104 protein-coding genes, 2 tRNA genes and 4 rRNA genes (2 of these 110 only partly in view) are annotated in these 113,136 nt (G+C 60.1%); 59 read left to right on the top strand and 51 right to left on the bottom strand.

The genetic code is table 11. The features are described 5' to 3' along the window. A protein-coding gene (locus AC193Q_RS20950) for a non-ribosomal peptide synthetase (protein ID WP_121182980.1) crosses the window boundary here: on the top strand, positions 1 to 1,557 show its end. Its footprint begins 1,836 nt before the window's first position; only the last 1,557 of its 3,393 coding nucleotides appear in the window; its start codon lies beyond the left edge, outside the window; the stop codon is at positions 1,555 to 1,557. Between the two features lie 22 nt (positions 1,558 to 1,579). Beyond that, on the top strand, positions 1,580 to 2,047 hold the full coding sequence (locus tag AC193Q_RS20945; protein WP_047290707.1) for an SRPBCC family protein: 468 nt from the start codon (positions 1,580 to 1,582) through the stop codon (positions 2,045 to 2,047). A 146-nt stretch (positions 2,048 to 2,193) separates the two neighbouring features. Here the strand turns inward: AC193Q_RS20945 and AC193Q_RS20940 are convergent, their stop codons facing one another. After that, positions 2,194 to 4,074 (bottom strand): methyl-accepting chemotaxis protein, encoded by a 1,881-nt coding sequence (locus tag AC193Q_RS20940; protein WP_047290706.1) that lies wholly within the window; start codon positions 4,072 to 4,074, stop codon positions 2,194 to 2,196. 312 nt (positions 4,075 to 4,386) lie between these two features. Here AC193Q_RS20940 and AC193Q_RS20935 point away from each other — a divergent pair, with 312 nt between their 5' ends. The 3 genes from AC193Q_RS20935 (at position 4,387) to AC193Q_RS20925 (ending at position 8,477) form a co-directional block, all read left to right on the top strand. Beyond that, positions 4,387 to 4,887 (top strand): sigma-70 family RNA polymerase sigma factor, encoded by a 501-nt coding sequence (locus AC193Q_RS20935; protein ID WP_121182978.1) that lies wholly within the window; start codon positions 4,387 to 4,389, stop codon positions 4,885 to 4,887. Continuing rightward, positions 4,887 to 5,888 (top strand): FecR family protein, encoded by a 1,002-nt coding sequence (locus tag AC193Q_RS20930; protein WP_121182976.1) that lies wholly within the window; start codon positions 4,887 to 4,889, stop codon positions 5,886 to 5,888. The genes AC193Q_RS20935 and AC193Q_RS20930 overlap by 1 nt, the downstream gene beginning before the upstream one ends. Before the next feature lie 87 nt (positions 5,889 to 5,975). After that, positions 5,976 to 8,477, top strand: a complete 2,502-nt coding sequence (locus AC193Q_RS20925) for a TonB-dependent siderophore receptor (RefSeq protein WP_121182974.1) — start codon at positions 5,976 to 5,978, stop codon at positions 8,475 to 8,477. Between the two features lie 243 nt (positions 8,478 to 8,720). On the opposite strand, the gene rrf (AC193Q_RS20920) is transcribed toward AC193Q_RS20925, so the two are convergent. The 8 genes from rrf (AC193Q_RS20920) to AC193Q_RS20885 form a co-directional block, all read right to left on the bottom strand. Next, positions 8,721 to 8,836, bottom strand: a 5S ribosomal RNA gene (rrf, locus tag AC193Q_RS20920). Between the two features lie 105 nt (positions 8,837 to 8,941). After that, positions 8,942 to 9,057 (bottom strand): 5S ribosomal RNA (gene rrf / locus AC193Q_RS20915). A gap of 153 nt (positions 9,058 to 9,210) precedes the next feature. Next, positions 9,211 to 12,102: ribosomal RNA gene (locus AC193Q_RS20910) — 23S ribosomal RNA — on the bottom strand. A gap of 236 nt (positions 12,103 to 12,338) precedes the next feature. Beyond that, positions 12,339 to 12,414 (bottom strand) — tRNA-Ala (locus tag AC193Q_RS20905). Positions 12,415 to 12,423: 9 nt separating this feature from the next. Next, positions 12,424 to 12,500: transfer RNA gene (locus tag AC193Q_RS20900), tRNA-Ile, on the bottom strand. Positions 12,501 to 12,624: 124 nt separating this feature from the next. Continuing rightward, positions 12,625 to 14,161 (bottom strand): 16S ribosomal RNA (locus tag AC193Q_RS20895). The 16S, 23S and 5S rRNA genes sit together here with 2 tRNA genes alongside, the layout of an rRNA operon. A 642-nt stretch (positions 14,162 to 14,803) precedes the next feature. Continuing rightward, complete coding sequence (locus tag AC193Q_RS20890; protein WP_095667885.1) at positions 14,804 to 16,024, bottom strand: CaiB/BaiF CoA transferase family protein; 1,221 nt, start codon at positions 16,022 to 16,024, stop codon at positions 14,804 to 14,806. Positions 16,025 to 16,037: 13 nt separating this feature from the next. Then, positions 16,038 to 17,219 (bottom strand): acyl-CoA dehydrogenase, encoded by a 1,182-nt coding sequence (locus AC193Q_RS20885; RefSeq protein WP_003220420.1) that lies wholly within the window; start codon positions 17,217 to 17,219, stop codon positions 16,038 to 16,040. Positions 17,220 to 17,376: 157 nt separating this feature from the next. Between AC193Q_RS20885 and AC193Q_RS20880 the strand changes: the two genes are divergently transcribed. From AC193Q_RS20880 to AC193Q_RS20830, 11 genes are all read left to right on the top strand, one after another. Beyond that, positions 17,377 to 18,276, top strand: a complete 900-nt coding sequence (locus tag AC193Q_RS20880; protein ID WP_121182972.1) for a LysR family transcriptional regulator — start codon at positions 17,377 to 17,379, stop codon at positions 18,274 to 18,276. Between the two features lie 434 nt (positions 18,277 to 18,710). Continuing rightward, positions 18,711 to 19,832 (top strand): Re/Si-specific NAD(P)(+) transhydrogenase subunit alpha, encoded by a 1,122-nt coding sequence (locus AC193Q_RS20875; RefSeq protein ID WP_121182970.1) that lies wholly within the window; start codon positions 18,711 to 18,713, stop codon positions 19,830 to 19,832. A gap of 15 nt (positions 19,833 to 19,847) precedes the next feature. Beyond that, a complete protein-coding gene (locus tag AC193Q_RS20870) occupies positions 19,848 to 20,168 on the top strand; it encodes an NAD(P) transhydrogenase subunit alpha part 2 (protein ID WP_003220416.1) in 321 nt (106 codons plus the stop codon). Further along, positions 20,168 to 21,601, top strand: coding sequence for an NAD(P)(+) transhydrogenase (Re/Si-specific) subunit beta (locus AC193Q_RS20865; protein ID WP_483878735.1), 1,434 nt, complete (start codon positions 20,168 to 20,170; stop codon positions 21,599 to 21,601). The genes AC193Q_RS20870 and AC193Q_RS20865 overlap by 1 nt, the downstream gene beginning before the upstream one ends. Before the next feature lie 214 nt (positions 21,602 to 21,815). Continuing rightward, the gene (scpC, locus tag AC193Q_RS20860) at positions 21,816 to 23,309 is read left to right on the top strand and encodes a succinyl-CoA:acetate CoA-transferase ScpC (RefSeq protein WP_047297495.1); all 1,494 of its coding nucleotides are present in this window, start codon (positions 21,816 to 21,818) and stop codon (positions 23,307 to 23,309) included. Positions 23,310 to 23,629: 320 nt separating this feature from the next. Beyond that, a complete protein-coding gene (locus AC193Q_RS20855; RefSeq protein ID WP_003220409.1) occupies positions 23,630 to 23,845 on the top strand; it encodes a DUF1127 domain-containing protein in 216 nt (71 codons plus the stop codon). A gap of 254 nt (positions 23,846 to 24,099) precedes the next feature. Then, a complete protein-coding gene (locus tag AC193Q_RS20850) occupies positions 24,100 to 24,309 on the top strand; it encodes a YjiS-like domain-containing protein (protein WP_121182968.1) in 210 nt (69 codons plus the stop codon). 133 nt (positions 24,310 to 24,442) lie between these two features. Next, positions 24,443 to 24,760 carry a DUF2388 domain-containing protein gene (locus AC193Q_RS20845; RefSeq protein WP_007962831.1) on the top strand — a complete coding sequence of 106 codons (318 nt, stop codon included), beginning with the start codon at positions 24,443 to 24,445 and terminating at the stop codon, positions 24,758 to 24,760. Positions 24,761 to 24,867: 107 nt separating this feature from the next. Next, positions 24,868 to 25,176 carry a DUF2388 domain-containing protein gene (locus AC193Q_RS20840; RefSeq protein ID WP_121182966.1) on the top strand — a complete coding sequence of 103 codons (309 nt, stop codon included), beginning with the start codon at positions 24,868 to 24,870 and terminating at the stop codon, positions 25,174 to 25,176. 42 nt (positions 25,177 to 25,218) lie between these two features. Next, a complete protein-coding gene (locus AC193Q_RS20835) occupies positions 25,219 to 25,539 on the top strand; it encodes a DUF2388 domain-containing protein (protein WP_007911662.1) in 321 nt (106 codons plus the stop codon). Continuing rightward, a complete protein-coding gene (locus AC193Q_RS20830) occupies positions 25,536 to 27,497 on the top strand; it encodes a DUF7844 domain-containing protein (RefSeq protein ID WP_095667888.1) in 1,962 nt (653 codons plus the stop codon). Before AC193Q_RS20835 ends, AC193Q_RS20830 begins: the two co-directional genes overlap by 4 nt. 85 nt (positions 27,498 to 27,582) lie before the next feature. On the opposite strand, the gene AC193Q_RS20825 is transcribed toward AC193Q_RS20830, so the two are convergent. From AC193Q_RS20825 to trpB, 3 genes are all read right to left on the bottom strand, one after another. Then, complete coding sequence (locus AC193Q_RS20825) at positions 27,583 to 28,023, bottom strand: anti-virulence regulator CigR family protein (RefSeq protein ID WP_047297491.1); 441 nt, start codon at positions 28,021 to 28,023, stop codon at positions 27,583 to 27,585. A gap of 123 nt (positions 28,024 to 28,146) precedes the next feature. Then, on the bottom strand, positions 28,147 to 28,959 hold the full coding sequence (gene trpA, locus AC193Q_RS20820; RefSeq protein ID WP_483878734.1) for a tryptophan synthase subunit alpha: 813 nt from the start codon (positions 28,957 to 28,959) through the stop codon (positions 28,147 to 28,149). Further along, complete coding sequence (gene trpB, locus AC193Q_RS20815; protein ID WP_041074734.1) at positions 28,959 to 30,191, bottom strand: tryptophan synthase subunit beta; 1,233 nt, start codon at positions 30,189 to 30,191, stop codon at positions 28,959 to 28,961. The genes trpA and trpB overlap by 1 nt, the downstream gene beginning before the upstream one ends. A 113-nt stretch (positions 30,192 to 30,304) precedes the next feature. On the opposite strand from trpB, the gene AC193Q_RS20810 reads away from it, so the two are divergent. Beyond that, positions 30,305 to 31,222 (top strand): LysR family transcriptional regulator, encoded by a 918-nt coding sequence (locus tag AC193Q_RS20810; RefSeq protein ID WP_121182960.1) that lies wholly within the window; start codon positions 30,305 to 30,307, stop codon positions 31,220 to 31,222. On the opposite strand, the gene AC193Q_RS20805 is transcribed toward AC193Q_RS20810, so the two are convergent. Beyond that, entirely contained in the window at positions 31,195 to 31,521 is a 327-nt protein-coding gene (locus AC193Q_RS20805; RefSeq protein WP_003220391.1) for an ElaB/YgaM/YqjD family protein, read from the bottom strand. The two genes, AC193Q_RS20810 and AC193Q_RS20805, sit on opposite strands and share 28 nt — an antisense overlap. Before the next feature lie 157 nt (positions 31,522 to 31,678). Here AC193Q_RS20805 and AC193Q_RS20800 point away from each other — a divergent pair, with 157 nt between their 5' ends. Then, positions 31,679 to 31,894, top strand: a complete 216-nt coding sequence (locus tag AC193Q_RS20800) for a dodecin (protein WP_027610201.1) — start codon at positions 31,679 to 31,681, stop codon at positions 31,892 to 31,894. Positions 31,895 to 32,018: 124 nt separating this feature from the next. After that, positions 32,019 to 32,243 carry a DUF1161 domain-containing protein gene (locus tag AC193Q_RS20795; RefSeq protein ID WP_047297488.1) on the top strand — a complete coding sequence of 75 codons (225 nt, stop codon included), beginning with the start codon at positions 32,019 to 32,021 and terminating at the stop codon, positions 32,241 to 32,243. A 166-nt stretch (positions 32,244 to 32,409) separates the two neighbouring features. On the opposite strand, the gene AC193Q_RS20790 is transcribed toward AC193Q_RS20795, so the two are convergent. After that, a complete protein-coding gene (locus tag AC193Q_RS20790; protein WP_121182958.1) occupies positions 32,410 to 33,411 on the bottom strand; it encodes an LLM class flavin-dependent oxidoreductase in 1,002 nt (333 codons plus the stop codon). 240 nt (positions 33,412 to 33,651) lie between these two features. On the opposite strand from AC193Q_RS20790, the gene AC193Q_RS20785 reads away from it, so the two are divergent. Then, positions 33,652 to 34,083, top strand: coding sequence for an OsmC family protein (locus AC193Q_RS20785; protein ID WP_047297486.1), 432 nt, complete (start codon positions 33,652 to 33,654; stop codon positions 34,081 to 34,083). A gap of 242 nt (positions 34,084 to 34,325) precedes the next feature. Next, positions 34,326 to 34,565, top strand: a complete 240-nt coding sequence (locus AC193Q_RS20780; protein ID WP_047297485.1) for a DUF1161 domain-containing protein — start codon at positions 34,326 to 34,328, stop codon at positions 34,563 to 34,565. A gap of 6 nt (positions 34,566 to 34,571) precedes the next feature. Here the strand turns inward: AC193Q_RS20780 and AC193Q_RS20775 are convergent, their stop codons facing one another. Both AC193Q_RS20775 and AC193Q_RS20770 read right to left on the bottom strand, forming a co-directional pair. After that, positions 34,572 to 34,991 (bottom strand): PA0061/PA0062 family lipoprotein, encoded by a 420-nt coding sequence (locus tag AC193Q_RS20775; protein WP_047297484.1) that lies wholly within the window; start codon positions 34,989 to 34,991, stop codon positions 34,572 to 34,574. A 40-nt stretch (positions 34,992 to 35,031) separates the two neighbouring features. After that, a complete protein-coding gene (locus AC193Q_RS20770) occupies positions 35,032 to 35,454 on the bottom strand; it encodes a PA0061/PA0062 family lipoprotein (RefSeq protein ID WP_121182957.1) in 423 nt (140 codons plus the stop codon). A 59-nt stretch (positions 35,455 to 35,513) separates the two neighbouring features. Between AC193Q_RS20770 and AC193Q_RS20765 the strand changes: the two genes are divergently transcribed. After that, a complete protein-coding gene (locus tag AC193Q_RS20765) occupies positions 35,514 to 36,590 on the top strand; it encodes an aminopeptidase (RefSeq protein WP_121182955.1) in 1,077 nt (358 codons plus the stop codon). Positions 36,591 to 36,703: 113 nt separating this feature from the next. On the opposite strand, the gene AC193Q_RS20760 is transcribed toward AC193Q_RS20765, so the two are convergent. Together AC193Q_RS20760 and AC193Q_RS20755 are read right to left on the bottom strand one after the other, a co-directional pair. Continuing rightward, entirely contained in the window at positions 36,704 to 37,354 is a 651-nt protein-coding gene (locus AC193Q_RS20760) for an HAD family hydrolase (RefSeq protein ID WP_121182953.1), read from the bottom strand. Positions 37,355 to 37,382: 28 nt separating this feature from the next. Then, a complete protein-coding gene (locus AC193Q_RS20755; protein WP_121182951.1) occupies positions 37,383 to 37,928 on the bottom strand; it encodes a gamma carbonic anhydrase family protein in 546 nt (181 codons plus the stop codon). An 89-nt stretch (positions 37,929 to 38,017) separates the two neighbouring features. On the opposite strand from AC193Q_RS20755, the gene prlC reads away from it, so the two are divergent. Together prlC and AC193Q_RS20745 are read left to right on the top strand one after the other, a co-directional pair. Further along, on the top strand, positions 38,018 to 40,069 hold the full coding sequence (gene prlC / locus AC193Q_RS20750) for an oligopeptidase A (protein WP_041074776.1): 2,052 nt from the start codon (positions 38,018 to 38,020) through the stop codon (positions 40,067 to 40,069). Next, on the top strand, positions 40,066 to 40,350 hold the full coding sequence (locus AC193Q_RS20745) for a YheV family putative zinc ribbon protein (RefSeq protein ID WP_007962808.1): 285 nt from the start codon (positions 40,066 to 40,068) through the stop codon (positions 40,348 to 40,350). The genes prlC and AC193Q_RS20745 overlap by 4 nt, the downstream gene beginning before the upstream one ends. A gap of 45 nt (positions 40,351 to 40,395) precedes the next feature. On the opposite strand, the gene AC193Q_RS20740 is transcribed toward AC193Q_RS20745, so the two are convergent. Then, a complete protein-coding gene (locus AC193Q_RS20740) occupies positions 40,396 to 41,040 on the bottom strand; it encodes a dual specificity protein phosphatase family protein (RefSeq protein WP_483878733.1) in 645 nt (214 codons plus the stop codon). A 306-nt stretch (positions 41,041 to 41,346) separates the two neighbouring features. Between AC193Q_RS20740 and AC193Q_RS20735 the strand changes: the two genes are divergently transcribed. The 3 genes from AC193Q_RS20735 to AC193Q_RS20725 are packed head-to-tail and all read left to right on the top strand — an operon-like array spanning position 41,347 to position 45,194. Further along, complete coding sequence (locus tag AC193Q_RS20735) at positions 41,347 to 42,093, top strand: gluconate 2-dehydrogenase subunit 3 family protein (RefSeq protein WP_121182949.1); 747 nt, start codon at positions 41,347 to 41,349, stop codon at positions 42,091 to 42,093. Between the two features lie 2 nt (positions 42,094 to 42,095). Further along, a complete protein-coding gene (locus AC193Q_RS20730) occupies positions 42,096 to 43,880 on the top strand; it encodes a GMC family oxidoreductase (RefSeq protein WP_121182947.1) in 1,785 nt (594 codons plus the stop codon). A gap of 12 nt (positions 43,881 to 43,892) precedes the next feature. Beyond that, positions 43,893 to 45,194, top strand: coding sequence for a c-type cytochrome (locus AC193Q_RS20725; protein ID WP_483878732.1), 1,302 nt, complete (start codon positions 43,893 to 43,895; stop codon positions 45,192 to 45,194). A gap of 73 nt (positions 45,195 to 45,267) precedes the next feature. On the opposite strand, the gene AC193Q_RS20720 is transcribed toward AC193Q_RS20725, so the two are convergent. After that, complete coding sequence (locus tag AC193Q_RS20720; protein ID WP_095667896.1) at positions 45,268 to 45,570, bottom strand: hypothetical protein; 303 nt, start codon at positions 45,568 to 45,570, stop codon at positions 45,268 to 45,270. Positions 45,571 to 45,796: 226 nt separating this feature from the next. On the opposite strand from AC193Q_RS20720, the gene AC193Q_RS20715 reads away from it, so the two are divergent. The 3 genes from AC193Q_RS20715 to AC193Q_RS20705 all read left to right on the top strand — a co-directional run bounded on the left by AC193Q_RS20715 (position 45,797) and on the right by AC193Q_RS20705 (position 49,442). Beyond that, on the top strand, positions 45,797 to 46,855 hold the full coding sequence (locus AC193Q_RS20715; RefSeq protein WP_047297475.1) for a PA0069 family radical SAM protein: 1,059 nt from the start codon (positions 45,797 to 45,799) through the stop codon (positions 46,853 to 46,855). 238 nt (positions 46,856 to 47,093) lie between these two features. Beyond that, on the top strand, positions 47,094 to 47,825 hold the full coding sequence (locus AC193Q_RS20710) for a carbonic anhydrase (RefSeq protein ID WP_047297474.1): 732 nt from the start codon (positions 47,094 to 47,096) through the stop codon (positions 47,823 to 47,825). A 90-nt stretch (positions 47,826 to 47,915) separates the two neighbouring features. Beyond that, positions 47,916 to 49,442: a SulP family inorganic anion transporter gene (locus tag AC193Q_RS20705; protein WP_131671843.1), complete on the top strand. Its 1,527-nt coding sequence runs from the start codon at positions 47,916 to 47,918 to the stop codon at positions 49,440 to 49,442. A gap of 124 nt (positions 49,443 to 49,566) precedes the next feature. Here AC193Q_RS20705 and AC193Q_RS20700 read toward each other — a convergent pair whose 3' ends face one another. After that, complete coding sequence (locus AC193Q_RS20700) at positions 49,567 to 50,217, bottom strand: hypothetical protein (protein WP_095667899.1); 651 nt, start codon at positions 50,215 to 50,217, stop codon at positions 49,567 to 49,569. Positions 50,218 to 50,587: 370 nt separating this feature from the next. Here AC193Q_RS20700 and coxB point away from each other — a divergent pair, with 370 nt between their 5' ends. From coxB to AC193Q_RS20680, 4 genes are all read left to right on the top strand, one after another. Beyond that, positions 50,588 to 51,715, top strand: a complete 1,128-nt coding sequence (coxB, locus tag AC193Q_RS20695) for a cytochrome c oxidase subunit II (protein WP_047297471.1) — start codon at positions 50,588 to 50,590, stop codon at positions 51,713 to 51,715. Between the two features lie 82 nt (positions 51,716 to 51,797). After that, positions 51,798 to 53,384 carry a cytochrome c oxidase subunit I gene (gene ctaD, locus AC193Q_RS20690; RefSeq protein WP_041074772.1) on the top strand — a complete coding sequence of 529 codons (1,587 nt, stop codon included), beginning with the start codon at positions 51,798 to 51,800 and terminating at the stop codon, positions 53,382 to 53,384. Between the two features lie 168 nt (positions 53,385 to 53,552). Then, positions 53,553 to 54,104, top strand: a complete 552-nt coding sequence (locus AC193Q_RS20685) for a cytochrome c oxidase assembly protein (RefSeq protein WP_483878731.1) — start codon at positions 53,553 to 53,555, stop codon at positions 54,102 to 54,104. A 25-nt stretch (positions 54,105 to 54,129) separates the two neighbouring features. Next, the gene (locus AC193Q_RS20680; protein WP_047297469.1) at positions 54,130 to 55,017 is read left to right on the top strand and encodes a cytochrome c oxidase subunit 3; all 888 of its coding nucleotides are present in this window, start codon (positions 54,130 to 54,132) and stop codon (positions 55,015 to 55,017) included. A 7-nt stretch (positions 55,018 to 55,024) separates the two neighbouring features. Here AC193Q_RS20680 and AC193Q_RS20675 read toward each other — a convergent pair whose 3' ends face one another. Then, on the bottom strand, positions 55,025 to 55,228 hold the full coding sequence (locus AC193Q_RS20675; protein ID WP_041073718.1) for a twin transmembrane helix small protein: 204 nt from the start codon (positions 55,226 to 55,228) through the stop codon (positions 55,025 to 55,027). 71 nt (positions 55,229 to 55,299) lie between these two features. On the opposite strand from AC193Q_RS20675, the gene AC193Q_RS20670 reads away from it, so the two are divergent. The 5 genes from AC193Q_RS20670 to AC193Q_RS20650 are packed head-to-tail and all read left to right on the top strand — an operon-like array spanning position 55,300 to position 59,208. Next, positions 55,300 to 56,040 carry an SURF1 family protein gene (locus tag AC193Q_RS20670; RefSeq protein ID WP_121182929.1) on the top strand — a complete coding sequence of 247 codons (741 nt, stop codon included), beginning with the start codon at positions 55,300 to 55,302 and terminating at the stop codon, positions 56,038 to 56,040. Then, the gene (locus AC193Q_RS20665; RefSeq protein ID WP_095669263.1) at positions 56,006 to 56,599 is read left to right on the top strand and encodes a hypothetical protein; all 594 of its coding nucleotides are present in this window, start codon (positions 56,006 to 56,008) and stop codon (positions 56,597 to 56,599) included. The genes AC193Q_RS20670 and AC193Q_RS20665 overlap by 35 nt, the downstream gene beginning before the upstream one ends. 10 nt (positions 56,600 to 56,609) lie before the next feature. Continuing rightward, positions 56,610 to 57,689: a COX15/CtaA family protein gene (locus AC193Q_RS20660; protein WP_047297466.1), complete on the top strand. Its 1,080-nt coding sequence runs from the start codon at positions 56,610 to 56,612 to the stop codon at positions 57,687 to 57,689. Continuing rightward, positions 57,677 to 58,576 (top strand): heme o synthase, encoded by a 900-nt coding sequence (gene cyoE, locus AC193Q_RS20655; protein ID WP_047297465.1) that lies wholly within the window; start codon positions 57,677 to 57,679, stop codon positions 58,574 to 58,576. The genes AC193Q_RS20660 and cyoE overlap by 13 nt, the downstream gene beginning before the upstream one ends. After that, entirely contained in the window at positions 58,573 to 59,208 is a 636-nt protein-coding gene (locus AC193Q_RS20650) for an SCO family protein (protein ID WP_007962772.1), read from the top strand. Before cyoE ends, AC193Q_RS20650 begins: the two co-directional genes overlap by 4 nt. A gap of 190 nt (positions 59,209 to 59,398) precedes the next feature. Here AC193Q_RS20650 and AC193Q_RS20645 read toward each other — a convergent pair whose 3' ends face one another. The 3 genes from AC193Q_RS20645 to AC193Q_RS20635 all read right to left on the bottom strand — a co-directional run bounded on the left by AC193Q_RS20645 (position 59,399) and on the right by AC193Q_RS20635 (position 61,929). Further along, complete coding sequence (locus AC193Q_RS20645) at positions 59,399 to 60,169, bottom strand: MetQ/NlpA family ABC transporter substrate-binding protein (RefSeq protein ID WP_121182927.1); 771 nt, start codon at positions 60,167 to 60,169, stop codon at positions 59,399 to 59,401. Between the two features lie 78 nt (positions 60,170 to 60,247). After that, on the bottom strand, positions 60,248 to 60,922 hold the full coding sequence (locus AC193Q_RS20640) for a methionine ABC transporter permease (RefSeq protein ID WP_041073706.1): 675 nt from the start codon (positions 60,920 to 60,922) through the stop codon (positions 60,248 to 60,250). Beyond that, positions 60,922 to 61,929, bottom strand: a complete 1,008-nt coding sequence (locus AC193Q_RS20635; protein ID WP_095667904.1) for a methionine ABC transporter ATP-binding protein — start codon at positions 61,927 to 61,929, stop codon at positions 60,922 to 60,924. The genes AC193Q_RS20640 and AC193Q_RS20635 overlap by 1 nt, the downstream gene beginning before the upstream one ends. 260 nt (positions 61,930 to 62,189) lie before the next feature. Here AC193Q_RS20635 and katE point away from each other — a divergent pair, with 260 nt between their 5' ends. Further along, positions 62,190 to 64,331 (top strand): catalase HPII, encoded by a 2,142-nt coding sequence (gene katE / locus AC193Q_RS20630; RefSeq protein ID WP_047297463.1) that lies wholly within the window; start codon positions 62,190 to 62,192, stop codon positions 64,329 to 64,331. A 76-nt stretch (positions 64,332 to 64,407) separates the two neighbouring features. On the opposite strand, the gene AC193Q_RS20625 is transcribed toward katE, so the two are convergent. From AC193Q_RS20625 to AC193Q_RS20610, 4 genes are read right to left on the bottom strand one after another with little or no spacing between them, the layout of a single operon-like run. Then, the gene (locus AC193Q_RS20625; RefSeq protein ID WP_121182925.1) at positions 64,408 to 65,121 is read right to left on the bottom strand and encodes a PA5502 family lipoprotein; all 714 of its coding nucleotides are present in this window, start codon (positions 65,119 to 65,121) and stop codon (positions 64,408 to 64,410) included. Positions 65,122 to 65,158: 37 nt separating this feature from the next. Beyond that, entirely contained in the window at positions 65,159 to 65,947 is a 789-nt protein-coding gene (gene znuB / locus AC193Q_RS20620) for a zinc ABC transporter permease subunit ZnuB (RefSeq protein WP_041073699.1), read from the bottom strand. Beyond that, positions 65,940 to 66,725: a zinc ABC transporter ATP-binding protein ZnuC gene (znuC, locus tag AC193Q_RS20615; RefSeq protein ID WP_041073697.1), complete on the bottom strand. Its 786-nt coding sequence runs from the start codon at positions 66,723 to 66,725 to the stop codon at positions 65,940 to 65,942. Before znuC ends, znuB begins: the two co-directional genes overlap by 8 nt. Then, positions 66,725 to 67,207: a Fur family transcriptional regulator gene (locus AC193Q_RS20610; protein WP_041073695.1), complete on the bottom strand. Its 483-nt coding sequence runs from the start codon at positions 67,205 to 67,207 to the stop codon at positions 66,725 to 66,727. The genes znuC and AC193Q_RS20610 overlap by 1 nt, the downstream gene beginning before the upstream one ends. 66 nt (positions 67,208 to 67,273) lie before the next feature. On the opposite strand from AC193Q_RS20610, the gene AC193Q_RS20605 reads away from it, so the two are divergent. After that, positions 67,274 to 68,194 carry a zinc ABC transporter substrate-binding protein ZnuA gene (locus AC193Q_RS20605; RefSeq protein ID WP_121187684.1) on the top strand — a complete coding sequence of 307 codons (921 nt, stop codon included), beginning with the start codon at positions 67,274 to 67,276 and terminating at the stop codon, positions 68,192 to 68,194. A gap of 84 nt (positions 68,195 to 68,278) precedes the next feature. Here AC193Q_RS20605 and AC193Q_RS20600 read toward each other — a convergent pair whose 3' ends face one another. Beyond that, positions 68,279 to 69,232: a homoserine kinase gene (locus AC193Q_RS20600; protein WP_121182924.1), complete on the bottom strand. Its 954-nt coding sequence runs from the start codon at positions 69,230 to 69,232 to the stop codon at positions 68,279 to 68,281. 62 nt (positions 69,233 to 69,294) lie between these two features. Then, positions 69,295 to 69,591, bottom strand: a complete 297-nt coding sequence (locus AC193Q_RS20595) for a DUF2782 domain-containing protein (RefSeq protein WP_041073689.1) — start codon at positions 69,589 to 69,591, stop codon at positions 69,295 to 69,297. Positions 69,592 to 69,665: 74 nt separating this feature from the next. Here AC193Q_RS20595 and polA point away from each other — a divergent pair, with 74 nt between their 5' ends. Next, a complete protein-coding gene (polA, locus tag AC193Q_RS20590; protein ID WP_121182922.1) occupies positions 69,666 to 72,470 on the top strand; it encodes a DNA polymerase I in 2,805 nt (934 codons plus the stop codon). A 412-nt stretch (positions 72,471 to 72,882) separates the two neighbouring features. Here the strand turns inward: polA and yihA are convergent, their stop codons facing one another. Continuing rightward, complete coding sequence (yihA, locus tag AC193Q_RS20585) at positions 72,883 to 73,527, bottom strand: ribosome biogenesis GTP-binding protein YihA/YsxC (protein WP_047297458.1); 645 nt, start codon at positions 73,525 to 73,527, stop codon at positions 72,883 to 72,885. A gap of 191 nt (positions 73,528 to 73,718) precedes the next feature. Between yihA and AC193Q_RS20580 the strand changes: the two genes are divergently transcribed. From AC193Q_RS20580 to AC193Q_RS20550, 7 genes are all read left to right on the top strand, one after another. Next, the gene (locus AC193Q_RS20580) at positions 73,719 to 74,024 is read left to right on the top strand and encodes a c-type cytochrome (RefSeq protein WP_047297457.1); all 306 of its coding nucleotides are present in this window, start codon (positions 73,719 to 73,721) and stop codon (positions 74,022 to 74,024) included. Positions 74,025 to 74,056: 32 nt separating this feature from the next. Continuing rightward, positions 74,057 to 74,668 (top strand): c-type cytochrome, encoded by a 612-nt coding sequence (locus tag AC193Q_RS20575; protein ID WP_047297456.1) that lies wholly within the window; start codon positions 74,057 to 74,059, stop codon positions 74,666 to 74,668. A gap of 200 nt (positions 74,669 to 74,868) precedes the next feature. Continuing rightward, positions 74,869 to 75,510 (top strand): thiol:disulfide interchange protein DsbA/DsbL, encoded by a 642-nt coding sequence (locus AC193Q_RS20570; protein ID WP_007962741.1) that lies wholly within the window; start codon positions 74,869 to 74,871, stop codon positions 75,508 to 75,510. 14 nt (positions 75,511 to 75,524) lie between these two features. Continuing rightward, on the top strand, positions 75,525 to 76,403 hold the full coding sequence (locus AC193Q_RS20565) for an endonuclease/exonuclease/phosphatase family protein (RefSeq protein WP_047297455.1): 879 nt from the start codon (positions 75,525 to 75,527) through the stop codon (positions 76,401 to 76,403). Then, on the top strand, positions 76,400 to 78,466 hold the full coding sequence (locus tag AC193Q_RS20560; RefSeq protein WP_121182920.1) for a diguanylate cyclase: 2,067 nt from the start codon (positions 76,400 to 76,402) through the stop codon (positions 78,464 to 78,466). Before AC193Q_RS20565 ends, AC193Q_RS20560 begins: the two co-directional genes overlap by 4 nt. Before the next feature lie 101 nt (positions 78,467 to 78,567). Then, complete coding sequence (locus AC193Q_RS20555) at positions 78,568 to 79,347, top strand: N-acetylmuramoyl-L-alanine amidase (RefSeq protein WP_483878730.1); 780 nt, start codon at positions 78,568 to 78,570, stop codon at positions 79,345 to 79,347. Positions 79,348 to 79,423: 76 nt separating this feature from the next. Further along, complete coding sequence (locus AC193Q_RS20550) at positions 79,424 to 81,037, top strand: EAL domain-containing protein (protein ID WP_179295003.1); 1,614 nt, start codon at positions 79,424 to 79,426, stop codon at positions 81,035 to 81,037. On the opposite strand, the gene AC193Q_RS20545 is transcribed toward AC193Q_RS20550, so the two are convergent. After that, positions 81,034 to 82,824, bottom strand: a complete 1,791-nt coding sequence (locus tag AC193Q_RS20545; RefSeq protein ID WP_041073672.1) for a KinB sensor domain-containing domain — start codon at positions 82,822 to 82,824, stop codon at positions 81,034 to 81,036. The two genes, AC193Q_RS20550 and AC193Q_RS20545, sit on opposite strands and share 4 nt — an antisense overlap. A 10-nt stretch (positions 82,825 to 82,834) precedes the next feature. Further along, positions 82,835 to 84,181, bottom strand: a complete 1,347-nt coding sequence (algB, locus tag AC193Q_RS20540) for a sigma-54-dependent response regulator transcription factor AlgB (protein ID WP_047297450.1) — start codon at positions 84,179 to 84,181, stop codon at positions 82,835 to 82,837. A 426-nt stretch (positions 84,182 to 84,607) separates the two neighbouring features. Between algB and AC193Q_RS20535 the strand changes: the two genes are divergently transcribed. The 5 genes from AC193Q_RS20535 (at position 84,608) to AC193Q_RS20515 (ending at position 89,044) form a co-directional block, all read left to right on the top strand. Continuing rightward, positions 84,608 to 84,892: a hypothetical protein gene (locus AC193Q_RS20535; protein WP_047297449.1), complete on the top strand. Its 285-nt coding sequence runs from the start codon at positions 84,608 to 84,610 to the stop codon at positions 84,890 to 84,892. 72 nt (positions 84,893 to 84,964) lie between these two features. Next, positions 84,965 to 85,129, top strand: a complete 165-nt coding sequence (locus AC193Q_RS20530) for a DUF1328 domain-containing protein (RefSeq protein ID WP_003177151.1) — start codon at positions 84,965 to 84,967, stop codon at positions 85,127 to 85,129. Positions 85,130 to 85,131: 2 nt separating this feature from the next. After that, positions 85,132 to 85,596, top strand: a complete 465-nt coding sequence (locus tag AC193Q_RS20525; protein WP_047297448.1) for an inhibitor of vertebrate lysozyme family protein — start codon at positions 85,132 to 85,134, stop codon at positions 85,594 to 85,596. A 700-nt stretch (positions 85,597 to 86,296) separates the two neighbouring features. After that, on the top strand, positions 86,297 to 87,628 hold the full coding sequence (gltP, locus tag AC193Q_RS20520) for a glutamate/aspartate:proton symporter GltP (RefSeq protein WP_047297447.1): 1,332 nt from the start codon (positions 86,297 to 86,299) through the stop codon (positions 87,626 to 87,628). A 186-nt stretch (positions 87,629 to 87,814) separates the two neighbouring features. Then, positions 87,815 to 89,044 (top strand): nucleoside recognition domain-containing protein, encoded by a 1,230-nt coding sequence (locus AC193Q_RS20515; protein WP_041073662.1) that lies wholly within the window; start codon positions 87,815 to 87,817, stop codon positions 89,042 to 89,044. Positions 89,045 to 89,184: 140 nt separating this feature from the next. Here AC193Q_RS20515 and AC193Q_RS20510 read toward each other — a convergent pair whose 3' ends face one another. The 10 genes from AC193Q_RS20510 to AC193Q_RS20465 form a co-directional block, all read right to left on the bottom strand. Continuing rightward, positions 89,185 to 89,808, bottom strand: a complete 624-nt coding sequence (locus AC193Q_RS20510) for an ABC-type transport auxiliary lipoprotein family protein (protein ID WP_121182914.1) — start codon at positions 89,806 to 89,808, stop codon at positions 89,185 to 89,187. Then, positions 89,805 to 90,743: an MlaD family protein gene (locus AC193Q_RS20505; protein ID WP_145593892.1), complete on the bottom strand. Its 939-nt coding sequence runs from the start codon at positions 90,741 to 90,743 to the stop codon at positions 89,805 to 89,807. The genes AC193Q_RS20510 and AC193Q_RS20505 overlap by 4 nt, the downstream gene beginning before the upstream one ends. A 1-nt stretch (position 90,744) precedes the next feature. Next, positions 90,745 to 91,548 (bottom strand): ABC transporter ATP-binding protein, encoded by an 804-nt coding sequence (locus AC193Q_RS20500; protein WP_483878729.1) that lies wholly within the window; start codon positions 91,546 to 91,548, stop codon positions 90,745 to 90,747. Then, entirely contained in the window at positions 91,545 to 92,693 is a 1,149-nt protein-coding gene (locus tag AC193Q_RS20495) for an ABC transporter permease (RefSeq protein WP_483878728.1), read from the bottom strand. The genes AC193Q_RS20500 and AC193Q_RS20495 overlap by 4 nt, the downstream gene beginning before the upstream one ends. 54 nt (positions 92,694 to 92,747) lie before the next feature. Next, complete coding sequence (locus AC193Q_RS20490) at positions 92,748 to 93,776, bottom strand: DUF5924 family protein (RefSeq protein ID WP_483878727.1); 1,029 nt, start codon at positions 93,774 to 93,776, stop codon at positions 92,748 to 92,750. Positions 93,777 to 94,012: 236 nt separating this feature from the next. Beyond that, entirely contained in the window at positions 94,013 to 95,407 is a 1,395-nt protein-coding gene (locus AC193Q_RS20485) for a M16 family metallopeptidase (RefSeq protein WP_121182906.1), read from the bottom strand. A 177-nt stretch (positions 95,408 to 95,584) separates the two neighbouring features. Next, complete coding sequence (locus AC193Q_RS20480) at positions 95,585 to 97,243, bottom strand: Na/Pi cotransporter family protein (protein WP_047297440.1); 1,659 nt, start codon at positions 97,241 to 97,243, stop codon at positions 95,585 to 95,587. Between the two features lie 374 nt (positions 97,244 to 97,617). Next, positions 97,618 to 98,385 carry a TerC family protein gene (locus AC193Q_RS20475; RefSeq protein ID WP_047297439.1) on the bottom strand — a complete coding sequence of 256 codons (768 nt, stop codon included), beginning with the start codon at positions 98,383 to 98,385 and terminating at the stop codon, positions 97,618 to 97,620. Positions 98,386 to 98,455: 70 nt separating this feature from the next. Continuing rightward, positions 98,456 to 99,763: a CitMHS family transporter gene (locus AC193Q_RS20470; protein ID WP_041073646.1), complete on the bottom strand. Its 1,308-nt coding sequence runs from the start codon at positions 99,761 to 99,763 to the stop codon at positions 98,456 to 98,458. A gap of 227 nt (positions 99,764 to 99,990) precedes the next feature. Next, positions 99,991 to 100,335 carry a DOPA 4,5-dioxygenase family protein gene (locus tag AC193Q_RS20465; RefSeq protein ID WP_047297438.1) on the bottom strand — a complete coding sequence of 115 codons (345 nt, stop codon included), beginning with the start codon at positions 100,333 to 100,335 and terminating at the stop codon, positions 99,991 to 99,993. Positions 100,336 to 100,418: 83 nt separating this feature from the next. Here AC193Q_RS20465 and AC193Q_RS20460 point away from each other — a divergent pair, with 83 nt between their 5' ends. Beyond that, entirely contained in the window at positions 100,419 to 101,084 is a 666-nt protein-coding gene (locus AC193Q_RS20460; protein ID WP_041073642.1) for an NAD(P)-dependent oxidoreductase, read from the top strand. A gap of 46 nt (positions 101,085 to 101,130) precedes the next feature. On the opposite strand, the gene AC193Q_RS20455 is transcribed toward AC193Q_RS20460, so the two are convergent. Next, entirely contained in the window at positions 101,131 to 102,081 is a 951-nt protein-coding gene (locus AC193Q_RS20455) for a choline sulfate utilization transcriptional regulator (protein WP_095667921.1), read from the bottom strand. 114 nt (positions 102,082 to 102,195) lie between these two features. Between AC193Q_RS20455 and betC the strand changes: the two genes are divergently transcribed. The 3 genes from betC (at position 102,196) to AC193Q_RS20440 (ending at position 106,419) form a co-directional block, all read left to right on the top strand. Further along, positions 102,196 to 103,710, top strand: coding sequence for a choline-sulfatase (gene betC / locus AC193Q_RS20450; protein ID WP_121182902.1), 1,515 nt, complete (start codon positions 102,196 to 102,198; stop codon positions 103,708 to 103,710). Positions 103,711 to 103,725: 15 nt separating this feature from the next. Continuing rightward, a complete protein-coding gene (gene choX, locus AC193Q_RS20445) occupies positions 103,726 to 104,646 on the top strand; it encodes a choline ABC transporter substrate-binding protein (RefSeq protein WP_121182900.1) in 921 nt (306 codons plus the stop codon). A gap of 204 nt (positions 104,647 to 104,850) precedes the next feature. Next, on the top strand, positions 104,851 to 106,419 hold the full coding sequence (locus AC193Q_RS20440; RefSeq protein ID WP_121182898.1) for a SulP family inorganic anion transporter: 1,569 nt from the start codon (positions 104,851 to 104,853) through the stop codon (positions 106,417 to 106,419). Between the two features lie 125 nt (positions 106,420 to 106,544). Here AC193Q_RS20440 and aroE read toward each other — a convergent pair whose 3' ends face one another. Continuing rightward, positions 106,545 to 107,366 (bottom strand): shikimate dehydrogenase, encoded by an 822-nt coding sequence (aroE, locus tag AC193Q_RS20435; RefSeq protein ID WP_047297433.1) that lies wholly within the window; start codon positions 107,364 to 107,366, stop codon positions 106,545 to 106,547. Positions 107,367 to 107,375: 9 nt separating this feature from the next. Next, the gene (hemF, locus tag AC193Q_RS20430; RefSeq protein WP_041073630.1) at positions 107,376 to 108,290 is read right to left on the bottom strand and encodes an oxygen-dependent coproporphyrinogen oxidase; all 915 of its coding nucleotides are present in this window, start codon (positions 108,288 to 108,290) and stop codon (positions 107,376 to 107,378) included. Positions 108,291 to 108,453: 163 nt separating this feature from the next. Here hemF and AC193Q_RS20425 point away from each other — a divergent pair, with 163 nt between their 5' ends. Further along, positions 108,454 to 109,431 carry an NADPH:quinone reductase gene (locus AC193Q_RS20425; RefSeq protein ID WP_121182896.1) on the top strand — a complete coding sequence of 326 codons (978 nt, stop codon included), beginning with the start codon at positions 108,454 to 108,456 and terminating at the stop codon, positions 109,429 to 109,431. A gap of 65 nt (positions 109,432 to 109,496) precedes the next feature. Here AC193Q_RS20425 and AC193Q_RS20420 read toward each other — a convergent pair whose 3' ends face one another. From AC193Q_RS20420 to AC193Q_RS20405, 4 genes are all read right to left on the bottom strand, one after another. Continuing rightward, a complete protein-coding gene (locus AC193Q_RS20420) occupies positions 109,497 to 110,171 on the bottom strand; it encodes a hypothetical protein (RefSeq protein WP_121182894.1) in 675 nt (224 codons plus the stop codon). A 240-nt stretch (positions 110,172 to 110,411) separates the two neighbouring features. Then, positions 110,412 to 110,969, bottom strand: a complete 558-nt coding sequence (gene tsaC, locus AC193Q_RS20415) for an L-threonylcarbamoyladenylate synthase type 1 TsaC (protein WP_007962683.1) — start codon at positions 110,967 to 110,969, stop codon at positions 110,412 to 110,414. 55 nt (positions 110,970 to 111,024) lie between these two features. Continuing rightward, positions 111,025 to 112,125 (bottom strand): DNA-processing protein DprA, encoded by a 1,101-nt coding sequence (gene dprA / locus AC193Q_RS20410; protein WP_121182892.1) that lies wholly within the window; start codon positions 112,123 to 112,125, stop codon positions 111,025 to 111,027. A 79-nt stretch (positions 112,126 to 112,204) separates the two neighbouring features. Then, positions 112,205 to 113,136, bottom strand: the 3' portion of a protein-coding gene (locus AC193Q_RS20405) for a LysM peptidoglycan-binding domain-containing protein (protein WP_121182890.1). The gene runs 94 nt beyond the window's last position; the window shows 932 of its 1,026 coding nt (coding positions 95-1,026); the start codon falls outside the window, past its right edge; the stop codon is at positions 112,205 to 112,207.

The following is a 113,136-nucleotide window of genomic DNA, read 5'->3' as shown; positions in this document are numbered from 1 at the left end:
CTATTGAAGGCGCATGCCCAGCAGTTTTTGCCGGACTACATGCAACCGGTGGCGTGGACTGAACTGCCGCACATGCCATTCGCCAGCAACGGCAAGGTCGACCGCAAGGCGTTGCTGGAACTGCCGGTGAGCGTGCAGGACAGCGGCCCGAAATGCCTGCCGGCAAATGCCGACGAAGCGCTGCTGCTGGAGATCTGGGCGGAACTGCTGGAGCTGCCGAGCAGCGATATTTCCACCGACGAAAGTTTCTTCAACCTCGGTGGGCATTCGATCCTGCTGTCGCGCATGTTGCTGCGCTTGCGTGAGGAATTCGGCCGTAGCATTTCGATCAACCGCTTCATCGAATTGCCGACCATCATCAAGCTCGCAACGCTGGTGCGCGGGACCGATGACAGCGCGGTGCTCAGCGCCCAGGCCATGGCCGACGCCGAACGCCCGCTGAACATCGAGCCGTTGCCGATCAGCCGCCTGGGCGATGTGCACAAAGTGATCGTCACCGGCGCCAACAGCTTTGTCGGCGTACACATTGTCGAAGCGCTGCTCGGCTGGGGCGCCAGCGAGGTGGCGTGTCTGGTGCGTGACGGTGGCGGACAAACGGCGGCGCAGCGGTTTGCCCAGGCGTTGCGCGAGAACCGCCTGGAGCATCTGGACCTGAGCCGGGTGCGGATCTACTCGGCAGACATCACCCGTCCGCAACTGGGCTTGGCCGACGCCGATTATCAGCGCCTGGATCGCGAGTTCGGCGCACTGGTGCACAACGCCGCCAACGTCAACCATGTGCTCGATTACGAGTCGCTGGCCGCGGATAACGTCGAGCCGATTTTCGAGCTGCTGCGCCTGTGTGAAGGGCGCAGCAAAAAGGTCTTCAACTTTGTCTCGACGCTGTCCGCTTCCAGCACCATCGATAGCGAAAGCCGCGTACTCGAACTGCCCGCCGCACCGACCCCGCCGATCTACATCCGCAATGGCTACAACCTGTCGAAGTGGGTCGGCGAGCGCATCCTTGAGCGGGCGCGCGAGCGTGGGGTGTGGGTCAACCTGTATCGCCCCGGCAACATCAGTTTCAACAGCCTGAGCGGCGTCTGCCAACCGCACAAGAACCGTTTGATGCTGATGCTCAAGGGCTCGATCCAGCTCGGTCAGGTGCCGGCCTTCGCACTGAATTTCGACCTGATGCCGGTGGATTTTCTCGCCCGTTTCATCGCCTTCCACGCCAGCCGTTATTCGAGCGAGCGAGCGGTGTTCAACCTGCACAACCCCGAGCCGCTGAGTTGGGATGCCTACGTCGCGTCGTTCCGCGAAACCGGCAGTGAATTTTCGCTGGTCAGTGTCGCCGACTGGCAACAGCAACTGGGCCGGGTCGACGCCGACAACGCGCTGTTCGGTGTGCTTGGTTTCTACCTCAACGGCTTCGAGGAAGACATCGGCGACATCTCCCTGATCGGCCACGCCAACGCCCACGCCGGGGTGCAACAGATGGGCGCGCAATACCCGGAAAAATCCCCGGCGCTGCTGCGTCGCGGCTGCGATTACCTGAAACAGATCAACTTCATCTAGTTCATCAAAAAGGAGCAACACCATGAGCAATCTGCAACCCGACACCTTGATCAAAAACCCGCACGGCTGCCACGTTGTGTCGTCGGTGGAAGTGCCGGCGGACGCGGCGCAGGTTTGGGCGGTGGTCGGCAATTTCGCCGCTTTCGACCGGTTTATTCCGGCGTTGTCGCACATCGAAATGACCGGTGAAGGCGTGTCCTCGCTGCGCAAGAAGGTCTTCAAGGACGGCAACGTGGTGGTCGAGCAACTCAACTCCCGCGATGAGCAGGCGCGCGCCATGACCTGGACCACGATCTACAACACGCTGGGTGTGGCCAATCTGTGGGCGGCGATGAATGTGGAATCTTTGGGGGCGGGCAAGTCGCGGGCGACCTGGACGATTATTGCCGAGCCGGCCAGCGGAGGTGCCGAGGCGCTGCCGGGGTTCAAGGATTTCGTGCAGGGGTTTGCCGATGATGCGATGGGGAATGTGCTGAAGCTGTTTGTCTAAGGCTTCGGATTGGCAGTGATTGCACCGCCACTATCGCTGGCAAGCCAGCTCCCACAGGCTCCAGGTCGGTCACAGATGTTGTGTTCGCCAGAAATCCTGTGGGAGCGGGCTTGCCCGCGATGAACGATAACGCGGTCTGCTAGACGTCAGATCTTGAAGCTGTCGACCAACTGCTTCAACCGATTCGCCTGCTGCGACAACGCATCACAATCCTTCAACGTTTCATTGAGGTTGGCGACGCTCTGCTGGTTCAGCAGGTTGATCTGGTTGACGTCGACGTTGAGGGTTTCCACCACCGCCGTCTGCTCCTCGGTCGCGGCAGCCACCGACTGGTTCATGCCATCGATTTCACCGATGCGCTGGGTCACGCTGACCAGGCGCAGGCCCGCCTGATTGGCCACTTCAACGCTCTCTTCGCTGGACGCCTGACTGGCGTTCATGGTGGTCACCGCTTCACGGGAACCGACCTGCAACGAAGTGATCATCTTGTGGATCTCCTCCGCCGACTCCTGGGTGCGATGCGCGAGGTTACGCACTTCGTCCGCCACCACGGCAAAACCGCGTCCGGCTTCACCGGCACGGGCCGCTTCGATGGCCGCGTTGAGCGCCAGCAGGTTGGTCTGCTGCGAGATGCCTTTGATCACATCGAGGATGTGGCCGATGTTGTCGGTGCTGGCATTGAGGGTTTCGATCTGAGTGCACGACAGGCTGATCTTCTGCGACAGCTCGGTCATCGCCTGAATGGTCTGCTCGACCACCTGACGACCGTCATCAGCCTGTTCGCTCGCGCCGCTGGCGTGTTGCGAAGCGTCGGCGGCGTTGCGGGCGATTTCTTGAGTCGCGGCGCCCAACTGGTTGATCGCGGCGGCCACGCTATTGGTACGGGCGCTTTGTTCGTCGGAACCAATGATCGAGGCGTTGGACGATGCCATCACCCGTTGCGACAGGTCGTGTACATGACGGGTGGCCGACGACACTTCGGAGATCGACGCGTGAATGCGCTCGACGAACTGGTTGAACGAACTGCCCAGTTCAGCGAACTCATCCTTGCCTTGCACGACCAGACGACGAGTCAGGTCGCCTTCGCCCTGGGCGATGTCCTGCATCGCACGACCCATGGTGGTCAGCGGACGCATCAGAACGTTGATCAGCAGGCTCAGCAGCAGCGCAATCGCAGCGACCGCGACGAACATCGCGATCAACGCCGAAGTGCGGAACTGGCTGAGCGCGGCGTAGGCCTTGTCACGATCGATCGACAGGCCGATGTACCAGTCGGCATTCGGCAAGCCGCTGACCGGGGTGAACGACAGGATGCGCTCCTGGCCGTTGAGTACCACGTTCTGGTTGCCCTTCTCGATGCGCACGCCGGCGTTCGGGTAGATGTCCTTGAGGTTCTTCATTACCTGGTCTTTGTCCGGGCTGACGATCACCTGGCCGTCACCGCTGACGAGGAATGCGTGACCGAGGCCACCGAAGTCCACCGAATTGATGATCTTCACCAGGGTTTCCAGGCTCAGGTCACCGCCGACCACACCCAGCAGTTCGCCATTGTTTTTCACCGGCATGGCGATGGTCACCACCAGACCACCGACCGCCGCCATGTACGGCGGCGTCAGCATGGTTTTGTCGGCAGCGACGGCTTGCTTGTACCAAGGGCGCTGACGCGGGTCGTAACCGTCGGGCATCTTCGCGTCAGGGCGCTGGGTGAACACACCGTTGGCTTGACCGACGTAGGTGAACTGGAAGTTCGAGGTGAAGGCCGGTTGATCGACCAGCCCCGGGAAATCGGCGTTCTTGCCCTGATGGGCAACGTTTTGCGCGAGGTTTTCCAGCACCAGAATTCGCCCGCTCATCCAGTTCTGCACGCTGCTGGCGGTCAGATCGCCGGCCTGCTGCACGGACGACTGAAGATTCTGGCCGATGGTGTTGCGCTGCAGATAGTCGTTGTAGAGGGTGAACAAAGCGAAAGCCAGGACCACGACGCCCGAGGCGGCCAACAGGATTTTATGGCTGAACTTGAGATTCATTTCATGGGACTTCTTATGCAAAAGTGGGGATGCGTTCCGGGATGCAACATTCCATGTACAGCGCAGGCGGCGTTCTGACGGCCGCTCTACTTTGGTGCACGCATGTCTCACCAGTCTGTCGGCACGCTTCGGAGAAAACTTAGCGCTTTGCAGGAAATGCACGGTATTTCAGCCAGATTCCCGCCGAACGGCGTGCCAGAGCGTTCGCCGGTCATTTCTTGGTGACTGTTTTTGCAGCGCCGGTTGCAAATTCTGTAGCCCTTGATGACAATGCGACTAATTATCATTTGTGACGTTCGGGCTGTTGCGTTCATGTCCTCACCTGAGTTTGCAGTGCAGGCGCTTTACCGGAGTCATCACGGCTGGCTCAACGCCTGGCTGCGAGCGCGACTGGGCAATGCCGCGGATGCGGCGGATCTGGCCCAGGACACCTTCGTCCGTCTGCTGCAGCGCAGCGAACGCCTGGAACTGAAAGCACCTCGCGCATTTTTACGCACCATCGCCCGTGGTCTGGTGATCGACCTCTGGCGTCGTGAAGAAATCGAACGCGCCTATCTCGAAACCATCGCCCACTTGCCCGAAGCCGAAGCCCCAAGCGCCGAAACCCGCGCGCTGGTAATCGAATTGCTTGAAGACATTGCGCGCATGCTCGAAGGCTTGCGGCCGAAAGTGCGTCAGGCGTTTCTGCTGGCGCAGTGCGAAGGTTTGACCCATAAGCAGATTGCCGCGCGAATGGGCTTGTCTCTGCGCTCAGTCGAACGTTACGTCGCCGCTGCGCTGTATCACTGCTACGTGTTGCGGTACGCAAGTTGATGGCTGTGGATAACAACTCAGCCGGGCGTCGCGCCGAGCCGCCGCAACAAGTGGTCAAGCAAGCCATTCACTGGTTGCTGCGGCTGCGCAACAACCATGGCAATGCGCGCCTGAGTCATCAGTGCGACGCGTGGCGCGCCGAACATCATGAACATGAATTGGCCTGGCAGCGCGTGCAGTCGCTGCAGGCCGAACTGAGCCACAACCTGCGCGCAGCGCCCGGCGCCCAGGTCGCGTTCAATACGCTGGAAAACAGTGCGCAAGGACTGGGCCGGCGACAAGCCTTGAAGCTGCTGTCCGGCGCGGTGCTGATGGGCTCCGCGGCATGGCTGGCCAAGGACACCTCCGTGTGGCAGCAGTGGCGCGCTGATTACGCTACGGCGACCGGCGAGCGTCGCGGGTTCCAGCTGCCCGACGGCACGCGGATCGAGCTGAACACTGCCAGCGCAGTGGATCTGGACTACACCGCGCAGCAGCGGCTGATCAAACTCAATCGCGGCGAAATCATCGTCACATGCGGTGGTAACGATGAAGGCGCGGCGTTCAATCGGGCGCTACGCGTACAAAGTCGTCACGGCGTTTATGAGCCGACCCACGCCCGCTTCATCCTGCGTCAGGACAGTGATTGCACGCGGCTGAGCGTCACCCACGGCCGTGTGACCATTCATAGCGCTGGCACCTTGGTTGAGGCACTCGCCGGGCAGACCTACCTGATCGATCACCACCAGGTACGCCCGGCGCCGCCACCAGATATGGACGCGGGCGCGTGGGTCGACGGTCTGATCGTCACTCGCAATATGCGCCTGGGCGATTTTCTCAACGAGGTCGGACGTTATCGTCCAGGTTTCGTGACGTGCGCGCCGGCGGTGGCAGATTTGCGCCTGTCCGGCGTGTTCCGCCTGGAGGACACCGACAAGCTGTTGGGCATTTTGCCGCAGACGTTGCCGGTGCAGTTGCGCTATCGCACCCGGTGGTGGGTAATGATTGAGGCAGTGGCCTGAAATTATTTTGGCGGTTTTTTGCGGCAAATCCGGCTTGGTCAGTAAGCACCTCCATTCCGCTTTAGCGACTTGCCACGGAAACCGACAATGACTGTCCGCATCACCTGTAAGAAACCTCTGCATTTCACTGCCGAATCAGCCCTGTTACGCCACGCCGTTCGCGCCGCCCTGCTCTCCACTGCTCTGGGCACCGGAGTGTTGCCTGCCCTGAGCCTCGCCGCCAATGCCAGTGAAGCGAGCAGCCATCGCTACAACATTGGCGCCGGCCCGATGGACGAAGCGCTGAACCGGTTTGCGCGCGAGGCGGGTATCACCTTGTCGATGACACCCCAGCAAACGCGGGGGCAGCAGTCGCCGGGCGTGCAGGGCGAATATTCAACCGATCAAGCGTTGAGCCGTTTGCTGAGTGGCTCGGGTCTGGAAGCGGTCAGCCAGGATGGCAGCAGCTACATTCTGCACTCAGTCAGCGACAGCGATGCACTGGCGCTGCCGGCCACTGATATCAAAGGCTTCGCTCTCGGAAATGCACTGGGCAGCATGGAGGGCTACAACGCCACCCACAGCCAGATCGCCACCAAGACCAGTACCGCGCTGCTGGAAACGTCACAAAGCGTATCGGTGGTGACTCGCGAGCAAATGGACGATCAAGGCTCGCAGACCGTCTCCCAGACGATGCGTTATACCCCCGGCGTGCTGACCAATCCTTACGGCGCGACGCATCGATACGACTATGTGGCGATGCGCGGTTTCAACGACGGTTCGGTGGACAACATCTATCTCGACGGCCTCAAGTCGATGGGTGACAGCGGCACCTACAGCACCATGCAGGTCGATCCGTATTTCCTTGAACGCGTGGATATTCTCAAAGGCCCATCGTCCGTGTTGTACGGTCGCAGTTCGCCCGGTGGCCTGGTGGCGCTGACCAGCAAAAAACCGTTGTACGAGGCCTATCATCAAGTTCAGGCCACGGTCGGCACCCAAGGCCAGCGCGGTGTCGGTTTTGACTTCAGCGGTCCGGTCGATGACGACAAGCGCATCGCCTATCGTCTGACCGGTTTGACGGATCAATCCGACACGCAATTCGACCACAACAAGGAAAAACGCTTCGCTCTCGCCCCAACCCTGAGCATCGATTTCACTGAAGACACTTCGCTGACACTGCAGGCGTATCTACAACACGATCCGGATGGCGGCTACCACGGCGGCGTGCCGGCAGACGGGACGATTCATCAGCGCAACGGCAACCGCATCTCGCCGCACTTCTTCGAGGGCGAGCCGGGAGTTGATGGGTACTCGCGGAATCAGCAGTCGTTTGGCTATCAGTTCGAACATCGCTTCAACGATGTCTTCACGGCGCGGCAGAATTTCCGTTACCTCGACTCCAAAGTGAACATGGATCAGGTCTACGCCTATGGCTGGACGACGCCAACCAGCAACGAACTGAATCGCTATTACACCGGCGGCGATGAGCGTCTGCATGCGTTCATCGTCGACAACATGCTGCAGGCCGAATTCTTCACCGGTGCCACCAAGCACACCGTGTTGATGGGCGCAGATTATCAACGGCGCAAAACCGTGGTCGACTGGACCAGCGGCGGCCTGGCGCCGATCAATGCCTTCGATCCGGTCTACGGTAATTCGGCGATCGACGTGTACGGCGAGACCCGTTATCTGCGCCGCCTGGAACAAACCGGCGTATACCTGCAAGACCTGATCGAGATGGACCAGTGGCGCTTCTCACTCGGGCTGCGTCAGGACTGGGTCGAGACGTCGGATGAGAACCGTATCGCCGAAGCGGGACGGCCAGTGGGCACCGAAATCAACGACCGCCGCACCAAACTGACCGGCCGCGCTGGCGCGTTGTATCTGTTCGAAAACGGCTTGGCGCCGTACATCAGCTATTCCGAGTCGTTTAACCCGAACTCGTATGCTGACAGCGCCGGCAATCCACTGCCGCCAACCGACGGAACGCAATGGGAAGTCGGCCTGAAGTACCAGCCGCCAGGCACCGACAATCTGTTCACCGCCTCGCTGTTCCATATCGATCAGGAGAACCTGGCGACCAAGCTGCCCCAGGAAAATTTCTACCGTGCTGTCGGCGCCGTGCGTTCGCAAGGTCTGGAACTGGAAGCGCACATGCAGGTGACCGACAACCTGAAAGTGCTCGGTAGCTATACCTTCACCGATATCGAGTATTCGAAGTCGATGGTCAGTACCCTGAGTACGCCGACCGACGTAATCGAAAACAAAGGCAACTCGCCGACTCAGGCACCGCGGCACATGGCATCGTTGTGGGCCGACTACAAGTTCGATAGCGCGGCACTCGATGGCCTGCGTTTAGGCGGTGGTGTGCGTTATGTCGGTTATAGCTGGGCGGATGCGGAAAACACACTGAAGGTGCCGTCTTACACGTTGTTCGACGCATCGATCGGTTATGACCTGGGCAAGGTCGGCTTGAAGGGCGTCGACGTTCGATTGAACGCGAACAACCTGACCAACGAGTCTTACGTGGCCTCCTGCGCCAGTCTGAGCTTTTGCTACATGGGCGAAGAGCGCAACGTCGCGGCCACGGTCAGCTACCAGTTCTGAACCTTAGCCTTATGCATAAAAAAGCCAGCCCCTGATCATTCAGGGGCTGGCTTTTTCGATTTTAAGGGCGCCGTTCAAACGGCCTCAGCTGAGGCGCTGTGATTACCCCCGTGACAAACCGTTCCGGAAGAAGTAATCGGTTGCGTGGAAGATCAATACGGCTCGCAAAGCGGCCTGATTTTTTAATTCCCTGAAACGACAAAACCCCTGTCTGCGTTAGCAGACAGGGGTTCTGGAATTTAATCTTGACGATGACCTACTCTCACATGGGGAAACCCCACACTACCATCGGCGATGCATCGTTTCACTTCTGAGTTCGGGATGGGATCAGGTGGTTCCAACGCTCTATGGTCGTCAAGAAATTCTGTATCTGGCCCGTCAACACGGTAACGTTCCAGCAAAATCGGTGACTTCTACTAAAACAAAACCCCAACTGCTTTCGCAATTGGGGTTTCGGAATTTAATCTTGACGATGACCTACTCTCACATGGGGAAACCCCACACTACCATCGGCGATGCATCGTTTCACTTCTGAGTTCGGGATGGGATCAGGTGGTTCCAACGCTCTATGGTCGTCAAGAAATTCGGGTACTGACTCGTGACCGGCTGGCCTCGCTTCAGCAAATCGGGTATGTGATACAGGTGTTTGTGAGCTGCGCGAACTTTCGGTTCATTGCGTCTTCACACACCGCAATCTGGTCTCTTTCGAGCATTCAGATTGCTTGGGTGTTATATGGTCAAGCCTCACGGGCAATTAGTATTGGTTAGCTCAACGCCTCACAGCGCTTACACACCCAACCTATCAACGTCGTAGTCTTCGACGGCCCTTCAGGGAACTCAAGGTTCCAGTGAGATCTCATCTTGAGGCAAGTTTCCCGCTTAGATGCTTTCAGCGGTTATCTTTCCCGAACATAGCTACCCGGCAATGCCACTGGCGTGACAACCGGAACACCAGAGGTTCGTCCACTCCGGTCCTCTCGTACTAGGAGCAGCCCCTCTCAAATCTCAAACGTCCACGGCAGATAGGGACCGAACTGTCTCACGACGTTCTAAACCCAGCTCGCGTACCACTTTAAATGGCGAACAGCCATACCCTTGGGACCGGCTTCAGCCCCAGGATGTGATGAGCCGACATCGAGGTGCCAAACACCGCCGTCGATATGAACTCTTGGGCGGTATCAGCCTGTTATCCCCGGAGTACCTTTTATCCGTTGAGCGATGGCCCTTCCATACAGAACCACCGGATCACTAAGACCTACTTTCGTACCTGCTCGACGTGTCTGTCTCGCAGTCAAGCGCGCTTTTGCCTTTATACTCTACGACCGATTTCCGACCGGTCTGAGCGCACCTTCGTACTCCTCCGTTACTCTTTAGGAGGAGACCGCCCCAGTCAAACTACCCACCATACACTGTCCTCGATCCGGATAACGGACCTGAGTTAGAACCTCAAAGTTGCCAGGGTGGTATTTCAAGGATGGCTCCACGCGAACTGGCGTCCACGCTTCAAAGCCTCCCACCTATCCTACACAAGCAAATTCAAAGTCCAGTGCAAAGCTATAGTAAAGGTTCACGGGGTCTTTCCGTCTAGCCGCGGATACACTGCATCTTCACAGCGATTTCAATTTCACTGAGTCTCGGGTGGAGACAGCGCCGCCATCGTTACGCCATTCGTGCAGGTCGGAACTTACCCGACAAGGAATTTCGCTACCTTAGGACCGTTATAGTTACGGCCGCCGTTTACCGGGGCTTCGATCAAGAGCTTCGCGTTAGCTAACCCCATCAATTAACCTTCCGGCACCGGGCAGGCGTCACACCCTATACGTCCACTTTCGTGTTTGCAGAGTGCTGTGTTTTTAATAAACAGTCGCAGCGGCCTGGTATCTTCGACCGGCATGAGCTTACGGAGCAAGTCCTTCACCCTCACCGGCGCACCTTCTCCCGAAGTTACGGTGCCATTTTGCCTAGTTCCTTCACCCGAGTTCTCTCAAGCGCCTTGGTATTCTCTACCCAACCACCTGTGTCGGTTTGGGGTACGGTTCCTGGTTATCTGAAGCTTAGAAGCTTTTCTTGGAAGCATGGCATCAACCACTTCGTCACCTGAAAGGTAACTCGTCATCAGCTCTCGGCCTTAAGATCCCGGATTTACCTAAGATCTCAGCCTACCACCTTAAACTTGGACAACCAACGCCAAGCTGGCCTAGCCTTCTCCGTCCCTCCATCGCAATAACCAGAAGTACAGGAATATTAACCTGTTTTCCATCGACTACGCTTTTCAGCCTCGCCTTAGGGACCGACTAACCCTGCGTCGATTAACGTTGCGCAGGAAACCTTGGTCTTTCGGCGTGGGTGTTTTTCACACCCATTGTCGTTACTCATGTCAGCATTCGCACTTCTGATACCTCCAGCAAGCTTCTCAACTCACCTTCACAGGCTTACAGAACGCTCCTCTACCGCATCACTTGCGTGATACCCGTAGCTTCGGTGTATGGTTTGAGCCCCGTTACATCTTCCGCGCAGGCCGACTCGACTAGTGAGCTATTACGCTTTCTTTAAAGGGTGGCTGCTTCTAAGCCAACCTCCTAGCTGTCTAAGCCTTCCCACATCGTTTCCCACTTAACCATAACTTTGGGACCTTAGCTGACGGTCTGGGTTGTTTCCCTTTTCACGACGGACGTTAGCACCCGCCGTGTGTCTCCCATGCTCGGCACTTGTAGGTATTCGGAGTTTGCATCGGTTTGGTAAGTCGGGATGACCCCCTAGCCGAAACAGTGCTCTACCCCCTACAGTGATACATGAGGCGCTACCTAAATAGCTTTCGAGGAGAACCAGCTATCTCCGAGCTTGATTAGCCTTTCACTCCGATCCACAGGTCATCCGCTAACTTTTCAACGGTAGTCGGTTCGGTCCTCCAGTCAGTGTTACCTAACCTTCAACCTGCCCATGGATAGATCGCCCGGTTTCGGGTCTATTCCCAGCGACTAGACGCCCTATTAAGACTCGCTTTCGCTACGCCTCCCCTATTCGGTTAAGCTCGCCACTGAAAATAAGTCGCTGACCCATTATACAAAAGGTACGCAGTCACAGAACAAAGTCTGCTCCCACTGCTTGTACGCATACGGTTTCAGGATCTATTTCACTCCCCTCTCCGGGGTTCTTTTCGCCTTTCCCTCACGGTACTAGTTCACTATCGGTCAGTCAGTAGTATTTAGCCTTGGAGGATGGTCCCCCCATATTCAGACAAAGTTTCTCGTGCTCCGTCCTACTCGATTTCATGACTAAGAGACTTTCGCGTACAGGGCTATCACCCACTATGGCCGCACTTTCCAGAGCGTTCCGCTAATCTCAAAGCCACTTAAGGGCTAGTCCCCGTTCGCTCGCCACTACTAAGGGAATCTCGGTTGATTTCTTTTCCTCAGGGTACTTAGATGTTTCAGTTCCCCTGGTTCGCCTCTTGCACCTATGTATTCAGTACAAGATAACCATCTTGTGATGGCTGGGTTCCCCCATTCAGACATCTCCGGATCAAAGTCTGTTTGCCGACTCCCCGAAGCTTTTCGCAGGCTACCACGTCTTTCATCGCCTCTGACTGCCAAGGCATCCACCGTATGCGCTTCTTCACTTGACCATATAACCCCAAGCAATCTGGTTATACTGTGAAGACGACATTCGCCGAAAATTCGCAAAACTCTTAAGAGTCACTCACAAATTTTACCTTAGCCTGATCGTTACCAGTGAAAGTAACGTTCAGTCTATCTTTCTATCACATACCCAAATTTTTAAAGAACGATCTAATCAAAGACTAGAAATCAATATTCACGCCGGAATATTCATTTCTAAGCTCTAACAAGCAGAAGCAGTTAATGGTGGAGCCAAGCGGGATCGAACCGCTGACCTCCTGCGTGCAAGGCAGGCGCTCTCCCAGCTGAGCTATGGCCCCATACAAAATTGGTGGGTCTGGGCAGATTCGAACTGCCGACCTCACCCTTATCAGGGGTGCGCTCTAACCAACTGAGCTACAGACCCAATTTCGAGCGCGTAACTGATTAGCTCAGAGCTATCAGCTTGGAGCTTAAAGCTGCTTCTATCGTCTTCTTCAATGAATCAAGCAATTCGTGTGGGAACTTATGGAGCAGCTGATGTCGTCGATTAAGGAGGTGATCCAGCCGCAGGTTCCCCTACGGCTACCTTGTTACGACTTCACCCCAGTCATGAATCACACCGTGGTAACCGTCCTCCCGAAGGTTAGACTAGCTACTTCTGGTGCAACCCACTCCCATGGTGTGACGGGCGGTGTGTACAAGGCCCGGGAACGTATTCACCGCGACATTCTGATTCGCGATTACTAGCGATTCCGACTTCACGCAGTCGAGTTGCAGACTGCGATCCGGACTACGATCGGTTTTGTGGGATTAGCTCCACCTCGCGGCTTGGCAACCCTCTGTACCGACCATTGTAGCACGTGTGTAGCCCAGGCCGTAAGGGCCATGATGACTTGACGTCATCCCCACCTTCCTCCGGTTTGTCACCGGCAGTCTCCTTAGAGTGCCCACCATAACGTGCTGGTAACTAAGGACAAGGGTTGCGCTCGTTACGGGACTTAACCCAACATCTCACGACACGAGCTGACGACAGCCATGCAGCACCTGTCTCAATGTTCCCGAAGGCACCAATCCATCTCTGGAAAGTTCATTGGATGTCAAGGCCTGGTAAGGTTCTTCGCGTTGCTTCGAATTAAACCACATGCTCCACCGCTTGTGCGGGCCCCCGTCAATTCATTTGAGTTTTAACCTTGCGGCCGTACTCCCCAGGCGGTCAACTTAATGCGTTAGCTGCGCCACTAAGAGCTCAAGGCTCCCAACGGCTAGTTGACATCGTTTACGGCGTGGACTACCAGGGTATCTAATCCTGTTTGCTCCCCACGCTTTCGCACCTCAGTGTCAGTATCAGTCCAGGTGGTCGCCTTCGCCACTGGTGTTCCTTCCTATATCTACGCATTTCACCGCTACACAGGAAATTCCACCACCCTCTACCATACTCTAGCTTGCCAGTTTTGGATGCAGTTCCCAGGTTGAGCCCGGGGATTTCACATCCAACTTAACAAACCACCTACGCGCGCTTTACGCCCAGTAATTCCGATTAACGCTTGCACCCTCTGTATTACCGCGGCTGCTGGCACAGAGTTAGCCGGTGCTTATTCTGTCGGTAACGTCAAAATTGCAGAGTATTAATCTACAACCCTTCCTCCCAACTTAAAGTGCTTTACAATCCGAAGACCTTCTTCACACACGCGGCATGGCTGGATCAGGCTTTCGCCCATTGTCCAATATTCCCCACTGCTGCCTCCCGTAGGAGTCTGGACCGTGTCTCAGTTCCAGTGTGACTGATCATCCTCTCAGACCAGTTACGGATCGTCGCCTTGGTGAGCCATTACCTCACCAACTAGCTAATCCGACCTAGGCTCATCTGATAGCGCAAGGCCCGAAGGTCCCCTGCTTTCTCCCGTAGGACGTATGCGGTATTAGCGTTCCTTTCGAAACGTTGTCCCCCACTACCAGGCAGATTCCTAGGCATTACTCACCCGTCCGCCGCTGAATCCAGGAGCAAGCTCCTCTCATCCGCTCGACTTGCATGTGTTAGGCCTGCCGCCAGCGTTCAATCTGAGCCATGATCAAACTCTTCAGTTCAAACATCTTTGGGTTTTTAAGAAACCCTAAACTTGGCTCAGCAATCGTTGGTTACATCTTTGATTTCTCGCGGAGTAACTTGTGATGCTGATAATCTTGTTGACTATCAGTCTGACTCCACAAGCACCCACACGAATTGCTTGATTCAGTTGTTAAAGAGCGGTTGGCTAAGATCTTTCGTCTCAACCGAGGCGCGCATTCTACAGCAGCCTCATTTGCTGTCAAGTGATTATTTTCAGAAGTTTTCGAAGAATTCTTCAACAACTTCAACCACTTGCGCTTCCGATCTCTCGTTAGCGGGAGGCGAATTCTACAGCGTTACTCGCTGCTGTCAACACCTCTTTTTCACCGCTTTCGACCGAGAAGATCGAACCGTCAAAAGAGCCAAACATCACCGCTCTTTCAACTCCCTCCAGGCTTCGATGAACTGAAGCGATCCGCCGCCGAAAACTGCATAACTCATTGAATCTCAAGGAGTTTTCCGTTTCGGCTGCGCCGGAAGTGGGGCGAATTATAGACCTCCAGAATCTGCCGTCAACCGTTAATTTCAGTTTTCTTTCAACAACTTACAGACCGGTTAAAAAACACACAGCTGCGCCTATATAAGCTGGAAAAACCACTCCCTCTATATAGAGGAGTATTTCAAAGGACCCCATCAGCCTTGAGCACCTCCACGGCGCCAGCGCCCATACCCAACACCCGCTGCAGAACCTCCAGCGTATGCTCGCCCAATAAAGGAGGCGCGCGACGGTATTCGACAGGCGTTTGCGACAGCCGGATCGGACTCGCCACCTGCGGGACCATTCCTGCCAGTGCATGCGGCAGCTCTATCGCCAACCCACGCGCTTTCACCTGCGGATCGTCAAACACCTGGGACAGATCATTGATCGGCCCACACGGCACGCCCGCCTGCTCCAACTGCGCCACCCATTCGGCGGTGGTCTTGAATACCGTTGCCTGACGAATCAGCGGAATCAACACCGCGCGGTTAGCCACCCGCAGCTTGTTAGTCGCGAAACGCGGATCGTCCGCCCACTGCGGCTGTCCAGCCACCTCGGCAAACTTGCGGAACTGGCCGTCATTGCCAACGGTAAGAATGAAATCACCATCAGCCGTCGGGAAGTCCTGATAAGGCACGATGTTCGGATGCGCATTGCCCAGACGCTTGGGCGCATTGCCCGTAGTCAGGTAATTCATCGCCTGATTGGCCAGGCAGGCGACCTGCACATCCAGCAAAGCCATATCGATGTGTTGCCCGCCGCCATCGTGATCACGATGAGCCAGCGCTGCCAGAATCGCCACGGTCGAATACAGACCTGTAAGGATGTCCGTCAGCGCCACCCCCACCTTCACCGGCCCGGCGCCTTCATCACCTTCAGGGCGACCGGTCAGGCTCATCAGCCCGCCCAGCCCCTGGATCATGAAGTCGTAACCGGCGCGCTTGGCATACGGCCCGGTTTGACCGAAGCCGGTGATCGAGCAATAGATCAGGTCCGGATTGATCGCCTTCAGCGACTCGTAGTCCAGACCGTAGGCGGCCAGCCCACCGACCTTGAAGTTCTCGATCAGGATGTCCGACTTCGCCGCCAGCTCACGCACGAGCTGTTGACCTTCAGGCCGAGTGAAGTCGATCGTCACCGATTGCTTGTTGCGGTTGGCCGACAAGTAGTAAGCCGCCTCGCTGGTGTTCTCCCCATAAGCGTCCTTGAGGAAGGGCGGCCCCCAGGCGCGCGTGTCATCGCCATTGCCCGGACGCTCGACCTTGATCACCTCGGCGCCAAGGTCGGCAAGTATCTGCCCGGCCCACGGCCCGGCCAGCACGCGCGATAAATCCAGTACCCGCAGATGCGACAGCGCGCCCATGGTCGCTCTCCTGTTAATAGAATGCCTGCAGACCGGTTTGCGCGCGCCCCAGGATCAACGCGTGAACGTCGTGAGTACCTTCATAGGTATTCACCACTTCCAGGTTGACCAGGTGACGGGCCACACCGAACTCGTCGGAAATACCGTTGCCCCCCAACATGTCACGGGCCATCCGGGCAATATCCAGCGACTTGCCGCAGGAGTTACGCTTCATGATCGAGGTGATTTCGACCGCCGCAGTGCCTTCATCTTTCATGCGCCCCAGACGCAGGCAACCTTGCAGTGCCAAGGTGATTTCGGTCTGCATGTCGGCCAGCTTCTTCTGGATCAGCTGAGTCGCGGCCAATGGGCGACCGAACTGCTGACGATCTAGGGTGTACTGGCGAGCGGTGTGCCAGCAGAATTCGGCAGCGCCCAACGCGCCCCAAGAGATGCCGTAGCGCGCCGAGTTGAGGCAAGTGAACGGACCTTTCAGACCACGCACGTCGGGGAAGATGTTCTCTTCCGGTACGAAAACGTTGTCCATGACAATTTCGCCGGTGATCGATGCGCGCAGGCCAACCTTGCCGTGAATCGCCGGTGCGCTCAGGCCCTTCCAGCCTTTCTCCAGGACAAAGCCACGGATGTCGCCGGCATCGTCTTTGGCCCAGACTACAAATACGTCGGCGATCGGGCTGTTGGTGATCCACATCTTGGCGCCGGTCAGGCTGTAACCGCCGTCGACTTTGCGCGCACGTGTGATCATCGCACCCGGATCGGAACCGTGGTTGGGTTCGGTCAGACCGAAGCAGCCGATCCATTCGCCGGACGCCAGTTTCGGCAGGTATTTCTGTTTCTGCGCTTCGGTGCCGAATTCGTTGATCGGCACCATCACCAGCGAGGACTGTACGCTCATCATCGAACGGTAGCCGGAGTCGACGCGCTCCACTTCACGGGCAATCAGACCGTAGCTGACGTAGTTCAGACCGCTGCCACCGTATTGCTCAGGGATGGTCGCGCCGAGCAGACCGACTTCGCCCATTTCGCGAAAGATCGCAGGATCGGTTTTCTCATGGCGGAAAGCTTCAAGCACGCGTGGCGCCAGACTCTGCTGAGCGAACTGGGCGGCGGTATCACGGATCATGCGCTCCTCTTCGGTGAGCTGTTGATCCAGCAGCAAGGGATCGATCCAGTTGAAGCTAGCTTTACCGCCCATGAGTGTGTCCTCGCAAATCGGTGAATTAACGTGGCATTGATCCTAGGCCCGCTTCGCCAACGCGGCAAACGAGGATTTCGCATCCTGTTGTGCTAATTTCTCACTCCGAAACGTCGCTGAATGCCTTTTATGCGGCGCATTAGTGAGGTTGACGTACATGCGCAGGAAGATACCCAGCACCACAGCCCTGATTAGCTTCGAAGCCGCCGCTCGCCACGAAAGCTTTACCAAGGCCGCCGAAGAACTTTCACTCACCCAGGGCGCCATTTGCCGACAGATTGCCAGCCTTGAGGAGTTCCTCAGTGTGGAACTGTTCCGACGCTCGCGACGCGGTGTGAAGCTGACAGAAGCGGGGCTGTCCTACAGCCGTCGGGTGGCCACGCAACTCGATGCCGTCGAGCGCGACACGCTCTCGGTCATGGGTCAACAGGGCACCAACGTGATCGAACTGGCGGTAGTGCCCACTTTCGGCACGCAATGGCTGCTGCCACGGCTCAAGGATTTCCAGCTCAAGCACCCGGAAGTGACAGTTAACCTGACCAACCGCACCCGCCCGTTCCTGTTTGCCGATACTGATTTCGACGCGGCGATCTACTTCGGCGACGCCGATTGGTCAGGTACCGAATCCCATAGACTGATGGGCGAAAATCCGATGCCGGTGTGCAGCCCTGCCCTACTCGGCAATAGAACGCATCTGACGGCTGACGAGATCGCCGAACTGCCGTTGCTGCAACAAACCACTCGCCCTTACGCCTGGCGCCAATGGTTTAACTCACAGCACCTGAACATCCCCCGCGACATGACAGGCCCACGCTACGAGCTATTCTCCATGCTGGCCCAGGCGGCCATGCACGACATGGGTATCGCACTGATTCCGCCGTTCCTGATTCAACGCGAACTGGCCGAGAAACGCTTGGTGATCGCCAACCCGGATGCACTCTCCAGCATCAAGGCGTATTACCTGATGATTCCGGAGCGCAAGGTCGAATCGGCGTCACTCAAGGCATTTCGCGATTGGCTGGTCAATCAGGCAAACAGCTACAGCCTAGAAGGATAAAGGCTTACAACAATTACTAACCCGGTAGTCAGGAAATCCAAAGCCCTACAGATATAAGTATTTGTCGCAAAATCGCAGACTGTATCCGAAAGTCGTACAGACGTCCCACAAGCGCCTGCTGACGTGGCTTTGAGCCTCTATTGACGACTCATTACGTCCTATTCACGTCGCCGATGAGAATTTTTTTCAGATTCGGCCAGAATCCTTGTAAGGCACGGCCTACAAGGGATTCAACTGGCCATCTGCGACATTCGGTCACGGGATGACTTGTAGTTAATTTTCCGTCACCCGTCATAATCCCTTGAAGGGCATAAAGTTCGCCTGCAAAATGCCGCGCCCCGCCCTGATTTGGCGGGATCGTGCTGATCGGCCGCCCCAGTCGCACCATCCGCAGTGCCTGGGTTTACTCAATAAGATCACGCAGGAGATTTGACGTGCACATTGGTGTTCCTCTCGAAACCCAGACCGGTGAAACACGGGTTGCTGCAACCCCGGAAACCATTAAAAAGCTGATCAGCCAAGGTCATAAGGTCACTGTGCAAACCGGCGCCGGCGTCAAAGCCAGCGTTGTCGACAGTGCCTATGAAGCGGCGGGCGCAACCATTGGCAGTGCCAGCGATGCGTTCGGTGCCGAGCTGATTCTCAAAGTAGTCGCCCCCAGCGACGCCGAACTGGCGCTGATCAAGCGCGGTACGGTGCTGGTGGGCATGCTCAACCCCTTCAATAACGACACCATTGCCAAAATGGCCGAGTGCGGGATCACTGCGTTCGCCCTTGAGGCGGCGCCGCGTACGTCTCGGGCGCAGAGTCTCGATGTGTTGTCGTCGCAGGCGAACATTGCCGGCTACAAGGCTGTGTTGCTGGCCGCGCACTACTATCCGCGCTTCATGCCGATGCTGATGACCGCTGCGGGTACCGTGAAAGCGGCGCGTGTGCTGATTCTTGGTGCCGGCGTGGCCGGGCTGCAGGCGATTGCCACGGCGAAACGTCTGGGCGCGGTGATTGAAGCGTCTGATGTGCGTCCGGCGGTGAAGGAACAGATCGAATCCCTCGGCGCCAAGTTCGTTGACGTCCCTTACGAAACTGACGAAGAGCGCGAATGCGCGGTCGGTGTCGGCGGTTACGCGCGACCAATGCCGGCGAGCTGGATGCAGCGTCAGGCCCAGGCTGTGCACGAGCGCGCCAAGCAGGCCGATATCGTCATCACCACCGCCCTGATCCCGGGCCGCAAGGCACCGACGCTGTTAAGCGCAGACACCGTGGCACAGATGAAGCCGGGCTCGGTGGTCATCGACCTCGCGGCAGCCCAGGGCGGCAACTGCCCGCTGACCGTCGCCGATCAGGTTGTGGTCGAGAACGGCGTGACCATCATCGGCCCGACCAACCTCGCCGGTGAAGTCGCCGCCGATGCTTCGGCGCTGTACGCCCGCAACCTGCTGGACTTCCTCAAGCTGGTGTTCACCAAAGAAGGCCAGTTCGACGTCAACCTCGAAGACGACATCGTCGCCGCGTGCCTGATGTGCCGCGACGGCCAAGTCATCCGCAAAAACGCCTAAGCAGGGATTCAGACGATGGAAGAGCTTATCTCCCCCGGTATCTACAACCTGATCATCTTCGTGCTGGCGATTTATGTCGGTTACCACGTGGTCTGGAACGTAACACCTGCGCTGCACACGCCACTGATGGCGGTGACCAACGCCATTTCGGCGATCGTAATCGTCGGCGCCATGCTCGCTGCTGCGCTGACCGTCACACCGCTGGGCAAGACCATGGGCACCCTCGCCGTGGCACTGGCTGCGGTCAATGTGTTCGGTGGCTTTCTGGTCACCCGCCGCATGCTTGAGATGTTCAAGAAGAAAGCCCCGAAAGCAAAAGAAGAGGCGCCGAAGTAATGAGCATGAATCTCGTCACGACGCTCTACCTGATCGCGTCGATCTGCTTTATCCAGGCCCTCAAAGGCCTGTCGCACCCGACCACCTCGCGGCGCGGCAATCTGTTCGGCATGCTCGGCATGGCGCTGGCCATTCTCACCACCATCGGCCTCATCTATAAGCTGGGTGCCGAGCTTGCAACTGCCGGTATCGGCTATGTGATCGTCGGCCTGCTGATCGGCGGCACTGCCGGTTCGATCATGGCCAAGCGCGTCGAAATGACCAAGATGCCGGAGCTGGTCGCCTTCATGCACAGCATGATCGGTCTGGCGGCGGTGTTCATCGCCATTGCTGCGGTGGTTGAGCCGCAATCGCTGGGCATCGTCAAGCAACTGGGTGATTCGATCCCGGCAGGTAATCGTCTCGAACTGTTCCTCGGTGCGGCGATCGGTGCGATCACCTTCTCCGGTTCGGTGATCGCCTTCGGCAAGCTGTCGGGCAAGTACAAGTTCCGCCTGTTTCAGGGTGCACCAGTACAGTTTACCGGTCAGCACAAACTGAACGCGGTACTCGGTCTGGCGACGCTGGTGCTGGGTGTGACCTTCATGCTCACCGGCAACCTTGCCGCGTTCGCGCCGATGCTGGCCTTGGCGTTCGTGATGGGCGTGCTGATCATCATCCCGATCGGCGGCGCCGACATGCCGGTGGTGGTGTCGATGCTCAACAGCTATTCGGGCTGGGCGGCAGCGGGTATCGGCTTCTCGCTGAACAACTCGATGCTGATCATTGCCGGCTCGCTGGTGGGTTCGAGCGGTGCGATCCTCTCGTACATCATGTGCAAGGCGATGAACCGTTCCTTCTTTAATGTACTGCTCGGTGGTTTCGGCAATACGGCCGACGCAGGACCTGCCGGTGCGAAAGAAGCCCGTCCGGTGAAATCCGGTTCGGCGGATGACGCGACCTTCCTGCTGACCAACGCCGACACCGTGATCATCGTCCCGGGCTACGGCCTGGCGGTGGCCCGCGCGCAGCATGCGTTGAAAGAACTGACCGAGAAGCTGACCCACCGTGGCGTGACCGTGAAGTACGCGATCCACCCGGTGGCCGGTCGCATGCCCGGGCACATGAACGTCCTGCTCGCCGAGGCCGAAGTACCTTACGACCAGGTGTTCGAGATGGAAGACATCAACTCCGAGTTCGGCCAAGCCGACGTGGTGCTGGTGCTCGGCGCCAACGACGTGGTCAACCCCGCCGCCAAGAACGATCCGAAATCGCCGATTGCCGGCATGCCGATCCTCGAAGCGTTCAAGGCCAAGACCATCATCGTCAACAAGCGCTCGATGGCCAGCGGCTATGCCGGTCTGGACAACGAACTGTTCTATCTGGACAAAACCATGATGGTCTTCGGCGACGCGAAGAAAGTCATCGAAGACATGGTCAAAGCGGTCGAGTAATCCTCCGCAGTAGCACCGGACGCCCCGACTTGTCGGGGCGTTTTCGTTTGCGCAAAGCGTCGGACAATTTGCCGCGTTGTTGCAGATCCGGTAACGGTGTTTTACTTCAAACCCGCTAAATAGACGCCTCGTTTGCGACCTTGGTAGCGGGACAGACGCCCGCGAAATTCACTAGACTGCGCATCCTGCTACTCGCTTCCCGAGATAATAATCCATGTACCGTGACCGTATTCGCCTGCCTTCGTTGTTGGATAAAGTGATGAGCGCCGCCGACGCAGCCGCTCTGATTGAAGACGGCATGACCGTCGGCATGAGCGGCTTCACCCGCGCCGGCGAAGCCAAAGCCGTCCCTCACGCACTGGCCGAGCGAGCCAAGGTCACGCCGCTGAAGATCAGCCTGATGACCGGCGCCAGCCTGGGCAACGACCTCGACAAACAGCTGACCGAGGCCGGCGTGCTGTCGCGGCGCATGCCATTTCAGGTCGACAGCACCTTGCGCAAGGCAATCAACGCGGGCGAAGTGATGTTCATCGACCAGCACCTGTCGGAAACCGTCGAGCAACTGCGCAACCAGCAACTGAAGCTGCCAGACATCGCGGTAATCGAAGCCGTGGCCATCACCGAGCAGGGCCACATCGTGCCGACCACTTCGGTGGGCAACTCGGCAAGCTTCGCGATTTTTGCCAAACAGGTAATCGTCGAGATCAATCTGGCGCACAACGCCAACCTCGAAGGCCTGCATGACATCTATATCCCGACCTACCGCCCAACGCGCACGCCGATCCCATTGGTTAAAGTCGACGATCGCATCGGCAGCACCGCAATCCCGATCCCGCCGGAAAAGATTGTCGCCATCGTCATCACCCAGCAGGCAGATTCGCCGTCCACGGTGTCGACCCCGGATGTCGACACCAACGCCATTGCCGAACACCTGATCACCTTCTTCAAACAGGAAGTCGATGCCGGGCGCATGACCAACAAGCTTGGCCCGCTGCAGGCCGGGATCGGCAACATTGCCAACGCGGTAATGTGTGGCCTGATCGATTCGCCGTTCGAAGACCTGACCATGTATTCCGAAGTACTGCAGGACTCGACCTTCGACCTGATCGACGCCGGCAAGCTGAGTTTCGCTTCGGGCAGCTCGATCACTCTGTCAGAGCGGCGCAACAGTGATGTGTTCGGCAATCTGGAGAAGTACAAGGACAAACTGGTGCTGCGCCCGCAGGAGATCTCCAACCATCCGGAAGTGGTGCGTCGTCTGGGCATCATCGGCATCAACACTGCGCTGGAGTTCGACATCTACGGCAACGTCAACTCCACCCACGTCTGCGGCACGCGGATGATGAACGGTATTGGTGGCTCGGGCGACTTCGCGCGCAACGCGCACCTCGCGGTGTTTGTGACCAAGTCGATCGCCAAGGGCGGGGCGATTTCCAGCGTGGTGCCGATGGTCAGCCACGTTGACCACACCGAGCATGACGTCGACATCCTGGTGACCGAAATCGGTCTGGCCGACCTGCGCGGCCTGGCCCCGCGGGAACGTGCCCGGGTGATTATCGATAACTGCGTACACCCCGATTACCGCAAGGCGCTGAATGACTACTTCACCGCCGCCTGCGCCATCGGCGGTCATACCCCGCACATCCTGCGCGAAGCCTTGAGCTGGCACATGAACCTGGAAGAAACCGGTCGCATGCTCGCGGTGTAATTCGTACAGTCAAACCGCTGATGCAAACACAGTTTGTGTCAGCGGTTTTTTTATCCTTCCTACTCGACAAAAACTGTACTGCTGTACTGGTTGTTTCCTACGGCTTTTGCCTACTCTCTCCCTCAATTTGAGCAAAAATGCACCACAAAAGTGCGGACAGGTACAGTTTGCTCAATTTTGACCCATACACCACCTATAAACAGTTAACTGGTCACTCACAATACAGTTGAACTGTATCTAGAGAGACTAGGCAAACGAGAGGATCATGGGCACCAGTTAAACCACTACCTGATCCCGCCACAAGCGGAAGGATGTCAACCATGGAACGTACACTCAGTTCCGAACTGTTCTTCGAAGACAAAGCTGCAAAAACCCAGGCTTCCCTGCCTTTGCGCGTTATCGCCAACCTGATGTTGTGGCAGCGCCGCATCTCCAGCCGTCACCAACTGGCTCGTCTGGATTCGCGTTTGCTGGCTGACGCCGGTATCAGCGAAGCACAACGCTACGAAGAGCTGAGCAAGCCGTTCTGGCGCTAAGTAGCGTCGCTGGCTCTGGTCGCTAGACCCACCGCCAGCAACCCGAATTGAACACACAAGACCCGTCGCGGGAAACCGCGACGGGTCTTGTCGTTTCAGGGTTCGAAAGGCCCGTACAGCAGATTATTCAAACAACAGGTACAGTTCTACATAAACGAAATCTGCACCAGTACAATTCTTCATCGTTGTATCTGCCGGTAAAACTGCATCGGGCGCAGCCTGTCCTTAACCCTCCTCGGCTTAAGGGAAATGCCATGAAAGACTTACAGGATGTTTCGACATCGTCGATTCAATCCCTCGTTCACTCGCACCTGCTGCGGCGCCTGGTTCGCAGCCTGTGGCAGGGATTGGAGCGCGCCAGGACGCGGCGTCTGTTGGCCCAGCTGGGGCAGCGCGACCTCGCGGATCTGGGTCTGAGCCACGCCGATCGGCTCAACGAACTGGAGAAACCCTTCTGGCGCTAGCATTCTGCCCACTGTCCGAACCTTGCGCGCAGGCCTAATATCCATGCCAGAACGTGGCGAATCTTCTGTAACCCGCGTCTGAGTCTCAGACACAAGCCACCTCTCAATACGGTTTACTATCAGGAGATACACCATGTCCCGTCTTCGCCTGCTCAGCGCTGCCGCCTTGCTGGCCGTGGCTGCCAACGCCAGCGCCTCCAGCTTCATCGTCACCACCGACGCCGTGGTTGGCGCGCTGAAGTCCTCCTCGGACGCCACGTCCGATGTCAGCTCTTCGCTGCGTGACAACAAAGTCGTGATCGCCGCGCGTGATGACGCAGCCAGCTTCGTCGCCAGCGAAGGCCAGATCCGCGGCGTCAAACTGGAAAGCGCCCTGGACCTGATCCGCCATCAGGCACCACAACTCAACGCGACCGACTTCCAACTGGCGCAAGCCATTCTGGCGATCTGATCAGACGTTGCCGGACGGGACACGCCAGTCGTGTCCCGATGTTTCGCCACTGGCTCTGGCCCGGGCATTACGCTAGCCTTGAGATTCGCTAGCCGTTATCGAGTCCCATGCGTTTTCTGACCAACCTGCTTATCCCCTGTGCCTTGTTCAGCACCTTCTGGGCGACCTCGGTCGATGCCTTTGATGTCTCCACGCAAAATACTGTGGTGACGGTATGGGCCACCGGAATGGTGTCTTCCGCGCCATTCGACCGTAAACTGATCATCGCCGCTCACGATGACGCGGCGGCGTTTGTTGCCAGTGACGGCGAATTGCGCGGCGCGCAGCTCGAATCCGCCCTGCATTACCTGCGCAAATCCCGACCAAAACTTCATGTCAGCGACCTTGAACTGGCACAGGCAATTCTCGTCCAATAGTTATCCTGATCCCTAGTCATCATTGCCCTCCGGAGTCGTTCCATGCGTAGCCCGCTGATTGCTGCCGCCCTTGGCCTGTTTTTATTGGCCGACGTGGCCCAGGCGCACACCCTGGTAGCCACCAGTAACATCATCGTTCGTGCCTCCCAGCGCACCATCGATTTCACCTCCGATACCACCACGTCGATTCGCGATTCGAAAATCATCCGCGAAGCCCATGACGATGCCGCCAGTTTTGTTGCCACCAACGGCGATATCCGTGGTGCGCACCTGGAAGCCGCCCTCAACACCTTGCGCACCCGCGTGCCGGAAGCCCGCGACGCCAGCGATCAGGTGCTCGCCGAAGCCATTCTTGCCCTGTGAAGTCACTCGGCGCCTGGCTACTGGCCGGGGCGTTGTTGCTGCTTGGCAACAGCGCCCACGCCAGCCTGCAATTGCGGCTCAAGACCGACGGTCTGAGCCCCGCCCAGCAACAGGCCAGTCAGGCGCTGCTCGATGAAGCGATGCAGAAGCTGCCGCCAAGCTTCGTCGAACAGCTGGACCGGCGCATCGACGTCGGCTGGTCCGACGACATGCCCGGCAACGCCTACGGCCAGGCGACCCTGGTTGCCGAACTCGACCTGAACCGCAAACTGCTCGCCGGCCTCACCGACGGCAGCGCGGCCAAAGAAAAAACCAATCGCCCTCACGGCACCGTGCGCCAGGAACTGCTGGCAACCGTGTTGCACGAGCTCACCCACATTTATGACCGCGCGCGCCTGTGGCCCACTGCCGAGCGCACGCTGATCCAACGCTGCACTCGCCGCAGCAACAGCGCCGGCCTGATCGGCATTCCCGACGAGTGTCGCGGCCAGACCGAACGCCGCTTCACCCTCAGCGATGACCCGCGCCTGCTCGACCTCGCCGGCTGGCAACAGTACGTCGGGCGGCGCGGCGAGCGTGAACAGCACAACCGCCAGGTGGCCCGCAGCCCGGATCTGTACGAGATTTCCAGTCCGAAAGAGTTTGTCGCGGTCAACATGGAGTATTTCCTCCTCGACCCGAGCTACGCCTGCCGCCGTCCTGCGCTCTATCGCTACTACAAGGAGCGCTTCGGCTGGGCACCACCGGCCAGGGACACCTGCAGCAACACCTTCGCCTTCCTCAATGCCGGCAACGACTTCGCCAAACAGCCGCTGGGGCAAGTCGATCCGGAGCGGGTGTATGCCGTCGACTACTTGCTGGCCGAAGCCAACCAGAACTGGGTCAGCCGCTGGGGCCACAGCATGCTGCGCCTGGTGATCTGTGCGCCGGGACGACCACGGGGCCCGGATTGCCGGCTCGACCTCGACCAGCATCTGGTGTTGTCGTACCGCGCCTTTGTCGGTGACGTGCAGCTGTCGAGCTGGGACGGACTGGTCGGCAAGTACCCGTCACGGCTGTTCGTGCTGCCGCTGGCGCAGGTGATCGACGAATACACCAAGACCGAACTGCGCAGCCTCGCTTCGGTACCGCTGAACCTGTCGCGCAAGGAAATTGAAGAGGTGGTCGAACACGCCGCCGAGATGCACTGGAGTTACGACGGCAACTACTTCTTCCTGTCCAACAACTGCGCCGTGGAAAGTCTCAAGTTGTTGCGCAGCGGCAGCAATAACAAGCAACTGATTGGCCTGGACAGCATCATGCCCAACGGTTTGCTTGAAGTGCTCAAAGGCCGTGGCCTGGCCGACACCAGCGTGCTCGACAATCCCAAGGAAGCTCTGCGCCTGGGTTATCGCTTCGATTCGTTCCGCGATCGCTATCAGGCGATGTTCGATGTCTTGAAGAAGCAGTTGCCGATCAAACAGACCACCGTCGAGGACTGGCTATCGCTGTCTGCCGAAGAACGCCGGCAGTGGTTCGAGCGCGCAGACCTGCGCACCAGTGCAGCGTTGTTGCTGCTGGAACAGGCGAGTTATCGCCGCCAGTTGCTGCTGGCCCAGGATGAGGTCAAGCAACGCTACCTCGGCGCCCGGGAGCTGGAGAACGGTGGCATGGACAAGGCCAACGCAACCCTGCAGGAAATTCTCGCCAACAGTGGCTTCCTCAGTCGTCCGGCGGAACTGCTCGACAGCCGCGGTTACGGTTTGCCGCAACCGAGCGAGTTCAAGCGCCTGCAGGACGAAAGCAGCCAGCGCCAGAAGCAACTGCTGGCGCTGAGCGGTGATCTGGACAAGGAAGTGCGCAAGTTGCTGGAGCCCAAGCGAGCGGCCGAGATTGCCGCCAGTGAAGCCAACGTGAAGCAGATCGGCGAGCATCTGCGTAAATTGCACAAGGCATCCGGCGGGCTGGAGTTGCCTTAAAAGCAAAAGATCGCAGCCTGCGGCAGCTCCTACAGAGATAAATGTAGGAGCTGCCGCAGGCTGCGATCTTTTTACTGCCTGTAAATCAGTACAAAACACCGTCCAGAATTTCGTAAACGATCCCGGTACCTACCGCGATCAGCACAATGTCCCCACCGGCCCGGCGCCACTCATAACCCGGATACACCGGCAGACGGCTCAGCGCCCGCCCGTCCAGCCGCTCGCCATAGTAACCGTGCGGCAACGGTCGGCCGCGTTCCAGATGGATGCCCGGCGGTGGCGGTGCGCCACGTACGAAGTAGCCGTGGTTGTCGCGAATGGTCTGCCGCACCGGGCCGAAGTCGTGTGGCGGGCCACCACGGTGATCGTTCTGCGGACCACGGTGATCGTCACCACGGTTATCGTAGTGGCCCGGTTGCGGGCCGCCGTGGTCATGATCATCGCGTGGATCGGCGCTGGCCAGCAGCGGCGTCGCGCTGAGCATCAGCACGCCCAGTCCGGCAATCAGACGTTTCGGCATTTTCATCGGGTCATTCCTCACGGCACCAACAGCAAAAAAGGGATTCAGAACGTGGTTCTGAATCCCTCGGTCTTGCTCAATTAGGCTGTGTTAGGAGGTGCTAATTCCTCTGTATCAGGAACTTTACCTTCAGTTGACGCGGGCCTGACGCACGCCTTCGGACAGCGCCTTGCACAGACCCAGCACACCATCGACAGCTTGGGCCGGCGTGGTCGCATTGGCGATGTGATCGATCAGTGCCGATCCCACCACCACCCCGTCCGCCAGGCGGGCGATGGACGCTGCTTGCTCAGGAGTACGGATACCGAAGCCGATGCTGATCGGCAGGTCGGTATGCCGACGCAGACGAGCCACCGCTTCTTCGACATGCTCCAGAGTCGCGGCACCGGCACCGGTCACACCGGCCACCGACACGTAGTAGACGAAGCCCGAGCTGCCATTGAGCACTTTCGGCAGACGCGCATCGTCAGTGGTCGGGGTGGTCAGGCGGATGAAGTCCAGACCGGCAGCCTGTGCCGGGTCGCACAGTTCATTATTGTGCTCTGGCGGCATGTCGACCACGATCAGACCATCGACACCAGCGTCTTTGGCATCAGCGATAAAACGCTCAACGCCATACATGTGGATCGGGTTGAAGTAGCCCATCAGCACCAGCGGCGTATCGTTGTTGCCTTCGCGGAACTCACGCACCATCTGCAGGGTTTTCGCCAGATTCTGCCTGGCGCCCAAGGCACGGATGTTTGCCAGTTGAATCGCCGGGCCGTCGGCCATCGGGTCAGTGAACGGCATGCCCAGCTCGATCACGTCGGCGCCAGCGCCAGGCAGGCCTTTGAGGATCGCCAGCGAGATGTCGTAGTCCGGATCACCGGCGGTGACGAAGGTCACCAGCGCGGCGCGATTCTGTTGCTTGAGGTCGGCAAAACGGGTTTGCAGGCGGCTCATCAGTGTTTCTCCTGCTTGGACTGTTCCATGTGATGCATGACAGTCTGCATGTCTTTGTCGCCACGGCCGGACAGGTTGACCACCATCAGGTGATCCTTCGGCAGTTTCGGCGCGCGCTTGAACACTTCAGCCAACGCATGAGCGCTTTCCAGTGCCGGGATGATGCCTTCGAGGCGGCAGCACTGGTGGAACGCAGCGAGGGCTTCGTCGTCGGTGACCGAGGTGTACTGAACGCGGCCGATGTCATGCAACCAGGCGTGCTCAGGGCCAATGCCCGGATAATCGAGACCGGCGGAAATCGAGTGGGCGTCGATGATCTGGCCATCGTCGTCCTGCAGCAGGAAGGTACGGTTGCCGTGTAGCACACCCGGCACGCCGCCGTTCAGACTGGCCGCATGCTTGCCGGTTTCGATGCCGTAACCGGCCGCTTCGACGCCGATGATCTCGACGCTCTGGTCGTCGAGGAACGGGTGGAACAGGCCCATGGCGTTGGAACCGCCGCCAATGCACGCCACCAGGCTGTCCGGCAGACGACCTTCCTGGGCTTGCAGCTGCTCGCGGGTTTCCTTGCCGATCACGGCCTGGAAGTCGCGCACCATGGCTGGGTACGGGTGCGGGCCGGCCACGGTGCCGATCAGGTAGAAGGTGCTGTCAACGTTGGTCACCCAATCACGCAGCGCTTCGTTCATCGCGTCTTTCAGCGTCCCGGTGCCGGCCACCACAGGAATCACTTCGGCGCCCAGCAGCTTCATGCGGAACACGTTGGCCTGCTGCCGCTCGATGTCCGTGGTGCCCATGTAGATCACGCAATCCAGGCCGAAACGTGCGGCCACGGTAGCAGTCGCCACGCCGTGCATGCCGGCACCGGTCTCGGCGATGATGCGTTTCTTGCCCATGCGCCGCGCCAGCAGGATCTGGCCAATGCAGTTGTTGATCTTGTGCGCGCCGGTGTGGTTCAGCTCTTCGCGCTTGAGGTAAATCTTCGCACCACCGCAGAACTCGGTCAGACGCTCGGCGAAGTACAGCGGGCTCGGACGCCCGACATAATCACGCTGGAAGTAGGCCAGCTCTTCTTTAAACGCTGGATCTTCCTTGGCCGCTTCGTATTCACGGGCCAGATCGAGGATCAACGGCATCAGGGTTTCCGCCACGTAGCGGCCGCCGAACGCGCCGAACAGGCCGTTATCGTCAGGGCCGCTGCGCAGGTTGGAGGTGTTCGAAGTCTGGGTCATGATGTGCTCCAGGTGAATTCGGGTCAGAAGACAATGACGCCACTCTACCCCTGACCTTCCAGGCTGAAAACCGATAAGATCGCCATAACCTGTCAGGAAAACTCACAGATACCATGAGCCATGACCTTCCCCCGCTGAACGCCTTGCGCGCATTCGAAGCCACCGCCCGACTGAACAGCGTCAGTCAGGCGGCCGAGCAGTTGCACGTCACTCATGGCGCAGTCAGCCGGCAGCTCAAGGTGCTTGAAGAGCATCTTGGCGTCAGCCTGTTCGTCAAGGATGGTCGCGGCTTGAAACTCACAGATGCCGGCATCCGTCTGCGCGACGCCAGCGGCGAGGCCTTTGATCGCTTGCGCAGTGTGTGTGCCGAGCTGACGCACAGCACCGCTGACGCGCCGTTCGTGCTTGGCTGCTCGGGAAGCCTGTTGGCGCGCTGGTTCATTCCACGCCTGGGCCGGCTGAATGCCGACCTGCCGGACTTGCGTCTGCACCTGTCGGCTGGCGAAGGTGATCTCGATCCACGGCGCCCGGGTCTCGATGCCTTGCTGCTCTTCGCCGAGCCACCATGGCCGGCAGACATGCAGGTCTACGAACTGGCCGCAGAACGCATCGGCCCGGTGCTGAGCCCGCTGTTCAGCGGTCATCAACGCCTGCAGGCAGCGCCGGCGTCAGCCTTGCTCAGCGAGCCGCTGCTGCACACCACATCGCGTCCGCAAGCCTGGCCGAGCTGGGCACAGCAAAATCACCTCGACGCCAAGGCGTTGAAGTTGGGGCAAGGTTTTGAGCATTTGTATTATCTGCTGGAAGCCGCAGTGGCCGGACTTGGCGTGGCAATCGCGCCCGAGCCGCTGGTGGCCGAAGACCTGAAGGCCGGTCGCCTGGTTGCACCGTGGGGCTTCTGCGAAACCCCGGCGCAACTGGCGTTGTGGCTACCCAAGCGCGCCGCAGACGGGCGCGCCCGGCAACTGGCGCAGTGGCTCAAGAACGAGCTGCGCCAGACGGATCACTCGCCGCGCTTGAACAGCAGGTAAGCGGCCAGCAGACCGATTGCACCGACGGCCACACCGGCAGTGGTCCAAGGATGTTCCTGAGCGTAATCGCGGGTGGCGATGCCGGTCTCGCGGGTTTTCACTTTGACTTCTTCATAGGCGTCGCTGAGCAGGCTGCGCGAATGTTTCAGCGCGCTTTCAGCGTTGCTCTTGAGTGCCTTGAGCGTCTTGCGCGACTCGTCCGAAGCGTCGTCTTTGAGGCTTTCCAACGATTTGAGCAGACTCTCGATCTCGGCTTCCATGCTTTGCAACGAGGCTTTACGTAAAGAGGTGTTGGCCATGGTGGCTCTCCTGCATTGGTGATGAGTGGCGTGTGTTGGTTGGGACTTCAGCAGTTTGAGAAAGTGCAGAAAATCTGAACTTCGCTTGCATCGAGCCGCCGAAATCAACAGTGCAGATTCACTGCTAGTCTCAAATCCACACGTCAAGGAGATCGCCATGAGTGACCATCACACCTACAAGAAAGTCGAGCTGGTCGGCTCGTCCACCAGCAGCATCGAAGACGCCATCAACAACGCGCTGGCCGAAGCCAACAAGAGCATCAAGCATCTGGAGTGGTTTGAAGTGGTCGAGACGCGTGGCCACATCAAGGACGGCAAGGCTGCGCATTTCCAGGTAACCCTCAAAGTCGGCTTCCGCATTGCCAGCAGCTGAGTTTGGGCTACGCTTCTGAACTTGCGCGCTGGCCGAGTGCCATAGGAATGGCAAAGCGCTACAAGGTGAGCGCATCGGCATAGCCGGTGCCCGCCTCTTTTAATCCGACCAGGGAGTGCGACCGATGAAGAAGTTCATATTGGCAGTAGGTTTGTTGAGCCTTGCGGGTGGCGCGTTGGCTGCTGGCAAGCCTTGTGAAGAGTTGAAAAGCGAGATCGCGGCGAAGCTGGATGCCAAGCACGTTTCCGGGTATTCGCTGGAAGTCGTCGACAAGGGTGCGGCCGCAGACGGCAAAGTCGTCGGCACCTGTGAAGGCGGCGCCAAGGAAATCGTCTACAAACGCGGTTGATTGCGCCTGAAATGCAAAAGCCGACGCGAAGGCGTCGGCTTTTTTGTGGGCGATGATTTACATGCAGGAGCTGCGGCACGCTGCGATCTTTTGATCGTGGCTTTGAAAAATCAGATCAAAAGATCGCAGCCTCGTTTCACTCGACAGCTCCTACAGGGCGCCGCGTTTATCCTTTCATGACCTGCGCCAGCAGTTCGTAGGAATGTACGCGATCGGCGTGTTCATAGAGATCGCAAGTGAAAATCAGCTCGTCGGCCTGGGTCTGCTCGACCAGCACTTCCAGTTTCGCGCGAATCTTCTGCGGGCTGCCGACCATCGCCAGGCCGAGGAAATCCCCCACCGCCTCGCGCTCATGGGGCAGCCACAGGCCGTCCATGGTTTTCACCGGTGGACGTTGCACCAGACTCTGCCCACGCATCAGCGCGAGGATTCGCTGGTACACCGAGGTCGCCAGATAATCGGCCTGCTCATCGGTATCCGCCGCCACCAGCGGCACCCCGAGCATCACGTACGGCTTGTCGAGCACCGCCGACGGTTTGAAGTGGTTGCGATAGACGCGAATCGCCTCATGCATGAAGCGCGGGGCGAAGTGCGAGGCGAAGGCGTAGGGCAACCCGCGTTCACCGGCCAGTTGCGCGCTGAACAGGCTGGAACCAAGCAACCAGATCGGCACGTTGGTACCGGTGCCGGGCATGGCGATTACCCGTTGGTCCGGGGTACGCGGGCCGAGGAAACGCGCCAGCTCGGCAACGTCTTCCGGGAAATCGTCGGCACTGCCGGAGCGTTCGCGGCGCAGAGCGCGGGCCGTCATCTGATCGGAGCCGGGCGCGCGGCCCAGCCCCAGATCGATGCGTCCCGGGTACAGGCTTTCAAGAGTGCCGAACTGCTCGGCGATCACCAGCGGTGCGTGGTTGGGCAGCATTACTCCGCCAGAGCCGACGCGAATCGTCGAAGTCCCCCCGGCCAGATATCCCAACAGCACCGAGGTGGCGGAGCTGGCGATGCCGTCCATGTTGTGGTGCTCGGCCACCCAGAAGCGGGTGTAGCCGAATTTCTCGACGTGCTGCGCCAGGTCCAGCGAGTTGCGCAGCGATTGCGCCGGGCTACCGTTCTCGCGCACCGGCACCAGATCGAGGGTGGAAAACTTTACGTCGGACAGTTGCTTCATAAACCTGCGTCTCCGAGTGGGGTGCAGGTTTTTTCTTGCGAACGAAAACCTGCCGAATTCATAAGCGTGTTCTGTGCAATGAGGGCATATACCCGAGTTTCAATAGCTGAGGGAAAAATCCCACTAAAAAAGTCAACGATTCACCTGAGCTGAACTTTGTCCCGGCGTCTATCCTCAGAAGCCTTGCAAGCAAAAACCACGACGGCGCGGCGTTTCGCGCCAGTTCTTGAGGAGGCAGACATGGCTATCGTGAAGAAAGCATCCGCACATTGGGCAGGCGATCTGAAAACCGGCATCGGCTCGATCTCTACCGAGACCGGCGTCCTCAGAGAAGCGCCTTACGGCTTCAAGGCCCGCTTCGAGGGCGGCAAAGGTACGAACCCGGAAGAACTGATCGGCGCCGCCCATGCCGGCTGTTTTTCCATGGCGTTTTCAATGATTCTCGGTGATGCGGGCCTGAAGGCCGAAAGCATCGATACTCAGGCAGAGGTCACACTGGACCAAGTGGATGGCGGCTTTGCCATCACTGCAATCAAACTGATTCTCAAGGCGAAAATCCCGGGCGCTACTCAGGCGCAGTTTGAAGAACTGAGCACCAAGGCCAAGGAAGGGTGCCCGGTATCCAAGGTATTGAATGCGAAGATTACCCTTGAGGCTTCGCTGGTCAGCTGATTTACGCAGGCTTCGACAAATGCGTTGCTGGCACAGACGCCTTCGCGGGCAAGCCCGCTCCCACAGGATTTGGGTCGGCCCCTAACCTGTGGGAGCGGGCTTGCCCGCGAAGGCGATTTGAATAGCACCGCAATTGCTGAAGATGTGAGCGACATCAGAACCTGCGCTGCAAGAATATGGTCGAATAAGTGACAGCAGCTTCAGCGCACGCCCGTGCGCGCTGCCCCATGGAGCTTCAGGATATGAAACGTATTGGCTTGGCGATCCTCTGCAGTGCACTGGCCACTTCGGTTTTTGCGGCACCGAAAGACTGCGAAGAACTCAGGAAAGAGATCGAAATAAAGATTCAGGCTAAAGCAGTGCCGTCCTACACACTGGAAATCGTCAGCAAGGAAGAAGCCGCAAAACATGACATCGCCATGGTGGTCGGTTCATGTGAGAACGGCAGCAAGGCGATCATCTATCAGAAGAACGACAGCTGAGTCGTCTCAGTTAATGCAGTTGTAGTCGCGATCCTCGGCGACGATTTCGCGTTTGGCGTTGTACAGTCGGGCACTCGGAGTGAACCCTAGCGAACGACCTTCCAGCAGATAACGCTGACCGGCTTCGAAATGGTCGTAACGGATGTACAGGTAGCACAGGCGCTCGACCGGGCCAGTCATTAGCGCACCGCCGCCTCCAAACACCTCGAAGTCAAACCGCACCCGCAGCTCGTGGCTACCAGGCGTGACCTGAAAGAAACGCCCATCGGTCAGCCGTTGATTGTCCAGGCGCTCGGCCATCAGCAATTTGCCGCCCGGGGTCGGGGTTGAGAAGTCGACCCAGGCCATTTGCGGATCGACCGGTGGCAGTGGCGTCTGGCAGCCGGCGATAGCGCCGACTGCGAGCAACAACATCAACTTGCGCATGATGGATGTCCAAGGATTCAGACCTCCAGCATAGCGCTGATCACGTGCGCTGACAGCCTGCCGGCGTGCCTTGGCCGACCACGTTGCGCTGCTCGTCATAGAGCTTCGCCCATGGCCGGAAGCCGATGCTGCCAGCTTGCAATTGATAACGCTGTCCGGCGTTGAATTCCTTGAATGTCAGCTTCAACTGGCAGTCGCGCCATAGCGGTTCGGCATCGGGGCCGATGTTGGTGGCTTCGACCGGGAATTGGTAGCGCACCTGTAATTGGTGGCTACCGGGCTCGACCTCAAAATAACGTTTATCGACGGTCGCCTTGTCATCGACCTTCAGCGCTTGCAGCGCCGTGTCCTGTTGCCGGGCATCGAGATCGATCCAGGCTTGCGAGGGGTCAGGGTCGGGCATTCCGAATCCGGCACATCCGGCCAGCGTCAGCAGGCCTCCTGTCAGCAACAACATGCGCATAGCGAAGCTCCAAATGGCGGGATAGTCTTGCGGGCAGACTTTCCAAAGGATTTTTTATTTTGAGCAGGCCGCTTCCAAGCCATGGGTTACTTGATCGCGTTTTTCGGATTTTGTTTCCGGGTGTGATGTTTTTGTTGCTCAACGGTTGTTCCAGCGTCAGCTATTACAGCCAGTTGGCGAGCGGCCAATTGCAGTTGCTGCGCGCGCGCGAGCCAGTGGCCAAGGTGATCGCCGACCCGAGCCGCGACGCCAAGCTGCGCACGCACCTGAGCCAGTCACAGAAGGCCCGGGACTTTGCCAGCGAACAGCTGCACCTGCCGGATAACCAGAGCTATCGGCTGTACGCCGACATTGGCCGGCCCTATGTGGTGTGGAACGTGTTCGCCACCCCGGAGTTTTCCCTGAAGCCGCAGAACCATTGCTTCCCGATCGCCGGATGCGTTGCCTATCGCGGCTACTACAGCCAGAGCGCCGCGCGCGGCGAAGCGGCGATCCAGCGTCTGCAAGGCATGGATGTGTCGATTGGCGGCGTCGAGGCCTATTCGACCCTCGGCTGGTTCAATGACCCGATCCTCAATTCGATGATGGGCTGGGGCGATGAGCGCCTGGCCACGCTGATCTTTCACGAACTGGCGCATCAGCGCTTCTATGTGAAGGACGACACCGAGTTCAACGAGTCCTTTGCCACGTTTGTCGAGCAGGAAGGCACCCGCCAGTGGCGGGCATTTCGTGGCCTGCCTGCGGATACCGACTCGCGGCTAAAGCAGCGTGATCAGTTCATTGAGCTGGTGCTGGAAACACGCTCACGCCTGGAAAAGCTCTACGCCCAGCCGCTACCGGCCGAGCAGATGCGCGAACGCAAAGCGGCGACGTTCGAGCAGTTTCGGCGCGATTACCGGGTCATGCGCGACAGCCAGTGGGCTGGGGACAAGCGTTATGACGCGTGGGTGAATCTGCCGCTGAACAATGCGCGGTTGTTGCCGTTTGGACTGTATGACCAGTGGGTGCCGGCGTTTGCGGCGCTGTTCAGGCAGGTTGGCGGGGATTGGGGGCGGTTTTATGTTGAGGTCGAGAAGCTAGGCGGGTTACCTGTCGCGGAGCGTAAAGCGGCCTTGAAAACTTTGGCCGGATCTTGAACTGATGTCGGCTGATCCGGCCTCATCGCTGGCAAGCCAGCTCCCACATGGATTCAGGTGAACCTGCGCACACTGCTCACCTGTGGGAGCTGGCTTGCCAGCGATGGCGCTGATCAACGCCGCAAAAACGCCTGATGCAACTCGGCCAACGTCTCAAAGTGATAAGCCGGCGCCTCGGCACTCAACTCTTCAAAACTGCCAAACCCATACCCCACCGCCGCCGCGTCCACGCCGTTGCTGCGCGCGCCGATCAGGTCGTGCTTGCGATCGCCGATCATCAGCGTGTTGCGCGGATCCAGCCCTTCTTCAGCGATCAGATGCGCAATCAGCTCGACCTTGTTGGTCCGCGTGCCATCCAGCTCACTGCCGTAGATCACCTTGAAGTGTTTGGCGAAGTCGAAGTGCCGGGCGATTTCCCGGGCGAACTCCCAAGGCTTGGAGGTGGCGATATAGAGCTGTCGTCCCTGGCCGCTCAGGGTTTCCAGCAGCGGCGTGACGCCCTCGAACACTCGGTTCTCGTACAGCCCGGTGACCTTGAAGCGCTCGCGATAGAAATTCACCGCCTCCCAGGCCTTGGCCTCGTCGAAGCCATAGAACTGCATGAACGCCTGCAACAACGGCGGGCCGATGAAGTGTTCGAGTTTGCTCAGGTCCGGCTCGTCGATGCCGAGTTTGCTCAAAGCGAACTGGATGGAACGGGTGATGCCTTCACGCGGGTCAGTCAGGGTGCCATCGAGGTCGAACAATACAGTCTGGTAATGCATGAGAAATCCTGAGCAGGTGTAGGTCGAATCAGAGCTGATCGTAGCCTTCGGCCAGATGCAGGTCCTTGAGCTTCACGTAGTTCGCCGCGCTGTAGGTGAAGAAGGCACGCTCCTTGTCGGTCAACGGGCGGATCTGTTTTACCGGGCTGCCCACGTACAGGAAACCGCTTTCAAGGCGCTTGCCCGGTGGCACCAGGCTGCCGGCGCCGATGATTACGTCATCCTCGACCACCGCGCCGTCCATGACGATGCTGCCCATGCCGATCAACACGCGACTGCCAACGGTGCAGCCATGCAGCATGACCTTGTGGGCGATGGTCACGTCATCGCCGATCAGCAGCGGGAAACCGTCCGGGTTGAACGGCCCGGCGTGGGTGATGTGCAGCACGCAGCCGTCCTGCACGCTGGTGCGCGCACCGATGCGGATGCGGTGCATGTCGCCACGGATCACGGTCAGCGGCCACACGGAGCTGTCTTCGCCGATTTCGACGTCGCCGATCACCACCGCGCAGGCGTCGACAAACGCGCCTTTACCAAGCTGCGGGGTGTGATTCTGGTACTTGCGAACGGACACGATAATTTCTCTCTCTGTCGCCGATAGCTGCGGTGAGTGCCGATTGTAATTAAGATGGGCGCATGTTTCTCCCAGCCAAGGTGCCAACCGTGAGCGTGAACAACCCTCTTCTGCAGTCCTACGACCTGCCGCCGTTCTCCACGATCCGTGCCGAACACGTGCTGCCAGCCATTGAAACCATCCTGGCCGACAACCGCGCCGCCATCGCCGAAATCCTCAAGACTCAAGTCGAGAACCCGACCTGGGCCGGCCTGGTATTGGCGATGGACGAACTCAATGATCGCCTCGGCGCTGCGTGGAGCCCGGTCAGCCACCTCAACGCCGTGTGCAACAGCGCTGAACTGCGCGAAGCCTACGAGTCGTGCCTGCCGGCCCTGAGCGCCTACTCCACCGAGATGGGCCAGAACCGCGAGCTGTTCCAGGCTTATGAAGCGCTGGCCAACAGCCCGGAAGCCGCCAATTTCGACGTGGCGCAAAAAACCATTCTGGAACATGCCCTGCGCGATTTCCGTTTGTCGGGTATCGACCTGCCGGAAGCCGAACAGAAGCGTTACGCCGAAGTGCAGAGCAAACTGTCCGAGCTGGGCAGCCGCTTCTCCAACCAGTTGCTCGACGCCACGCAAGCCTGGACCAAGCACATCACCGACGAAGCCGCCCTCGCCGGCCTGACCGACTCGGCCAAGGCGCAAATGGCCGCTGCCGCACAGGCCAAAGGCCTTGATGGCTGGCTGATCACCCTGGAATTCCCGAGCTACTACGCGGTGATGACCTACGCCCAGGATCGTGCCCTGCGGGAAGAAGTCTACGCCGCCTACTGCACCCGTGCGTCGGATCAAGGCCCGAACGCCGGGCAGAACGACAACGGCCCGGTGATGGAAGAGATCCTCGACCTGCGTCAGGAACTGGCAAAACTCTTGGGCTTCGCCAGCTTCTCCGAGCTGAGCCTGGCCACGAAAATGGCCGAGTCCAGCGATCAGGTGCTGAGCTTCCTGCGCGACCTGGCCAAGCGCAGCAAACCGTTTGCCGCGCAGGATCTGCAGCAGCTGCGCGCCTTCGCCGCCGAACAGGGCTGCGCCGATCTGCAGAGCTGGGACAGCGGTTTCTACGGGGAAAAACTCCGCGAGCAGCGCTACAGCGTCGCTCAGGAAACCCTGCGCGCCTACTTCCCGATCGATAAAGTCCTCGGCGGCCTGTTCGCCATCGTTCAGCGTCTGTACGGCATCGAGATCGCTGAACTGAAAGGCTTCGACACTTGGCACCCGGATGTTCGCCTGTTCGAAATCAAGGAGAACGGCCAGCACGTCGGGCGCTTCTTCTTCGACCTCTACGCCCGCGCCAACAAGCGTGGCGGCGCGTGGATGGACGGTGCCCGCGACCGTCGCCGCACCGTCGACGGCGTGCTGCAAAGCCCGGTGGCCAACCTGGTGTGCAACTTCACCCCGGCCGACAGCGGCAAGCCTGCGCTGCTGACCCACGATGAAGTGACCACCCTGTTCCACGAATTCGGCCACGGCCTGCATCACCTGCTGACCCGCGTTGATCACGCCGGTGTTTCCGGGATCAACGGCGTGGCGTGGGATGCGGTCGAGCTGCCAAGCCAGTTCATGGAAAACTGGTGCTGGGAGCCGGAAGGCCTGGCGCTGATTTCCGGTCACTACGAAACCGGCGAGCCGCTGCCACAGGACCTGCTGGAAAAAATGCTCGCGGCGAAGAACTTCCAGTCCGGGCTGATGATGGTCCGTCAGCTGGAATTCTCGCTGTTCGACTTCGAACTGCACGCCACCCATGGTGACGGCCGCAGCGTGGCGCAAGTGCTGGAAGGCGTGCGCGACGAGGTGTCGGTGATGCGTCCACCGGCGTACAACCGCTTCCCCAACAGCTTCGCGCACATCTTCGCCGGCGGTTACGCGGCGGGCTATTACAGCTACAAGTGGGCGGAAGTGCTGTCGGCGGATGCTTTCTCCAAATTCGAAGAGGATGGCGTGCTCAACGCCGAGACCGGTCGCGCCTTCCGCGAAGCGATTCTGGCGCGTGGCGGTTCGCAGGCCCCGATGGTGCTGTTCGTCGACTTCCGTGGCCGTGAGCCATCGATTGACGCACTCTTGCGCCATAGCGGCCTGAGTGAGGACGCAGCAGCATGAGTGAGGCACCTGTGATTACCAAGAAGCGCTTTATCGCCGGGGCTGTCTGCCCGGCGTGCAGCGAGCCGGACAAACTGATGATGTGGAACGAGGACAGCGTGCCGCACCGCGAGTGCGTGGCCTGCGGTTACTCGGATACGCTGAACGAGCAAGGGCTGTCGGTTCCCAAGGAACTGGGCACGCGGGTCAATACCAGCGCGCTCAAGCCGGCGCCGGACAAGACGGTCCAGGCCGTGCAGTTCTTTCCGAATCCGAAGCTGAAGAAAAAGTCCGAAGACTGAGCCGGCAAATAACCCTCCACGGTGCAATGCCGTGGAGGGTGCGGCTTACTTGAGGTTGACTGACTGGAACCAGCTCTTCATCGAGCAAGTGGCAAAGGCACTGGTGCTGCAGTCGCCGTTGGCCAGCGCGGCGCGCAGTTTATCGACATCGGCCTGCATCACGTAGCGCACGCCATCCTTGAAATGGCCGCTTTCACCAAAACCGCCCTGCGTCATTTCATTCAGCGCGTCTTCCTTGCTCCAGCCTTGCACTACGATTCGGTACATCGCCGCCATCAGGCCGGTGCGGTCAGAACCGTGTTTGCAGTGCATCAGCACCGGGCCGTTGGCTTCGGCAGCCTGAATCGCGCGCAGTGTCTTGAGCACATCGGCGTCATCGACGTGGTTGGTGCGATAAGGCAGTTGCACTTGATGGATGCCCGGCTCGGACAGCCAATTGCTGTCGGCTTCCGGCAGGAAGTTGATCACCGTCGCCACTTTGAGATTTTTCAGCAACGGCACCGCGCCGCCATCCGGCAAGGCACTGCGGTACAGCGTTGGCGACATCTGGAACAGGTTGTACTGCACTTCTACCGGTTGCGCCCACTCCGGCGGGCGCGATGTGACAGCGGCATCAGCCTGGGCCGGCATCAAGTGCAGCAGAGCGACAAGCGACAAACACAAAACAGGAAAAAGACGCACTCGAGACATGCTGGGCTGACCGTAATCGGGATTCATCAATGAAAGGCCTCGCAGCTTCCACGTCTGACGGTCAAAGCCCTGTGAGGCTCTTGTCAAAGAATTGTGAATCCGGGCGATTTCATTGAGCGCCGGGTAAAAAACCGAGGCTTTTTCCCACTGAATCGGTTCATCCCGATGATTAGCCTGCTACCATTTGTCACACGATGTTGCAGGCGTCCCCCTTTTCCCGGTCAAACGGGCCGCGCGCCGCGACGAAAAACTGCTCAAGCCGTTCGCAGAAACGGACAACCATCAATGCCTGATGAGGTGCACCCCATGTCTGATGCAGATCGAGACAACCCGCGGCGTGAGTTTTTGCGCAAATCCCTGACCCTGATTCCCGTGGTTACCCTCGCCGGCACCGGCTTGGGCAGCAGCGTGTTGCAAGCTGCCCCTGAAGCCACCCCGACGACGCCCGCAGCAACACCGGCCCAGGCTGACGCCAGCGCTTATCAGCCGAGCTATTTCACCGCTGAGGAATGGGCCTTCATCAACGCCGCCGTGGCGCAATTGATCCCTAATGACGAGCAAGGCCCGGGTGCCCTGGAAGCCGGTGTGCCGGAATACATCGACCGCCAGATGAACACCCCGTACGCCGCGGGTGCCCTGTGGTACATGCAGGGTCCGTTCAACGCCGACGCTGCGCCGGAGATGGGCTGGCAGAGCAAACTGGTGCCCAAAGAGATCTATCGCCTGGGCATCGCTGCCACGGATCAGTGGGCAAAATCCCTCAACGGTAAAACATTTGCCGAGCAAGACAGCGCTACCCGAGACGATTTGCTCAAGCAACTCGAAGCGGGAAAACCGCAGTTCGATGCGGTTCCAGCGAAGATTTTCTTCAGCCTGCTGCTGCAAAACACCAAGGAAGGGTTCTTCTGCGACCCGATCCACGGCGGCAATAAAGGCATGGTCGGCTGGACCATGATCGGCTTCCCCGGCGCCCGCGCCGATTTCATGGATTGGGTGGAACGCAACGAGCAGTACCCCTTCCCGGCAGTTTCGATTCGCGGCGAGAGGGCTTGAGCATGGCAACCGTAATGAAGAAGGTCGACGCGGTGATCGTCGGTTTTGGCTGGACTGGCGCGATCATGGCCAAGGAGCTGACCGAAGCCGGGCTCAACGTGCTGGCGCTGGAGCGCGGGCCGATGCAGGACACCTACCCTGACGGCAACTATCCACAGGTGATCGACGAACTCACCTACAGCGTGCGCAAAAAACTCTTTCAGGACATCTCGAAAGAAACCGTCACCATCCGCCACAGCGTCAACGACATTGCCCTGCCGAACCGCCAGTTGGGTGCATTCCTGCCGGGTAATGGCGTCGGCGGCGCCGGTTTGCACTGGTCGGGCGTGCATTTTCGCGTCGATCCGATCGAACTGCGTATGCGCAGCCATTACGAAGAACGCTACGGCAAACGCTTCATCCCCAAGGACATGACCATTCAGGACTTCGGCGTCAGCTATGAAGAGCTGGAACCGTTTTTCGATTTCGCCGAGAAAGTCTTCGGCACCTCGGGCCAGGCCTGGACCGTGAAAGGTCAACTGGTCGGACAGGGCAAGGGCGGCAACCCTTACGCACCGGATCGCTCCAATCCGTTCCCGCTGGAAGCGCAGAAGAACACCGTTTCCGCACAACTGTTCGGCAAAGCGGCGGCAGAGGTCGGTTACAAACCCTACAACCTGCCGTCGGCGAATACTTCAGGCCCGTACACCAACCCTTACGGCGCACAGATGGGCCCGTGCAATTTCTGCGGATTCTGCAGCGGTTACGTGTGCTACATGTATTCCAAGGCGTCGCCGAACGTGAACATTCTGCCAGCGCTCAAGCCGCTGCCGAATTTCGAATTGCGGCCCAACTCGCATGTGCTGCGGGTCAATCTCGACAGCACCAAGTCCAAGGCCACCGGCGTGACTTACATCGATGGCCAGGGCCGCGAGATCGAGCAGCCGGCGGATCTGGTGATCCTCGGCGCTTTCCAGCTGCACAACGTGCGCCTGATGCTGCTCTCGGGCATCGGCAAACCGTACGACCCGATCAGCGGCGAAGGCGTGGTCGGGCGTAACTTCGCCTACCAGAACATGGCGACCATCAAGGCGTTCTTCGACAAGGACACCCACACCAACAACTTCATCGGTGCCGGCGGCAACGGTGTGGCGCTGGATGATTTCAACGCCGACAACTTCGACCACGGCCCGCATGGCTTCGTCGGCGGCTCGCCAATGTGGGTCAACCAGGCTGGCAGCCGGCCGATTGCCGGCACCTCGAACCCGCCCGGCACGCCGGCCTGGGGCAGCCAGTGGAAACGCGCGACCGCCGATTACTACACCCACCAAGTATCGATGGACGCCCACGGCGCGCACCAGTCCTACAGAGGCAACTACCTCGATCTGGATCCGGTGTACCGCGATGCCTACGGTTTGCCGCTGCTACGCATGACCTTCGACTGGCAGGAAAACGACATCAAGATGAACCGCTTCATGGTCGAGAAAATGGGCAAGGTCGCCCAAGCCATGGGCCCGAAAGCCATTGCGGTGATCGGCAAGCAGGTCGGTGATCATTTCAACACTGCGGCCTACCAGACCACCCACCTCAACGGTGGCGCAATCATGGGCACCGATCCGAAAAAGAGCGCCCTGAACCGTTACCTGCAGAGCTGGGACGTGCACAACGTGTTTGTGCCAGGCGCGTCGGCGTTCCCGCAAGGACTGGGTTACAACCCGACCGGATTGGTGGCGGCGTTGACCTACTGGTCGGCCAAGGCGATCCGCGAGCAGTACCTGAAAAACCCCGGCCCGCTGGTTCAGGCTTAAGGAGCGATGACCATGAACAATCTCGTTATCGCCACCCTGGCCCTGCTCGGCAGTGCTGCCGTGCACGCCGCCGACGTCGATCAGGCGTTGATCAAACAAGGCGAATACCTCGCCCGCGCGGGTGACTGCGTGGCCTGCCACACGGCCAAGGGCGGCAAACCGTTCGCCGGCGGCCTGTCGATGGAAACGCCGATCGGCACGATCTACTCGACCAACATCACCCCGGACAAAACCGGCGTCGGTGATTACAGCTTCGAGGACTTCGACCAAGCGGTGCGCCACGGCGTCGCCAAAAACGGTAGTACGTTGTACCCGGCGATGCCGTATCCGTCCTATGCCCGGGTCAGCGAAACAGACATGCAGGCGCTGTACGCCTACTTCATGCACGGCGTTGAACCGGTGGCGCAGGAGAACAAGGCCAGCGACATCCCATGGCCGCTGAGCATGCGCTGGCCGCTGATGGGCTGGCGCTGGCTGTTTGCGCCGAAAGTCGAGGACTACAAGGCCACTTCGGACGACCCGGTGATCGACCGCGGCGCCTATCTGGTCGAAGGCCTCGGCCATTGCGGCGCCTGCCATACGCCACGAGCCCTGACCATGCAGGAGAAATCCCTGAGCGCGGCAGATGGCAAGAGCTTCCTCGCCGGCAGTGCGCCGCTGGAAGGCTGGATCGCCAAAAGTCTGCGCGGTGATCACAAGGATGGCCTGGGCAGCTGGAGCGAAGCGCAGTTGGTGCAGTTCCTCAAGACCGGACGCAGCGACCGCAGCGCAGTGTTCGGCGGCATGAGCGATGTGGTGACTCACAGCATGCAATACATGACCGACGCCGACCTCACTGCGATTGCCCGCTACCTCAAGTCACTGCCGGCAGTTGATCCGAACGATCAGCCGCACCAGTACGACGAGAAAGCCGCCAAAGCCCTGTGGAACGGCGACGACAGTCAACGCGGCGCAGCGGTGTACATCGACAACTGCGCGGCCTGCCACCGTACCGACGGCCACGGCTACACCCGGGTGTTCCCGGCGCTGGCGGGCAATCCGGTGCTGCAATCGGAAGACCCGACCTCGCTGATCCATATCGTGCTCAAGGGCGGCACCCTGCCGGCCACCCACACCGCGCCATCGACCTTCACCATGCCGGGCTTCGCCTGGCGCTTGTCGGATCAGGAAGTGGCGGACGTGGTGAGTTTTATCCGTGGCAGTTGGGGCAACAAAGGCGCCCCGGTGAGCGCAGACGAGGTCCGTCATCTACGCACCAGCGACATGACCACCACCTCGGCTGATGATCTTGGTCAGGTAACCCGCAGCAACTAAAAAAAGCCCTGCCCGTATTTAATACGGGCAGGGCTTTTTGTTCAGATCACAACTAAGCTGACGCCTGACCAGATTATGGATTCATGATACTGACATAAGCCTTGGCCAGCGCCAGCAACTTGGCTTTATCATCTGCATCAATATCACCATCCCCATCGACATCTTTTTCATTACTGACATCGAACGTTTCGCCACCGTCATAGGACGATGCAATGATGATCCGCGAATCCAGCAGAGAGTCGGTCGGCACGGCGTTTTCTGCGTCCCAGCCAGATTGCTTTTGCGCAAACTGCATGGACACCAGTACTTCATCCGGATCAACCGGAGTCGGACCAAGTTTCTGCAAAAAGATGCCGCGATGGTTAAAGTAAGACACGTTTAATTCCTTTTAAAATATTGAATAACAGAAAGACAACAAGACGAATAATAACGACATTGCAAGTTGTACTTCCAGTTGAAAGATGTGTCTTCGGTTTGCGATAAATATATATATCAATCCATGAACCACGGACTGGTGTTGGTGCGCCGAATCGCCGAACGGCACTGGCTGTTTCCTCGATCCAGCGATACTGTATGCACATACAGCAATCAGGACACTTGCGATGCACACGCCCTTGCCTCCTCGTGGTCGCGGCACTGCGACCAACCCGCACAACCGCTTCGCGCCGAATCGTTCGGTAGCCGAGGACGACGGCTGGTATCAGGAAGTGCCCGAGACACAGAACACCGAGGTGATGATCGAGACCGCGAAAACCATCATCACCCGCAATACCTCGCCGGACCTGCCCTTCGATCGTTCGATCAATCCCTATCGCGGCTGCGAGCATGGCTGCATCTATTGCTACGCGCGGCCCAGCCACGCTTATTGGGACATGTCGCCGGGACTGGATTTCGAAACCCGGCTGATCGCCAAGACCAACGCCGCCCAGGTGCTGGAAGAACAGCTTGGGAAAAAAGGTTATCAATGCGCGCCGATCAACCTCGGCTCCAATACCGACCCGTACCAACCCATCGAACGTGAACACCGGATCACCCGCCAGACCCTCGAGGTGCTGCTGCGCTACCGGCACCCGGTGACCATCGTCACCAAGGGCTCGCTGATCCTGCGTGACCTCGATCTGCTCACGGAACTGGCGCAACAACGGCTGGTGGCGGTGATGATCAGCCTGACGACGCTGGACGATGAACTCAAACGCATCCTCGAACCCCGTGCCGCGGCACCCAAGGCCCGGTTGCGGGCGATCCGGGTGATGCGCGAAGCGGGCATTCCGGTGGGGGTGTTGTGTTCGCCGATGATTCCGATGATCAACGACAGCGAAATCGAAAGCCTGCTGACCGAGGCGCATGCGGCGGGTGCGCAAAGTGCCGCCTACATGATGCTGCGCCTGCCCCTGGAGGTGGCGCCGCTGTTCGAGGAGTGGCTGCACGCGCACTATCCGCAGCGCGCGGCCCATGTCCTGAGCCTGATCCGCCAGAGCCGTGGCGGCGAGCTCTACGACAGCCGTTTCGGTGCACGGATGCGCGGCGAAGGGCCGTTCGCCGACTTGCTCGCGCAACGCTTTGCCAAAACGATCAAGCGTCTCGACCTCAATCATCGCGAGGGCTATGACCTCGACTGCAGCGCCTTCTGTCCACCGGGTCGCCAGATGTCGTTGATTTAGCGACAATTGGCCCTGTGGTTGAGGGGCTGGAATCCTTCCGCCGTAACCCTCAGTCACGTTTTTTGTGACCTGGAACACACGTTCTAGAGCGCTTGATTCAGTTTCAGTTAAGTTTCGGCGGCTACCTTGTTCATCGAGTGACTGACGGGTCGGGATGGCCCGGATGTTTTAAACAGCCACTGGCTTCATACCGGAATACACGGGAATGACTCCCCGAATCCGCCAAAGAGGATGAATCATGAGTGACAAGGATAAACAGCCGTTGGCTGCGTCGGCGCAAGCCGTCCCTGGGGCGCAATCCGCCGATGCAGCGCTGCGAACGATCGTTGACGGCTTTTTGCATTTTCATCATGAGGTCTTTCCGCAACAGGAAGAACTCTTCAAGAAACTCGCCACGGCGCAATCGCCACGGGCGATGTTCATCACCTGTGCCGACTCGCGCATCGTGCCCGAGCTGATCACCCAGAGCTCGCCGGGCGATCTGTTCGTGACCCGTAACGTGGGCAACGTCGTACCGCCTTATGGCCAGATGAACGGCGGCGTTTCCACCGCCATCGAATACGCGGTACTGGCGCTGGGCGTGCAACACATCATCATTTGCGGCCACTCCGACTGCGGCGCCATGCGCGCAGTGCTCAATCCGGACAGCCTGGAAAAAATGCCGACAGTCAAAGCCTGGCTGCGCCATGCGGAAGTGGCGAAGACCATGGTGCATGACAACTGCAACTGCACCGACGAAAAAGAAAGCATGCCGATCCTCACCGAGGAGAACGTCATCGCCCAACTGCAGCACTTGCGTACCCATCCTTCGGTAGCCTCACGCATGGCGAACGGTCATCTGTTCATCCATGGCTGGGTCTACAACATCGAAACCAGCGAAATCAAAGCTTACGACGCGGATCAGGGACGCTTCCTGCCGCTCGACGGCAGCCATCCGATTCCGGTGGCGACGCCCAAAGCGCGCTTCTAAATCCTCCTAAAAATCTGTGTGGTTTGACGCCGGCCGCTGTTTCAGCGGTGCGGCGAAGCCACGCCTGAAGAAAACTTCGGGAGAGTCACCATGCGTGCTGCTCAATTGAAAGCGGTTCTGCCACGGGAGTTGCTGGCTTCGGTGGTTGTGTTTCTGGTCGCCCTGCCGCTGTGCATGGGTATTGCGATTGCTTCCGGGTTGCCACCGGCCAAAGGCCTGATCACCGGGATCATTGGTGGTCTGGTGGTCGGTTGGCTGGCGGGCTCGCCGTTGCAAGTCAGCGGGCCGGCGGCGGGGCTGGCGGTGTTGGTGTTCGAGCTGGTGCGCCAGCACGGGATCGAGATGCTCGGGCCGATTCTGCTGCTCGCCGGTTTCCTGCAGCTGGTGGCCGGGCGTTTGAAGCTTGGGTGCTGGTTTCGGGTGACGGCGCCCGCGGTGGTGTACGGCATGCTTGCGGGGATCGGTGTGCTGATCGTTCTGTCGCAGGTGCATGTGATGCTGGATGCCAAGCCGCAGCCCTCGGGTCTGGATAACCTCACAGCGTTCCCCGGCGCGGTGGCGCAAGCCTTGCCGTCATTTGGCTGGCAGGCCGGATTGCTCGGGCTGGCGACCATTGCGGTGATGTGGCTCTGGGAAAAATTCCGTCCGCATTCGCTGCGCTTCATTCCCGGTGCGTTGCTCGGCGTTGGCCTGGCCACGGGTGCCAGCCTGCTGCTGGCGTTGCAGGTGAAACGGGTCGAGGTGCCGGAGAATCTGGCCGAAGCCATCGACTGGCTGAAACCGGCGGATTTGCTCAGCCTTACTGATCCAACCCTGCTGATTGCGGCTTTTGCCGTGGCGTTCATCGCCAGCGCCGAAACCCTGCTGTCTGCAGCAGCAGTAGATCGCATGCACAGCGGTGTGCGCTCGGACTTCGACCGTGAACTCTCAGCGCAAGGCGTCGGCAACATGCTTTGCGGACTGGTCGGCGCGCTGCCGATGACCGGGGTGATCGTGCGCAGTTCGGCCAACGTCCAGGCTGGCGCGACCACCCGCTATTCGACGATCTTCCATGGTTTGTGGCTGCTGGCGTTCGTGCTGTTGTTGTCGAGCGTGCTGCAAAGCATTCCGGTGGCGAGTCTGGCAGGCGTGCTGGTGTACACCGGTTTCAAACTGGTGGATCTCAAGGCCTTTCGCGGGCTGGGCCGTTACGGGCGGATGCCGATGTTCACCTACGCCGCCACGGCGCTGGCGATCATCTTCACCGACCTGCTGACCGGTGTGTTGATCGGTTTCGGTCTGACGATGTTGAAACTGGCATTCAAGGCTTCGCGCCTGAAGATCAGCCTGATCGACCTGCCGCAGGACGGTGAGATGGAATTGCGTCTGGTAGGCGCGGCGACCTTTCTCAAGGTACCGGCACTGACTCAGGTGCTGGGCAGCATTCCAGCGGGCACAACGGTGCATGTGCCGCTCAATCACCTGAGCTACATCGACCATTCGTGTCTGGAGTTGCTGGAGGAATGGGGCCGGGCGAATGCGGCGAAGGGGTCGAAGCTGTTGATCGAGTCGCGCGGGTTGAAGCGGCGGTTGGAGGGACGGGTTCGCACAACAACAGGCATCGGCGCTGCCGGTTAAATCTCCGGAGCGAACTCAACCCCTGTAGGAGCTGCCGCAGGCTGCGATCTTTTGCTCTTGATTGTTAAAAACAACATCAAAAGATCGCAGCCTGCGGCAGCTCCTACATTGGATTGTGTGTAACTCAGGCAGCGGGCTGATCCAGCTCCAGGCCAACGCCCAGACGGCGGCCCATGCACGGCCAGCGCTTCCAGGCGGCACCGGTGTCCGGGCTGCTCAGTTTGTCGCGGTAGGCTTCTACCGATTCCAGCGCAAAACTCTCGTCGTCGAGCATCTCGTCGATGGCGTGATGCACGGCTTCGTCCAGTTGATTGGCAAATTCCTCACCGATCAGTTGGTGAGCAATCAGATTGGCGACCGTCATGTCCAGGGGGATCAGTGGCTGGCCGAAATGCTTGATGTACAGGTCGTTGACCTCTTCGACAAAGCGGTGCGCCAGATAGGCTTCGTCCAGCAGGCTGTCCAGACCGACATGCCCGGACATGATGGCCGGCGGCTGGAGGAAATACTGCTCGGCTATTTTCAGCACCGGCTTGATCTGCGATTCGATTCCCGCTTCCCTGGCGACTTCATTGGCTGCATCCAGCAGATCTGGCACTTCATCGATGTAGGCGGCGACAAAACGCGTCAGCACACCTTGGGCGTCGGCTTCCGGCAACTGGATCGCCGGGTGTAAATGAGGCAGCTTGCTTTCCAGCTGACGGGTCAGCAGGCCGGTTTCCTTCTCGTGTTGTTGGGCTTTTTGGATCTGCTCGCGCAATGCGGCGGTGTTCATGAAAACTCCAGGGAACAAGGCAATGAAATAGGGAAGACATAAGTTAGCTGGCTTACGAAAAATGCTAAGACGCATTTGTCATAATTATTTCATCCTTGATGCAGCAGCGTTATATCGGTTCGCCACCACTCGTCTGCATCCTTCTCCATTCGTGCCCTTTAGCGCAAGTCCCGGCTGTTTCAGAACATTAACGCCACGACATTGCAATTCCCGACGGCTGTCTATACTCGCCATTGAATGGAGTTAGCTGATGACGCCCGACTGCCCACGCAGCAAGGCCCGGCGATTCAAGTTCGTAGTCTGATGCAGCCGCTCCCTTGCCGAAGGCGTTGCGCCTACGGGATAACAAGAACGATAAGGGGAACCCGCAATGATGCGACATCCACACGTCTGGATGGGCCTCCTGTTGTGGTCGATTTTCAGCCCGGCCCAGGCGGCCTGGACTGTGAATATGGCGCCTGGAGCGACTGAAATCAGTCACGCAGTATTCGACCTGCACATGACCATTTTCTGGATCTGTGTGGTGATCGGGATCATCGTCTTCGGTGCCATGTTCTGGTCGATGATCGTGCATCGCCGCTCGACCGGGCAGGTCGCCGCAAAATTCCACGAAAGTACCACCGTCGAAATTCTCTGGACTGTCGTGCCGCTGCTGATCCTGGTGGCGATGGCGGTTCCGGCGACCGCCACCCTGATCCGCATGTACGACACCAGTGAGCCGGATATCGATATCCAGATCACCGGTTATCAGTGGAAGTGGCACTACAAATACCTGGGTCAGGACGTCGAATTCTTCAGCAACCTGGCCACCCCCGCCGAACAGATTCACAACAAGGAAGCCAAGGGCGAGCACTACCTGCTCGAAGTCGACAAGCCGCTGGTGCTGCCGGTCGGCGCCAAGGTGCGCTTCCTCGTGACTTCCGCCGACGTCATCCACTCGTGGTGGGTGCCGGCCTTCGCGGTCAAACGCGATGCGATTCCGGGGTTCGTCAACGAAGCCTGGACGCGCATCGACAAGCCCGGCCTCTACCGTGGCCAGTGTGCCGAGTTGTGCGGCAAGGACCACGGCTTCATGCCGATCGTGGTCGACGTCAAGGAGAAGGCCGACTACGACAAGTGGCTGGCCGAGCGCAAAGCCGAAGCCGCACAGCTCAAGGAGCTGACCAGCAAGGAATGGACCCTCGACGAGCTCAAGGAACGCGGCGACAAGATCTACCACACCACCTGCGTCGCCTGTCACCAGGCCGAAGGCCAGGGCCTGCCGCCGATGTTCCCGGCGCTCAAGGGCTCGAAAATCGCCACCGGGCCGAAAGAAGGCCACTTGAGCATTGTCTTCCACGGCAAACCCGGCACCGCCATGGCCGCATTCGGCAAGCAGTTGTCGGAAGTCGATATCGCAGCGGTCGTGACCTACGAACGTAACGCCTGGGGCAACAACAAAGGCGACATGGTCACACCAAAAGAAGTGCTTGAGCTCAAACAGGCGGAAAGCAAATGAGCCGGTCCATTGCGTACTTCGTCAATCGGTCGGGGCCGCGCGCCCCGGCCCGCCCACTCCACTCACATGAAGGAGACCGGCCATGAGCGCTGTCATCGATGACCACGGTCACGCCGACCACGCCCACGGCCCCGCCAAAGGCCTGATGCGCTGGGTGCTGACCACCAACCACAAGGACATCGGCACGCTGTACCTGTGGTTTGCCTTCTGCATGTTTCTGCTCGGCGGCACGTTCGCCATGGTGATCCGCGCCGAGCTGTTCCAGCCCGGGCTGCAGATCGTCGAACCGGCGTTCTTCAACCAGATGACCACCATGCACGGCCTGGTGATGGTCTTCGGGGCGGTGATGCCGGCGTTCGTCGGCCTCGCCAACTGGATGATCCCGTTGATGATCGGCGCGCCGGACATGGCCCTGCCACGGATGAACAACTTCAGCTTCTGGCTGCTGCCGGCGGCGTTCCTGCTGCTGGTCTCGACCCTGTTTACTGCCGGTGGCGGGCCGAACTTCGGCTGGACATTCTACGCCCCGCTGTCCACCACCTACGCGCCGGAAAGCGTCACCTACTTCATCTTCGCCATCCACTTGATGGGGATCAGTTCGATCATGGGCGCGATCAACGTGATCGCCACCATCCTCAACCTGCGCGCCCCCGGCATGACCCTGATGAAAATGCCGTTGTTCGTCTGGACCTGGCTGATCACCGCGTTCCTGCTGATCGCGGTGATGCCGGTGCTGGCCGGGTGCGTGACGATGATGCTGATGGACATCCACTTCGGCACCAGTTTCTTCAGTGCCGCCGGTGGCGGTGATCCGGTGCTGTTCCAGCACGTGTTCTGGTTCTTCGGGCATCCCGAGGTGTACATCATGATCCTGCCGGCCTTCGGTGCCGTCAGCCAGATCATCCCGACCTTCTCGCGCAAGCCGCTGTTCGGCTACACCTCGATGGTCTACGCCACGGCGAGCATCGCGTTCCTGTCGTTCATCGTCTGGGCGCACCACATGTTCGTGGTCGGCATCCCGCTGGTGGGCGAGCTGTTCTTCATGTACGCGACCATGCTGATCGCCGTCCCGACAGGGGTGAAGGTGTTCAACTGGGCCAGCACCATGTGGCAAGGCTCGCTGACTTTCGAGACGCCGATGCTGTTCGCCGTGGCGTTCGTGATCCTGTTCTCGATCGGCGGTTTCTCCGGGCTGATGCTCGCTATCGCTCCGGCGGACTTCCAGTACCAGGACACCTACTTCGTGGTCGCGCACTTCCACTACGTGCTGGTGCCGGGGGCGATCTTCGGCATCTTCGCCTCGGCCTATTACTGGCTGCCGAAGTGGACCGGGCACATGTACGACGAAACCCTCGGCAAGCTGCATTTCTGGCTGTCATTCGTCGGCATGAACCTGACCTTCTTCCCGATGCACTTCGTGGGACTGGCGGGAATGCCGCGACGGATTCCGGACTACAACCTGCAGTTCGCCGACTTCAACATGGTCTCCTCGATCGGCGCGTTCATGTTCGGCGCCACGCAGATCTTCTTCCTGTTCATCGTGATCAAGACCATTCGTGGCGGCGCGCCAGCCCCGGCCAAACCGTGGGACGGCGCCGAGGGCCTGGAGTGGAGCGTGCCGTCGCCGGCGCCGTATCACACCTTTACCACGCCGCCGGAAGTGAAATGAACACGAATCGCCCTGTGGGAGCGAGCCATTGTGGCGAGGGAGCTTGCTCCCGCTGGGTCGCGAAGCGGCCCCAAGAGCGTTGCGTCTGCTTCGCAGCCGAGCGGGAGCAAGCTCCCTCGCCACAGATCCTCATTCCTACAGGGATTCGTCGTGTTGAGGGCTTGCACCATGGCTGACTCGATCTCGCTGAAAAAACTGGTCACCCGCCTGCTCGGCGTGGTGGTGGCGATGTTTGTCTTCGGCTTTGCCCTGGTGCCGATCTACGACGTGATGTGCAAGGCCTTCGGCATCAACGGCAAGACCGCCGGGCAGTACGAAGGCGAGCAGGTGGTGGACAGTTCTCGGCAAGTTCGCGTGCAGTTTCTGTCGACCAACAACATCGACATGCCGTGGGAGTTCTACCCCAAACACGATGAGTTGACCGCCCACCCCGGCGCGGTCAACGAGATGATCTTCGTCGCGCGCAATCCCACCGACAAACCGATGAGTGCGCAAGCCGTGCCGAGCATCGCGCCAAGCAATGCGGCAGCGTATTTCCACAAGACCGAATGCTTTTGCTTTACCCAGCAGGTGCTGCAGCCCGGTCAGCAGATCGAGATGCCGGTGCGTTTCATCGTTGACCGCGACATGCCCAAGGACGTGAAGCACCTGACGCTGTCCTACACGCTGTTCGATATCACCGCCCGACATCCTCCGGTGGCTGCAAACACTGGCGGTTAAGCGTGCCCGATAAGGAGAACAATAAATGGCAACTCATGAGCACTATTACGTTCCGGCCCAGAGCAAATGGCCGATCGTCGCCACGGTGGGGATGTTCGTCACCGTGTACGGCCTGGCGACCTGGTTCAACGATCTGAAGGCCGCGCGCCCTGAATCCCACGGGCCACTGATCTTTTTCGTCGGCGGACTGTTGCTGGCGTACATGCTGTTCGGCTGGTTCGGCGCGGTGATCAAGGAAAGTCGCGCCGGGCTGTACAGCCCGCAGCTCGATCGCTCGTTCCGCTGGGGCATGAGTTGGTTCATCTTTTCCGAGGTGATGTTCTTCATCGCCTTCTTCGGTGCGCTGTTCTACGTGCGGCATATTTCCGGCCCGGCGCTGGGGGGCGAAGGGCCGAAAGGCATCGCCCACATGCTCTGGCCGAACTTCCAGTTCACCTGGCCGCTATTGCACACGCCTGACCCGAAACTGTTCCCGCCGCCCAAAGAAGTCATCAGCCCGTGGGGACTGCCGCTGATCAACACGATTCTGCTGGTCAGCTCCAGTGTGACCATCACCATCGCCCACCATGCCTTGAAGAAGGGCCATCGCGGCGCGCTGAAAGTCTGGCTGGCGATCACTGTGCTGCTGGGCTGCGGCTTCCTTGCCTTGCAGGCCGAGGAATACATGCACGCCTACCACGAACTGGGCCTGACCCTGGGTTCGGGCATCTACGGCGCGACGTTCTTCATGCTCACCGGTTTCCACGGTGCCCACGTGACCATCGGCACGATCATTCTGTTCGTAATGCTGATGCGCATCATGAAGGGCCATTTCGATGCCGAGCATCAGTTCGGCTTCGAAGCGGCGAGCTGGTACTGGCACTTCGTCGATGTGGTGTGGATCGGCTTGTTCATCTTCGTTTATGTGCTTTGAGCACTGATCACCAAGGCGCGTGCGACACCAGTTGGCCGCTGTAGAAGCCCCAGGCAATCAAGCCGACGGTGGCAGCGGCCAGGGCCACCCGAACACTCAAGGCGATCACCAGACGATTGGAGCTGCTGTCGTCCTTGACCAGGAAAAACAGGCCGCTGAACAGGCTGATCACCGTGGCAATCAGCAGCACGACAATGGCTGCTTTGAGCATGGGAAGAACTCCGGGGGACAGGCGATGCAGTTGAGTATAGCGATCGCGACGACTGCCTTTATGGCGCGGCCATGAAGCGCTTCCGCCCGGGCGTGATACCGACCGTGGTGGTGGCGCTGTTGCTGCCGTTGCTGGTGTCGCTGGGCTTCTGGCAACTAGGACGGGGCGCGGAGAAAACCGCCCTGCTCGCCAGTTATGCCGAGCGGCGCGCAGCCGAGCCGATGGCCAGCAGCGAATTGCTGCACAGCGCCGACCCGGCCTTTCGCCGCGTTCATCTATATGGTCAGTTCGATAGCGCTCACAGCCTGTTGCTGGACAACCGTCAGCGTAACGGCAAGGTTGGCATCGAGTTGCTGCAACCGTTTCAGGATCGGGCCAGCGGCCTGTGGCTGCTGGTCAATCGCGGCTGGCTGTCGTGGCCGGACCGTCGGGTAACGCCGCAATTCTCCACCCCCGTCGATGCCGTGAGTCTGGACGCCTGGGTGTACGTCGCCCCCGGCGCGACCTTCCAGTTGCACGCCGACCCGGCCAGCAGCACCTGGCCGCAAACCGTCACCGCCGTGGAGCCGGCCAAACTGTGGCAAACCCTTGATCGCGAGGGCTTCGCCTATGAACTGCGCGCCGAACCCGGTCCCGCCAGTTATGAGGCCGACTGGCCGGTCGTGGCCATGGGTCCGGAAAAACACCTCGGTTACGCCGTGCAGTGGTTCGCCATGGCCACCGCCCTGCTCGGTCTCTATGTCTATTTGGGCTTGCACAACGCAAAGGAGAACCACCATGGGAACGGCCATGAATCCACCCAGCATGTCTGAGGCGAAAACCCCGACCACCCGCCGCCGTGGACGGATCCAGCTGTTGCTGATTGTGCTCGGCGTAGTGGGCCCGATGATCCTTGCCACCGGCATGTACAAATTGCAGTTCTGGGTGCCGGAAGGTCGCAGCTATCACGGCGAACTGATCGGCAACGGCCAGACCCGCGCCGACCTCGGCGTGCAGGCCGATGAGCAGCGCTGGCAGATGCTGGTGACCGCGCCGAAAGATTGCGCAGTGGACTGTCAGCAACTGGTGTACCTCGCCCGGCAGATTCAGATCGGTCTCGGTCGCGATGCCGGACGCGCCAGCCATGCCCTCGCCACTGCCCAACCGTTGAGCAGCGACTACGAAGCAAAACTGAGCCGCGAATACCCGCAACTGCAACGCTACCCGCTGGACACCGCAGCGTTGAGCAAAGCCACTGGCGACAAGGCCGTGCCGCAGCTGTGGATCATCGACCCGCACGGCAACCTCGTACTGCGCTACGACCCGAGCGTGAAGGGCAAGGATCTGCTCAACGACCTGCGCCACCTGCTGAAACTGTCGAACATCGGATAAGGGCATCGTCATGGCCAAACCTGGATTTCGCCTCGCGCTGTTTGCCACCCTGCTGGCACTGATCGTCGTGCTGCTCGGCGCCTACACCCGCCTGACCCACGCCGGCCTGGGCTGTCCGGACTGGCCGGGCTGCTACGGCTTTATCAGCGTGCCGAAAAGCGAAGCCCAACTGGCCCATGCCGAACTGCATTACCCCGACTCGCCAGTGGTGGCGCACAAGGGCTGGAACGAGATGATCCACCGCTACTTCGCCGGCACCCTCGGCCTGCTGATTTCGGTATTGGCCGGGCGCGCCTGGGTCAATCGCAGCCATCCGGGACAGCCGCTGAAGCTGCCGCTGTTTCTGCTGGCGGTGGTGTTCGCGCAAGCGGCATTCGGCATGTGGACGGTGACGCTCAAGCTCTGGCCGCAAGTGGTCACCGGGCACTTGCTCGGCGGTTTTGCGACCTTGAGTCTGCTGTTCCTGCTGACGTTGAGGCTGTCCGGCGTACTGCCGGCGCTGACCGTGCCCAAGCGCTTGCAGTATTGGGCGACGGCGGGGCTGTTGCTGGTGATCGGCCAGATTGCCCTCGGCGGCTGGGTCAGCTCCAACTACGCGGCAGTGGCCTGCATCGATTTCCCGACCTGCCACGGCCAATGGCTGCCGCCGGCGGACTTTGCCAACGGCTTTCACTTGACCCAGCACATCGGCCCGAACTACCTCGGCGGGCAACTCGACAGCGATGCGCGCACGGCGATTCACCTGACTCACCGTATCGGTGCACTGCTGGTGACATTGGTGCTGCTCGGTCTGGCCTGGCAACTGAGAGCCGTCGGCATGACCCGGCTCGCCGGGCTGGTGCTGATCGCCCTCGGCGCACAGATCACCCTTGGCATCAGCAACGTGCTGTTCCATCTGCCACTGCCGGTGGCCGTGGCGCACAACGCCGGTGGCGCCGCGCTGCTGCTGACCATGGTGCTGGTCAATTACCACGCGCGCACCAGTCTGGTTCGGGTCAAACAGCCGATGATGGCGCGCTGGCGTCTGAGCCCGCGTAAACATTCGGCTGCGCCCATCACGATAAAAGGAGAAACGCCATGGCGCTTCTGATCGGCGAACGTCCCGCGCAAGCGCTGTGGCGTGACTATCTGGAGCTGACCAAGCCAAAAGTGGTGGTGCTGATGCTGATCACCTCGCTGGTCGGCATGTTCCTCGCGACCCGCGCCGGGGTGCCATGGACGGTGCTGGTGTTCGGCAACCTGGGGATCGCGCTGTGTGCCGGCGGCGCGGCGGCGGTCAACCATGTGGTGGACCGGCGCATCGACGCGGTGATGGCGCGCACGCACAAACGACCGTTGGCCGAGGGCCGGGTTTCACCGGCGGCGGCGCTGACCTTTGCGCTGGTGCTGGCGCTGCTCGGGCAGGCGATGCTGCTGACGTTCACCAATCCGCTGACGGCATGGCTGACACTGGCTTCGCTGCTGGGTTACGCGGTGATCTACACCGGTTTTCTCAAACGCGCGACGCCTCAGAACATCGTCATCGGCGGCCTCGCCGGCGCCGCCCCACCGCTGCTCGGCTGGACTGCCGCTACCGGCCATGTCAGCGCCGAACCGTTGCTGCTGGTGCTGATCATCTTCGCCTGGACGCCGCCGCACTTCTGGGCGCTGGCAATCCATCGCAAGGAGGAATACGCCAAGGCCGACATTCCGATGCTGCCGGTGACCCACGGCGAGCACTACACCAAGGTGCATATTCTGCTGTACACCTTCGCCCTGCTCGCGGTGAGTCTGCTGCCGTACGTGATTCACATGAGCGGCGTGCTCTACCTGATCTGCGCCCTCGCCCTCGGCGCAAGGTTTCTGCAATGGGCCGTGGTGCTGTACCGTGGCACTCGGCCGCACGCGGCGATCAACACCTTCAAGTACTCTATTTATTACTTGTTCCTGTTGTTCATCGCCCTGCTCGTAGACCACTACTTACTGTTGAACCTATGACTCGAACCCAGAAAACCGTCTTCATCCTCGTCGCCGTGATCGCGCTGATCCTGGGACTGACCGTCAACAAAGTGCTGAGCGGCAAGGGCCAGGGCGACCCCACCGCACTGATCGACGCCGGCATCATCCTGCTGCCGCAGAGCCGCACCCTGCCGGGCGTGACCATGACCAATCAGGACGGCCAACCGGTCGCCATCGACGAGTTGAAAGGCAAATGGAGCCTGCTGTTCTTCGGCTACACCTTCTGCCCCGACATCTGCCCGACCACCCTCGCGCAGCTGCGCCAGATCAAGAGCGAATTGCCCAAGGATGCTGTGGATAAATTGCAGATCGTGCTGGTCAGCGTAGACCCGAACCGCGACAACCCGCAGCAGCTGAAGCAGTACCTGGGCTACTTCGATCCGCAGTTCGTGGGACTGACGCCGAAGTCGATCGAAGAGCTGCAGAAAGTCGCGAATGCGGTGAGTATTCCGTTCATTCCGGCCGACACCAGCAAGCCGAATTACACGGTGGATCACAGCGGCAATCTCGCGGTGATCGGCCCGGACGGCACGCAACGCGGGTTCATCCGGGCGCCGCTGAACAACGCCAAACTGGTGGCGCAGCTGCCAGTAATGCTCAACCGCAAATAATGCAGTACCTGCAGGGGTAAACATTTCTCTGTAGGAGCTGCCGAAGGCTGCGATCTTTTGCTCTGATCTTCAACAGCAAGATCAAAAGATCGCAGCCTCGTTCCACTCGACAGCTCCTACAGGGGAATTTGCCCCATAAAAAAGGCGATCCCGAGGGATCGCCTTTTTATTGCGCCTGTCCGGTCCTTTATCAGAACGCCGGCAATACCGCGCCTTTGTACTTCTCGGTGATGAATTTCTTCACTTCCGGGCTGTGCAGCGCAGCGGCCAGTTTCTGCATCGCGTCGCTGTCCTTGTTGTCCGCACGGGACACCAGGATGTTCACGTACGGCGAGTCGTTGCCTTCGATCACCAGCGCGTCCTTGGACGGATCGAGCTTGGCTTCCAGCGCGTAGTTGGTGTTGATCAGCGCCAGATCGACCTGGGTCAGCACGCGCGGGATGGTCGCGGCTTCCAGTTCACGGATTTTCAGGTCTTTCGAGTTCTGCGCGATGTCTTTCGGGGTCGACAGAATGTTGGTCGGATCTTTCAGGGTGATCAGGCCAGCCTTGGCCAGCAGCAACAGCGCACGGCCGCCGTTGGTGGCGTCGTTCGGAATCACCACGTTGGCGCCGCTTGGCAGGTCCTTCAGATCCTTGATCTTGTTCGAGTACGCGCCCAGCGGCTCCAGGTGCACGCCGGTCACCGCCACCAGGCTGGTGCCCTTGGCCTTGTTGAACTCATCGAGGTACGGCTGGTGCTGGAAGAAGTTGGCGTCCAGGCGCTTTTCGGCCACCTGTACGTTCGGCTGAATGTAGTCGGTGAAGACCTTGACCTTCAGATCCACGCCTTCCTTGGCCAGGGCCGGCTTCACGAACTCGAGGATTTCCGCGTGCGGCACCGGGGTGGCGGCAACGGTCAGGGTTTCAGCGTGGGCCGAAAAAGCGGCTACGGCAGCGAAAGCAGCGATCAGTTTTTTCATTCAGCTAACTCCTTTTCAAAGCGCCCGTGTGGCGCCTGCCAGCGAATGGCCGGCTCATCTCTTGATTACAAAAACCGGTTATTTGCGCGAGAAATGCACAACCAGACGGTCGCCCACCATTTGCAGCACTTGTACCAGAATCAGCAGCAACACCACGGTGACGATCATCACGTCAGTCTGGAAACGCTGGTAGCCGAAACGGATCGCCAGGTCACCCAGACCACCGGCGCCGACCACACCGGCCATCGCCGTGTAGGACACCAGAGTAATCGCAGTCACCGTAATCGCGGCGAAGATGCCTGGACGGGCCTCAGGCAGCAAGGCGTTCATGATGATCTGCCGGGTGGTCGCACCCATCGATTGAGTGGCTTCGATGATGCCGCGATCGACTTCACGCAGCGCGGTTTCCACCAGACGCGCGAAGAACGGCGTCGCACCCACCACCAGCGGCGGAATCGCACCGGCCACGCCCAGCGAAGTGCCGGTGATCAGCACGGTGAACGGAATCATCACGATCAGCAGAATGATGAACGGCAGCGAACGCAGGATGTTCACCGCCAACGACATGAAGGCGTAGAAGCCACGGTTTTCCAGCAACTGACGCGGGCTGCAGAGGAACAGCAGCACGCCCAGCGGCAGGCCGAGCAATACGGTGAACAGCAGCGAACCACCGAGCATCAGCAGGGTGTCGCCCGTGGCCAGCCAGATTTCCAGCCAATCGATGTTTTCGAAGAAAGCCTTGAGCATTTCCATTAACGCAGCACCTCCATATGAACGTCAGCGGCGGTGAAGCGGGCAAAGGCCGCCTCCATGTCGCCACCGGTGACGGCGAGGGTCAACTGCCCGTACGGAATGTCTTTGATGCGGTCGATGCGACCGGCAAGGATGCTGTAGTCGACCCCGGTTTCCCGGGCAACGGTACCGAGCAACGGCGCGTAGGTCGCTTCGCCCTGGAAGGTCAGACGCACGATGCGACCCGGCACATGAGCGAAGTCATCGCGCTGTTCGCTTTCGTCGATCTGCTCGCTTTCCTGCACGAAACGCTTGGTGGTCGGGTGCTGCGGATGCAGGAACACATCGGCCACCGAACCTTGCTCGACGATCACCCCGGCGTCCATCACCGCGACCTGATCGCAGACGCGACGGATCACGTCCATCTCGTGGGTGATCAGGACGATGGTCAGTTTCAGCTCACGGTTGATCTCGGCCAGCAGTTGCAGGACCGAGGCGGTGGTCTGCGGGTCGAGGGCGCTGGTGGCCTCGTCGCACAGCAGAATCTTCGGCTTGGTCGCCAGGGCGCGGGCGATGCCGACGCGCTGTTTCTGGCCGCCGGACAGCTGCGCCGGGTATTTCCTGGCGTGATCGGACAGACCGACCCGCGCCAGCAATTCGGCGACGCGCTGATTGATCTCGCTGCTCGACAGTTCGCCGGCCAGGGTCAGCGGCAGCGCGACGTTGTCGGCCACGGTCTTGGAGGCAAGCAGGTTGAAGTGCTGGAAGATCATCCCGACTTGCTGGCGGAAACGGCGCAGGCCGTTGGCGTCCAGCGCGGTGACTTCTTCGCCGTCGACGATGATCTTGCCGCCGCTGGAGTCTTCCAGGCGATTGATCAGACGCAGCAGGGTACTTTTTCCCGCACCGGAATGGCCGATCAGGCCGAAGACCTGACCGTTTTCAATCGAAAGACTGGTCGGGTGCAGGGCGGGGATGTCCTTACCGGCGACGCGGTAAGTTTTGTGGACGTTTTGAAACTCGATCACGTAGCGAACCTTGTGGGGCGCGTTAGAAAAGGATCAGCGGTTAGCCGGGCGCGCATTTTAGCCTGTCCGTATAGAGGTTCTTAGCATTTATTTCGCAATTAACCTTCGATTTGGCAATAACAAGATCAAAGGTCATAAAAAAGGAACGCCCGTTCCTGCTCATTGGTCACTAGTTAAGCGACTTGAAACCCTGGGTAACCGTGCCCGGAAACGCTCAAGAGTCCCCGTTGAAACGGGGTCAACCGAGGAGTTTACGTCTGATGAGCAGCAAGAAACCTACCACCGACAAAAGCCAGCTGGCCGGAACCGATACCAAGGATCGCGCCAACACCAACGCCAAACTCGACAGCCTGGAGAAGTTTCGCTCCGACGCTACCGGCCAGGCCCTGCGCACCAATCAGGGGGTGAAGGTCGCCGATAACCAGAACACCCTCAAGGCCGGCCCGCGGGGGCCGTCGTTGCTGGAAGACTTCATCATGCGTGAGAAAATCACGCACTTTGACCATGAACGCATTCCGGAGCGCATCGTCCATGCCCGCGGCACCGGCGCGCATGGTTTCTTTCAGGCCTACGAGAACCATTCGACGCTGACCAAGGCCGGTTTCCTGCAGGACCCAGGGAAAAAGACGCCGGTGTTCGTGCGCTTTTCCACGGTGCAGGGACCACGCGGCTCCGGCGATACTGTGCGTGACGTGCGCGGTTTCGCGGTGAAGTTCTTCACCGACGAGGGCAACTTCGACCTGGTCGGCAACAACATGCCGGTGTTCTTCATTCAGGACGCGATCAAGTTTCCCGACTTCGTCCACGCGGTGAAGCCCGAGCCGCACAATGAGATCCCCACCGGCGGTTCGGCCCACGACACCTTCTGGGACTTCGTTTCGCTGGTGCCGGAATCGGCGCACATGGTGATCTGGGCCATGTCTGACCGGGCAATCCCGAAAAGCCTGCGCAGCATGCAGGGCTTTGGCGTGCACACCTTCCGCCTGGTCAACGCCGAGGGCAAATCACGCTTCGTCAAATTCCACTGGCGCCCGACCGCCGGCACCTGTTCGCTGGTGTGGGACGAGGCGCAGAAGCTCGCCGGTAAAGACACCGACTATCACCGTCGCGATCTGTGGGAAGCCATCGAGATGGGCGACTATCCGGAGTGGGAGCTGGGCGTGCAGATCATCGAGGAGGAAAACGAACACGACTTCGATTTCGACATCCTCGACCCGACCAAGCTGATCCCCGAAGAAATCGTGCCGATCACCCCGCTGGGCAAGATGACCCTGAACCGCAACCCGGACAACTTCTTCGCCGAGACCGAGCAGGTCGCGTTTTGCCCGGGCCACATCGTGCCGGGAATCGACTTCTCCAACGATCCATTGCTGCAAGGTCGGCTGTTTTCCTACACCGATACGCAAATCAGCCGACTGGGTGGGCCGAACTTTCATGAGCTGCCGATCAACCGCCCGGTGGCGCCGTTCCACAACGGCCAGCGCGACGCGCAGCACCGCACGGTGATCGACAAGGGTCGCGCTTCCTATGAGCCGAACTCGATTGATGGCGGCTGGCCGAAAGAAACCCCGCCAGCCGCGCAGGACGGCGGCTTCGAGAGCTACCCGGAACGCATCGACGCGAACAAGATCCGTCAGCGCAGCGAGTCGTTCAGCGATCACTTCTCGCAGGCGCGGCTGTTCTTCAACAGCATGAGTGAGCACGAGAAGGAGCACATCATTGCCGCCTACAGCTTCGAGCTGGGCAAGGTCGAACGCGAGTTCATCCGTGCACGGCAGGTGAACGAAATTCTCGCCAACATTGACCTGGAATTGGCCAAGCGCGTGGCGGCCAACCTCGGGTTACCGGCGCCGAGCAAAGGCACGGTCGAGGTGCGCAAGACTTCGTTCGATCATTCCCCGGCGCTGAGCCAGGCCAATCTGCTGCCAGAGGACATCAAAACTCGGAAAGTAGCGATTCTTGCCGCTAACGGCGTCGATGGTGCGGCGATTGATGCGATGAAAAAGGCTTTGGCGGCTGAAGGCGCACACGCCAAGCTGCTCGGCCCGACTTCGGCACCGGTGAAGACTGCCGACGGCAAAGCCCTGGCGGTGGACGCATCGATGGAAGGCATGCCTTCAGTGATCTTCGATGCGGTGTTCGTGCCCGGTGGCGCGGCGTCGATCAAGGCGTTGAGTGGCGACGGTGTGGCGTTGCATTACCTGCTGGAAGCGTACAAGCACCTGAAGGCGATTGCGCTGCACGGCGATGCCAAGCAATTGCAGGATCTGCTGAAGCTGGAGGCGGATGCAGGGTTGCTGCAGGGCAAGGATGTGCCGGGATTGACCAAGCCGTTCTTTGCGGCGATCGGGCAGCATCGGGTCTGGGCGCGGGAGTCTAAGGCCAAGGCCATTCCAGCCTAAAGCAAAAGATCGCAGCCTTCGGCAGCTCCTACAGGGTTTACTTGCACCTGTAGGAGCTACCGGAGGCTGCGATCTTTTAGGGTTTGGCTGGAATCAAGACCATCTGCGCCGGCACGGTGCGCAGGATCTGCTTTTCAATCTTCAGCTCGAAATCCGGATTCAATTTCTTCACACGTTTTTTCAGTAACGTCGCCAGCCAAGGGTAATCCTGGGTCCGCGGCGCCTGAATGCTGACAGCGCACTCATAATTCACCACATCGGCGGCGATCGCATCCAGTTGCCGGCGAAGTTTGCGGCTATCGGTGATGTTCAACGCCACCGTGGTGCTTTCGGCAGTCGGATCAATGACCTTGGCTTTCGGTTTGGCTTCGGCCGCCAGCAGCGCCGCTTCGGCTTTTTCCAGCTCGGCTTTGCGGGCTTCGGTGATGGCGCCATTGACGCCACCGGTCAGTGCCGGGGCTTTGGGCATCAGAGCACGGGCGCGGCTCAGCGCGGTGGCTGCCGCATTCACATCACCTTTCTGCAATACGATCTGGCTGCGGCGCAGGTAGGCCTCGGCCAACTGGCGCTGGTACTGCTCAAGGGACTGATCGTTGGGGTTCTGTGCCTGCAAGGCGGCCAATTGGTCTTCGGCGGTGGCCAGTTCGCTGCTGGCCAGGCTTTGCTCCAGCTGTGCGATGGCCGTGGCCCGCGCGTCGGGGGCTTCGGCCACCGGCGGCGTGCTTTGGCAGGCGCCCAGCAGCACGGAAAATGCGACAAGGAGCAGATAACGGGAGGCGAACGGCTTCATTCCTGCGACTCTCTAATTGCGCAAAAAGCGAGCAAGTCTACACCCCTCGACGGGGCAGAACAAAACTCAGCAGAAACAGTGCGGCCGCTGTCACAACGATCGACGGTCCCGCCGGGGTGTCCTTGAACCATGACAGCGCCAGCCCGCCACACACCGCGAGCATGCCCAGCAGGCTCGCGCCCAGCGCCATCTGCTCCGGCGAGCGGGCGTGACGCTGTGCCGCAGCAGCCGGGATGATCAGCAGCGAAGTAATCAGCAACACACCAACGATTTTCATCGCCACCGCGATCACCACCGCAATCAACAGCATCAGCGCCATGCGCAGGCCCGCTACCGGCAGACCTTCGACCTTGGCCAATTCTTCATGCACGGTGATCGCCAGCAGCGGTCGCCACAGCGTCACCAACAACACCAGCACTGCCGCGCTGCCGCCGAGGATCCACGCCAGGTCGGTCGGACTGATCGCCAGCAGGTCGCCGAACAGATAGGCCATCAGGTCGATCCGCACTTCATGCATGAAGCTTAGTACCACCAGGCCGAGAGAGAGCGTGCTCGGTGCAAGAATCCCCAACAGCGTGTCGGAGGCCAGTGGTTGACGCTGCTGCAAGGTCACCAGCAACACCGCCAGCAGCAGGCAGCCGACCGTCACCGCGACCGTCGGACTGACATCCAGCAGAAAGCCCAAAGCCACGCCGAGCAGCGCGGCGTGGGACAGGGTGTCGCCGAAATAGGCCATGCGCCGCCAGACCACAAACGAACCAAGCGGCCCGGCGACCACCGCCAGTGCCAGACCTGCAAGCAGGGCATACAACAGAAAATCAGCCATGCTTGCAGTGGTCTCCGTGAACGTGGGTGTGGCCCGCACCGGGCGCCTTGACCACCGAACCGTGCAGGTCATGGGCGTGGTCGTGATGGTGGTGATAGATCGCCAGACTCGGCGCATTCTTGCCGAACAGCTCGACGAACGCCGGATCGCCGCTGACTTGCTCAGGATGCCCCGAGCAGCAGACGTGGCGATTCAGGCACACCACCTGATCGGTGGTGCTCATGACAAGGTGCAAATCGTGGGACACCATCAGCACGCCGCAGCCGTGACGGTCACGCAGGCGGGTGATCAGGCTGTACAGCTCGGCTTGCCCGGCGACATCGACGCCTTGCACTGGCTCGTCCAGCACCAGCAACTCCGGCTCACGCAGCAGCGCCCGGGCCAGCAACACACGTTGCATCTCGCCACCGGAAACACTTTGCACCGGGCTGTCGATGACGTGTTCGGCACCGACTTCTTTCAGCGCCGCCAATGCACGCGGGCGGTCTACACCGGGCACCAGGCGCAGGAAGCGCAACACTGACAGCGGCAAGGTCGGGTCAACATGCAGCTTTTGCGGCATATAGCCAACGCGCAGTTTCGGCTTGCGCCAGACGCTGCCGCTGTCCGGCTTCAGCAGCCCGAGTACGGCGCGCACGAGGGTGGTCTTGCCGGCGCCGTTGGGGCCGATCAGGGTGACGATCTGCCCCGGCTCGACGCTCAGCTCGATGTTGTCGAGCACGGTCTGCCCGGCAAACGTGACAGCAACGTGCTGAAGACGGATCAACGGGTTGCTCATCAAGCCCCCTGGCAACCGGCGCACAGGCCGACCACTTCAACGGTCTGCGCTTCGACAATGAATCCGACGTCTTTGGCGCTGTGGATAATCGCGTCGCTGATGGCTTTCTGTTCCAGCTCGATCGCGGCGTGGCACTCGCGGCAGATCAGGAACTGGCCCTGATGCGCATGCTCCGGATGCACACAGCCAACGAAGGCGTTGAGTGAAGAGATGCGGTGCACCAGGCCGTTTTCCAGCAGGAAATCCAGCGCGCGGTAAACGGTTGGCGGCGCGGCGCGACGGCCGTCCTGTTCGCTCAGTACCGCAAGAATGTCGTAGGCGCCCAGCGGCTTGTGGCTCTGCCATACCAGTTCCAGCACACGCCGGCGCAGCGCAGTCAGGCGCAGGCCTTTCTGGGCGCACAAGGTATCGGCCTCGGTCAGTGCGCTGTGCACGCAATGAGAGTGGTCGTGGGGACGGCTGGCAATCGGTGTAATAGGCATGGGCGGCGACGAGTTTTGATAGAGACGTTATTATGTTACCCGTTCTCGCCTCCTTGAGTGGTCATCGTGTCCCGACTTTTTTCTGTTTTTGTGGCTTTTGTCGCCAGTTTTCTGCTGATCGGTTCGGCTCAGGCCGAGGTCAAGGTTCTCACCAGCATCAAACCGTTGCAGTTGATCGCTGCAGCGGTCCAGGACGGTGTGGCCATCCCGGAAGTGCTGCTGCCGCCGGGTGCTTCGCCGCATAATTACGCACTACGCCCGTCCGACGTGCGCAAGGTGCAATCGGTGGACCTTTTGTACTGGATCGGCCCGGATATGGAAGGTTTCCTGCCGCGTGTGCTCAGCGGTCGAACGCTGCCAAGCGTGGCCGTGCAGGATCTGCCGGGCATGAAACTGCGCCGCTTCGCCGAAGACAGCCACTCCCACGCCGAAGACGCCGACGAGCATGATCACGATCATCGTCCGGGTACGCTGGACGCGCATTTGTGGCTATCGCCGGTCAACGCCCGAGTCATTGCCGGGAAAATGGCTGCCGACCTCTGCGCTGCCGATCCGGCCAACGCCGAACGCTATCAGCGCAACGCCAAGGCCTTCGATGAGCGTCTCGATGCGTTGGACGCGCGGCTGAAGCAGCGTCTGGCCAGCGTTGAAGGCAAGCCGTATTTCGTGTTCCACGAAGCCTTCGACTATTTCGAAGATGCTTACGGCCTGAAACACACTGGCGTGTTCAGCGTGGCCGCCGAAGTGCAACCGGGCGCGCAACATGTCGCCGCGATGCGCAAGCGTCTGCAGGAAGTGGGCAAGACCTGTGTGTTCAGCGAACCGCCACTGCGTCCACGCCTGGCAGAAACCCTGGTGGCGGGCCTGCCGGTGAAGCTGGCGGAACTGGATGCGCTGGGCGGTTATACACCGGCGACGGCTCAAGGGTATGAGCAGGTGCTGGAGAGGCTGGGCAACGATTTGGCCGGCTGCCTGGAATCGTTGTAACCCCAAAGAAAAAGATCGCAGCCTTCGGCAGCTCCTACATGGTGATCCCCTGTAGGAGCTGCCGAAGGCTGCGATCTTTTGATCTTAAAGAGCGAAGGGTAGCGGCGTATGCACCTGCTGCCGCTGCGCCAACCGCAACTCAAATTCCCGCGGATCGTGAATCAGCACGTCCTGCCCGGCAAACTGCTCGGCGGCGATCAACCGCGACAGCCAGAACCGCACACAGGCCACGCGCAGCATGGTCGGCCAGAGTTCAGCTTCAGCGGCAGTGAACGGACGCAGCGCCGCATAGGCGCCGAGGAATGCGCGGGCGCGCGGCCCGTCAATCAAGCCTTCCTCGTCCGAACACCAGTCATTCAACGCGATCGCCACGTCGTAGAGCATCGGCCCCGAGCAGGCGTTGTAAAAGTCGATCAACCCGGTCAGGTGCGTGCCTTCGAACATCGCGTTATCGCGGAACAGGTCGGCGTGAATGTTGGCCCGTGGCAGCGCGAGAATTTTGTCTTTCTGCACGGTGATTTCATCCAGCGCCTTGTGCAGCAGCGCACGCGGCTCGTCGCTCAAGTGCGAGAGAAACTCGTTGCCCTCGTCCAGCATCCAGTCCAGGCCACGATCGGTCTTGCGCTTGATCATGCGCTCGCCCTGGGTCGCCAGGTGCAGATGCGCCTGCAACTCGCCGACCTGCGCGCAATGCTGGGCGTTGGCGACCTTGATGTGTTTGCCGGACAGCCGTGGTTGCAGCAGCGCCGGCTTGCCCTTGAGCTCACGCAACGCCACGCCGTCAGTGGTGCGCAGCGCGTAAGGCACCGGCAGATCAGCCTCGTGCAACACGTCGAGCAGGTCGATGAAGAACGGCATTTCCTGCACCGGGCCACGTTCGACCAGGGTCAGGACGAATTCGCCCTGCTCCAGACTGATAAAGAAGTTGGTGTTTTCGCTGCCGGCGGCGATCCCCTGGAAATCAAGCAGACGGCCAAGCCCGTAAGGGGCAAGAAAGGTTTCCAGCTCTGGCCGAGCCAGGGGGGTGAACACAGACATGGTTAAAAACTGCTCAGTTCGGGCGCCGCGATCAAGCGGCGCCGATTAAAAAGTCAGGAATCTTACTTCCAGGTAAAGATTTCCCACGACGGAATCAGCATATCCGGCTGGTCGGAACGGATGTAGTTCACGTCCGAACCATCGGCGCGCACCAGGAAATACGGTTTGCCGCCCTTCGGCGTGACCTTGATCGCATAAACGAAGCCACTGCGGCTGTATTCCTGAATGACCTTGTCGCCCTCGGTGTGCGTGTTAATGGTAACTTCCGGCTCCTTCGACGGCGCATCATCCGCCGCCATCGCGGCCAATGGTGAGACAGCAATCAAACCGACCAGCAGCAAGCGATTTAACGTACGCATGATAACCTTGTCCCTTTGTCGTCAACGGTCCCGCTATTCTAGCGCCGGGCCCGCCGAAAAGGTTGATTCTGCTCATGAGCCAAGCCCCCCTCGTCCTGGTGGACGGTTCGTCTTACCTGTACCGCGCTTTCCATGCACTGCCACCGCTGACCACCTCCAAAGGCCTGCCGACCGGTGCGGTCAAAGGTGTGCTGAACATGCTCAAGAGTCTGCGCAAGCAGTATCCGGACAGCCCGTTCGCCGTGGTTTTCGATGCCAAGGGCGGGACGTTTCGCGATGAGATGTACGCCGAGTACAAAGCCAACCGCCCCAGCATGCCCGACGACATGCGCGTGCAGATCGAGCCGCTGCACCAGAGCGTGATTGCTCTCGGCTTCCCGCTGTTGTGCGTGGAGGGTGTCGAGGCAGACGACGTGATCGGCACCCTGGCCCGCAGCAGCGCGGCAGCCGCTCGCCCGGTGATCATTTCCACCGGCGACAAGGACATGGCGCAATTGGTCGACGGCCACATTACCTTGGTCAACACCATGTCCGGTAGCTCGATGGACGTTGAGGGCGTAAAGGAGAAATTCGGCGTCGCTCCGGAGCAGATCATCGATTATCTGGCGCTGATGGGCGATTCTTCCGACAACATCCCGGGCGTTCCCGGCATCGGCCCGAAGACCGCGTCCGGCCTGCTGGTCGGCGTTAACGGCGGCCTCACCGAGCTTTATGCAAACCTCGACATCGTGCCGACCTTGCCGATTCGCGGGGCCAAGACCCTGCCGGCCAAGCTTGAAGAGCACAAGGAGATGGCCTTCCTCTCCTATCAGCTGGCAACGATCAAGGTCGACGTACCGCTGGATATTGGCCTCGATGATCTGCAAATGGGCCCGGAAGACCCGGCCAAGCTCTACGAGCTGTACACCCTGCTGGAATTCAAGAGCTGGCTGAATGACCTCGATCGCGACGCCAAGCGCCAGGAGCTGAGCGCGACCGCCGAGCCTGCGCCGGCGGGCGATCTGTTCAGCGCGACGACAGTCGAAGCGCCCGTCGCCCCCGCTGAAGCCGCGTATGAAACCATCCTCGATCAGGCGCGATTCGACGTCTGGCTGGAGAAACTGAACAACGCCAAGCTTTTCGCCTTCGACACCGAAACCACAGGCATCGACGCGCAACAGGCGCAACTGGTCGGCCTGTCGTTCGCGGTGCAGGCCAACGAAGCGGCGTACATCCCGCTGACCCATTCCTACATCGGCGTACCCGAGCAACTGGATCGCGACACTGTGCTGCGCGCGCTGAAGCCGATCCTGGAAGACCCGAACAAACTCAAGGTCGGCCAGCACGCCAAGTTCGACATGAACATTCTGGCCAACTGCGCCATTGGCGGCGATCAGAGCCAAGGCATCAATGTGCGCGGGATTGCCTTCGACACCATGCTTGAGTCCTACGTACTCAACTCCACCGCCACTCGCCACGACATGGACAGCCTTGCGCAGAAGTACCTGGATCACACCACTGTGAGTTTTCAGGACATCGCCGGCAAAGGCGCCAAACAGCTGACCTTTGACCAGATCGCTCTGGAGCAGGCCGGCCCGTATGCCGCCGAAGACGCCGACATCACCCTGCGTCTGCACCAGACCCTGTTTGAAAAACTCAGCGCGATCCCGAGCCTGGCCAGCGTGCTGACCGACATCGAAATCCCGCTGGTACCGGTGCTGGCGCGGATCGAGCGTCAGGGCGCGTTCGTCGACGCCGAACTGCTCGGCATCCAGAGCATCGAGCTGGGCAACAAGATGGTCGCACTGGAGCGCGAAGCGTTCGAGATCGCCGGGGAAGAGTTCAACCTCGGCTCGCCGAAGCAGTTGGGCGTGATCCTCTACGAAAAACTCGGCCTGCCGGTTTTGAAGAAAACCGCCAAGGGCCAACCATCGACCGCCGAGGAAGTGCTGGCGAAACTCGCCGAAGACGATCATCGACTGCCGAAAGTGCTGATGGAGCATCGCTCCATGAGCAAGCTGAAAAGCACCTATACCGACCGCCTGCCGGAGCAGATCAACCCGCGCACCGGACGTATCCACACGTCGTACCATCAGGCTGTAGCGTCCACCGGGCGCTTGTCTTCCAGCGATCCGAACCTGCAGAACATTCCGGTGCGCACCGCGGAAGGCCGCCGCATTCGCCAGGCGTTCGTCGCGCCGAAAGGCTACAAGTTGCTGGCGGCGGACTATTCGCAAATCGAACTGCGGATCATGGCCCACTTGTCCAAGGACGAAGGCCTGATGAACGCCTTCCGCAACAATCTGGACGTGCACACCGCCACCGCTGCCGAAGTGTTCAAGGTCGAGCTCAACGAAGTGACCTCCGACCAGCGCCGAGGTGCCAAGGCGATCAACTTCGGCCTGATCTATGGCATGGGCGCGCAGAAGCTCGGCAAGGACATCGGCGTCGACACCAAGACCGCCAAGGCCTACATCGACACCTACTTTGCCCGCTACCCCGGTGTGCGCGAATACATGGAGCGCACCCGTAAGCAGGCGGCGGATCAGGGTTACGTCGAGACCTTCTTCGGTCGACGCCTGTACCTGCCGGAAATCAACTCGAACAAGCCGCAGGAACGCGCCGCCGCCGAACGCACGGCGATCAATGCGCCGATGCAAGGCACCGCCGCCGACATCATCAAGAAAGCCATGGTGGCGGTGGATAACTGGCTGACAGCGTCCGGGCTGGACGCCAAGGTCATCCTGCAGGTACACGACGAACTGGTGCTGGAGGTTCGCGAGGATCTGGTTGAGCAGGTGAGTCAGGAGATCCGCCTGCATATGAGCGAAGCGGCGAAACTGGACGTACCGTTGCTGGTGGAAGTCGGCGTCGGCAACAACTGGGATGAGGCGCACTAAGGCGTCTGGACCGGGCGTTTGCCGCGACACACTGTCGCGGCAAACGCCCGAAATGGCCTTATTTCGAATCGCGCTTGGGGTTATTCCAAAGCTTTTTGAAAAAAATCTGAACTAATCTGACAACTCACTACTCAGAGATACTGAATGGCTGGTGAAGCCCTTCGATGCTCCTATGTTGTGTTAAGTGTTGGCAGATATCTGAACCCCGCCCTAGCGGTTCGGAACTTAAACCCCGGAACTTCTCCCTCCCCATATGAAGTCCGGGGCTTTTTTTGCCCCAAAATCGGCTGTAGCGCGGTCATGCTGCGTTAAAAGCGTTACTAAAAATGCTCATTTAGGTCCCCTAAACTCCGCTTTTTAGTAACGCTTTTGCCTTGCCTGACCGCACTACAACCAATTTTCCACAATCCGATTATTCAGCTGGTACTTCAGCGCCCTTGTCTGCCAGTTCCATCCAGCCTGCCAACACAGTGTAGGCCTCTTCCAGGCCCATGCGTTTGGGCGCGGAGAACAGCTGGATCGTCACCAGATCCCCCCAGCCCTTGCGGATTTCCGACTGCACCTTGAGCAGCGTGTTCTTGGCGGCGCCGTAGGTCAGCTTGTCGGCCTTGGTCAGCAGAATGTGCATCGGCATGCCGGCGGCGACGGCCCAGTCGAGCATCAACAGGTCGAAGTCGGTCATTGGATGACGGATGTCCATCATCAGAATCAAACCCTTCAAACTCTCGCGGCCACCGAGGTACGCCTCGAGGTGACGCTGCCAGTGTTGCTTGAGCGGGATCGGTACTTTTGCATAACCGTAGCCCGGCAGGTCGACCAGACGCCGTTCATCGTCTAGCTTGAAGAAGTTCAACAGCTGTGTGCGACCTGGGGTTTTCGAGGTGCGCGCCAGGCTGGCGTGAGTCAGGGTGTTCAGCGCGCTGGATTTACCGGCGTTGGAACGACCGGCGAACGCCACTTCGAAGCCTTCGTCGTCAGGGCATTGATCGACTTTGGCGGCACTGAGCATGAACGTGGACTGTTGGCACAGGCCGAGGATGGGATTCTTGAGTTGCATGGGATTTCCGATGTGGGCGGCGCCGGGATTGGGCGCGGAACGCGGTGTCGCTTCCGTTTCAGTGACGCCAGTATATAATGCCGCAGATTTTGTGTGTGCTTTGTCCCAGCGAAGGATGAAGTTCACGAGAGCCAAAGACCTTGATTGCGCATCAGAACGCAGAACGCTCTCAACCCTGAAAAGGTCGTTTTATGACGAAATGGCTGCTGGCTGCCGGAGTCCTGATACCGCTTTACGGCGCACAGGCTACACAGGAACCGGAAGCCGTGTACAACCGTGTTTGTGGTGCCTGTCATTCCGGCCAACTACCCATGGCGCCCGAAAGAGGCGATCAGGCAGCTTGGACGCCGAGGTTGGCGAAAGGTATGGAGACGCTGGTGCAACACGTGACCCAGGGTTTCAAGGCGATGCCGCCGCGTGGTTTGTGCATGGACTGCAGTGCCGAGGATTACCAGGCCATCATCCTTTGGATGAGCGAGAGTAAACCCGGTCCATAACTCTTAACCCTTAGCCGTAGTTGGATTAGCTGATGAACAAATTGATCGTGAGTCTGCTGTTGACCGTGGGAATATCCGGCATCGCCCATGCTGCAGGTGATGCAGCAGCCGGCCAGGCAAAAGCTGCCGTGTGCGGAGCCTGCCATGGCCCGGACGGGAACAGCATGGCACCCAACTTCCCGAAACTGGCCGGTCAAGGTGAACGCTACCTCGACAAGCAGTTGCACGACATCAAGTCGGGCAAACGCCAGGTTCTGGAAATGACCGGTCTGCTGACCAACCTGAGCGATCAGGACCTGGCCGATATCGCCGCTTACTTTGCCAGTCAGAAGGGCAGCGTCGGCGCCGCCGATCCAAAAATCGTCGCCCGTGGTGAAGCCCTGTTCCGTGGCGGCAACCTGGACAAAGGCCTGCCAGCCTGCACCGGCTGCCACTCGCCGAAGGGTGCCGGCAATGCCGCCGCCGGCTTCCCGCACCTGGGAGGCCAACACGCTCAATACGTCGCCAAACAGCTGACCGACTTCCGCAAGGAAGAAGGCGGTCGCGCCAACGACGGCGATTCCATGCCGATGCGCACCATCGCACGCAAACTCAGCGACGAAGACATTGCTGCGGTCGCCAGCTACATTCAGGGCCTGCACTAACCGCCCTGCATCGAGCGTTACCGGTGATGGACATCTCCTGCAACGTTAACGCTCGATTAATCCGTCGCAGCAAGTATAAAAAGGGTGGCTTTGGCCGCCCTTTTTTGTGGCCGCTACCGTTACACTACAGAACTCATGCCCGCCAGGATCTGTCTGAAAACAGGTCGCGCGAGGCGACCAAAATTGTCCAGGAGTAAAGCATGCGTAATCTGATCATCAGCGCCGCTCTCGTCGCTGCCAGCCTTTTCGGCGTGACCGCCCAGGCCGCCGAAGCACCCGCTGCCCCTTATGTCGAACTGGCCAACCCGGTGCCGGTGGCAGAGCCTGGCAAGATCGAAGTCGTGGAGCTGTTCTGGTACGGCTGCCCGCATTGCTACGCGTTCGAGCCGGTGATCAATCCCTGGGTTGAAAAACTGCCGTCCGATGTCAACTTCGTACGCATTCCTGCCATGTTCGGTGGCCCGTGGGATGCTCACGGTCAAATGTTCCTGACCCTGGAAGCAATGGGCGTCGAGCACAAGGTTCACGCTGCGGTATTCAATGCGATCCAGAAAGAACACAAGAAGCTGACCGACAAGAACGACATGGCTGACTTCCTCGCCACACAAGGCGTGGACAAGGACAAGTTCCTCGCCACCTTTGACTCGTTCGCGATCAAAGGGCAGATCGTCAAGGCGCGTGAGCTGGCCAAGAAATATGAAATCACTGGCGTGCCAACCATGATCGTCAACGGCAAATACCGCTTCGACATCGGCTCTGCCGGTGGTGCGGAAGAAGCCTTGAAGCTGGCTGATCAACTGGTCGCCAAAGAGCGAGCGGCCAACAAGGCAGCTGCCAACTAAGCGCGGTCATTGCCATGCGCCGCTGGGGCACCGAACGCATCGTTGGCCTGCATGATCCGCAGGTCAACGAGCATCACCTGGAGTCCACGGGCCTGCCCGCAGACCATCGTCTGCGCTTGCTCAGCTTCAACATCCAGGTCGGCATCAGCACCGAACGCTATCGGCATTACCTGACCCGCAGCTGGCAGCACCTGCTGCCGCACACGGGGCGCTCAGGCAATCTGCAGAAGATCGGCGACCTGCTTGGCGACTTCGACCTGGTCGCCCTGCAGGAAGCCGATGGCGGCAGCCTGCGCTCAGGCTACGTCAATCAGGTCGAACACCTGGCCCACCTCGGCGCCTTCCCTTACTGGTATCAACAACTCAATCGCAACCTCGGCCGGCTGGCCCAGCACAGCAATGGCGTGCTCAGTCGACTGAAACCGTGGGCGATCGAAGACCATCCGCTGCCGGGCCCGAAAGGTCGCGGCGCAATCCTGCTGCGCTTTGGCGAAGGCCCGGAAGCGCTGGTGGTGGTGATGATGCACCTGGCCCTCGGCGCCCGGGTGCGCAGCCTGCAACTGGCCTACATTCGGGACCTGATCGGTGGCTACAAGCACCAGGTATTGATGGGCGACATGAACACCCATGCCAGCGATCTGCTACAACAGTCACCGTTACGCGATCTCGGCCTGCTGGCCCCGCAGATGCAAGCCACGTTTCCCAGCTGGCGGCCGCAACGTTGCCTGGATCATATTTTGCTCAGCCCGACCCTGACTCTGGAAAAGGTCGAAGTGCTGGCCCAACCCATTTCCGATCACCTGCCGGTCGCGGTAGAGATTCGTCTGCCGGGTTCGCTCACGGCCGATGCATTGCCCGCGTTGAGTCCTGCCCCTCGCGGAACCCCTGAATGAGCGACGACGCCCAGCGCTGGAAAGAGAAGTACCTCAAAAGTATCGAACAGCAGGACAAGCTCGAACGGCGCTGGGCCGCCCGTCTCGACTTGCTGCGCCGCGGTCTGGTACGCAGTACGCTGGCCGCTGAAGGCACCGACAAGGTCGTTGATCAGTGCATGAAAGAGATGCGCGACGTGGTGCGCACCGACGACATGGATGCTGGTCTCGCCGCCCTGCTGCCGCGCCTGGAGAAAGCCGTACTCGACTCCGAGCAGCGCCGCGAAACCCGCATTGATCAGGTCAGCACCGCGTTGACCGCACTGGTTACCCAACTGCAAGCGTTGCCACTGCCGCGGGAAGTCGCCCAGCCGCTGAAGAAATTCGCCAAGCAACTGGACAGTCGGGTCGGCCAGGCGCGGGAAATGCCGCTGCTGCTGAGCGAACTCAGCGGTTTGCAGGGCAAAGCGTTGAGCCAGCTGGAAACCCCACCCGCGCCAGAACGCCCGGGCCTTCTGCAACGCCTGTTTGGCAATCGCGAAGCCGAAGAAACGCCAGGGACGCAGGGCCCGGAGCAACCTCAAGCGCCTGCGCCAATACCAGCGCCGCCATCAGCCAACACTGAACCTGATGTCGAGCCCGCACAGACGCCAACAGGCGAACCGACTCCGGCACCGGTCAGCGCCGCGCCTCTATTGCAACCGGCAGAGGCAAGCCCTCAACAGGCACCTGCAGCGCAACCGCAGGCCGACTCGTCCGTGGTGTCATTTGTGCCGCCGGTCATTGCCATCGAGACGGCGCCCGAACCACTGCCTGAACTCAAACCGCCCCTCGAACCTCTGGCCCCGCCGCTTGCGCCACCAGCCTTCATAGCGGCGATCAACCCTGACGAGTTGATCCACCCGGGCGACGCCCCGGCCCCCTTGCTCCTCGACAGCCTGCCCCTGCCTGCCCCGATTGCCCAAGCCTTGGCTGCCATCGATCCGGAGCAGCCCGAGCAAGACATTCTTTACGCCCTGCCCGATTCGCCGGAGCCTTCCTACAGCTCGGTGGCCAAACACATCGAAGACACGCTGATCGGGCTGCTCGACGATCTGACCTTGCCAGAGCGCCATCGCCCGCAAGCCGAGGCCATGCGTGATCGCTTGAAAAATGGCCTGAACTGGTACGAACTCCTGCCCATTCTCGACGACCTTGCCACCTTGATGCTGGCAATCACCGACAGCGGCCAACACGAGTTCGAAGCCTATCTGCAGCGGCTCAACGAACGCCTCGAAGCATTCCAGAGCAATTTGCAGGCCGCCAGCGAGGGCCATGCCGACAACAGCTCGGCAGCCCGGGCGATGGACACGCAGATTCGCGAGCAAGTCGACGGCTTGCAGACCAGCGTGCAGGAAGCGGCCGATCTGGATGATCTCAAGCGAGTGCTGGAGAACCATCTCGAAGGCCTGCTCGGTACCATGGACCAGCATCAGCAACAACGCGATGCCCGCGAGCAGGAAGTGGCAGCACGTCTCAAAGGCCTGGCCGAACGTGTGGCGCACATGGAGCAGGAAGCCCTGGGCTTTCGCGAACATCTGGAAGAACAGCGACAGAAAGCCCTGATTGACCCGTTGACCGGCCTGCCCAACCGCGCTGCCTGGAGCGAACGGCTGGAACACGAGATCAGGCAATGGCAACAACACGGCAACACCTTGAGCCTGGCGATGCTCGACCTCGATCATTTCAAGCGCATCAACGACAACTACGGCCATCTGGCGGGCGACAAGGTATTGAAAATCATCGCCACGGTGCTGCGCAAACGTCTGCGTGGGGCGGATTTCATTGCTCGTTTCGGCGGAGAGGAATTCGTTCTGCTGCTGCCAGCCACCACGCCGACCGTCGGCGCCAAATTGCTGGAAACCCTGCGAGCGGCCATCGAAGCGTGCCCGTTTCACTTCAAGGGTGAACGGGTGACGATCACCATTTCCATGGGACTGGCGTCGTTCAAGCCGGGAGAACACAGCGATCTGGTGCTTAAAAGAGCCGATCAGGCGCTGTACCGGGCGAAAAACGGCGGACGGAACCGAGTCGAACTGGGCTGAGCAAGTTGTTCCATTTTGTTTAAATCGGCCCGTCAGGCGTCGATAGGCAAGGCAGTACGTTACACTGTTGCATTATTGTCTTGCGTGTACTGCCTTCTGCCATGAAATTTTTCGCCCTCCTCGCGTCGCTGCTCGTTCTGGCCGGTTGTGCCAGCGGCCCGCGTTATGACACCAGCCACCCTTCGGCCAATCACGACAGCCGCGTGCAGTTCGTGATCGTGCACTACACCTCCGCTTCCCTCGCCCGCTCGCTGCAACTGCTGACCCACGGCGAAGTCAGCAGCCACTATCTGATCGGCGACGACAAAGGCGGTACCATCTACAAACTGATGGATGAAAACCAGCGCGCCTGGCACGCCGGCGAGAGCCAGTGGCAGGGCCGTACCTGGCTAAACTCCAGCTCGATCGGCATCGAAATCGTCAATCCGGGCTTCAAGGACACGCCGACCGGGCGCCTCTGGTACCCGTACAGCGAAGCGCAGATTCAATCGCTTATCGTCCTGCTCAAGGACATCAGCCAGCGCCAGGGCATCAGCCCGCGCCATATCATTGGCCACAGCGACATCGCGCCCCTGCGCAAACTCGACCCGGGTCCCTTGTTCCCATGGAAACGCCTGGCCGCCGAAGGCCTGGGCGTATGGCCCAACGAACAAGCGGTAGCGCGGCAGCAAGTGCAGTTCAACGCCGAACTGCCAAGCATCAGCTGGTTCCAGGAACAACTGGCGCGCGTCGGTTACGACACCCCGCAGACCGGCGAGCTGGACGTAGCGACCCGCCATGTCCTGGCAGCGTTCCAGATGCACTTTCGCCCTTCACGCTTCGACGGTACACCGGACGCACAAACGGCAGCGTTGTTGCAGGTCCTCAATCAGACAAAATAATGACGCCCGCCCGACGGTCAGGGCGAAAACGAAATCAGCAGCTATAACTCATTGGTAATTCTTCGGATATTCCATGATGGTTGCTACCCGAGCGACGCTGCGTAGCTGGTTTTATCGCCCGTGGTTTTTGGCGATGATCGCGGCTGTCTTCAGTGTTGCATTGCTGATAGCCGGCGGAATGTTCGTCGCCATGCGCCAGATTGAACAGAACGAAAGCCAGGAAATGAACACCCAGGGCGAGCGTTTTCTGGCACGCCTTGAGCAGCTGTTCGGGCAATTGCGCGAAAGTCTCGATGACCTCGAAGCGCAGCCGCTACGCAGTTGCGATGAGGAAATGATCGCCACCCTGCAACAGGTCACCTTCAACTATCGCTTCGTCTATGAAGCGGCCTACATGGATGGTGCGCGGATATGCTCCAACCGGCCCCGTCAGGAAGGACTGTCGGTGGTTCGCGCACCGGATATCAAAGGACCGACCTACAGTTACTGGCTCAACACCACCACCGAACCGGATGAAAACCGCGCGGCACTGATGCTCGGGCGCGGCAATTTTCGCGTGGCGACATCACGCGGGCATTTGACCGACATGGTCGATCTGCCGCCGGACAGCAGCCTGCTGGTGGTGCTGGACCACGGCAAACGGGCGATTCCGGTGCTGGGCACCGCGCAGACGTGGCCACCAACCGAAGCGTGGCCACCCAAAAGCCGCGCGCCCCTGCAAGTCACCCAGTCACGGCTGATCTACCGCATGCCAACCAACAATCCGGAATACCAGTTGGTGCTGATCACCCCGCGCAGCGGCATGCATATTCCCAGCGTCTGGTGGTGGATGGTGCCGATCTGCCTGCTGCTGGGGGCGTTTGTCGGATTCTTTGTGTTTTTGCTGGTGCGCCAGCGCCAGTCACTGGACGCCGAACTCCAGGGCGCTATTCGACGTGGCGAGCTGCAAGTGTTGTATCAGCCGATCTTCGATCTCGATAGCCGCAATTGCGTAGGCGCCGAAGCCCTGCTGCGCTGGCGTCGCCCGGACGGCACGCTGACCAGTCCCGACCTGTTCATTCCATTGGCGGAAAACACCGGGCAGATCCGGCAGATGACAGACTTTGTCCTGCAACGGCTGCTGGAACAACTGGGACCGGTGCTGCGCGCCAATCCGCAGCTGTACATTTCGGTCAACCTCGCCGCCTGCGACGTGATGGTGCCGCGCATCGGCCAGGTCATGGCCAGGCTGCTGACGCTGCACCGGGTCGCCGCGCGACAGATAGCCTTTGAAGTCACCGAGCGCGGACTGATCGACGTGGTGGTGGCGCGGGAGAACCTGCAAGCCTTGCGCGATGTAGGCCATCAAGTGCTGATCGATGACTTCGGTACCGGTTATTGCAGCCTCGCCTACCTGCAGACGCTGCCAGTGGATTGCCTGAAGATCGACAAGGCCTTCATCGACGCGCTCGGCCATGATGCGGCCAGCAGCGGCGTTGCGCCGCACATCATTCACATGGCGCAGGCTCTGGAGTTGAAAGTGATTGCCGAAGGCATCGAGCACGAAGCGCAAGCCGTGTTTCTCAGCAGTGAGGGGGTCAAGTTCGGTCAGGGCTGGCTGTTTGCCCAAGCCCTGAGTGCGGTGCAGTTCATCGAACTGATCACCCGGGGACGGCGCCTCACCGGGCGCCGGCTGGACGACGAAGCCTAGACCGCCAGCGCCATGTAGAACTGCGTGCCCTGCCCCGGCCGCGAATAGACGCCCATCCGCCCGCCATGCAGCTGGACGATTTCCTTGCACAGCGCCAGACCCAGCCCGGCGCCACCCTTCTTGCGCCCGACCTGCACAAACGGCTCGAAAATCCGCCCCTGCTGACCGTAGGCAATGCCTTCGCCGTTGTCTTCGACGCTGATGATCACCCGTTCGCCATGCCGCCGCGCCTGCAGACGAATCTGGCCGTCGCGGGCGGTATGGCGCAGAGCGTTGTCGATCAGGTTGTCGAGTACCCGCTCAAGCTGTGCCTGATCGGCCTGCAGACGCGGCAACGGCCCTTGCACTTCGACGCTCAGGGCAATGCCTTTGCCCGCAGCGCAATCGGCGAAGCGCGACTGCGCCTGCTCCAGCAAATCTTCGATGGAGCACGGCGCCAGAGTGAGTTTCTGCAAGCCGTTCTGATAGCGCGAGAAGTTGAGCAAGTCGTTGATCAACTGCATCAAGCGCTGCATCTCTTCGTTGACCGTGTCGAGCAGGTCCGCCTCGCGTGACTCCGGGGGGAACTTCGCACGTTCGCGAAACAGGCCGAACGCCATGTGCATGCCGGTGACCGGCGTACGCAACTCATGGGAGGCGCGCAGCACGAACTCGCTGCGCACGCGCTCGAAGGCGCGTTGCTCGGTGACATCGTGCAGCACCATCACCGCACCCAGAATATGCCCCTGGATGTGACTGACCGGGGTCAAACTGTAGGTCAGCAAGCGCGATTCGCCATCGACCTCGATGCTCAAATCTTCCGGGGCGCGCTCAAGGGTACCGCCGCGCAGCACCAGTTGCAGTTGCGCGTCGAGCTCCGGGCGCTCGAGCGCAGTGCCCAGGCCTTGGCCGAGACGGTCACTGTCCCAACCCAACTGACGCTGAGCCACTGGATTGAGGTGTTCCAGATGCCCTTCACGGTCGATCATCAACAAGCCGTCGTCGATGCTGTCGAGCACCGCCTGCAGGCGTTGCTGACCGGCCAGCAATTCGTCGACGTTGGTCGCCTGATGCTCGCGCAGCGCCTCGGCCATCAGCCCGAAGCGCTTGGTCAACTGGTTCATTTCCATCGCCGAGGAAATCGGCAGCGTCACTTCGAAATTGCCTTGGCCGATGTTGTCCGCCGCCTTGGCCAGCGCCTCGATGGGCGCGCCAAAACGCCGGGCAATGGCGTGCGCGGTGACGAAGCCGATAATCAGCACCGCCAATCCCACCAGCCCGAGCAGACCGGAAACCAGCAGTGCCCTTTCCCGGGCGTCATGCTGCACTGCGTTGATGTTGTCCAGTGCGTGCTTGTGCTCGGTAATCAAACCGTTGCGCAAGGTGTTGAAGCGTTCCCTGAGGTCGCTGTTACCACTGAGCACATTGCCCGGATCACGCGACATCTCGAACGCCTGGAGAAAACTCAGGTAGTCAGCCTTGGCCTGGGTAAACCCGTACTGTCGGCCATCGCCCTCTGCCTCCTGCGAAATGCCTTCATCCAGCAATTGCAGGTAATGCTGCTTTGACGCTTCGAACGCGACGGGGTCGGGCTTTTCGGCCAGCATCAGCACCAGTTGATCGCCGAGGGTCTGGCGCAGTTTGAGCCCCAGGTCGAGGGTCACGAAGTTGCTGCGGATCGTTGCTTCCTGAGTACCGGCCATCTGCATCACGCTGACCAGCCCGAGCAACAGCCCGAGCAAGGCGACCGTGATCAGCGCAGAGATGCTCAGAAACAAGCGAGTGCGCAACTTCATCGCCAGTTTCATCGTCGGGCGCTCACAGGTTGTACTGCTTGCGCTTGCGATACAGGGTCGACGCGTCGATGCCCAAGGTTTTCGCCGCCTGATCAAGGGTGCCTGCCGTTGCCAGCACCGCGCCGATGTGGGCTTTTTCCAGTTCATCGAGGCTCAGCGCGGCACCGACTCGCGGTGCGTTGTTCGCCGGTTGCTCGGCCATGCCGAGGTGGCTGATTTCCACGCGCTCCTGCGGGCAGATGATGCTGGCCCGCTCCACTACGTTGCGCAGCTCGCGGATGTTGCCCGGCCAGCGATAACCCAGCAACGCCTCGCGCGCCTCGTCACTGAAGCCCCGTGCCGGCCGCGCGTACTCTTTGACGAAACGCGCGAGGAAGCGGTCGGCCAGAGTCAGGATGTCCTCGGCACGTTCGCGCAATGGCGGCAGATGCAGGGTGATCACATTGAGGCGATACAACAGGTCTTCACGGAAGCGCCCGTCGCGCACCATGTCTTCAAGGTTGAGGTTGGTCGCGGCGAGAATCCGCACATCGGCGCGGCGGGTCACTGGATCCCCTACCCGCTCGTATTCCTTGTCCTGAATAAAACGCAGCAACTTTGGTTGCAAAGTCAGCGGAAAATCGCCGATCTCATCAAGAAACAGCGTGCCGCCGTCTGCTTGATTGACCCGCCCCAGGGTGCTTTCACTGGCCCCGGTGAACGCACCGCGACTGTGGCCGAACAGCTCGCTCTCCATCAGTTCCGCAGTCAACGACGGGCAGTTGATGGTCACGCAGGATTTCTTCTCGCGCTTGCTCCAGCCGTGAATGGCCCGGGCCAGTTCGCCCTTACCTGTGCCGGATTCGCCGAGAATAAGGATGTTGGCGTCGGTACCGGCGACCTGCCGCGCAGTTTCCAGCACGACTTTCATCGCCGGGCTGTGGGAGTCGAGGCCGTCCTTGGGTTTGCGGATCTCGCCTTCGAGGGCTTCCAGACGCGCCGAGAGCTGACGCACTTCCAGTTGCTTGGCGGTGGCCAGGCGCAGCTGGTCGGGGCTGCAGGGTTTGACCAGATAATCGGCGGCGCCCGCCTGGATCGCGTCTACGGCGGTATCGACAGCCGAGTGCGCGGTGACAATGACCACGCGCATCCATGGCGCCTGAATGCGCATCTGCGCCAGTACGTCGAGACCGTTGTCTTCACCCAGACGCAAATCAAGGAAGCACAGGTCAAACACCTGACGTTGCAACAATGCCTCGGCCTGAGCCGCGCTGTTGGCGGTGGCCACTGTATAACCTTCGTCCTCGAGGCAGTAACGAAAGGTTCGCAGGATGGCGGACTCATCGTCCACCAGCAGAATGCGGCCTTGATGCTCAGTGGCAGATTCCATTTTTCCTACGCTCCATAGTGATTGATCTTGGGTTAGTCCCGGAAAAATCGGGCAAGTTGCATGGTTGATTCTGAACGATGCGAGCCATAGGAGGGTAGCTCTCTCCTGCCTTAACGGCCAATCCATTGATTTTGTTGAGTTTTTAAACAATCACCGATTCGCAGGGGTAACCCCGCGTACATTTCTGACATCCAGGACGTGCTCTCAATTCCATAAGAATGAAATCTCCTACGAAATAATCGTGCATTCCGCACGACCGTATACGACCCATCGTGCAGGATGCGTCCGTCGCTGAATTTTAACTACTTGTAACCTATTGATTTTATTGAATATTTTTCAATGAAAAAACTGGCATGCAGCCTGCAATAACTCATTCAGCCCGGGCAGATTCCACTGCCCCAACCGAATAAGAGTGAGGAACCCAGGATGACTCGCCAACGTGCCGCCCAAGTGCGTATCTCGCCACTGCATATCCAGCAAGGCCTGTTTGGCGTGCTTGCACTGTTGATCACCCTGATCGCCTGCCAGCAATACCTGAGCTGGGAAAACAGCCAGAAGCCTGAGCCGCTGATCTCGATTCAACACAGCACGCAGACGCACTTCAGCGCCGTCAGCAGCAGTCAGGCCGAAAGCGCCTCGATGCGCATGATGGATGTCGATCAGCCGCAGCCGCTGGATCAACTGCCACGTGAAGAGCGCTGGGTTTTCTGACAAACCAACGAATTCGGGCGCCTGGCGCCAGGACACGCAATATCCCTAAATAGAGAAGTAAGGAGAATCACCATGTTGAGTTGGGCAATTACATTCTTGATCATTGCCATCATCGCCGCCGTCCTGGGCTTCGGTGGTATCGCGGGCACCGCCACGGGTATCGCCAAGATTCTCTTTGTCGTGTTCCTGGTGATGTTCATCGCTTCCTTCTTCTTTGGCCGTCGCGGCCGAGGTTAACGATGATTGCGTTAAAGACACTGGCAGCCGCCCTGCTTCTGGGCGGTAGTGCCATGGCGATCGCGGCCAATGATGGCCAGGCGCGGGTCAACGAGCTGCTCAGCTCCGACCCGCAATACCGGGAAACCTGGCAAGGCGTTGTGAAGCATGAAGAGCGCCTCCCGGAATGGGTGATGAACCTGTCCGGTACGCCAGAGCAGCAGATGAATGCCGTGACCGAAGATGGCGATAAGTATCTGGTCGGCCCGCTCTGCGAATCCGCAGACAAGTGCCTCAACCACCGCTTGATCGTAGCGTTCAGCTTCGACAAGAAAGATGCCTACGCCATGCTCGTCGATGTGCCCGAAGGACTGCCGGCCGACAAGTCGCCAACGCGACATGCCACTTACCGCTTCCTCGGCAAACCGGATCAGGGCATGCAGAACCTGTTGATGGAAACGCTGAAGAAAGATCCGAACTGGTACTGATTCGAACATGAGGGCAGCGCCCCGCTGCCCTTTATTGCGCCTGCCCGAGGAAGGCTGGCGCATGACCAGGGGGCCGGGACGTTCTGACTGTTGCAGGGTCGGAGTGACCTACGGGTACAGGGAGTGCCTGCGCGAGGGCCGGGTCAGGGTAAAAGCTGCGACGCAGGTTCGCCGACCCTCAGCGGTTCGACGGACTTGCGCTGAGCTTTGCGCGATACAAAACATTGATCCAGAGCGTCCTGCTCGCCTTTTTATGGTTCAGACTGCGCGCGAAAACATTTCGCCGTGTTTCCTGGCGACCGTATATCGAGAAAGAGCCCCTTTAAACTGTGGGACTTCTAGTCTGCAAATGTAGGCTTTTTCCTGAATTTTTCGATGAATTCACTCGTTCAAAAAACAACCAACCTAAGCTGAAATGGCCGGTTCACGGCACTTATGCCGGCTGAAATGTCGTAATCGAACCGCTTGGGACGTCAGTTTCATTTAAAAAATCTCATGCCGATTCGGCATAGGGTAGGCGTTTACGGCATTAGACGGCGCAACCTTGCATCGGAATAGTTGCGCCTTTTTTCGCCTGCCGAAGAGCCGTAAATACGCGCTTCGGGGCACCTTATACGGAGGCAGATGCACAGACTTTTCCGCTAAAGAGCGTTCCAGTTGCTGCATGTGCCTGAGTCAAACGCAAGTAAGGGTAAAGATAATGAAGAAGGCAAAACTCAGCCTCGCCTGGCAGATCCTCATCGGTCTGGTTTTAGGGATTGCAATTGGTGCGTTGCTCAACCACTTCAGTGCCGAAAAAGCCTGGTGGATCAGCAACGTCCTGCAACCGGCAGGCGATATCTTTATCCGTCTGATCAAGATGATCGTGATTCCGATCGTCATCTCCTCCCTGATCGTCGGCATCGCCGGCGTGGGCGACGCCAAGAAACTCGGGCGTATCGGCCTGAAGACCATCATCTACTTCGAAGTCGTCACCACCATCGCGATCATCGTTGGCCTGCTGCTGGCCAACCTGTTCCACCCGGGTGCCGGCATCGACATGAGCACCCTGGGCACCGTGGATATCTCCAAGTACCAGGCGACCGCCGCCGAAGTACAACATGAACACGCGTTCATCGAGACCATCCTCAACCTGATCCCGTCGAACATCTTCGCGGCCATGGCCCGCGGCGAAATGCTGCCGATCATTTTCTTCTCCGTACTGTTCGGTCTCGGTCTGTCGAGCCTGCAGTCGGATCTGCGCGAGCCGCTGGTGAAGATGTTCCAGGGCGTCTCGGAAAGCATGTTCAAAGTCACCCACATGATCATGAACTACGCCCCGATCGGCGTTTTCGCCCTGATCGCGGTGACCGTGGCCAACTTCGGTTTCGCCTCGCTGCTGCCGCTGGCCAAGCTGGTGATTCTGGTTTACGTCGCCATCGCTTTCTTTGCTTTCGTGGTGCTGGGCCTGATCGCCAAGCTGTTCGGCTTCTCGGTGATCAAGCTGATGCGCATCTTCAAGGATGAGCTGGTCCTGGCGTACTCCACCGCCTCCTCGGAAACCGTGCTGCCACGCGTCATCGAGAAGATGGAAGCCTATGGCGCACCGAAAGCCATCTGCTCCTTCGTGGTGCCGACCGGTTACTCGTTCAACCTCGACGGTTCGACCCTGTACCAGTCGATCGCAGCGATCTTCATTGCCCAGCTGTACGGCATCGACCTGTCGATCAGCCAGCAACTGCTGCTGGTGCTGACTCTGATGGTCACCTCCAAAGGCATCGCCGGCGTACCGGGCGTGTCCTTCGTGGTGCTGCTGGCGACCCTGGGCAGCGTTGGTATCCCGCTGGAAGGCCTGGCCTTCATCGCCGGTGTCGACCGCATCATGGACATGGCCCGTACCGCACTGAACGTGATCGGCAACGCCCTGGCGGTACTGGTTATCGCACGTTGGGAAGGCATGTACGACGACGCCAAGGGCCAGCGCTACTGGAACTCCCTGCCGCACTGGCGCAGCAAGGAAAAACTGCCGGCTGGCGAAATCTCCAAGAACTGATCGCTGAACCTCTGTAGGAGCTGCCGCAGGCTGCGATATTTTGATCTTGCTTTTAAAGATCGCAGCCTTCGGCAGCTCCTACAGGTGATTGAGGCAAGCCTTACCGACAAACCCCGGCGCAATCCGGGGTTTGTCGTTTCTGGCGACCCCGCTATCATTCGCCGCATCTTCCGGGGGATTTGACTGATGCTTAATGGCCTGTGGCTTGGCTTCTTCGTCGTGGCAGCAATATCTGCGCTGGTGCAGTGGCTGGTCGGCGGCAACGCCGGGATTTTCGCAGCGATGGTGGAAAGCATTTTTGCCATGGCCAAACTCTCGGTCGAGGTCATGGTCCTGCTGTTCGGCACGCTGACCCTGTGGCTGGGCTTTCTGCGCATCGCCGAGAAGGCCGGGATCGTCGAATGGCTGGCCAAAGTCCTCGGGCCGCTGTTCCTGCGGCTGATGCCGGAAGTCCCGGCGGGGCACCCGGCGCTCGGTCTGATTACCCTGAACTTCGCCGCCAACGGCCTGGGCCTGGACAACGCCGCCACACCGATCGGCCTCAAGGCCATGAAAGCGCTGCAGGAGCTCAACCCCAGCGCGACCATCGCCAGCAACGCGCAGATCCTGTTCCTGGTACTCAACGCCTCGTCCCTGACCCTGTTGCCGGTGACCATCTTCATGTACCGCGCCCAGCAAGGTGCACCGGATCCGACCCTGGTATTCCTGCCGATTCTGCTGGCGACCAGTTGCTCGACTATTGTCGGCTTCCTTTCGGTGGCGTTCATGCAACGCCTGCGCATCTGGGACCCGGTGGTGCTGGCTTATCTGATTCCCGGCGCGCTGATCCTCGGCGGCTTCATGGCGCTGCTGGCGACGATGTCGGCCACGGCGCTGGCCGGGCTGTCGTCGATCCTTGGCAACCTGACGCTGTTCGGCCTGATCATGCTGTTCCTGGTGATCGGCGCATTACGCAAGGTCAAGGTCTACGAGGCGTTTGTCGAGGGCGCGAAGGAGGGCTTTGACGTCGCCAGGAACCTGCTGCCGTATCTGGTGGCGATGCTCTGTGCGATTGGCGTACTGCGCGCATCCGGAGCGCTGGACTTTGGCCTGGACGGCATCCGCCATCTGGTGCAGTGGGCCGGTTGGGACACGCGCTTTGTCGACGCGCTGCCGACGGCGATGGTCAAACCGTTCTCCGGCAGCGCCGCCCGGGCGATGCTGATCGAGACCATGAAGACCTCCGGCGTCGACAGCTTCCCGGCGCTGGTGGCGGCGACGGTGCAGGGCAGTACCGAAACCACGTTCTATGTGCTGGCGGTGTATTTCGGTGCAGTGGGCATTCAGCGCGCAAGGCATGCCGTTGGATGCGCGCTGCTGGCCGAACTGGCCGGCGTACTCGGCGCCATCGGCGTCTGCTACTGGTTCTTCGGCTAACCTACAAAGGCTTCGGGCGACCAATTTCTCTGTGGCAAGGGAGCTTGCTCCCGCCGGGGCGCGAAGCGGCCCTGAAAGATGGGGCTGCTACGCAGCCCAGCGGGAGCAAGCTCCCTCGCCACAAAAGCAATGTTGATCGATCAGGGTCTCTGAAGGGCGACTTTCTGGCCTTGATCTACCGCCCACGCAACAACCTTGGCCGTCAGCCGATCACTGGCCTGTCCAAACCCGGCAACGACCGCTGGCACCTGCACATCGCTCAGCGGTTGGCGCTCTTCAAAGCGCCGACTGGCGAGAATCTTCTGGTCATAGCCGCGCACCAACAACGCATCGACGCGCACCACGACGCTGGCCTGATTGCCCTGATACTCGGTCTGAAACGCCTGCAAGTTGCCGCCCAGTTCCAGATCCGCAGCGAAGTTGCTGTCATCGGTGCTGAGCAATGTCACCCGACCATCGCGGGCAAAACCATCGAGCAGCCGATTACGCACCAGCACCGGCGCCGGATCGCTCCAGCGCGAGGCTTTGTAGCTGCTGATCACATCACCCTGTGGAATCACCGCGATGTTCGGCCGGTTCAGCGCTTCGCTGGCCTGCAATTTGTTCAGGCGCAGCGACCAGTGCTGGGTCGCCGCCGAACTGGCCGGGGCGGGCGCTTGCGCAGCGGGCAGGCGATAGACGTCCGACGGCTCGGCCTTGGGCAGAATCGAGCACGCCGAGAGCAGGGTAAAACTGGCGAGAAAGGCGAAGTGAGTCAGCTTCATGGGGTGAATTCCTTGTTCTTGTCACTGCCCAGCAGGTAGCCGCTGGGGTTGGCCTCAAGGCGTTGGGAAATGCCGCGCAGCGAGGTCAGGGTTTCGCGCAGTTCGCGGATCGCCGGCGCCAGCCCATTGAGGCCCTGCAGGCCGTTGTCGAGGGAGTTCTGGTTTTTGCTCAGCAGGCCGTTGATGGTGGCGCTGCTCTGTTCCAGCGACTTCATCGCCTGCTCGGCACTGCCCAGCGCCTGCTTGCCCTGATCGTTGAGCAGGCCGTTGGCGTTGCGCATCAGTGCCGAGGTTTGCTCGAGCATGCTGCCGGCTTGCTTGCCGACGCTCGCCAGTTGCTGCATGGCCTGACGCAAGTCGCCGCGCTGATCGTTGATCGAACCGGTGGTCTGTTCCAGATGCGCCAGGGTGTTGCTGACGCGCTCGACGTTCTCCGGGGAAAACATCTGGTTGGCATTGTTCAACAGGGCGGTGACGCCGGTCATCAGGTCGTTGCTGTCGTTAAGCAGCCGGGAAATGGGCGAGGGCGCCGCGACGATGGTCGGCAATTCGCCGTCGTGTCCGCGCAGTTTCGGACTCTCCGGAGTGCCGCCGCTGAGCTGGATGATCGAAGTGCCGGTGATCCCGGCCAGCGCCAGTTTGGCCTGGGTGTCTTCCTTGACCGGGGTGTCACCACCCAGACGAATCCGCGCCAGCACCCGGCGCGGGTCTTTCGGGTCGAGGCGCAAGCTGACCACGTCACCGACCTTGATCCCGCTGTACTGCACGGGGCTGCCCTTGGACAGACCGCTGACCGCCTCATTGAAGACGATTTCATAATCCTTGAACTCGCTGTCGACGCTGGACTTGGCCAGCCACAGACCGAAGAGCAGGGCGCCCGCCACGACAATTACGGCGAACAGACCGATCAACACATGATGGGCTCGGGTTTCCATGTCAGACCTCGTTGAGCAATTTGGCGGCGTCCAGCGCCGAGCGGCCACGCGGGCCGTGGAAGTATTCGTGAACCCACCCGTCATCGGTTTCCGAGACCACGTCGATCGGACCGGCGACCAGTACCTTCTTCTGCGCCAGCACCGCCACCCGGTCGGTGATGGTGTAGAGCGTGTCGAGGTCGTGGGTCACCAGAAACACGCTCAGGCCCAGCGCATCGCGCAGGGTCAGGATCAGTTGATCGAACTGCGCCGCGCCAATCGGATCGAGGCCGGCGGTGGGCTCGTCGAGAAACAGGATGTCCGGATCCAGCGCCAGAGCCCGGGCCAGCGCAGCGCGCTTGATCATCCCGCCGGACAGCGACGCCGGGTATTTGTCCGCCGCCGACAGCGGCAGCCCGGCCAGCGCCAGCTTCACCGCCGCCAGGTGCTCGGCGTCGTTGCGGCTCAGACCGGCGTGTTCGATCAGCGGCAGGGCGACGTTTTCGGTCACCGTCAGCGAGGAAAACAACGCGCCTTTCTGGAACAGCACGCCGAAACGCCGCTCGACCAGTGAGCGCTCATGCTCGGACAGGCTCGGCAGGTTCTGCCCGAACACCTTTACGTTGCCTTCGCTGGGCCGGCGCAGGCCGACAATGCTGCGCAGCAGCACCGATTTGCCGCTGCCGGAACCGCCAACCACGGCGAGGATTTCGCCCTTGTACAAATCCAGATCGAGATTCTCGTGCACACTCTGGCTGCCAAAGCGATTGCACAGGCCACGGACTTCGATCACCGCCTCCGAGGGCGCACGGGATAAACGACTCACCAGCCTATCTCCATGAAGAACAGCGCAGCCACCGCGTCGAGTACGATCACCACGAAAATCGACTGCACCACGGCGGACGTGGTGTGCGCGCCGACCGATTCGGCGCTGCCACTGACCTTGAAGCCTTCCAGGCAACCAATGGTCGCAATCAGGAAGGCAAACACCGGCGCTTTGACCAGACCAACCAGAAAGTGCTGAATGCCGATGTCGCTCTGCAACAGCGAGAGGAACATCGCCGGCGAAATCCCCAGCGACACCGCGCACACCACGCCGCCACCAATGATCCCGCAGAGCATCGCCAGAAACGTCAGCATCGGCAGCGCCACCAGCATCGCCAATACCCGCGGCACTACCAGCAGCTCCATCGGATCGAGGCCGAGGGTGCGGATTGCGTCGATCTCTTCGTTAGCCTTCATCGAACCGATCTGCGCGGTAAACGCGCTGGCGGTGCGTCCGGCCATCAGGATTGCCGTGAGCAGCACACCGAACTCACGCAGGAAGGAGAAGCCCACCAAGTCCACGGTAAAGATCGTCGCACCGAAACTGGCCAGCACCGTGGCACCGAGAAACGCCACCACCGCGCCCACCAGAAAGGTCAGCAGCGCCACAATCGGCGCGGCGTCGAGGCCGGTCTGTTCGATGTGGGCGACGACGGGGGTGATGCGCCAGCGCTTGGGCCGCAGCAGATTGCGGGCAATGGTTTCGAGGATCAGGCCAATGAAACCCAGCACTTGCAGGGTATCCTGCCAGACCGTTTCCACCGCGCGCCCGATGCGGGTCAGCAATTGCACGCTGACGCTGACTTCCGGCTCCTTGATCGGCACACAGAAGTCGGTCAGCGAGCGATACACCGTTTGCAGCAGCGCGCGGTCAGCCTGGGAAATCGTACAGTCGGGGTGTTCGGCGGAGCGGCCCAGACGCTCGGAACCGAGCAGCTCCACCAGCAACGAAGCGCCCGCAGTGTCGAGGGCACCGAGGCTGTTGAGGTCGACCACGGTGTTGGCGTCGTACTGGCCGGTCAGTTGTTCGGTCAGGTGCTTGAGGTCGGCGTAATGGGCAAGCGTCCAATCCCCGGAAACCCGCAGGCGGGCAGGGCTGATTGACGTGTCCAGCTGGGCATTACCGCTCATTGAGCTGCTGATCATAAGCTCCGTGCTTGTTCGGCTATTAAGCGAACTAACGTAATAGCACGAACCGGATTACTTTTCTTTGATCGCTGTGCTGTCTGTCACTTTGAAACGCAGCACGCCGATCACCTGACCGTCTTCAGTCAGCACCCGCACCTGCCACTTGCCCGCCGGGTTACCGGAGAAGTTCTGCTTGTGCGTCCAGGCCCGGTAGCCTTCCTTGCGCCCGCCGTGGATGTCGAGGGCGATGCGATCGACCTCTTTGCCGTCGAACTGCCACACATGGTAGATGCGTTCATCCAGCCCGCGCGGCGCGTTGATTGCGGTGTAGGCGTAGAGACCGCCGTTGCGGATCTGCTCGGCGCTGACCTCGTCGAGGCTGGCGCCAGGCGTGCGGTCCTGCAACTGCGTGCTGATCGCCACGTCGGTCATCCACAACGTCGCCGGCGGCACCCACGAGCGCAGGGTCCAGCCGACCGCGCCGATGCCGACGGTGATGCACAGAATGGCCAACGCGTTGCGCACGGTGCGGATCGGGAAGATCGACGCCAGACTCGGGAACGACAGCACCACCGCCGTACCCAGTGCCCATTTGAAACTCTGCGCGGTGGTCAGGTGCATGATCACCGGCAGCGCGGTGAGCAGGGCGGCGAACAGGGTCAGGGTATGCAACGCGAGAAACGCCCAGCGCCGTGGCGCCAGCCATTTGTAGTAGAGCGGGTCGACAATCGAGATCAGCGCGGCGATGCACAGCAGGCCGGTGAAGATCAGTTGGCCGCTGTTCCACGTCGTCGTGATGAAGAAGAACGGCAGGACGAAAAACAGACTTTCCTGGTGGATCATCTGCGTCGCGTAGCGCAGCAGCGGCTGGGGGATTTCCCGCTTGAAGATGCGCGTGAACAGCCCGGTCAGGGTGTTTTCCAGCATCAGCCAGATCCAGCTGAGCAGCATGATGATGGTGATCCAGCTCGCCAGCCCTTGCTGGCGATCGACCAAAATGAAACTGCCGACCCCGGAGATGAAACCGCCGAGCGCAATGACCCCGGGATAGCGCTTCATCAATTCGAGGATGCGCTGGATCAGCTGGGGTATTTTCGGCATGTGGGCGGTTCACGACTGGATGAGAAAAAACCTCGACAGAGTACCGCCCGCCGGGCGAGGTGGCGAGGCTCCCGGTCAGTAAAGCCTCTTATTTCTGTGGCGAGGAGCTTGCTCCCGATCGACTGCGCAGCAGTCGCAAAACCTCAGTGCGCGGTGTTCCTGAAACATCTGAGTCGTCGGTATTGGGTCTGCTTCGCAGCCCAGCGGGAGCAAGCTCCCTCGCCACAGGATTCTCTTCATCCTTCGTCTTTGTGTTTGTCCCGGCGGTGCAGGCGCCAGCCGATCAGGATCAACAGCAGAACCCCGAGACCACCGGCAATCAGCCACAAAACTTCATCATCACTGAGCAACGGCTTCTCGATCCGCAGATACCCCGGCTGCAACAGCAACTCGCGCATGGCCTTGTTCGCCGTTTCCAGGGTCACGCCTTGCAACTCGCGGGCGGGGTTGGCAAAGCGCCCGTCCTCGTAGTCGCCGAGCGCGCTCCAGTAGTAGTCCGCCATGGCGCTGTTGCCCTGCACCGCCCAGGCCTGATGGGCGATGGCGGCCTGTTTGATCCGGGCGAAGGTGTCGGGGTCGAGGCCGTTTTTCAGCAGGTCGGCCTTGAGGTCTTCCAGCACCTGTCTGGCCTCGACGAGATCATCGCGATCGACATCGGCATTGAGGCTCATGAAACCGACCCCGCCGAACACTTCGCGCTCGGCCCACGGCCCGTAGGACAAGCCATGGTTCAGGCGAATCTGCCGGTACAGTGCCCAGTCGAGGTAGTCCTTGAGGATGTCGAAGGTCTCGTCGTACTGATCGTCGAGCATCGGCTCCGGCACCAGCCAGTGCAATTTGGCGCTGTCGCCGATGAAGCCGCGGGTGAGGGTGCGTTCATGGGCGGCGCTGGTGCGGATGTCCGGCAGCTCACGGTGCTCGGCCGGATCCACCGCTTCGAGCGCGCCCCAGGTGCGTTCCAGATAGGCCGGCAGCAGTTTGTCGAGTTCACCGACGACGATCAGCGTCATGTTGTTCGGCGCGTACCAGGTCTTGCGCACCTTCTCCAGTTGCTCCTGGGTCAGGTGCCCGACCTCGGCGCGTTGCGGGCATTTCAGGCCCAGCTCCACCGCCAGTTGATTGCTGGCGGTGTGGCCCAGGTCTTGGCGGTCGAGAAAACGTTGCAGACGCGTGTAATGGCCACCGTCCTCGCGCTCGACCACACGTTTGGCGGCGTTGATCGCATTGTCGTCAATGCGGGTCTGGGTCAGCAGACCGAGCAGCAGGTCGAGCACTTTGCGCTGATTCTTCGCCGGGGCTTCGATGACGAACGTGGTGTCGGCGTTGCTGGTGAACGCGTTCCACTCACCGCCCAACGCCTGCATGCGCTCCTCAAGGCCACCTTCGCCGGTGGCATCGACACCGCTGAACAACAGGTGCTCGAGCAAGTGCGGCAGCTCTTTTTCATCGCAATCGAAATCGTCGAGGCCGACGCCGACCACCAGACGAATTGCCACATGCCCGCGTTCAGTGCCGGGTTTGAGCAACAGCTGTAATCCGTTGGGCAGCGCATAGCCTTCGACCTGGAAGCGATCAACGGCGAAGGCGGGCAGGGAACCGAGCAACAGACAGGCGAACAACAGGCAACGCATAACAGGCTTCCGTACGGCTGATTTGGAGATCCGTGTCGTCAGTCAGGGCTCCATCGCTGGCAAGCCAGCTCCCACAAGGATTTGCGGCGCTCACAAAACCCTGTGGGAGCTGGCTTGCCAGCGAAGGCGTCCGTGAAGCTGAACTCTGAGTTACTGACTGACCCCAGCCCCAGACGTTCAAGGCGAATGCGTAATGTCTACCATATCGTCTGCTTCCAGCGCCCCGGTATCCGCCGTTTCCAGCACCACATAAGCACTGCTGCAAAACAGCGAATTCAAGCGCTTCATATCCGCAATCAGCTCCAGGTGCAGCGAACTGGTTTCCAGACTCTGCACGATCTTACGTTGCAAACGGCTGACATGGGCGTGGGCCAGACGCCGTTCCTGTGCGCGAAAGCGACGTTTCTCGCGCAACAGCTGACGGGCGCTTTCCTTGTCACCGCTGAGGAACACCGACAGGCCCAGGCGCAAGTTGGCGATCAGTTGCTGATGCAACCCGGCCAGATCCTCCAGGCCTTCTTCGGAAAACGACCGACGCTGGGAAGTCTTCTGCTGCTGCACCTTGCGCAGCATGCGTTCAATCAAGTCGCTGGCCAGTTTCAGGTTGATCGCCAGTTCGATGGTCTCCGCCCAGCGCCGACTGTCCTGCTCGCCGAGATCTTCGCGGGGCATTTGCGCCAGGTACAACTTGATCGCGCTGTATAGCGCTTCGACGTCATCGGTCAGACGACGCATCTCCTGGGTCACGGCGGTCTGCTTGCCACGCAACACATCGAGCATCGCGTCGAGCATGTTGTCGATCAGATCGCCCATGCGCAGGGTCTCACGGGCCGCGTTGGCCAGCGCCAGGCTAGGTGTCGACAGTGCCGTCAAATCAAGGTGACGCGGCTTGGCGGTGCCGTTGACTTCCGGGCGCTCCGGCAGCAACCAGGCGCACAGCCGCGCCATCGGGGCGACGCTGGGCAGCAGGATCAGGCAGCGCGCGGTGTTATAGAGCAGGTGAAACCCGATGACCATTTCCTGCGGGCTGAAGTCGAGCCCGTCCATCCAGTGCACCAGCGGATCGAGCACCGGGATGATCAGCAGCAGACCGATCAGCTTGTAAAGCAGGCTGCCCAGCGCCACTTGTCGGCCTGCTGCGTTCTGCATGCTGGTGCTCATGAACGCCAGCACGCCACTGCCGATGTTGGCGCCGATCACCAGGCCGATCGCCACAGGCAGGCTGATCACGCTGGCGCCGGCCAGCGTCGCGGTCAGCAGCACAGCGGCGAGGCTGGAATAGGAAATCATCGCGAACAACGCACCAACCAGGGCGTCGAGCAGAATGTCGCCAGTCAGCGAAGCGAAGATCACCTTCACACCTTGGGCGTGGGTGATCGGCGCGGCAGCTTCGACGATCAGTTGCAGGGCGAGAATAATCAGCCCCAGACCGATGCTGACCCGGCCCATCTGCCCGAGGCGCGTCTGTTTGCGCGACAGAAAGAAAATCACCCCGAGGAAAATCAGCAACGGCGACAGCCACGACAAGTCAAAGGTCAGCACCCGCGCCATCAGCGCGGTACCAACGTCGGCACCAAGCATGGTCGCCAGCGCCGGGGTCAGCGCCATCAGGCCCTGACCGACAAATGAAGTGACGAGCATGGCCGTGGCGTTGCTGCTCTGCACCATCGCGGTGACGACGATGCCGGCGACGAACGCGAGCCAGCGTCTGGACATGTTCTGGCCGATCACATGCCGCAGATTGGTGCCGTACACCCGCAGGATGCCGGTTCGGACGATATGCGTACCCCAGATCAGCAGGGCCACGGCAGACAGCAAATTGAGCAGGGTGAGCATGCAGACCCCCTGTAGTAGCAGCGCCCCAGAGGGGCAAGTGGACGGCACCGCGCGGTTTCTACGTCTTGTACTTAAGCTGTAGTCGGCTAACGGACTGGGCGCCAGCATTGCACAGCTAAAGTGCGGATTGAAACAAAAGTGTCATGAAAATGGCTTTATCCACAACCCGCGCAATCACCCAAATCCCTTTGGGAGCTGGCTCGCCAGCGATGACGGCAGCACTGGCGACATTGATGTTGCCTGACACGCCACTATCGCTGGCAAGCCAGCTCCCACAGGGTTTGTGTACGAGCTCAAAATCCGCTGGAAAAAAAACCTGTGGGCGTCTGGCAAGCCAGCTCCCACAGGTTTTGTATTGCTATCGGACTACCGGGTTACTGCCCCGGCACATCCTTGCGCAGCTTCACCGGGTCCTGCTGTTTTTTCTTCCTGGCGATCGCGGTGCGCATCTTGATGTTGATCGCTTCCACCGCCAGCGAGAACGCCATGGCGAAGTACACGTAGCCTTTTGGTACATGCACATCGAACGCTTCGGCGATCAGTACGGTACCGACCACCAGTAGGAACGACAGCGCCAGCATCTTCAGCGACGGGTGCTTGTCGATGAATTCGCTGATCTTGCCCGAGGCCGCCATCATCACCAGCACGGCAACGACGATTGCCGCGACCATCACCGGCACATGGGAGACCATGCCGACGGCGGTGATCACCGAATCCAGCGAGAACACGATGTCGATGATCGCGATCTGGATGATGGTGTAGAGGAAATTGCCGCCCTTGCCCGAAGGCTCGTCGCCGCTTTCGTCTTCGCCTTCGAGCGCGTGGTACATCTCTTGCGAGCTCTTCCACAGCAGGAACAGGCCACCGAAGAACAGGATCAGGTCGCGCCCGGAAATGCCCTGGCCGAACACCACGAACAGGTCGGCGGTGAGGCGCATGACCCAGGTGATCGACAGCAGCAACAGGATCCGCGTGATCATCGCCAGACCCAGGCCGAAGATCCGCGTGCGCTGCTGCATGTGCTTGGGCATGCGGCTGACCAGGATCGAAATCATGATGATGTTATCGATGCCCAGAACGATTTCCAGGGCGGTCAGAGTAAAGAAGGCAACCCAGATTTCGGGGTTGGTCAGCCAATCCATGTGTATTCCTTTGAGCGAGTGTTAAACCATGACGCCAGCAAGCAGCTGGCGTCATGGTGAGTGAATGCCGTTACATCGTGCTGAACAGCGGGAATGTCCCCAGCAGCAAGGCGGCCACCAGTATGCACAGGCAGACCAGCACTGCCCACTTCAGGGTGAAACGCTGGTGGTCACCGAACTCGATACCGGCCAGCGCCACCAGCAGGTACGTCGACGGTACCAGCGGGCTGAGCAAGTGGACGGGCTGACCGACGATCGAGGCACGGGCCATTTCCACCGCGGTGATGCCGTAATGGCTGGCCGCTTCGGAGAGCACCGGCAACACGCCGTAGTAGAACGCGTCGTTCGACATGAAGAACGTGAACGGCATGCTTACCAGCGCCGTGATTACCGCCAGGTACGGGCCGAGGAAGTCCGGAATCACTGCCAACAGACTTTTCGACATGGCATCAACCATGCCGGTTCCGGACAGGATACCGGTGAAGATACCCGCCGCGAAAATCAGACTGACCACCGACAGCACGCTGCCGGCGTGGGCCGCCACGCGGTCCTTCTGCATTTGCAGGCACGGGTAGTTGACGATCATCGCGATGCTGAACGCCACCATGAACAGCACCGGCAGCGGCAGCAGGCCGGCGATCAGGGTGCACATCAGCGCCAGGGTCAGCAGGCCGTTGAACCAGATCAGCTTCGGACGGCGGGCATCGGGGAACTGCGAGACGCTGATTTCGCTGTGATCGATCTCGTCGCCGATCAGGTGCAACTCGCCCAGACGCGCACGTTCACGTTTGCCGTAGAAGTAGGCAATGATCAGGATCGCCACCACACCGGCGGCCATCGCCGGGATCATCGGCACGAAGATGTCCGACGGGTCCACATGCAGCGCACTGGCGGCGCGGGCGGTCGGGCCACCCCACGGGGTCATGTTCATCACGCCACCGGCGAGGATGATCAGACCGGCCATGATCCGCGGGCTCATGCCGATGCGGCTGTACAGCGGCAGCATGGCGGCCACGCAGATCATGTAAGTGGTCGCGCCGTCACCATCGAGGGAGACGACGAGCGCCAGCACGGCGGTACCGACCGAAACTTTCAACGGGTCGCCCTTGACCAGTTTGAGGATCTTGCGCACGGCCGGGTCGAACAGGCCAGAGTCGATCATCAGGGCGAAGTACAGAATGGCGAACATCAGCATCACGCCGGTCGGCGCAAGCTTGGTAATGCCTTCGAGCATCATCGGGCCGATCTTCGGCGCGAAACCACCGAACAGGGCGAACAGGATCGGGATGATGATCAGGGCGATCAGCGCAGACAGGCGCTTGGTCATGATCAGGAACATGAACGTGATGACCATGGCAAAGCCAAGGAAAGTCAGCATGGGATTACTCCAGGCGTAGCGCGGCTAATTGAGTGAGCGGATCGCAGGGGATCAGCGCAGAACGGGAAGCACGAGACGTACGGGCGGAGTTTCAGCGAGAAGGCGGGCTACAGAGGACATCAGAATCACCATTGTTGTTGTTAATTGGGCCTGACGTGCGAGCGATCACACGCGTTGGCCAACCGGTCTGTTGCCGGTAGTGGCGGCGATCCTAATCGGGCAACCTTTCAGCTACCTTTCGTTGACCGGAAAACAGACAGGTCCAGCGGCCGCATCGCGCCCATCCAGATCGCGTGCTCGGTGTGATCGAGCAAATCGTCGCCGGTGTCGGGGTGAAGGAACACCACCAGGCCCTTGCGATTGAGTGCCAGCCACGGCAATACCTCGCCGATCATCTGCGGGCCGAAGGCCAACTGGCAGCTCCAGTCAGGGTGCGGGCCGACCGGGCGTTCATGAACGCGGCCCATCTTCAATGGAAACGACTGCGCGGCTTGCTCACACAACGCGCGTGCCTGATCGATGGTGTCGGCATCGAAATAGATGTGGGCGTGGTAGCCCTTGATCGCTGGCATCTGAAACCCTCGCAAATCGGTTCGAACCCTGGGCGGTGCCCATATGTCACACGCCATACAAGGGATTATAAAAAGGATCAGCCATGAAAAATGCCGAAACCCCGACGGTGAAAGTGGTGCTCTATGGTGCCATGGCCAGCCTGGGCGGTGCGTTGATGGCTGAGTTGCTGCGACGCCAGCACGAAGTCATCACGATTCTCGACGATTTGAACGTACTCGCGCCACGTCCCGGCCTGCGCACCAAAAGCGGCGATTTGTTCGATGCCGAGCGGGTCAAGCAAAGCGTAGCGGGCAGCTCGGCAGTGATCTGTCTGCTGGACGCGCCGGGCTTGCCGTTCAGCAGCGACCATGTGGAAAGGTCCGTGGTGCTCGGGCCGGTGGAACAAGTGCTGGCGGTCGATGCGCTGGTCGACGGCCTGCAAGCGGCCAATGTTTCACGGCTGTTTCTGGTGGGGAATTTTGCCGTGCTCGACGAGCCGGAACTGGACGACGGCCTGCAACGCCACGCCGCCGAAGAAATCCGCGAAGCCCTGCAGAGCAGTCCGCTGCAGTGGACGCTGGTGAACGCACCTCATGGCGTGGCGGGGCTGACCATCGAGCATTTCAGCCAGGTCGGCGGCAATCTTGAGCCAGGGCTGGCGGAGCCGCTGGAGCGGCTGAACCGGGTCGCGGTGGGGATTGCCGATGAGCTGCGGCTGAACCTGCATGTCGGGCAGCATGTGAATTTTGTGGCGACGTCGGATACGTAAAAGATCGCAGCCTGCGGCAGCTCCTACAGAGAGTTGTTTTTGATGTTCAAACCGCAATCGACGGCAGCGCCACCCCGGCAAGGGATTCGGCGCTGCTGGCCTGCTCGGCCATCAACCAGTCTACAAACTGCTGAATCAACGCGCCCCGGCGTTTGCGTTGCGGCAGCACCACGTAATAACCCAGGCGCGACAACGTGGTCTCGGCGATCGGCCGACACAGCAAGCCTTGGCTCAGCAAGTTATCCACAAGGTGGCGCCAGCCGATGGCCACGCCTTGGCCGCCAATCGCCGCTTGAATCAACAGCGTGTAGTTGTCGAAGCGCAATTGCCCCGGTGCCGGCGGGGTGCTGATGCCCAGTTCGCGAAACAGCCCGCTCCAGTCAAACCAGTTGCTGCTGTTTTCCCCGCGCAGATGCAGCAGCGGAAACTCCAGCAACGCCTGGGCAGGCAAAGGCAGGGCGCGCTCCTTGAGCAGTTGCGGGCTGCACACCGGGAACACTTCTTCGCTGAACAGCCAATGGCTTTCGCCCTGTTTGAAGCGCCCGTCACCAAACAGGATCGCGACATCGATGTCGGTGCGCAGCATGTTGTGGTTGCGCTCGCTGGTGACCAGGCTGACATCGACGTTCGGATTGGCTTCATGGAAGCGGTGCAGGCGCGGCATCAGCCAATAGGCGGCAAAGGCGAAATCGGTGGCGACCTGCAATACCTCGTGTTGTTGCTGCGTGCTGATCGCACTCAATCCTGCGTCAATATGCTGCAAACCGAGCTGAACCTGCTCGAACAGGATCGCGCCGCCCTCGGTCAGTTCAATACCGCGATAGATCCGGTCAAACAGTCGTGCTCCCAGCTGTTCTTCCAGACGCTTGATCTGCTGGCTGATCGCTGGCTGCGTGGTGCCCAGCTCAACCGCCGCCGCAGTAAAACTGCGGTGACGGGCCGCCGCTTCGAAGGCACGTAACAGATCGAGTGACAGATTGCCGAGGGCTTCATACATAAGCTGTGCTTATCCTAGTCATTGTCCGGGGCGGGCTTTACCCGACAGAGCATGGACTCCATGCTCGATCGCAGCAATGTCGCATAACTATTCACTATGGAATGCCGCGATCACATGAAGCGCAAGAACATTCTTTTCATCATGGCCGATCAAATGGCCGCGCCAATGTTGCCGATCTACGGCCCGTCGCCGATCAAACTGCCGAATCTTTCGCGCCTCGCCGCCCAGGGCGTGGTGTTCGATGCCGCTTACTGCAACAGCCCGTTGTGCGCGCCGTCGCGTTTTACCTTGGTCAGCGGCCAGCTGCCGAGCAAGATCGGCGCCTACGACAACGCCGCCGACTTTCCCGCTGACATTCCGACTTACGCCCACTACCTGCGCCGCCTCGGCTACCGCACCGCGCTGTCAGGCAAGATGCATTTCTGCGGCCCGGACCAATTGCACGGCTACGAAGAGCGTCTGACCAGCGACATCTACCCGGCCGACTACGGCTGGGCGGTGAACTGGGACGAACCGGACGTGCGCCCGAGCTGGTATCACAACATGTCGTCGGTATTGCAGGCCGGGCCGTGCGTGCGCACCAATCAGCTCGACTTCGACGAAGAGGTGGTGTTCAAGGCCCAGCAATACCTGTTCGACCACATTCGCGAGGACGGCGACCAACCGTTCTGCCTGACCGTGTCGATGACGCACCCACACGATCCATACACCATTCCCAAGGCGTTCTGGGATTTGTACGACGATGCGGATATCCCGCTTCCGACGACGCCTGATCAACATTCCCTCGATCCACATTCGCAACGCCTGCTCAAGGTCTACGACCTGTGGGACAAGCCACTGCCTGTGGATAAAATCCGCGATGCGCGGCGCGCATACTTTGGTGCTTGCAGCTATATCGATGCCAACGTCGGCAAACTCCTGAAAACCCTTGAAGATTGTGGGCTGATGGACGACACCGTCATCGTCTTCTCCGGCGACCATGGCGACATGCTGGGAGAAAAGGGCCTCTGGTACAAAATGCACTGGTTCGAGATGGCCGCTCGCGTGCCCCTGTTGATAAGTGCACCCGGTCAGTTCAAATCGGGCCGTGTCAGCTCGGCCGTCTCCACCGCCGACCTGTTGCCGACCTTCGTCGAACTGGCCGGCGGCAGCCTGGAACCGAATCTGCCGCTGGACGGCCGCTCCCTGGTGCCGCATCTGCAAGGGCAGGGCGGGCATGACGAAGTGTTCGGCGAATACATGGCCGAAGGTACGGTCAGCCCGCTGATGATGATCCGCCGCGGCGCCTACAAATTTATCTACAGCGAAAGCGACCCTTGCCTACTCTTCGATGTGCACAACGACCCGCGTGAACTCGAAGAACTCAGCCAGTCACCGCAACATCGCCAACTGTTCGACGATTTTCTCGCCGAAGCGCGGGCCAAATGGGACATGCCGGCCATTCACCGTGAGGTCCTCGCCAGCCAGCGCCGTCGTCGTTTTGTCGCCGATGCCCTGACCATCGGCAAGCTGAAGAGCTGGGACCACCAGCCGCTGGTGGACGCCAGTCAGCAGTACATGCGCAACCACATCGACCTCGACGATCTGGAACGCAAGGCTCGTTATCCACAACCCTGCCAAAACCAATAATGTAAGGGGAAGTCCATGCGCAAGTTATCCACAGTACTGACGATAGGCCTGCTGGCTCTGGGCAGCGCGTCGGCATTTGCCGAGCAAAGCTGCGAAACGGTGAAAATGGCCGACCCGGGTTGGAGTGACATCGCCGCGACCAACGCCATCACCGGGTTTCTGCTGGACGGCATGGGCTACAAGGCCAAGGTCGACACCCTCGCGGTACCGATCACCTTCGGCGGTCTGAAGGACGGCCAGGTGGATGTCTTTCTCGGCAACTGGATGCCGGCGCAGCAGGGCTTCTACGACAAGTTCGTCGCCACCGGTGACGTCACGCAACTGGCGAAGAACCTCGACGGCACCGAATTCACCCTGGCCGTCCCGGATTATGTGTGGGATGCCGGTGTGCATGACTTTGCCGACCTGAACCAATACGCGGACAAATTCGACAAGAAAATCTACGGCATCGGTTCCGGCGCGCCCGCGAACATTTCGCTGCAGGAAATCATCAAGAAAAACGACTTCAACCTTGGTCAGTGGAAGCTGATCGAATCCAGCGAACAAGCGATGCTCGCCGAAGTCTCGCGGGCCGTGAAGAAGCAGAAATTCGTCACCTTCCTCGGCTGGACCCCGCACCCGATGAACGTGCAGCTGAAGATGCATTACCTCAAGGGCGGCGAGAAGTATTTCGGCGACACCGGCAGCGTCTACACCCTGACGCGCAAGGGCTACGCCGAGGCTTGCCCGAACGTGGGCAAGTTGCTGACCAACCTGTCGTTCACTCAGGACATGGAGAACAGCATCATGGCCGAGGTGGTGAACAAGAAAGTCAGCAATGCCGATGCGGTGAAGGCATGGATCAAGGCCAATCCGGCGGTGCTGGACAAGTGGCTGGAGGGGGTGAAGACCGTCGATGGCAAGGATGCTTTGCCAGCGGTGAAGGCCAAACTCTGATCCAGTCCAACCCGCTTCTTGTAGTGAGGGGATTTATCCCCGATGGGCCGCAAAGCGGCCCTTAAATCTGAATTCACGGTATGTCAGATCTACCGCGACTAGTGGATTCAGGGCTGCTTCGCAGCCCATCGGGGATAAATCCCCTCACCACAATGACCGTACTGTCCTGTTAGGCTTTACCTGAAACCCCAACCGCGAGGACCCATGGCCCTGCCCAGTCGCCACTCACTTTTCCCCTTCCTGACCTGGCTGCCGCGGCAAACCCGCGCCAGTGTCGGCCGGGATCTGGTCGTTGGCCTCAGCGGCGCCATTCTCGCGCTACCGCAGTCGATCGCCTACGCGCTGATCGCCGGCCTGCCCCCGGAATACGGCCTCTACGCCGCGATCATCCCGGTGCTGATCGCCTGCCTGTGGGGTTCGTCGTGGCATCTGATTTGTGGCCCGACTGCAGCAATTTCGATTGTGCTGTATGCCAGCGTCAGTCCCTTGGCCGTGCCCGCGTCACAGGACTACATCACGCTGATCCTGTTGCTGACTTTCCTTGCGGGAATTTTTCAGTGGCTGCTGGGGTTGCTGCGCTTCGGCGCTTTGGTGAATTTTGTCTCGCATTCAGTGGTGCTCGGTTTCACCCTCGGCGCGGCAGTCGTGATTGCCATCGGCCAGTTACCCAATCTGCTGGGGCTGGACCTGCCGGCCAAAGCCACGGCGCTGGCCAGTCTGATGGATTTGTTGAACCACCTCAGGGCTGTGGATAAACCCTCTTTGCTGCTCGGCCTGGCCACCGTGGTGGTTGGCGTGGTGCTGAAACAACTGCTGCCACGCTGGCCGACGTTGTTGATTACGTTGGTGTTGGCCAGCCTGCTGGTGTGGCTGTGGCCATCAATGTTCGGCCATGTACATCGGGTCAGCGCCTTTGTCGGGCGCTTGCCGCCGTTCAGTGGCTTGCCACTGGATCTGGACCTGATCCTGCGCTTGCTGCCGAGCGCGGTGGCGGTGGGCATGCTCGGGCTGGTCACCAGCCTGTCGATTGCCCGTTCGATTGCCGCGCGTTCGCAGCAGTTGCTCGATGCCAATCAGGAAGTCCGCGCGCAGGGTTTGTCGAACATCGTCGGGGCGTTCTTTTCCGGATCGCTGTCAGCCGGCTCGTTCACCCGCTCGGGCCTGAGTTACGAAGCGGGTGCCTGCTCGCCGCTGGCCGGGGTGTTTTCGGCGATCTGGGTCGCGCTGTTCGCGATTTTCGGCGCCGGGCTGATTTCGCACATTCCCATTCCCGCCATGGCCGGGAGCATTCTGCTGATTGCCTGGGGTTTGGTGGATCATCGCGGGATCCGCTCATTGCTGCGGGTCAGCCGCGCCGAGTTCGTGGTCATGGCGCTGACCTGCCTCGCTACGCTGCTGCTGGAATTGCAGACAGCAATCTATGCCGGAGTGCTGGCGTCGCTGTTCTTCTACCTCAAGCGCACCTCGCAACCGCGAGTGCAGCATTGGCGCGAGGGTGAGGAGGACGTGCTGCGGGTTGGTGGCTCGATCTTCTTTGGCGCCAGCCATTACCTGCAAGTGCGCCTGCAACGGCTGCACGGCACGCGGGTGGTGATCGAAGCGCAGCAGATCAACTTCATCGATTACTCGGGAGTGGAAATGCTGCATCAGGAGGCGCGGCGCCTGCTGCGTCAGGATCGCAGCCTGACCCTGCGCCGGGCGCGGCCGCAGGTGGTGGAGGAATTGCGCAAGCTGGAAGGGCCGGAAAAATGCCCGATCCGGTTTGAGGACTGACCTGCCGGCCATACCAGACCTCTGTGGCGAGGGAGCTTGCTCCCGCTGGCGGCGCAGCAGCCCAAAGCCGGTTGCGGGCGCTTCGCACCCGAGCGGGAGCAAGCTTGCTCGCCACAAAGACTCTGTTATTGCGCCAACTGGCGGCGTAGCTCGGCCAATACCGGCGCCGTATCCGGGCGCACCCCGCGCCACAGGAAAAACGCCTCGGCAGCCTGTTCAGCCAACATCCCCAGACCATCCATCGACACCGCCGCGCCATGCTCGCTGGCCCAACGGCAGAACGCGGTCGGTTCCTTGCCGTACATCATGTCGTAGCACAGGGTCTGGCCCGGCTCGATCAAGCTTGCTGCAATCGGCGGCACGTCGCCGGTGAGGCTGGCGGAGGTGGCATTGATGATCACGTCCACCGGCTCCTGCAACCAGTCGAAACCACTGGCCGACACTGGCCCCAGATCACAGAACAACTCCGCCAGCAGCTCGGCTTTGTCCACCGTACGATTGGCGATGATCACCGACGCCGGTTTTTCCGCCAGCAACGGCTCCAGCGCGCCACGCACCGCGCCGCCGGCGCCGAGCAGCAGAATGCGCTTGCCGGTCAGGCTGAACCCGGCATTCACCGTCAAGTCACGGACCAGACCGGCGCCGTCGGTGTTGTCGCCCAGCAGCGAACCGTCGGCCAGTTTGCTCAACGTGTTCACCGCACCAGCGCGTTGTGCACGGGCGGTCAGGCTGTTCGCCAGACGATAGGCCTCTTCCTTGAACGGCACGGTGACGTTGGCGCCACGACCTTCCTGGAAGAACGCCGTGGCGCAGGCACTGAAGCCGTCCAGCGGCGCCAGCAGGGTGGTGTAGTCCAGGCGCTGCCCGGTCTGTTCGGCGAACAGTTTGTGAATCATCGGCGACTTGCTGTGGCCGATCGGGTTACCGAATACGACGTAACGATCCATCAACAGTCCTCAGGCCTGGGCCAACCAGTCGCGGTCTTGCAGGAAGTAGTCGGTCAGGCGCGCTTCCTCGCTGCCGGGCTCGGCTTTGAAGTCATAGGCCCAGCGCACTTGCGGCGGCAGCGACATGAGAATCGACTCGGTACGCCCGCCCGATTGCAGGCCGAACAGCGTGCCACGGTCGTAAACCAGGTTGAATTCGACGTAACGGCCACGGCGGAATTCCTGGAATTCACGCTGTTTGGCGCTGAACGCCTCGTGCTTGCGGCGCTGCACGATCGGCAGGTAAGCGTCGATGTAGGCGTCGCCGATGGCGCGCATGAAGGCAAAACTGGTGTCGAAGTCCCACTCGTTCAGGTCATCGAAAAACAGGCCGCCGATGCCGCGCGGTTCGTGCCGATGCTTGATGTGGAAGTAGGTGTCGCACCACGCCTTGTAACGCGGATAGACGTCCGCCCCGAACGGCGCGCAGGCTTGCTCGGCGACGCGGTGCCAGTGGATGCAGTCTTCTTCGTTGCCGTAATACGGGGTCAGGTCGAAGCCGCCGCCGAACCACCAGACGGGTTCTTCACCTTCCTTCTCGGCGATGAAAAAGCGCACGTTAGCGTGGGACGTTGGCACATGTGGATTGTGCGGGTGAATCACCAGCGACACGCCGAGGGCTTCGAAACCGCGACCGGCCAGTTCCGGACGATGGGCGCTGGCCGACGGCGGCAGACCGCTGCCGAACACGTGGGAAAAGTTGACGCCACCCTTTTCGATCACCGCACCGTTCTCGATCACGCGGGTGCGGCCGCCACCACCGGCAGGCCGGCTCCAGGCGTCTTCAACGAAGCGCGTACCGCCGTCCTCGGTTTCCAGCGCGGCGCAGATGCGGTCTTGCAGGTCGAGCAGATAGGCCTTTACGGCGTCGGTGCGGGTCGTCATGGCTTCACCTTGAATCGGGCATAACTACGCGCACGCCCCGCAGGCAGGGGGCGGCGCAAATGGGCGCGTAGCATAACACCGCAGGCAAGCGTGCCGCAGTTGACGAAGATCAAGCAGGGGAGTTGGATAGGGGGCTTACAAACGACCCAAGGAGAGCAGGCAGATGGCAAAGCGTATCCAGTTCCGTGCCCATGGCGGTCCCGAAGTGCTCGAGTATGTTGACTACCAGCCCGCCGCGCCCGGCCCGAATCAGGTCCGGGTGGCCAACAAGGCGATCGGCCTGAACTTCATCGACACCTATTACCGCAGCGGTCTGTATGCCCCGCCAGCCTTGCCGTCCGGTCTGGGTGCGGAAGGTGCCGGCATCGTCGATGCGGTGGGCAGCGACGTCACCCGGTTCAAGGTCGGCGACCGCGTCGCCTACGGCAGCGGCCCGTTGGGTGCCTACAGCGAGTTGCACACCCTGCCCGAAGCCAATCTGGTGAAGCTGCCGGACGAGATCAGCTTCGAGACCGCTGCCGGGGTCATGCTCAAGGGCCTCACCGTGCAGTATCTGCTGCGCCAGACCTATGAACTCAAGGGCGGCGAAACCATACTGTTCCACGCCGCTGCCGGGGGTGTCGGTTCGCTGGCCTGCCAATGGGCCAAGGCGCTGGGCGTGAAACTGATCGGTACGGTCAGCTCGAAGGAAAAAGCCGAACTGGCCAAGGCCAACGGCGCCTGGGCGACCATCGATTACAGCCACGAAAACGTGGCAGAGCGGGTGCTGGAGCTGACCAATGGCCAGAAAGTCCCGGTGGTGTACGACGGCGTCGGCAAGGACACCTGGCTGACCTCGCTCGACAGCGTCTCGCCGCGCGGACTGGTGGTGAGTTTCGGCAACGCCTCCGGTGCAGTGGACGGGGTCAATCTGGGGATTCTCGCGGCCAAGGGTTCGCTGTACGTGACCCGGCCAACCTTGGCGACCTACGCCAACAACGCCGAGAACCTGCAGCGCATGGCCGACGAACTGTTCGAGATGATCATCAGCGGTAAGCTCAAGGTTGACATCAGCCAGCGCTATCCACTGGCTGATGCGGCGAAGGCGCAGACCGAACTGTCGGCGCGACGCACCACCGGCTCGACCATCCTGCTGCCCTGATCCACCTTCGGCGGCTTGCCAGTCAGGGTTGCAACTTCCTGGCTGGCAACACCGTTCGAACGCGTTCAACACCTCGGCAGATGACACTCCTGCGGTTTCTGCACCAAATGGCCAACCGTCGCGTGATCCGGCGGTTGAACCGCCGCGAGGATTTGCCGCCATTCGGCTGACACCACCCAGTAATCGCCGCGTGCGCGCTGTTCGATGTGCAGCGCGTTGGAGGCGATCGGCATCAGCCCGAATCGCTGGTAAAAGCGCAACTGTTGCGATCTGCACAACGCGGTCACGCCCTTATAGCCGCGTTTGATGGCCCATTCGGTAGCGGCTGCCAACAGACCATTGACCGCGATCGGTAGCTGATGGGGTGTGTAGGAGATCAAGCGGCTGAATTCGACATGGCGCGACAGCGCCGCCGTGGGAGAAACGTGTTGCTGCGCCAGCGATACCCATTCGAACGGTGCCGGAGTCGCCCTCAATACCGCCAGCAGTTGATCGTGGCGATACAGCAGAAAGTGAGTACTGCGCGACTTTATCGCCAGTCTGGTTTCGAGCATCCGCGCCCGTGAAGTCAGCATGTAATGCTGCAGCCGAAGCCGAAATTGTCGATCGATAAACCGGTCGAACTCCTGAGTATCCGCCCCCGCCTCAAGCGTCACGATGCGACACCCGTCATGGTGACTCTTCAACGTCACCTGAAGCGCCCGCAGGTAATCCGTGAGTTGCAAATTCGTAGTGTCCATTCTTTCTCCGCAGACCTTAACTTATCGAAGTGTTTCAAGTGCAGGGAAAGGATGGTTGCTTTTGGCAATTCCGCCACGCCAGAAAATCTGATAATCAGGTGGGAAATATCAATGAATACGGACACTTGGCGACTTTTCCGACATGGAAAACAGCGTCATTGCAGGATGAATCGCAGGCACGCGTAGTCCTCCTCGCCAGTCAGGCGAGGAGGACTCATGGTTAAGGCTTTCGACGCAGGATCAGTCGGGACGAATGACCTTGCCGGTTGCCAGATCGCGGATCACGCTGGGGTTCTTGCGCCCCCCCAATTGGCCGCCGAGGATCAGATCGATCTGCCCACGGAAATACTGCTCGACGCGCAACCGCGTGCGCGCCGCCGGCCGCCCCTGCGGGTTGGCCGAAGTCGAGATCAACGGCCCGACCATCGAGCACAGATCGCGCACCTGCGGATGATCGCTGACCCGCAAAGCCACGGTGTCATGCACGCCCGTCACCCATTCCGGCAACAGGTTCTGATGCGGCACCAGCCAGGTGTTCGGCCCCGGCCAGGTGCTGGCCATACGGTCGATCCATTCTTGCGGGAAATCTTCGAACAGGAAGTCGAACTGACGGATATTGTCGGCGACCAGGATCAGGCCCTTGTCCACCGAACGGTTCTTGATCGCCAGCAGCCGATCCACTGCCTCTTCGTTCCACGGGTCGCAACCCAGCCCCCAGACGGCTTCGGTTGGATAGGCAATCACCGCCCCGGCGCGAATCTCTCGTGCGGCTTGTTGCACACGCCAACTGTTGACCATGAAAAAACTCTCCGCAAACAGGTTTTGCGCAGTTTACCGATCTTCCCTGTAAAACCTAGCGTGTCCTGGCCAGCCAGCGACCGTTTTCACACACCGCACGGCCGTCCATTTCCAGTTCGGTCAGCGCCGCCAGCACTTTGGGCAACGCCCAGCCACAGCTGTCGGCCAAAGCCTCACTGGTGTGCGGCGCTGCATGCAGCAAGGCAAGCAACGGGTGTCCGGCCTCCGGCATCTCTGTGGATAAAGGCAGCTGCTGCCAGCCGCGCAGGGCTTCGAGGATGTGTTCGATGGTTTCCACCAGCACCGCACCGTCGCGTATCAACTGGTGACAACCACGCGCGCCGGGGTGGTGAATCGAGCCAGGAATCGCATAGACCTCGCGACCCTGTTCCGCCGCCAGTCGCGCGGTGATCAGCGAACCGCTGGCGACACTGGCCTCGACCACCAGCACGCCAAGGGACAGACCGCTGATGATCCGGTTGCGTCGGGGAAAATTGCTCGCCGTCGGGCCGGCGTCCAGGGGAAACTCTGAAAGCACCGCGCTGCCGGAGGCGATCATTGCATCGGCAAGGCGTCGATTGCGCTGTGGATAAAATTTTTCCAGCCCCGTGCCAAGCACGCCGACGGTTTGTCCGCCGACGTCCAGCGCCGCTTGATGGGCCGCCGCATCGATACCCAGCGCCAGACCACTGCTGATGACAAAACCGGCCCCGGCCAGGCTACGGGAAAACGCTGCGGCGGTGTCCATGCCCGGACGTGAAGCGCGGCGACTGCCAACCATCGCCAGTTGCGGTTTTTCCAGAATCAGCGGATCGCCGGCCACAAACAACAGCGGTGGCGGGTCGGGAATCTGCGCCAGCAGCGCCGGGTAATCTGCTTGATCCCACATCAGCACATGCTGCTGCGGCTGCTCTAGCCAGCGCAACGCATGGCTCGCGCCATCACGCACTTCGCAACTGCGCCGAGCGTCACTGCACGCCGCCGGCAAACCCAGCGCACGCCAGGCACTGCCCGGCGCACTGATGGCTTTTGACGCCGAACCGAAGGCTTCAAGCAGCTTGGCAAAACGTTTCGGGCCGATTTCCGGCAAGCGGTGCAGGCGCAGACGCGCTTCCAGTTCCGCAGGGGAAATGGAGGTACTGGCAGACAGCATCATGGATCATCCTTGATCGTTATAAGTCCCGAACCATTCGGAACAAGCTGTGGATAACTCTGTTGGTAACTTGTTAAGCCTGCTAAGGATTTCGCACCTTGTCGAGCACCGCCAACGAGCGTGATGCGTTGAGTACGAGGCCGTAACTGAGCTTGTCGTAGGTGCGGAACACCATCAGCAGACCGGCCCGTTCGTCAGGAATTTTCAGCGGCTGGCCGGTGATCCGGTCACGCACGGTTTCCCCGGTTTTCATCACCACCAGCACATTGCCTTCGGCGAGGCCGTCGCGCCTGCCCTTGTTCAGGGTGACCACGTCCATTACGCCGATCTGCGTAACGCCGCGCGGCACGTCGATGATCAGTCCATTGATGTGGGTGCTCGGGGCGCTGGGCATGAAGGTCGAATTGACCGAGCGCTCTTCGCCGCTGAACAGGCGGTCGCCCAGACGCACTTCCTGAGTGGTGCGTTGCAGGGCGAGGGTGGCGACGTCGCCTTCGGTGGCGACGATTTCACCGCCACCGATATCGTCGGCGTTGATCCCCAGGAACTCCTTGGTCTGCGGGTCGGTATAGACCTTGCCCTGGCGGAAGATGCCGTACACCGGCTGATTCGGGTCGAAATGCCCGCGAGCGAAGATTCGGTCACCGGTGCCGCTCAATACGCGCTCGGCATCGCCGGCGACGATGTACGGCGCCTTGTCGAAGTCCTCGACCTTGTCGACGATGCGGTTGCTCAGCAGAAAGCTGTTGATCGATTTCAGCGGAATGCTCGGAATGGCCTCGGCCACCGGGCTGGTGCGGATGCGTGGCGACAGCTTGATGGTGCCCCGTGACTCGCCGCGCTTGAGGCTCAGTTGCGGCTGGCCGTTGACGTAACTGAGCGTCAGCGTGTCGCCGGGGTAGATCAGGTTGGGGTTTTCAATTTGCGGATTGGCCCGCCACAGCTGTGGCCATTGCCAGGGCTCGCGCAGGTATTTGCCGGAAATGTCCCAGAGGGTGTCTCCCGAAACCACCG

The organism is Pseudomonas sp. F2, assembly GCF_057174385.1.
Note: the sequence above shows the minus strand (reverse complement) of the source record. Positions and strands in the feature narration are given on the sequence as shown.

Bases quoted from the DNA above. Each gene is read 5' to 3' on its own strand.
- AC193Q_RS20780 (WP_047297485.1), top strand. From the start codon at position 34,326: ATGAAACGTATTGGCTTGGCGATCCTCTGCAGTGCACTGGCCACTTCG.
- ctaD (WP_041074772.1), top strand. From the start codon at position 51,798: ATGAGCGCTGTCATCGATGACCACGGTCACGCCGACCACGCCCACGGC.
- AC193Q_RS20560 (WP_121182920.1), top strand. From the start codon at position 76,400: ATGAGCGACGACGCCCAGCGCTGGAAAGAGAAGTACCTCAAAAGTATC.
- katE (WP_047297463.1), top strand. From the start codon at position 62,190: ATGAGCAGCAAGAAACCTACCACCGACAAAAGCCAGCTGGCCGGAACC.
- AC193Q_RS20940 (WP_047290706.1), bottom strand. From the start codon at position 4,074: ATGAATCTCAAGTTCAGCCATAAAATCCTGTTGGCCGCCTCGGGCGTC.
- dprA (WP_121182892.1), bottom strand. From the start codon at position 112,125: ATGATGCTGTCTGCCAGTACCTCCATTTCCCCTGCGGAACTGGAAGCG.
- AC193Q_RS20925 (WP_121182974.1), top strand. From the start codon at position 5,976: ATGACTGTCCGCATCACCTGTAAGAAACCTCTGCATTTCACTGCCGAA.
- AC193Q_RS20730 (WP_121182947.1), top strand. From the start codon at position 42,096: ATGGCAACCGTAATGAAGAAGGTCGACGCGGTGATCGTCGGTTTTGGC.
- AC193Q_RS20885 (WP_003220420.1), bottom strand. From the start codon at position 17,219: ATGGGCGGTAAAGCTAGCTTCAACTGGATCGATCCCTTGCTGCTGGAT.
- AC193Q_RS20545 (WP_041073672.1), bottom strand. From the start codon at position 82,824: ATGAAACTGGCGATGAAGTTGCGCACTCGCTTGTTTCTGAGCATCTCT.
- AC193Q_RS20510 (WP_121182914.1), bottom strand. From the start codon at position 89,808: ATGAAGCTGACTCACTTCGCCTTTCTCGCCAGTTTTACCCTGCTCTCG.
- hemF (WP_041073630.1), bottom strand. From the start codon at position 108,290: ATGACGACCCGCACCGACGCCGTAAAGGCCTATCTGCTCGACCTGCAA.
- AC193Q_RS20675 (WP_041073718.1), bottom strand. From the start codon at position 55,228: ATGCTCAAAGCAGCCATTGTCGTGCTGCTGATTGCCACGGTGATCAGC.
- AC193Q_RS20880 (WP_121182972.1), top strand. From the start codon at position 17,377: ATGCGCAGGAAGATACCCAGCACCACAGCCCTGATTAGCTTCGAAGCC.
- AC193Q_RS20760 (WP_121182953.1), bottom strand. From the start codon at position 37,354: ATGCATTACCAGACTGTATTGTTCGACCTCGATGGCACCCTGACTGAC.
- AC193Q_RS20470 (WP_041073646.1), bottom strand. From the start codon at position 99,763: ATGCTGACTTTCCTTGGCTTTGCCATGGTCATCACGTTCATGTTCCTG.
- AC193Q_RS20790 (WP_121182958.1), bottom strand. From the start codon at position 33,411: ATGAAGCAACTGTCCGACGTAAAGTTTTCCACCCTCGATCTGGTGCCG.
- AC193Q_RS20850 (WP_121182968.1), top strand. From the start codon at position 24,100: ATGAAAGACTTACAGGATGTTTCGACATCGTCGATTCAATCCCTCGTT.
- AC193Q_RS20685 (WP_483878731.1), top strand. From the start codon at position 53,553: ATGGCTGACTCGATCTCGCTGAAAAAACTGGTCACCCGCCTGCTCGGC.
- AC193Q_RS20505 (WP_145593892.1), bottom strand. From the start codon at position 90,743: ATGGAAACCCGAGCCCATCATGTGTTGATCGGTCTGTTCGCCGTAATT.
- AC193Q_RS20770 (WP_121182957.1), bottom strand. From the start codon at position 35,454: ATGCGCATGTTGTTGCTGACAGGAGGCCTGCTGACGCTGGCCGGATGT.
- AC193Q_RS20865 (WP_483878735.1), top strand. From the start codon at position 20,168: ATGAGCATGAATCTCGTCACGACGCTCTACCTGATCGCGTCGATCTGC.
- AC193Q_RS20485 (WP_121182906.1), bottom strand. From the start codon at position 95,407: ATGCGTTGCCTGTTGTTCGCCTGTCTGTTGCTCGGTTCCCTGCCCGCC.
- AC193Q_RS20575 (WP_047297456.1), top strand. From the start codon at position 74,057: ATGAACAAATTGATCGTGAGTCTGCTGTTGACCGTGGGAATATCCGGC.
- AC193Q_RS20775 (WP_047297484.1), bottom strand. From the start codon at position 34,991: ATGCGCAAGTTGATGTTGTTGCTCGCAGTCGGCGCTATCGCCGGCTGC.
- AC193Q_RS20665 (WP_095669263.1), top strand. From the start codon at position 56,006: ATGGGAACGGCCATGAATCCACCCAGCATGTCTGAGGCGAAAACCCCG.
- AC193Q_RS20640 (WP_041073706.1), bottom strand. From the start codon at position 60,922: ATGGAAATGCTCAAGGCTTTCTTCGAAAACATCGATTGGCTGGAAATC.
- AC193Q_RS20715 (WP_047297475.1), top strand. From the start codon at position 45,797: ATGCACACGCCCTTGCCTCCTCGTGGTCGCGGCACTGCGACCAACCCG.
- AC193Q_RS20480 (WP_047297440.1), bottom strand. From the start codon at position 97,243: ATGCTCACCCTGCTCAATTTGCTGTCTGCCGTGGCCCTGCTGATCTGG.
- AC193Q_RS20805 (WP_003220391.1), bottom strand. From the start codon at position 31,521: ATGGCCAACACCTCTTTACGTAAAGCCTCGTTGCAAAGCATGGAAGCC.
- AC193Q_RS20570 (WP_007962741.1), top strand. From the start codon at position 74,869: ATGCGTAATCTGATCATCAGCGCCGCTCTCGTCGCTGCCAGCCTTTTC.
- AC193Q_RS20495 (WP_483878728.1), bottom strand. From the start codon at position 92,693: ATGATCAGCAGCTCAATGAGCGGTAATGCCCAGCTGGACACGTCAATC.
- tsaC (WP_007962683.1), bottom strand. From the start codon at position 110,969: ATGGTCAACAGTTGGCGTGTGCAACAAGCCGCACGAGAGATTCGCGCC.
- AC193Q_RS20930 (WP_121182976.1), top strand. From the start codon at position 4,887: ATGGCTGTGGATAACAACTCAGCCGGGCGTCGCGCCGAGCCGCCGCAA.
- AC193Q_RS20890 (WP_095667885.1), bottom strand. From the start codon at position 16,024: ATGGGCGCGCTGTCGCATCTGCGGGTACTGGATTTATCGCGCGTGCTG.
- znuC (WP_041073697.1), bottom strand. From the start codon at position 66,725: ATGAGCAACCCGTTGATCCGTCTTCAGCACGTTGCTGTCACGTTTGCC.
- AC193Q_RS20490 (WP_483878727.1), bottom strand. From the start codon at position 93,776: ATGCCGAAAATACCCCAGCTGATCCAGCGCATCCTCGAATTGATGAAG.
- choX (WP_121182900.1), top strand. From the start codon at position 103,726: ATGCGCAAGTTATCCACAGTACTGACGATAGGCCTGCTGGCTCTGGGC.
- AC193Q_RS20465 (WP_047297438.1), bottom strand. From the start codon at position 100,335: ATGCCAGCGATCAAGGGCTACCACGCCCACATCTATTTCGATGCCGAC.
- AC193Q_RS20580 (WP_047297457.1), top strand. From the start codon at position 73,719: ATGACGAAATGGCTGCTGGCTGCCGGAGTCCTGATACCGCTTTACGGC.
- AC193Q_RS20610 (WP_041073695.1), bottom strand. From the start codon at position 67,207: ATGCCTATTACACCGATTGCCAGCCGTCCCCACGACCACTCTCATTGC.
- polA (WP_121182922.1), top strand. From the start codon at position 69,666: ATGAGCCAAGCCCCCCTCGTCCTGGTGGACGGTTCGTCTTACCTGTAC.
- AC193Q_RS20840 (WP_121182966.1), top strand. From the start codon at position 24,868: ATGCGTTTTCTGACCAACCTGCTTATCCCCTGTGCCTTGTTCAGCACC.
- AC193Q_RS20785 (WP_047297486.1), top strand. From the start codon at position 33,652: ATGGCTATCGTGAAGAAAGCATCCGCACATTGGGCAGGCGATCTGAAA.
- AC193Q_RS20745 (WP_007962808.1), top strand. From the start codon at position 40,066: ATGAGTGAGGCACCTGTGATTACCAAGAAGCGCTTTATCGCCGGGGCT.
- AC193Q_RS20440 (WP_121182898.1), top strand. From the start codon at position 104,851: ATGGCCCTGCCCAGTCGCCACTCACTTTTCCCCTTCCTGACCTGGCTG.
- AC193Q_RS20670 (WP_121182929.1), top strand. From the start codon at position 55,300: ATGAAGCGCTTCCGCCCGGGCGTGATACCGACCGTGGTGGTGGCGCTG.
- AC193Q_RS20705 (WP_131671843.1), top strand. From the start codon at position 47,916: ATGCGTGCTGCTCAATTGAAAGCGGTTCTGCCACGGGAGTTGCTGGCT.
- AC193Q_RS20680 (WP_047297469.1), top strand. From the start codon at position 54,130: ATGGCAACTCATGAGCACTATTACGTTCCGGCCCAGAGCAAATGGCCG.
- AC193Q_RS20870 (WP_003220416.1), top strand. From the start codon at position 19,848: ATGGAAGAGCTTATCTCCCCCGGTATCTACAACCTGATCATCTTCGTG.
- yihA (WP_047297458.1), bottom strand. From the start codon at position 73,527: ATGCAACTCAAGAATCCCATCCTCGGCCTGTGCCAACAGTCCACGTTC.
- coxB (WP_047297471.1), top strand. From the start codon at position 50,588: ATGATGCGACATCCACACGTCTGGATGGGCCTCCTGTTGTGGTCGATT.
- AC193Q_RS20645 (WP_121182927.1), bottom strand. From the start codon at position 60,169: ATGAAAAAACTGATCGCTGCTTTCGCTGCCGTAGCCGCTTTTTCGGCC.
- AC193Q_RS20740 (WP_483878733.1), bottom strand. From the start codon at position 41,040: ATGTCTCGAGTGCGTCTTTTTCCTGTTTTGTGTTTGTCGCTTGTCGCT.
- trpA (WP_483878734.1), bottom strand. From the start codon at position 28,959: ATGAGCCGCCTGCAAACCCGTTTTGCCGACCTCAAGCAACAGAATCGC.
- AC193Q_RS20515 (WP_041073662.1), top strand. From the start codon at position 87,815: ATGCTTAATGGCCTGTGGCTTGGCTTCTTCGTCGTGGCAGCAATATCT.
- AC193Q_RS20595 (WP_041073689.1), bottom strand. From the start codon at position 69,591: ATGCGTACGTTAAATCGCTTGCTGCTGGTCGGTTTGATTGCTGTCTCA.
- AC193Q_RS20475 (WP_047297439.1), bottom strand. From the start codon at position 98,385: ATGGATTGGCTGACCAACCCCGAAATCTGGGTTGCCTTCTTTACTCTG.
- AC193Q_RS20735 (WP_121182949.1), top strand. From the start codon at position 41,347: ATGTCTGATGCAGATCGAGACAACCCGCGGCGTGAGTTTTTGCGCAAA.
- AC193Q_RS20460 (WP_041073642.1), top strand. From the start codon at position 100,419: ATGAAAAATGCCGAAACCCCGACGGTGAAAGTGGTGCTCTATGGTGCC.
- AC193Q_RS20455 (WP_095667921.1), bottom strand. From the start codon at position 102,081: ATGTATGAAGCCCTCGGCAATCTGTCACTCGATCTGTTACGTGCCTTC.
- AC193Q_RS20855 (WP_003220409.1), top strand. From the start codon at position 23,630: ATGGAACGTACACTCAGTTCCGAACTGTTCTTCGAAGACAAAGCTGCA.
- gltP (WP_047297447.1), top strand. From the start codon at position 86,297: ATGAAGAAGGCAAAACTCAGCCTCGCCTGGCAGATCCTCATCGGTCTG.
- AC193Q_RS20710 (WP_047297474.1), top strand. From the start codon at position 47,094: ATGAGTGACAAGGATAAACAGCCGTTGGCTGCGTCGGCGCAAGCCGTC.
- AC193Q_RS20800 (WP_027610201.1), top strand. From the start codon at position 31,679: ATGAGTGACCATCACACCTACAAGAAAGTCGAGCTGGTCGGCTCGTCC.
- scpC (WP_047297495.1), top strand. From the start codon at position 21,816: ATGTACCGTGACCGTATTCGCCTGCCTTCGTTGTTGGATAAAGTGATG.
- AC193Q_RS20555 (WP_483878730.1), top strand. From the start codon at position 78,568: ATGAAATTTTTCGCCCTCCTCGCGTCGCTGCTCGTTCTGGCCGGTTGT.
- AC193Q_RS20935 (WP_121182978.1), top strand. From the start codon at position 4,387: ATGTCCTCACCTGAGTTTGCAGTGCAGGCGCTTTACCGGAGTCATCAC.
- trpB (WP_041074734.1), bottom strand. From the start codon at position 30,191: ATGACCCAGACTTCGAACACCTCCAACCTGCGCAGCGGCCCTGACGAT.
- AC193Q_RS20565 (WP_047297455.1), top strand. From the start codon at position 75,525: ATGCGCCGCTGGGGCACCGAACGCATCGTTGGCCTGCATGATCCGCAG.
- algB (WP_047297450.1), bottom strand. From the start codon at position 84,181: ATGGAATCTGCCACTGAGCATCAAGGCCGCATTCTGCTGGTGGACGAT.
- AC193Q_RS20650 (WP_007962772.1), top strand. From the start codon at position 58,573: ATGACTCGAACCCAGAAAACCGTCTTCATCCTCGTCGCCGTGATCGCG.
- AC193Q_RS20825 (WP_047297491.1), bottom strand. From the start codon at position 28,023: ATGAAAATGCCGAAACGTCTGATTGCCGGACTGGGCGTGCTGATGCTC.
- AC193Q_RS20810 (WP_121182960.1), top strand. From the start codon at position 30,305: ATGAGCCATGACCTTCCCCCGCTGAACGCCTTGCGCGCATTCGAAGCC.
- AC193Q_RS20525 (WP_047297448.1), top strand. From the start codon at position 85,132: ATGATTGCGTTAAAGACACTGGCAGCCGCCCTGCTTCTGGGCGGTAGT.
- betC (WP_121182902.1), top strand. From the start codon at position 102,196: ATGAAGCGCAAGAACATTCTTTTCATCATGGCCGATCAAATGGCCGCG.
- AC193Q_RS20550 (WP_179295003.1), top strand. From the start codon at position 79,424: ATGGTTGCTACCCGAGCGACGCTGCGTAGCTGGTTTTATCGCCCGTGG.
- AC193Q_RS20535 (WP_047297449.1), top strand. From the start codon at position 84,608: ATGACTCGCCAACGTGCCGCCCAAGTGCGTATCTCGCCACTGCATATC.
- AC193Q_RS20845 (WP_007962831.1), top strand. From the start codon at position 24,443: ATGTCCCGTCTTCGCCTGCTCAGCGCTGCCGCCTTGCTGGCCGTGGCT.
- cyoE (WP_047297465.1), top strand. From the start codon at position 57,677: ATGGCGCTTCTGATCGGCGAACGTCCCGCGCAAGCGCTGTGGCGTGAC.
- AC193Q_RS20420 (WP_121182894.1), bottom strand. From the start codon at position 110,171: ATGGACACTACGAATTTGCAACTCACGGATTACCTGCGGGCGCTTCAG.
- AC193Q_RS20425 (WP_121182896.1), top strand. From the start codon at position 108,454: ATGGCAAAGCGTATCCAGTTCCGTGCCCATGGCGGTCCCGAAGTGCTC.
- znuB (WP_041073699.1), bottom strand. From the start codon at position 65,947: ATGGCTGATTTTCTGTTGTATGCCCTGCTTGCAGGTCTGGCACTGGCG.
- AC193Q_RS20795 (WP_047297488.1), top strand. From the start codon at position 32,019: ATGAAGAAGTTCATATTGGCAGTAGGTTTGTTGAGCCTTGCGGGTGGC.
- AC193Q_RS20600 (WP_121182924.1), bottom strand. From the start codon at position 69,232: ATGTCTGTGTTCACCCCCCTGGCTCGGCCAGAGCTGGAAACCTTTCTT.
- AC193Q_RS20945 (WP_047290707.1), top strand. From the start codon at position 1,580: ATGAGCAATCTGCAACCCGACACCTTGATCAAAAACCCGCACGGCTGC.
- AC193Q_RS20625 (WP_121182925.1), bottom strand. From the start codon at position 65,121: ATGAAGCCGTTCGCCTCCCGTTATCTGCTCCTTGTCGCATTTTCCGTG.
- AC193Q_RS20700 (WP_095667899.1), bottom strand. From the start codon at position 50,217: ATGAACACCGCCGCATTGCGCGAGCAGATCCAAAAAGCCCAACAACAC.
- AC193Q_RS20660 (WP_047297466.1), top strand. From the start codon at position 56,610: ATGGCCAAACCTGGATTTCGCCTCGCGCTGTTTGCCACCCTGCTGGCA.
- AC193Q_RS20530 (WP_003177151.1), top strand. From the start codon at position 84,965: ATGTTGAGTTGGGCAATTACATTCTTGATCATTGCCATCATCGCCGCC.
- AC193Q_RS20725 (WP_483878732.1), top strand. From the start codon at position 43,893: ATGAACAATCTCGTTATCGCCACCCTGGCCCTGCTCGGCAGTGCTGCC.
- aroE (WP_047297433.1), bottom strand. From the start codon at position 107,366: ATGGATCGTTACGTCGTATTCGGTAACCCGATCGGCCACAGCAAGTCG.
- AC193Q_RS20835 (WP_007911662.1), top strand. From the start codon at position 25,219: ATGCGTAGCCCGCTGATTGCTGCCGCCCTTGGCCTGTTTTTATTGGCC.